Raw genomic sequence first — 115,343 nt, forward strand, 5'->3', positions numbered from 1 at the left:
CCCCACTTATCCCCCTTTGATTCCTCTGAGTCTAGTAGTGGGGGTCTTACTGCCCGTTAGACTGCGATAAAATCTTCAATGAAAAAGGACAGCGGCCCATTAAGGCTTAGCTGTCCTTTTTCATTTTCTTTATCTCTTCCGTAATAACAAAGGCCAACTCATCATTTCCGAACAAGGATAGAACACCAAGCAGAGTCTGATCAGGCACATCGCCTGCTTCTTCTTTTGGAACGGTCAGGTCCAGCGCTTCCTTTAGTGAACTGTTTTCCCCCTGATCCGGATATGCCTTTAAATAGATTTCTTCGGGATCTAAATTGTGATTAATGCACCACTGGGCAAAAACGAGTATCATCATTTTTTCTTCGCCCTGATAGTTTTGAATAATTTTTTCTTCAAGCTCTTTACTGTTCATTATCATAAATCCCCTTTTGTATTTATATATTGATTATAAATTTAAAAACATGATTTTTCATCTTTATTTCTTTTTCTTCTGCATAAAGAATTTTCAGTAATCCGAATTAATTCTAAATTTATTGTCAATTCGTATTGACAATTAAATAGTAGAATATCATAATATTAGAAAAACTTATAAAAACTTTTACAAATAACTGCACTACTGCCTTGAAGTAGAAAAGAGCGAAAGGCAACCCTTACAAAACAGTATACGAGTCTTTTTCAATGACTTCAGCTGTTGAGCATCCATATTGGTTGTTGCCGGGAAGCAAGCCCTTTCGTCCACGCTCGGAGGATGACTGGGCGTTTTTATTTACACTCTTTTAAGAGCAGCACAAAGAGCAGGCAATAGGTTTTTAAATCATCTACAGATAGGGAGTTTTAACAAATGACAGAATTTAAAATTGAAATCAGCCACACACCTGAGAAAAAACAAAAACCTGCATTTGATAACCTGGTGTTTGGCAGGAATTTTACGGATCATATGTTTGAAATGGATTATACTGCCGGACGGGGATGGCACGACCCAAGAATTGTACCTTACCAGCCGCTGTCTCTTGATCCAGCTGCAATGATTTTCCATTATGGGCAGAGTGTATTCGAAGGGTTAAAAGCCTATCTTACCATTGATAATGAGGTATTGCTGTTCCGCCCTGAAAAGAATATGGAGAGATTGAATAAATCAAACTCCAGGTTATGTATTCCTGAAATTGATGAAGAGCTTGCTCTTTATGCCTTAAAAGAATTAATTTCAGTTGACCGGGACTGGATTCCGAACGTTGAAGGGACATCACTTTACATCCGGCCATTTGTCATTTCAACTGAGCCATATCTTGGAGTGGCACCATCAACGAGATACAAATTCATCATTATTCTTTCGCCGGTAGGCGCTTACTATAAGGAAGGCATCAATCCTGTTAAAATTGCTGTTCAAAACGAATATGTGCGTGCAGTTAAAGGGGGAACAGGCACAGCTAAAACCGGAGGAAACTATGCAGCTAGTCTGAAAGCACAGGAGCTTGCAAGCTTAACAGGATATTCGCAGGTTCTATGGCTTGACGGTAAAGAAAATAAATATATTGAAGAAGTGGGAAGCATGAACATTTTCTTCAAAATTAACGGAGAAGTTGTAACACCAGAACTTAATGGAAGCATCCTGGAAGGGATTACTCGAAACTCTGTACTTGAGTTACTGAAGCATTGGAATGTTCCGGTATCAGAAAGAAAAATTTCTATTGAAGAAATCTACCAGGCACATGCAGATGGCCAGCTTGAAGAAGCATTTGGAACGGGCACTGCTGCTGTTATTTCACCAATTGGAGAATTCTTCTGGGACAACAAGATTATTGAAATCAATGAGGGGAACACCGGAGAATTGTCCAAGAAAATCTATGATATACTAACAGGCATCCAAAAAGGAACCGAACCGGATCCATTTGGATGGAGTGTAAAAGTGGAAAAGAAAGAGGCAGCAGGAATTAAATAATCCTCGATAATTGGATCGGCATCATTAAGCCGATCCTTTTTCTGTTTCAGGCATGAAAATCATCTAAAACGGGAAAATATAGAAAGAACCTATTACGGAGAGGAGATTAAAAAATGGACAAGATAGAAGTCGGAGAAGTTTTTACAATCAGTGATGAAAATGATCAGGAAATGGAAGTGGAGGTCCTCGCGTCTGCAGAGGTTGATGGCAATCAATATGCTGCTGTCAGCTTTGTAGAAGATCTTGAGGAAGACACAGAAGAAGATATTGACGTATTCTTCTTAAAACTTGATGAGGATGGCGACTTTACACCCATTGAAAGCGACGAAGAATTTAACCGAGTCTCTGCCGTATTCGAAGAAATGATACACGAGGAATAAGAGAGAAGGACAATTCCTTCTCTTTTTTTTACATACTTCTATCTTCTGAAGAACGATTACGGAAACAGCAGGTGATCCAATGAAAATATTATGCATCGATGGCGGGGGAATACGCGGTGTTTTTGCCGTCAGCATCCTGAAAGCTCTCGAAAAGGAAATGAAACAGCCTGCAGGCGACTATTTTGATATAATCGCAGGCACAAGCACCGGATCGATCATTGCCTCTTCGCTGATCCTGAAAAAAGATATGAGAGAGGTCCTGAAAGGATACGAATCATTCGGGAAAAAGATTTTTGTCAAACAGGCTAAGGTCGGCCTTTTTAAAAGCGTATACAGTGATAAGTATATGCGGCGCTTTTTTCGGAAAGCCTTTGGCGAAACGGAATTGTCCGATATAAAAAAACCGCTTTTGATACCAGCTGTCGATGTGACCCATGGCAAGCCGTTTGTCCACCGTTCCAATTACGGCAGCCCAGGCAATGAAAGCCTGTCGATGAAGCTTTGGGATGCAGTCCTTTCCTCCTGTTCAGCACCTGTGTATTTCCCGCCGAACAACATCAGCAATAGTTATTTATCCATAGACGGAGGGCTATGGGCGAATAATCCATCACTCGTTTGCATTACCGAGGCTATGCATCACTTCAAGGTGGAGCTGCAAAAAATAAAAATCCTTTCGCTTGGGACCGGTCTTCAAAAAATTGACTTTACGATTGATCATGATAAATATTGGGGTGTAAAGCATTGGCTGCCTTTCCAGCTCCCGTCCATGAAAGTGACGCCCAAGCTATTGGACCTGGCTCTTCATTTATCCTCCGAATCTGTTACCTACCATTGCAGGCATCTACTCGGAGAAAATTACCTGCGCATAAATGAAGAGCTGGGTGAAGAAATGCCCTTTGACGAAATAAAGTTTGTGGAAGAATTGATTATGCTCGGGGAGAAGGTCTATCAGGATCGGCGGGAGGAAATAAAGAAGTTTTTACTCTCATGAAAAAAGAGCGGGGAATTTCCCCTGCTCTTTTTTCATTTTGTATGAATCACAGAATAATACTTTACAGGTTCTGATGTGTTTTGAAGAACTTCAGCAATCGTTCCAATGAGGCTGTATGGCCCCTTTGCGTCATGGCCAGCCTCCCCAGATCATCATTCCGCCAAATCCGCCATTTAATGCCAGGGCAGTTTTCTTTTTCATGGTGGCGGATCCATTATAGTAATAGCTGATGCCATTCATGCTGATCCTATCTTTTGCTGCATTTTTTGGATTATTGTTTATGACGGCCTGATAGGATACCGGCTTAACGGCAGGATCCTCCGGCTGAGCATACAGAGGAACACCGAGAACCAGTTTATTTTTGGAAATCCCTTGAGAATCAAAGAGGTTACCCCAATAATTGAAAATAATCATATGATTCCCCGCCATTGATATGAAACCAGCCACCCCACAGCTAGGAATGCCTTCACATTTTCTCTTCACTGCTAGAAAACCTCCATCTTTCAATCCTATAAAAGTGTAACAAAAAAGGGAAGATGGAGGGGGTGGTAATTTATTGCTGACATTCCATTCCTGCATAAAACAATAAACTTTTTTTAATATATGATTCTCATCACATTACGAACTTTTTCCTCATGGTACATTCCTTATAAGCACGATTAATAGCCTTTAAAAGGGAATGATATAGGAGGAATTGTACAGTGAGCGAATTAATTAATAACCGTGAGCATCCGGACCATCAGAGCCATTCTATTCATAGCCATGATGAAGCAGCTGCTCATCCTAAACCGGAAGAACAGCCCGGACATCCCATTCATACTTTCACCCGGGAGAATAGGGCAATTGATAAGCATCTGAGAGAAAATGTGAAGGTCCATCTCGAGGCGTTCATTCAGGAGGATCATGAGGACAATGTTTATGCACTTTTAGAAGACTGTATCCTGCTCCTTGATCTTGATAAGCATTACAGCCGAAAGGAAAATCTGCTTTTTCCTTACCTGGAGAAGTACGGAATTTATGGTCCCACAAATAATATGTGGAGCATCGATGACTTCATCAGGGATGGCATCAAGGAAGCCAAGAACCTTCTCACCCATTACCAGGGGGACAAGCAAAAGGTCATCAATGCAATCCGTTTCGTTTTCAATGAAGTTAGTGCCATGATTTACAGGGAGGAAAATATCCTTTTCCCAATGGCTTTAAAAAACCTTACAGAAGATGAATGGGTAAAGATCGCCCATGAAAGCGACGAGATTGGCTTTTGTCTGACCGGCCCTGAAAAGGAATGGAAGCCCGAACGGAAAGGGATTGAGGGGAATGCCATATCAAAAGGCTACATTAAAATGGAAACTGGCATTTTGTCCATAAAGCAGCTGGAGCTGTTATTCAATCACTTGCCTGTCGATATCACCTTTATTGATCATGATGACGTTGTCCGCTATTTCTCTCATGGCAAGGAAAGAATCTTTGCCAGAACGAAAGCCGTGATTGGGCGAACCGTTCAGAATTGCCATCCGCCCCGCAGTGTCCATGTTGTGGAAGAATTGCTGAAGGATTTCAGGGAAAGGCGAAAAGACTCTGAAGACTTCTGGATCAAGTTCAGAGATAAATATGTTTATATCCGTTATTTTGCCGTACGGGATGAAAACGGACGCTATGCTGGAACCCTTGAATTTACACAAAACATCAGTCCAATACAGGAGATCGAGGGAGAGAAAAGGATTCTTTCATAATCAAAAAAAGCTAAGAGCGTTGCGGCTCTTTAGCTTTTTTTGATTTTTGACGGATTATTTACCTTATATAAAACAGGTTCTTCGATAATGAATTCCTCTTCACAGTCTTTACCTTTAGGCAGTTTCTTTTTAACTATTTTCCCGTCAAATTCGAGGCTTTCACCTGGCTGAAGTTCAAATTTCTTTAACGTCTTCGAATGAGAGCACCAGCCAAGCCCGACTTCAATCGGTTCATCCTCCTGAATGACAAGATCTTCAAGTATGATGACTTCATCATTGGCTTCATTGAAATGGTTCCAGCTCAGGGCAAGCTGCTTAACTTTAGCTGTAAAATGGACCTTTTCTGCCGGCAGCTCCAAGGCAGGCTGTTTTTCCTTTTTGGCTTTTTTGGCTGCCGGTTTATCACTTTGGTTGTTTTCAGCAGATTTCTTTGTTATCTTTTCAGTCTGGACACTATCTTCTTTGGAAGCTTCCTTTTCAGAAGGAGCTGAGGAGATATCCCCAAAATCAGCAGCCAGCGCTTTTCCGAAGCTTGGAGACTGCATCTCTTTAAGGTAAGCAGGATGTATGCAGCTCAGATTCCCATCCTGAAACTCGATTATGATTGTATAATAATCACCAGTTTCGCCGTATGTCTGATACCCTTTCACGATTACAAGACGCTGCTGTGTTTTTTCTTTATACCAGAATTCCTTTTTAACTTCCCTTGTAGTAGATAATCCCCATTCCCTGACTTTTTCTTCATAATGGGCATCGTCCTGAAACGTTTCAAAATGCCCTGTCGGAGGGAAATATGCAGTATTGTTTGAGTCTTCTATATGAGGCAGAGTAATGGCCAATCCGTCCACATCCTTTCAACATTATTTTAATAGCCATTAATGATAAAATCAAAAATGTGGAAGGGTTTTTGCGATAACTTTGGAATATAGTTAATTAATAAACAACAGTTTGCAGTAAAGGAGTTTGTAAAAATGAAGACATTCAAAGACAGAAATGACGTTCCGCTCAATGAGAAATGGAATCTGGAAGACATATACTCCAGCTTGGAGAAATGGGAAGAAGATTACAAACATATTGAACAACTGGCTGATAAACTGAAAACCTTTGACGGACAGATTCATGATGGCAATTCCCTTTATCAATACCTTGAAAAAAAAGAAAAACTCTCTTACATATTTAATAAGCTGTATGCATATGCGATGCTGAAAACAGATGAAGACACACGTCTGACAGATTCGCAAGCCTATGTAGACAGGGCTAAGCAATTGAGCGTTAAAGTCAGTTCTTCCAGTTCTTTTTTTATGCCTTTTCTCTTAAGCCTGGATGAGGAAACTCTGAGAGGCTATATTGCTGAGGAGAAGGGCTTGAAATACTTTGAGGAGGACCTGCTCGAATCCTTCCGCTATAAGCCGTATGTCCTTAATAAAGACCAAGAAGCAATTCTCTCCCAGCTTGGGGAGGCACTTTCAGTTCCCAGTCATACATTTGGAATGATGAATAATGCGGATATAAAGTTTGGCGATGTCACCAATGATGATGGAGAGAAAGTGGAACTGACACGCGGCATGTATGCCAAAATTATGGAAGAGGCTGACCGGGAAAAGAGGAAAGAAGCATATAAGGCCTATTACCAGCCCTATGTGCAGCTGAAGAACTCCATTGCTTCCACCCTTTCTGCCGCTATAAAAAACAATGTTACCATGGCCAAAATCCGTAATTATCCTTCAGCACTTGAAAAAGGATTATTTGGTGATCAGGTGCCAAAGGAAGTGTATGTCAATCTAATTGAGACGACTAAAAAAAATATTGGGGCAATGCATCAGTATACTATGATCCGCAAGGAACAGTTAGGTCTTGACGAGCTGAGGCAATATGATTTGAGCGTTCCTTTAGTAAAGGGAGTCAAACCTGAAATATCCTATGAAGAAGCTTATGACACAATGTGTAAAGCGCTCGAGCCTCTTGGTGATGATTATATTACTATTCTGAAGGAGTTTAAGTCAGGCCGCTATATTGATGTGCGTGAAACTCCAGGGAAGCGGTCAGGGGCATATAACCTCGGCATTTATGGAGTTCATCCTTATATCCTTCTGAATCATCGGGATGATCTGGACAGCCTTTTTACACTTGCTCATGAATGCGGGCATGGTGTCCACAGTAAGCTGAGCTCACAGCACCAGCCGCAGATCACCGCCCGTTATAGCATTTTTGTGGCGGAAGTGGCTTCTACAGTAAATGAAGTACTCCTGATTCATTATTTGCTGGACACGGAGAAGGATAAAAATGTACGCAGGCATCTCCTTAATCATTTTATTGATCAGTTTAAAGGAACCTTCTTCACTCAAGTTATGTTTGCTGAATTTGAGATGAAAACTCATGAATTAGCTGAAAAGGGGGAGCCGCTAAACGCTGAGGTCTTCAGCGGAATATATGAACGTTTATTCCGCGAATATAACGGGGATGAAATTGTTTTTGATGAAGAAGTGAAATTCGGCTGGGCCAGGATTCCTCATTTTTACCGTCCGTTTTATGTTTATAAATACGCTACCGGATTTGCTTCTGCCATCCATTTGGCAGCAAAAATTCTCGAAGGAGACAATGAAACGCTGCAAAGCTATCTGGAGTTCTTAAAAAGCGGAAGCTCCGATTATCCGCTGGACCTGTTAAAGAAAACCGGAGTGGATCTGACTTCACCATATCCTATTGAAAACTCACTTCGGAAATTCAGAGATCTTGTAGAAGAATTCGGAAACCAATAGCTGGATTGGGCCTGTTTCTTGTAATAGAAACAGGCTTTTTTACCGTCATAATTAAAAGAACAGCCTGCTGAAATACAATTAATGGACAGGATGAAATATTCCTGCAATAATTGATGCAAACTTTAATTAAAACGAAGATAGCGAAAATATAATTGTGAAGGATGAAAGGATGAAAGTACTTCTGGCAAGCCCGAATTTTCACCAGGCAAGAGGGAATACAGTTACCGTTCAGCGTATTTCTGATGGCCTCAATAAGCTGGGCATTGAGACTGAAATAATCAATATCACAGACGGCTGCAAATTAACCAGCCTGCCAAAAGCCGATATTGTGCATGGCTTTAACGCTTATCGGTTTGGCCAATTTATTAAGAAGCTTGGTGAAAAACCTGAAAGATATGTCGTAACCATGACCGGCACTGATTTAAATATCGACCTTCATGATCCAGTTAAGAAAACCGCAGTCATTCAAACCATTATCAATGCCGAAGCTATACATGTATTTGATGAAGAAGCTAAGCTTGTACTGGCAGGTGAAGTTCCTGAAGCAAAAGATAAAATCAGCGTTATCCATCAGGGAACTGTAATATTTTCTGAAGCTGGAGCCGACTATAAAAAAGAACACGGCACTTTTTTATTTTTGCTGCCGGCAGGAATCCGCAAGGTGAAGAATATTCCTTTTGCCATAGAAAAGCTTAAACTGTTATATGAAAAGAATCCCCGCATCCGTCTTTGGCTAGCGGGTCCTATTATTGAAGAAGAAGAGGGAAATATCGTAAAGACCCTTACTGAAAAAAATAAAGAATGGGTTCAATATCTTGGCCAGATCCCGCATCACCATATGGGAGAGCTATACAGACAAGCGGATGCCGTATTGAACACATCCCATTCTGAAGGCCAGCCTGCTGCCATTTTAGAAGCAATGGAGTATAGCCTTCCAGTTCTTGCAGCCAATAACCTGGGCAACAGGAATATCATTTCACATCAGGAAACTGGTTTAATCTACACTAATCCGGTCGAATTTCTTGATAATGCAGACAAACTAGTGAATAATAACGAATTGAGGATTAAATTGGGGCAAGCTGCCAAACTCTATGTTGAGGGCAGTCATTCTTCGGAATATGAAGCTAAAACACTTCAAAAAATTTACGAAACCATCTTAGAAAAATCCCCAAGTAAACATTGAATGAGTAAGGAGAGAGAAATATGTCTAGAGAAGAAATCGTAAAACTGACTTCTTTATCAACAAAAGGCGGCTGAGGATGCAAAATTGGTCCTGAAGACCTGGCGCAGGTTCTGCGTCATTTGCCAAAGTCTGTACCTGACCCCAACCTCTTAGTAGGACTGGATACATCGGATGATGCAGGCGTTTATAAAATAAATGATGAAACTGCCCTTGTGCAGACACTGGATTTCTTCACTCCTATCGTTGATGACCCATACATGTTCGGCCAAATCGCTGCAGCTAATTCGCTGAGTGATATTTACGCTATGGGCGGCAAACCTATAACCGTCATGAATATTGTAGGTTTTCCTATCAGCAAACTGGATAAAAGCATACTTGCAGACATTCTGGCTGGCGCATCAGATAAAGTTAAAGAATCCGGTGCTGTGTTAGTTGGAGGGCACTCCATTGACGACCAGGAGCCAAAATTCGGATTATCTGTGACTGGAACCGTACATCCTGAACGGGTAAGAACAAATGCAGGAGCCAAACCTGGCGACAAACTGATCTTAACCAAGCCGATTGGCGTCGGCATTCTTACTCAAGCGATTAAAAGGGATATGCTGGATCAGGAAGGCATCGACCGTGTAATGAAAATTATGGCTGCTTTAAATAAAGACGCTGCTGAAGCTATGGATAACTACCAGGTCAATGCCTGCACAGACATTACTGGTTTTGGCCTTCTGGGCCATGCCATGGAAATTGCGGAAGGGAGCGGCACAGGCATTACCATTGAAAGCAAAGCCGTGCCAATCCTTCCAAAAACAAGAGAGCTTGCTGAACAGAATATTATTCCTGGCGGCTCCAAAAAGAATCATAAATGGCTGTCCGGCCGGATTCAATACGAAAATATTGATGATGTGGACCAAGTGATACTTTGTGATGCTATTACTTCAGGGGGACTTTTAATAACCGTTCCTGAAGCAGAAGCTGAATTGCTCCTAAAAGACCTTAAGGAAAAAGGAGTAGAATGGGCTTCCATCATTGGGACTGTCACAGATCAGAATCCTGGAAAGATTACGGTTATCTGAAAAAAGGACTCGAAAAGAGTCCTTTTTTACCTTTACTACAAAACAAAAACAAGGAAGTGCAAACATGAAAAAATTCTTAATGCTCATGACTATCTTTTCACTGATGCTTTTGACAGCATGCAGCGGAAACGACTCAAAAAATACAGACGATAATGGTAAAGAAAAATCTAAAGAAACGTTCACCATTGGGGTTATTCCCGTTCAAACAGAGGGATCGATGGAAGCCGCCATGGAGAAACTGCAGTCCACTTTATCTGAAAAACTTGATAGGGAAGTAGCTGTCGAAGTATATCCGGATTATAACGGGGTTGTAGAAGCCATGAACTACGATAAAATTGATATGGCATATTTCGGTCCGTTAACATATGTTGTTGCACATGAGAAGAGCGGCGCAAAAGCCATCATTACACAGCTGATCGATGGTGAGCCATTCTATTATTCATATATCATCACCCATAAAGACAATCCATGGAATTCACTTGAAGATTTACTGAAAAACAGCAGTGAAGCTGACTTTGCCTTTGGTGATATCAATTCAACTTCAGGATCTCTTATCCCATCCATTGAATTGAAGGACCGTGAAGTTTACAAATCAGAAGATGAACACAGCTTTAAGTCCGTCAGATTTACCGGCTCGCATGATGCTACTGCATTGGCAGTCCAAAATAAGCAGGTTGATGCCGGTGCGATCGACAGCGCCATTTACAATCAATTAGTGGATTCAGGAAAAGTAGACGGAGATCAGATTAAAACGATCTGGAAATCAGAAAAGCTTTTCCAGTACCCTTGGGCTGTACATGAAAACACCGATGAAGAAACAATTAAAGCGTTAAAGGAAGCATTTCTTGCGATTGAAGATCCCGAAATTCTGGATGCATTCGGAGCAAGCGGATTTACTGAAGCAAGCAACGAAGATTATGAAAGCATCCGTCAGGCTGCCCTAAAAGAGGGACTTATTAAAGAATAGGGCTGATAAGATTGTGGTTTAAAAAACGCAGCATATTAACATATACCGTGTTGGCTTTATTCATTTATCTAAGCATGAAGCTGACAGAATTCGACTTATCGAAATTCAAAGACTTCCGCAACATGATTGATTTCCTGTCCCATTGGTTCCCTATGGATTTTTCTCTCCTTCCAAGGATACTTGAAGACAGTCTGGAAACCTTGGCCATGGCTTTTCTGGGAAGCTTCTTTGGGCTTATTATCGGACTTCCCTTAAGCTTTATGGCCGCCAAAAACACATCCGGTTCAAAATTTGTTTACCATATAACCAGAGTCGGCCTCAGCTTTGTCCGCTCCATTCCTGAAATTGTTTTTGGTTTGATTCTTTTGACGGCTCTAGGGCTTGGTCCTTTTCCGGCTGTCCTGGCCATTATGTTTCATAACATTGGGGTTCTGGGAAAACTGATCTCAGAGCTCATTGAAGCATCCGATCCCGGCCCGCAGGAGGCCATGAAAGCAGTTGGGGCAAAAAGCTGGTTTGCTTCCCTATTCAGCATCCTGCCTCAAATATGGCCAAATGTATTGTCAAATTACTTCTACCGGTTTGAGGTTGCCATAAGGACTTCCCTTATCTTGGGCTTCATTGGCGGGGGAGGAATTGGCCAAAGACTTTTTAATGATTTTAAGACATTTCAATACAATTCAGTTTCGCTTGATGTCCTGGTGATTATGATCATCGTTATTCTAGTGGACCTTTTCGGAAGCTATGTCAGGAACCGAGTGATATAAAGGAGGCCGGAAATGCTTGAGATTCGAAATATAACTGTCCGTTATCCCGGCATGAAGCATCATGCGCTTAATTCAATAAATCTGACGATACACCCTGGAGATTTTGTTTGCGTGCTAGGTAAAAGCGGTGCCGGAAAATCCACTCTGATCCGCTGTTTAAATGGCCTGCAGTCACCTTCATCAGGGGAAATCATCTGGGATGGCCAATCCTTTTCTGCACTTAGTGATGAACAGCTTCGCAGAATCCGCAGGGAGATGGGCATGATCTTTCAGCATTTTAATTTAGTTCCGCGATTAACTGTCCTGCAAAATGTTCTGACAGGCATGTTCGGCTACAGAAGCAGTTTTAAGAACCTCATTGGATGGTTTACAGAGGAAGAAAAGGCTCAGGCTAAACAAGTCATTGCAGAGGTGGGCTTAACCGACTTTGCCGACCGCAGGGTGGAGCATCTTAGCGGAGGGCAGAAACAGAGAGTCGGCATTGCAAGGGCTCTCCTTCAAAAGCCAAGGTTCCTGCTTGGAGACGAGCCTGTAGCCAGCCTGGATCCTGGAACTTCAGACCGGATCTTCAGCCTGCTGCAGGAGATGCATAACCGGCATGGTCTGCAAACCATAATCAATGTCCATGATGTTCAATTGGCTAAACGCTATGCTACCCGGATTATTGCATTAAAAGATGGAGAAGTTGTTTTTGATGGTAAACCGGAACAGTTCACAGATGATATGTATGTATTTACATATGATGCAGAAAGTTATAGCGAAAAATCATATATCTGATTAACTTAAGAACAGGAGGCAGAAGAATGGCCAATTGTCCATGAGTTGTGGATAGCTCGAACGTCGTGTACGTTTCGAACGACCCTGACATCACGTTATTTAATGCCGGACACCCTTCGAAGAAAACAGTGACACTGACTTTTGACGATGGGCCGGCAAGAGTTCTTCCGGAACTATTGGATATACTGAAGAAAGAAAAGGTTCCAGCTGTTTTCTTCTGGCAATCAAGGCTTTTATACCCCGGGCGTCCGTGGAAAAGAGTCCTGGAAGAAGGCCATCAGGTAGGTACCCACTCTTCAAAGCATTCCAATTATGAAAAATTAACTCCAAATGAACAAGTCCAGGATTTAAGGAGAAGCAAATTAAAGATTGAATCCATCACGGGCCAAGATGTGAAGCTATTCAGGCCTCCATTCGGACAGTATAATGAACATACCATTGCTGCAGCCAAAGAGCTCGGGCTCTCCACCATATTGTGGAGAATCTCGTCCATGGACTGGGAGCTTAAAGAAGAGCCTGAACAAATAATCACAAACGTTCTAGAGAACCTGGAAGACGGAGCAATCATTCTTTTGCATGAATTAACCCAGACTGCTGCGGCTCTGCCTGGTTTAATTGCTGGAATTCGGGATAAAGGCTATGAATTCAGTTTGCTGTAAAAAGTATCCTCAGTGAGGGTACTTTTTTTGTGAGGGTTTATTCTGTTGACACAAATTAAATATTATGATAATTAAATAATGGTTAGCACTCGGAAGACTTGAGTGCTAACCAAATGAAAAAATAAGGGGAGAGACTAACATGGAAACGAAACAATTTCAGGCAGAATCCAAGAGATTATTGGAAATGATGATCAACTCCATCTACTCTCAAAGAGAGGTGTTCCTGAGGGAGCTTATTTCCAACAGCAGTGATGCGATTGATAAGATCTACTACAAAGCACTTACAGACGATTCCTTAACGTTTGACAAAGACAGTTACTACATAAAAGTCGTTCCTGATAAAGAAAAAAGGACATTAACAATCAAAGATACCGGCATTGGCATGACAAAGGACGAACTGGAAAACAACCTGGGTGTCATCGCAAAAAGCGGCTCTCTTGCTTTTAAGAAAGAAAATGAAATTAAAGATGGGCATGATATTATTGGCCAATTCGGAGTAGGATTTTATGCTGCATTCATGGTCGCTGATGTTGTAACTGTGATCAGCAAAGCCCTTGGCAGTGAGCAGGCGTACAAATGGGAATCCCATGGAGCGGAGGGATATACGATTACGCCATGTGAAAAAGAAGCAGTCGGTACTGAAATTATCCTTAAAATTAAAGAAAATACGGAAGATGAAAGCTTTGATGAATATCTCGAAGAGTACCGCTTAAAGTCGATCATAAAAAAATACTCTGACTTTATCCGCTATCCTATAAAAATGGATGTCACCATCAGAAAATCAAAAGAAGAAGCTGAGAACGAGTTTGAAGAAATTACCGAAGAGCAGACCATCAACAGCATGGTCCCGATTTGGCGCAAAAATAAAAGCGAGCTGACAGATGAAGATTACGAAAAGTTCTATCAGGAGAAGCATTATGGCTTTGACAAGCCGGTAAAGCATATCCATATTAATGTGGATGGAACAATCCGCTATAATGCGATTTTATATATACCTGAGAATATTCCATTTGATTATTACTCAAAGGAATACGAAAAAGGCCTGGAACTTTATTCGAATGGCGTTTTAATCATGAACAAGTGTGGAGACCTTTTGCCTGATTATTTCAGTTTTGTCAAAGGGATGGTGGACTCTGAAGATTTATCCCTTAACATCTCAAGGGAAATGCTCCAGCATGATCGGCAGCTGAAGCTTATTGCGAAAAACATCAGCAAAAAAATTAAAAATGAGCTCCAAAGTCTCATGAAAAATGAGCGGGTAAAATATGAACAATTTTACAAGTCATTTGGAAGACAATTAAAATACGGTGTATACAGTGATTTTGGAACCCATAAAGAAACACTCCAGGATTTATTGATGTTCTATTCTTCACAAGAGAAGAAATTGGTATCACTTGATGAATATGTATCCCGAATGAAGGAAGACCAGAAATATATTTATTATGCTGCTGGTGAGTCATACGAAAGAATTGAAAAGCTTCCACAAGCCGAACTGGTGGCGGATAAGGGTTATGAAATTCTGTACTTTACAGAGGATATTGATGAGTTCGCCATTAAAATGCTGATGTCCTATAAAGAGAAGGAATTTAAGTCAGTCTCAAGCGGCGATCTTGGCATAGAAAATGAGGAAGAAAAGATATCCGAATCAGAAGAAAAAGAACATAAGGAATTGTTCAGCACCATGAAGGAGATTTTATCAGGAAAAGTGACAGATGTCCGGATTTCCAAAAGACTTAAAAGCTATCCGGTTTGCCTTAGTGCAGATGGGGAAGTCACTATTGAAATGGAAAAGGTCCTCAGCAGCATGCCTGACAATCAAAATGTAAAAGCGAACAAGGTACTGGAAATCAATTCAAGCCATGAAGTGTTCCAGGCCTTAAAAAATGCAATGGAAAATGATAAAGAAAAGTTAAGTCTCTATACAAACCTCCTATATAACCAGGCTATGCTGATTGAAGGCCTGCCAATCAGCGACCCTGTGGAATTTACGAATGATATCTGCAAAGTTATGGTGTAAAGTTGTAACAGCCCGAATTGATCGGGCTGTTTTTTCATTTATTGCTGGCGAAAAGTGCCTGCATAATTATATTGGGATCCAGTCTGAAGCTGATTATTAAAAGGCTGCTGGAGAGTGGTCATTTCAGGCCCGGTGAGCTGCCCTTGCATTTGATTGCAGATGTTTACAACTTCCTGGCAACGCTGAATTGCCAGCTCGTGACTATGCAGACTTTGTTCAATTAATTGAGCAGACTGCTTCTCACGCTGCAGAATCTGTTCAAGCATTTGGATATTCTGCTGTTCCTGCTGAAGCATCATACGGTATTGCTGGCTTCCCTGCTGTGTCTGCTGAATGAGCTGCTGTGCAAGCTGACGCGCTTGACCTGCCTGCTGTACTCCGTGTTGAACTGTATGCATATAATCAGCCTCCTAATAATTTTTCACGGGACATTTGCCCCTTCGATATTCTTAGCAATCCTCCTAATAAAGCTTCCGAAAAACAGCAAAGAATATTTTCTGACAAACATAACAAACTATACAGGAAGGAATTCAAACCAAATCCCTCCAGGAAGTGCCACTCCAATATATTTCATTAAGCTACCTGGAATTATATCTGTAAAATAGCATTGAATTCAGCTAAAACGATCTGAAACTCTTGGGAAGGGGATTATCATGTCAGTTTTTGTTTATCAGTCTTTTCAATTAAAACAAGATAACTTTGTTGAAGCTCTGAAAAATCTCAGAATGATACAAAATTACCGTAACGAAAATTACCAGCATAAAATCGAATTATTATCACCCATATCAGGCGATGATCATACATATGCTTTTCTTTCCACATATGAGGGTCTGGCCGAGATGGAGCTGCAAAACAAAAAGATGTTTGAAGATGAGGAATACAAAAAACTGATCGAGCAATTTTTCCTTGAGGATATCGTCCAGGGAAGCATGAATACACAGCTGTTAAGATCTATAACAGGATTAAAGAGTGACAGTTCCGAGAAAAAGAAATAAGAATTATGGCAAATTTCCAATTGATATTGAAACGGAAGCCGATTATCATCTGAATCGGCTAATTTTTTTGCCAGTATGCGACGCAAAGAGGGAGGTACATCATGGATTTTTTTCTTCCAAGCGGCAACTCCTCGAAAGAAAGTGAAGCAGGTGATTTAAAATGGTGGCAATTATCACTGATTGGTGTAGGCTGCACCATCGGGACCGGATTTTTTCTGGGGTCTGCCATTGGAATCAAGATTACCGGACCCGCCATTGTTTTTTCATTTATATTAGCGGCTATTGGAACTTATATAGTCTATAATCTTTTAGCTAAAATGACAGCAGAAGACCCGCAGGAAGGATCTTTCTGCTATTATGCCAATAAAGCGTATGGGAAGTGGGCAGGGTTTAGCTGCGGCTGGAATTACTGGTGCTCAAATATATTAATTATGGGGAGCCAGTTAACGGCGCTATCCATTTTAACAAAATTCTGGCTGCCGCATGTCCCGCTTTGGATTTTTGCAGCGGGCTATGCTATTCTTTCGATTATTGTCGTCCTAACAGGAAGCAAAGGCTTTGATAAGGCAGAAAACCTCTTTGCAGTTATTAAGACTGCAGCCATTATCATGTTCATCATCCTGGCTTTTGCAGCTTTAACCGGTGTAATGGACGGAGAGGTTAATCATCCGGGATTCCCAGGTTCTGCAGGGGACTGGTTTCCTGAGGGCTTTAAAGGATTTTGGTCATCTTTAATTTATGCTTTCTATGCATACGGAGGAATTGAAGTCATCGGGCTGATGGCTACCAGGTTGAAAAAGAAAGAAGATGCTCCCAAAGCCGGCATTATCATGCTGATCGTGCTGGTCATCATTTATGTCATTTCACTTGGCTTAGCCGTATACATGGCTTCACATGGGGAATTTAATGAAAAAGAAAGTCCGTTTGTGACTGCCATGGAACATTATAACCTGGACTTTTTCCCGCACGTTTTTAATGCAGCCATCATCATTGCCGGCTTCTCTACCATGACAGCTTCACTGTTTGGAGTAACATCATTGCTGGTTACCCTGGCAAATGATGGCGATGCACCAAATCTTTTTTCAAAAAAGATAAAAAAGTGGAAGGACCTGCCGCTGCCATCGCTGGCACTTGCTACAGCGGGTTTAATAGCGTCCATTATAACTGCGCTGCTTTTGCCGGGAAAAATCTATGAATACATTACCACTGCAGCAGGGATCATGATTTTATTTAATTGGTCTTTCATCATTATTTCGGCGCTGCGGATTTTAGAGAATAAATTATTTGGCAAGCTCCTTGCCATTTTTGGACTGATCCTGATCCTTGCTGCGGTCAGCGGAACATTACTTGAAAAATCAATTCGATTTGGTTTTTTCGTAAGCTTACTCTTCGTGGCATTAATAGCGATTGCAGCTTTGCTCATGCAAAAATTAGTATGGAAAAAGGAAGGCAAAGGAACCTGTTAAAAAACAAACACCAAATTTCTGGTGTTTGTTTTTTGATGGGTGGAAGAAAGAAGGAGGGAAGGCAAAATATATTACTTTAGGTACGGAGTCAGTTTTTGAATAATCCGATTCAGCTTTTCAGTATTTCTTTCATACATTTTCTGTGCACTTTTTGAATCAGTCTGCAAAGAAAATACCTCAAGGTCTGCTTTTTGCTTTATTGATTATATTGAGGTTCTTCTTTCTGAATCTCCTGAAGCCTTGGTTCAAGGCTATCAATGCTGGATTGAGTCTGCTGGGCAGCGCTTTGGTAAAGCTGCTTAGCATTTTGATTATCGGTTGCAAGAGCAAAGGTTTCAAGGCTTGCCTGAGCACTTTTTAACCCTGCAATAGCTTGTTTTACTTGAGTTCCAACTGTCATTGTATTACCTGCTTTCTGTATTAGTAAATCACATGTGTATTTTGGCTTTTTTCAAATTTTATATGTGATTCATCTGCTGATTTTTGCTGGGTATTCAAGAAGTATTTGTTTAACTGAAGCTGAGTGAACCATCAAAAAAATTGCCAGCATATTTGTATTCCACTAAGTGAAAATTAAGAACCGGAAGAGAAAACGTCTCTTTCAAAATCGGTTATAAATAAGGGAGTGCTTGCAGTTGAATAACTGGATTTCAGCGCTTTTCAATAATATAGGGAATATGCGCAGGCCAATGATGAATATGTTTGGCGTAAAAAGAAAGAGCAACTGGGGGTGGCTGTGGGGATCGCTGATCAGTATAGTGCTGAGCACAGCAGCGGTAGCTTTTACACGAAGCCGAAACCACAATGCCAATATGCATCCGATGCAGCAAATCATGAGCAAATCAAATATGAACAATGCTTTTAAGAACCAAAACCTGTCAGCACTTACTGAAATGGCAGATGAGCTTGGTTTTGAGAAGAAGAAGCAATAAAAGAAAATAGAAGAGAAGGAACAAATGCCCGCATTTAATGTTATGTGGGCATTTGTTAATAGGCGGGATAAAATCCTATACTGTATTTAGTATTAGTTTTTTCTAGTTTACATAATATATATTATAGGAAGTAATAAATTCAAATAGAAATGCTGTCTCATTATCAAAGTATACTTAAGATAGTGAGACAGCATTAAAATTTCAATCAAATTAATTTCTTACTTGATTTGATCTGCATTTTTTTGCAATGTTTTTTATATTAATTGATTTACGTCAAATTCTTTTTTCACAAAATTCCAGGTTATATGATGCTCCAGCTAATAGTTGTGTAATACATAATTTAAGGTTATTCTGCAGATTTATAAACCCCTCTTATATTTTATATTTAAACCAACTAGTTTACATAATATTTTTACGAACAACTTCCAATCCGATTCATAACTTAATTCAAATGTATTCTCTGGTTCCTTCTTCATTCTGATCGCTCCCATGCTTATATGATTTAATACAGTGTCTTTTCCATTAAATAATGCGTATTGAGCGCCACTTGAACATATGTTCTGTTAATGCATTTTACACTGGCAGCAGTGCGGCCGTTAAAAACTTTCTGGGTGTCCCATAATAAATCAGCTTGCTGAATTCCGGATAAGCAGATTCAAAGTATATAAAGATTGGCGAATCAAGCAGCCATGGATAGTTCGAATAAAAAGACCGGTCACCATTGACCATCGCTGTCAGCGCCAGATCCAATTCTTTCTGGAAAATGAGAAACCTTATTTTTGAGTATTGCTGATCAAATTCCCCGCTGCTGATATATACCCTCCCGCTCAGCACATACTGCCCCATTTGCGGAATCCATTCAGCAAGAACTTCATCACGCATTTTAGGATTAATTGCTTTAAAATCATAGCATCCGCCTATTGCCAAAAATAACTCTCCGGTTGCATCTGAGTGTGTAAGTGTATATTTCCTGCTGTCTACGGGTCTGAATTCCGTCGCAGGAGGCAAATATTTTACCGACAGCTTAGATGGATTAAATTTCCTCACATGAAGGCCCCCTATACAAATTTCCTTATGCCCAGTATATGGGAGCCATAAAGAAACGTGACAAATGCCCAGTCACTAACGCTTACGGGAATTCATTTTCATCACTTTGGTGTCTTTTAAATTCCATATCCCATCTTCATACAGCCAAAAGGACTCTACAAAGGCAATGGTATCTGCATTATATGCCCCGCTTATTCTCTGAATTCCCATTAATCCCTTTTTCCCTTCAACAGGGATGATCTTCAAAGTGCTATATGGATTTACCATAAGCTCCGTTGGCTCGCTAAGCTTGCCGTTTACATACAGGCCGAGCCGTTCATACTCTTCACTCCTGTCCCGTAAATCGAACGTATACGATTGTTTTGTATCCTGGATGCTGATATTCGCTTTGTAGCCATTTTCAAATTGACTATTGATAACTAAAGGATCTGGAACAGAGAGGTCAACCAGCTTAAAGTCCTTTAAGGTATATAAATAAAAATTTGACAGCCCTCCGCTTCCGCCAGTTGGAATACTAATATACATATCTTTAATGGAATCACGGTTTAAATCTTCAAACTGTATTTGAGGTTCATATCCACCTTCAAGCTCCGCATTATACGTATTACCGTCTGAGGCCTTAACTTCAAGTGAAATCTCCTTTAAAAATGAAGCGCCTTCCTCATAATAAACACCTTTAATATAGATAGTGTCTACCTTATTATCACCGGTAACATCCACTTTATCTTTTGACAGCGTTACAGTCTTTTGTTCTTGTTCACCTGCATATACACCGGTTATAGCGGATAAAGACATAAAAAAGAAAGCCGCAAACGCAAAAAGCAATTCCTTCTTCATTTACGTTTCCTCCCTATTTTTTTATTATCTTGCCCAGTTTTGGAAATAACATGTAAAATCATAAAAAACCTCCTATCCTAAGGATAAGAGGCTGTGAGTTATAAATTATTTAGCTGCTTTTTTTAAAGCACTTTCTTTTGTTTCCCAGGATTCAATCCCTTTTAGACCTGGGATAGAATCAGCATAAAACACAGGGTCTTTTCCTACTTTCCTCTGTGCCTTATAATCATTCAAAGCGGCATAGGCAACTTTAGCAAGCAATATAATTGCTATAAAGTTAATAATCGCCATTAAGCCCATGAATAAATCAGCAAGGCTCCAAACGATGGCAAGATCAACTACAGATCCGAAGATGACCATACCGATTACAGCAATGCGATAAGTAAACAAGGCAGTGCGGCTCTCTTTAATAAATTCAATATTGGTTTCTCCGTAATAATAATTTCCGATAACCGAAGTAAAGGCAAATAGGAAAATAGCAATTGCAATAAAAATAGGTGCCCATGATCCAACATGTGTGCTAAGAGCTGCCTGAGTCAATTCTATGCCAGTTAGATCTGAATTCGCATAATCACCTGATAACAGGATAATAAACGCGGTAGCAGAACAGATTAAGATCGTATCCACAAATACTCCAAGGGTTTGGATCAGTCCTTGTTTTACAGGATGGGAAACGGCTGCTGTTGCCGCAGCATTTGGTACACTACCCATACCTGCTTCATTTGAGAATAAACCTCTTTTAATACCCATCATTACAGCTGCACCCATTGCTCCGCCTGCAGCCTGATCAATTCCAAATGCACCTTTCACTATGCTGCTTACCAGATTTGGAATTTCAGTAATATTCATGATGACAATCACAATAGCAACAACTAAATATATAACCGCCATGATCGGCACAACGACTTGAGATACATACGCAATCCGTTTAACACCGCCGAAAATGATAGCCGCCGTTAATACCGCAAGTACAATTCCGATGGTTAGACGGCTGGTGCCAAACGCTTCATTAAACGCTAAAGAGATGGTGTTCGATTGAACAGAGTTAAAAACCAATCCGAAACAGAATGTAATGATGATTGCAAAGATTATTCCCATCCAGCGTTTATTAAGTCCTTTTTCCATATAGTAGGCAGGTCCACCGCGGAAACCATCTTTATCTTTGACTTTGTAAATCTGGGCAAGAGTACTTTCAATGAAGCTGGAAGCTCCCCCAATAAATGCGATAAGCCACATCCAGAAGACAGCGCCAGGGCCGCCTGCAGCAATCGCAGTTGCTACGCCGGCAATATTACCTGTACCAACACGGGAGGCTGCACTTATAGTGAAGGCTTGAAAAGATGATATTCCTCTTTTGCCTCCAGCAGATATCATTGCTTTATCGCCCAATATTCTGAACATTTCACCAAAATATCTTAATTGAACAAACTTGCTCTTAAAACTAAAATATAGACCTAGAATAATTAATGCGGCAATCAAAATGTACGTCCATAAAAGATCATTTAGAAAGCCTACGATTGTTTCCAATAAAGCCATGCTATTCCCCCTAAATATTTTATTATCTTGCAAAAACAACACACTCCTTATAATCTATCAAAAGAATTTTTAATAGACAAGTCGAATATTCATTCGCAGGAGAGGAAATTCAATAAAAACCTTGATATTAAGCGAATTAAAATGGATTTCTGCACAAGCCAATTAAATATTTTTAATCGCTTTCATTTAAACTAGTATTAATTTTTTATACAAATAAACTTTAATAAGAATAACATTATTCAAACTATTTTGGATTCAGTTTTAATTTGAAAAGATGATAGACACACCGGGGATTATTAATTTACAGACAAATAAACCCCTGTGTTTCACAGGGGCTAGTAATTCTATTCAGTTGAATTGACAGTATTTTCTGCCTCAGCTTTCCAGATGCATTTTGCTTTGCCGCTTTCGGAATCGTCAATGATGAACGATCCATTTGAATAGCGGTCATTAAAACGGATTGCCGAAGCATTAACTGCTTCTATATGGCCTTTTTCTGTTTCAATGTATAAATCATCTTTACTGCGGACAATTACACACCCAATAATGCGATGAGGGTTTGATTTCAATTCACGAAGCATCACTACGCCTCTCTTGGCACGTGAGGTGCGTTCAAATTCAGTCAGCTTCATTTTTTTAATGGAGCCCCTCTGTGTAACAATCACAACAGCCTGTTCTTTTGGGTCCTCTATAAGCTGAGCGCCTGTAACAAAGTCGCCGTCTTTGAGATTGATGCCTTTAACTCCAGCAGCCCTTGCCCCTACAATGCTGACCTCTTCCTCGTGGAACCAGAGGCCATATCCCTGGTGGGTCGCAAGGAAAATTTCCTTCGTGCCATCAGTTAAATAAACGTCAAGAACTTCATCATCGCCCTTTACATTGACAGCAACCAGCGGTTTGGAATATCGCTGTGCCTTATATGATTTCAGCTCGGTTTTCTTTACCATGCCGTTCTTGGTCATGAACAAAAGATATTCTTCCGTTTCAAAATCTTTTACAGGAATGGCACGGACAATCGATTCATTCCGGTCAATCGGAATGATATTGGCAATATGCTGACCAAGATCTTTCCAGCGGATATCCGGCAGCTGGTGAACAGGGCAGTACAGATAGTTGCCTTTATTCGTAAATACAAGGAGAACATCCGTTGTATTCATATCAAGCTGGGCAATAATTCTGTCTGAATCCTTCATGCCAAAATCCTGTCCGTTAGAGGCAGCAAATGATCTTTGGCTGGTCCTCTTGACATAGCCTTCCTTCGTTACTGTTACAATAACATCTTCACTCGCTACCAGAACTTCAAGATTGATCTTGATTTCCTCGATTTCCGCTTCAATTCTGGTTCGGCGTTCATCTGCAAAGCGCTTTTTGACATCCCTTAGCTCTTTTTTGATAACAGAGAGCAGTTTCTTCTCGCTTTCCAGAATAGCTTTAAGCTCGCCGATGTGCTTAGCAAGCTCCTCAGCCTCTGCTCTTAAGGCAGTAATATCTGTATTGGTTAAGCGGTAAAGCTGAAGGGAAACAATTGCTTCTGCCTGAGGTTCAGTGAATGCAAATTTTGCGATCAGATTATCTTTTGCATCCCGTTTATCTTTAGAAGCGCGGATTGTCGCTATCACTTCATCCAGTATGGACAGAGCCTTCATAAGGCCTTCGACAATATGCTGACGCGCCTCCGCCTTTTGCAGGTCGTATTGAGATCTCCGTGTAACCACTTCTTTACGATGGCCTATATAAGCATCCAGCAGCTCTCTTAACCCCATTAGTTTCGGATGGCGATTGTGGATGGCGACCATATTGAAGTTATACGGAATTTGAAGATCACTGTTTTTGTAGAGGTAATGAAGAACGCCTTCAGGATCTGCATCTTTTTTTAATTCGATTACAATCCGGAGTCCGGTCCGGTCTGTTTCATCACGGACTTCAGCAATGCCTTCAACTTTCCGGTCAAGGCGGAATTCATCAATCTTCTTCACCAGATTTGCTTTATTCACTTCATAAGGGATCTCTGTGATGACGATCTGCTTTTTCCCTCCGCGCAAATCCTCAAATTCAGCCTTTCCGCGGACAATGATTTTGCCTCTGCCTGTTTCGTAAGCTTTTTTTATTCCATCGATTCCCTGAATGATGCCCCCCGTAGGGAAATCAGGGCCTTTAATATGCTCCATCAGTTCATCAATGGAACAATCAGGCTTATCCATCCGTAATATAACACCATCAATAATCTCATTTAGATGATGTGGCGGAATATCAGTTGCATATCCCGCCGAAATGCCTGTAGAGCCATTAACCAGCAAATTTGGATAAACTGCCGGCAATACGGTTGGCTCGCTGGATGTGTCATCAAAGTTTGGAATGAATTCAACGGTTCTTTTCTCAATATCTCTCAGCAATTCGGAAGAAAGGGGAGATAACCGCGCCTCAGTATAACGCATTGCCGCAGGAGGATCCCCATCAATGCTTCCGTTGTTTCCATGCATTTCAACTAAAAGATTTCGAACTTTCCAATCCTGGCTCATCCGCACCATCGCGTCATAAACTGAAGTATCGCCATGCGGATGATAATTGCCGATTACATTCCCGACTGTTTTTGCGGACTTCCGAAAACCCTTCTCATGTGTGTTGCCTTCTACGTGCATGGCATAAAGAATCCGTCTTTGAACGGGCTTTAACCCATCACGTGCATCCGGAAGGGCACGATCCTGAATTATATATTTACTATAGCGTCCAAAGCGGTCGCCTAAAACATCCTCAAGAGGAAGGTCCCGGAATTTTTCAGCAGAACTCATGAGTCAACACCCTCCTCCTCTAGTACTGAGATATTTTCGTTTTCAAGTATGCTGCCATCTTCTTCAAGACCGAATGCCACATTTGATTCGATCCATTTGCGGCGGGGTTCAACCTTATCCCCCATCAAGGTGGTCACACGGCGTTCAGCTCTGGCTGCATCATCAATTTTAACGCGGATCAATGTGCGCGACTCAGGATCCATAGTTGTCTCCCACAGCTGGTCTGCATTCATTTCTCCAAGCCCTTTGTAGCGCTGGAGCATATAGCCTTTCCCCACTTTTTTAATGGTACCCTGAAGGTCATCATCACTCCATGCATATTCAATCACTTCTTTTTTGCCTGAGCCTTTGCTGACCTTATACAAAGGAGGCAGCGCAATGAATACCTTTCCCGCTTCAAGCAGCGGTTTCATATACCTGTAGAAGAATGTGAGCAGGAGCACCTGGATATGCGCTCCATCAGTGTCGGCATCGGTCATGATGATTACCTTATCATAGTTGACATCATCCAGATTAAAATCCGCGCCAACACCTGCCCCAACGGCATGGATAATGGTATTGATTTCTTCATTTTTAAAGATATCCGCAAGCTTTGCTTTTTCTGTATTGATTACTTTACCTCTAAGCGGAAGCACCGCCTGAAAACGCCTGTCCCGTCCCTGTTTGGCAGACCCCCCGGCGGAATCACCCTCAACCAGATATAATTCATTTCTTTGAGGGTTCCGCGATTGTGCCGGAGTCAGTTTTCCGGAAAGCATTGCTTCCGATTTTTTCCGCTTTTTCCCGCTTCTTGCTTCCTCACGTGCTTTGCGGGCCGCTTCTCTTGCCTGGAAAGCTTTTATCGCCTTTTTAATTAACAGAGAGCTTGTCTCTGGGTTTTCTTCAAGGAAATAAGACAAATGCTCGGAAACAACTGAATCAACAGCAGATCGTGCTTCACTGGTCCCCAGTTTGCCTTTCGTCTGGCCCTCAAACTGCAGAAGTTCCTCAGGAACACGAACAGAGATGATCGCCGTGAATCCTTCACGCAGATCCGCTCCATCCAGGTTTTTATCTTTTTCCTTCAGAAGATTCACTTTGCGGGCATATTCATTAAAAGCCCTAGTCATCGCAGTTTTGCTCCCAGCCTCATGCGTACCGCCGTCCTTTGTGCGGACGTTGTTGACGAATGAAAGGACATTTTCCGAGTAACCATCATTGAATTGAAAAGCAAAATCCACTTCTATCCCATTGCTTTCGCCTTCAAAGCTTACGACAGGGTGCAGAACATCCTTTTCTTCATTTAAATATCCTACAAATGCTTCTATGCCGTTTTCATAGTGAAAAACGTCATGAAAATCATTACGCTCATCTATGATTTCTATTTTCATTCCTTTTAAAAGGAATGCAGACTCACGAAGACGCTCACAAAGCGTTTCGTAATTATATGTGGTTGTCGAGAAAATCGACGGATCCGGCTTAAAATGAATGGTAGTCCCTGATTGATTTGTTTTGCCGATTTTTTCCAATGTGGTCACCGGCTTGCCGCCCAGCTCGAAACGCTGTTCATATACAAAGCCGTCACGTTTAATTTTAACCACAAGCCATTCGGAAAGGGCGTTGACGACAGATGCACCAACACCATGAAGCCCGCCGCTCGTCTTATAGCCTCCCTGGCCAAACTTTCCCCCTGCATGAAGGACAGTTAATATGACTTCCGGAGTCGGCTTGCCCATTCTATGCATGCCTGTAGGCATTCCGCGTCCTTTATCCTGTACACTAATAGAATTATCTTTATGTATTCTGACAATGATATGATCCCCGTAACCTGCCAGTGCTTCATCGACAGCATTATCGACAATCTCATATACAAGATGGTGCAAACCCCTTGCATCCGTACTTCCAATGTACATCCCAGGGCGTTTTCTAACCGCTTCAAGCCCTTCGAGTACCTGTATGGCATCATCATTGTAGTCAAAAGCTTCCTGATTTCTTGCCACGAACATACCCCTTTCATTTCCTGCAAAAAAACACTTGCCGCCGAAAATCACGGCATTGGAACACCCCTATAAGAATTCGGCTGTACAGCCATTTTCTTTGTGAAAAAACAATACTCGAACAGGTGTTCTATATTTATATTTTACCATATAAATTAGGATGGTCTATGCTTTATTTTATCTATTTATTTGGTTTTGGCAAATAAGATCTTGAGATTTAAGAGATTTATCATGATTATTTCCGTTACACGAACCCTTTATTTACAGGGATTCTATAAAAAATAAAAAACATGAGATCTTATAGAGACCTCATGCTTTAGTTTACTTTGTCAGAGCATGTTCAACTTTAATGCAGCGGTCCATGATGACAGTGTACCCTTTTTCTTTTAGAAAATAATATGCTTCCTGGTTTGCCACTCCGAGCTGAGCCCAGAAAATATCAGCATCTATTTCAGCAAATTCCCGCGCGATTTCCGGAAGAAACTCAGATCGCCTGAATACATTAACAATATCCACATGCCCCTCGATGTCTTTAAGACTGGGCACTGCCTTTACACCAAGTACTTCATCAACAGACGGGTTAACCGGAATGATTTCATATCCCGCTTTTTGCATAGCCTCTGATACCATATAGGATGTACGTTCAGGATTTCCGCTTAATCCTACAATAGCAATCCGCTTCGACTTTTTTAAAAGGACACCGATTTCATCCCTGCTTGGGTTTTCAATAGCCATTTTGTTCCCTCCAATTTTATCTGGTTATTTATATTTTACCTAAAATCGCAAAAGCACACTAACTTATTGCTCTTATTCCCGAATATCGAGTTTATAAAAAAATTCAATGACCTCAACTGTAAACCCTTCTTTTTTATAAATAGACAGCGCTTTCTCGTTTGCCCTACGCAAAGCTTAATGCTACATCACACTCCTTTATTATATTTCACCATAAAAAACGGCTGATTTGCTTTCAGCCGAATTAGAAGATTAATTAACTGCGGTCTCTAATCTTTTGAGCAGCCTCTTTATGCTGGTGTTCGCTTCTTTTAAAACCATTTCTTTATCGACTGTGTTCAGCTTCCGATTTTCCATCACCATTTTGCCGTTGACAATGGTAGATTCTACATCTGCACGAGTGGCTGAATAGACTATCCTCGAGATAGTATCGATATCAAATGACGGATATATATGAAAATCGTTCAGATTAAGGATAGCAAGGTCTGCTTTCTTTCCGGGCTCCAGACTTCCGATTTCCTGTTCCATTCCAACTGCCTTCGCTCCGCCAATTGTCGCCATTCTAAAGACGGTTCTCGCATTCATTGCAGTTGGGCCGTGCACAGGCTTCTGAATGATGGCAGCCAATCTCATTTCATTAAACATATCCAGATTGTTATTGCAGGGAGCCCCGTCAGCACCAAGGCTGACAAATGCCTGCTGATCCAATAAGGAAGGGATCTCAGCCACACCTGATGCCAGCTTTAGATTGGATCCCGGACAGTGGCTGACCTTTACGCCCCGTTCTTTAATGATTCTTTTTTCTTCTTCATTAAGCCAAACACAATGGGCAAGTATCAGCCTTTCATTGGCAAGGCCAATGCTGTCCAGATAGACTACATTCCGCATGCCAAGCTCTCTTTCAACAAGGAGAATTTCACTGGCATTTTCGGATGCATGAGTATGGACCCTTACGTTGTATTGTGCAGAGAGATCCCTGACATTTGTCAGCAATTCCTCTGTGCAGGAAACGACAAATCGGGGACAGAAGGCATATTGTATGCGTCCGTTATCACGATTGTGCCATCTTTCAAGGAGATCCACGCTTTGCTGAATGGATGCGGAGGTATTTTCTCTTAACGGAACAGGGACCTCATCCCCTTTATCCATCATGACCTTTCCGGCAAGTGCCCGTATGCCGCTTTCTGCAATGGCCTGAAAGGCATATTCAGTATGATTAACGGTTTCCATGTCCAATACAGTTGTTGTTCCGCTCTGGAGCAATTCGCCAATTCCAAGCATAGCAGAATAATAGATGGACTCTTCATCATGCGAAGCCTCAAGCGGCCAGATCTTCTGCTTCAGCCAATCAAGAAGCTCCAAATCATCAGCCTGCCCGCGGAATAATGTCTGGCACAGATGGATATGTGTCTGAATAAATCCCGGAATGACTGTCTTTCCGCTGGCATCGATTACTTTATCCGCTTTATGTGTTAAATTCTGTCCAATTTCGGCAATGCGGTCATCTACAATATATAAGTCTCCGAAAATGATTTCTTCAGCTGCATTCATTGTAATAATTTCAGCGTTTTTTATCAGAATACTGCTCATTTTCTTTCTCCCCCTTGCATCGGACTGACTTCTGACGGCTCCAGGTTTCCATATGAAATAATAAGCTGTCTGTAAAATTGAATGGAGCGCTGATATGCCGCCAGACTAACCCACTCATTTGGCTGATGCGCCAGCTTTTCATCACCTGGGCCGTAAATCAAGGTAGGAATTTCACTCCTTGGATTAAGTACGGCACCATCTGTATAGTAGGATACCCCGTAATGATCCGCTTCCGAATCGCCCTTTGCCATCTGCGCAATTTGAATAATGTCCCGTGCAGGATCAGTTAAAATAGATGGACGGTCAAGAAGAGTTTCAACACTGTATTTATAAATTTCACCCTGATCCAATAGAACATCCAGTTTGGATTTTAGCTTGTTTATAAAATGGGAATGGGATTGAGGGGGAACTGTTCGAATATCTGCTCTGATGCTGCATTTATCTGGAATGACATTGGTCTGCACTCCGCCTTCAATCATGGTAACAGCCAGGCTGCTTTGTCCGAGGGGCTTCTTTTCTGTCTTCCATTCAATTTTCATTTCATCCAATACCCGGATTATTTTCAGCATATGATCTACTGCATTGATTCCCTGTTCCGGCATGGAACCGTGAGAGGTTTTTCCATAAGCTGTGATCTCAAGCCAAAGGGCTCCCTTATGGCCAATCACAATTTTTTCATTTGTCGGTTCGGCAATGACAAGTGCATCAATTTTTCGGCCACCATTTTCTTTTAAAAAAGTCCTGGCACCGCAGCTGTCGACTTCTTCCCCCGCTGTTGCCAAAAAGGTAACATCTGCTGGAGGAACAGTATTTGAAAGATACAGCTCCTCCAAAGCCAGGAACATTGCAGCAAGGCCGCTTTTCATATCAGAAGCTCCTCTGCCATAAATCCGGCCATTTGCGATTTCCCCTGAAAAAGGGGAGTAAACCCATTCTCCTGTTCCAGGGGAAACTGTATCCATATGGCCGCATAAGAATAGCTGTTTACCGCTTTTTCCGGGAAGCGTAACTTCAAAATTGCTTCGGGTCTCATCAAGCATGGTCACCTTAAAAGGCAGACCTTTTTCTTTGCATCTGTTAATAAAAGCTTCAGTCACTAAATGTTCGTTTCCGGGCGGATTGGAGCTGTCAATTTGGAGCAGATGCTGAAGAAACTGAATATCATTCATGAATCCGCCTCCATAATTTGCATTTTAATTGGTGTCACCTTAAATCCATTAACAGGCGCCATGTCCTGGGAACACGTTGTACAGGCAATGACAACATCACACAGCGCTTTCAGCCTTATGTAATCGCCAGGCTTGGAAAGGGGTTCTGCAATGACATAATCCCCGGCATCATCAAGGACATTATTCATAAAGATATTAATGGGATCCGGAATAACCGGGGGATGAATATTATACTTTTTCAAGGCATTCGCAATATTATCATGGCAATTAGGGTGGTCCTCTTTATCGAAATCAACTTTGTAGCGGTAATAATCACATGCCGGAAAGAAGAAATCATGTTTTCCAACAGTATCTTCCACCAGCTGCATTAGCGGACGGCGGCGGTTGCTGTATAGCCAGTCTCCCGTTTTAAGCCGTATGCTGCTTAGTGAGGCGCGCATGTGGACAGGTGAAACATGTTCCCCGGGATCTTCATAGTTAAAGCACACAAAGTCCCCAACCTGTTTTCCTTCCATATCAATAATAATCAGCTCTTCCCCTTTGTGAATCAGTGCGCTTCTTCCTTCATACGGGGGGATAATAATTTCGTCCAGGATCTTGCCTCTGTTAAAAACCTCTTTCATTTAGAACACCAGCCTTTGTTGTTATTCAATGAAAACTGCAACCGCACGAATCGGAGATCCCGTTCCTTTCCGAATTCTGAGAGGGAGTCCGAAATATAGAAATCGCATGCCTGCGATCTGGTCGAGATTGCAGAGATTTTCCGTATTGGTTATTCCGTATTCACGGCAGATGAGATGTCCGGAGTACTTTGGATCATCCGGATGGTCAATGGCCGGGGCATCAATGCCTATATTGACTGCACCTTTATCAGCCAGCCATTTTGCTGCCTGATAATCCAGGCCGGTATAAGTGGTGAGCCATTTGTCAGTACCATAAGACCGATTGTAGTGGCCGGTATAGAGGAGGACGATATCCCCTTTTTCAATAAACTGCTGTGATTTCCTCAGTGCATCCTCGAGATCACGGTCGGTAATATACTGATGGGGCTGGATGTGGGATACATCAAGGCAAACTGCTGGCCCGTAAAAATATTCAAGCGGCATTTCATCGATGTATTGGCCGTTTGGATCATATTCATAAGTTGCATCACTATGAGTTGGACCATGTTCGTTGATTAATAGATTATTAGTTGCAAACATAAACCCAATTTGCTTTTCACTTTCTTCGTGGGAGATATTCGGGAAGATCATTGTTTTCTGATGAAGGGGAAAAACAGGCATCCCCTGATAAATTTCCTGCGTTAAATCGACAAGCTTAACTCCCATGGTATTCCTCCTTAACCTGCTTTATCTTTTACTATATGAAAAGCGGCAGAGAACGCCGGTTTAATGATCAATTAATAATGGTCGGAATGACCTCGAACTTATCTACATCAATAAGCCCCATATCTGTAATTTTCCATTTCGGGCTTGTTACCAATGACCAGAATGATAAATGCATAAAGGGAACTTCCAAACCGCAGCCGAGAACTTCTTTGGCAAGCTGCGACAATTCATCGACCTTTTCACTCATTTCTTTTCCAGTTAATTCATCTGTCATTAAACCGCCAATCCTGAGAGGAAGATCACCTACTACTTTGCTATCCTTTATCATGGCTATTCCGCCATCCATGGCAATGACACGGTTAACCGCCATGGCCATATCTACGTAGTTAGTTCCTGTTACAATAATATTATGTGTATCATGAGCAACGCTTTCTGCTATAGCTCCGCTTTTCAAATCAAAACCATGAAGAAACGTCTTGCCGATTTTTCCGGTTCTGCCGTGGCGTTCAACTACCAGCAGCGGCAGCACATCCTGCTTTAAGCACGGCTGCACAATACCGTCTTTGACATTCAACATATATTCGCTTCCGCCAGTTAAGTTCTGGAAAGGTATTGCTTCAATTGCCCTTACTTTTGCACGGCTGCCTGGAGCTTCAATGGCGAGTTCCTTCACTGTTACAGGCTTCCGCTTCACTGACTTTTTCACACTTTCCGGATATATATAAGGAGCAATATCTATAGTTAATTCGCCTTTTTCAGCTGCTTTTTTCCCTGCCAGGTATACCTGCTCAATTGTCATATTGTTCAGATCGCTGATCACGACGATATCTGCTCTTTTGCCTGGTGCAATGACCCCCACATCCTTAAAGCCAAAGTGGGTGGCAGGATTAATGGTCGCCATTTGGATGGCTTCCACTGGATCAATGCCAACTGCAATGGTTCTGCGGACAATATCATTCATATGTCCGTAATTTAACAGATCAGCAGGCACCATATCGTCCGATACAAGGATTGCACGGCGGGAATCCAGCCCATCCTCGGTTATGGCACGAATACAGTCTGCCATATTTCTTTGGGAAGAGCCTTCACGCATGAACACACTTACGCCATTGCGCAGCTTTTCGACTGTTTCTTCTTTCGTCGTAGTTTCATGGCAGGACACATGGTTCCCTCCGCTGATAATATGGGCGGCAAGCTCTTTGCCAAACAATCCCGGGGCATTCCCTTCAACGGTTTTTCCTATGCTGTTTGCATATGAAACTGCGGCAACAAGGTCGTCTATTAATTCCGGTGCATGCTCATACACGGGACCGATATTGCTGAAGCTTTGAATCTCCCCAATTCCCTGCACATATGGGTCTGCCAGGAGCTCTTTCATATCCTTTGATGTCACATCAAAGCCGGATGTTTCAAGACCTGGAGCATCAGGCACAGCACAAGGTACCGTGAATAATACCCGGTTTGGAAGTGTCTTAGCTTCTTCAATCATTGCCTTCATTCCGTGAACACCCAGGACGTTCCCTATTTCATGCGGATCACCTATCAGCGTGGTGGTTCCTGTCGGAATGGAAAGCTTGGAGAATTCCGTACAAGTCAGCATCGCACTCTCAAAATGCATATGAGAATCAATGAACCCTGGACAAACGAATTTCCCCTGAATGTTTTCAACTATCGTTTTTGGTCCGATTAAGTCTTTTGCGTCCCCTGCCATTAATATATATTCGCCTTTCATCGCAACGTCTGCTTCATAGATCTCACGGGTGATTACATTAATAAAGTATCCCCCTTTCAGAACTACATCTGCATACTGGCTGGAATCAAGCAAAACATCAATAAGCTTGCGGTACTGCACTGCCTTTTTGATATTTTTTGCATCCATTTATTAACCCCCTGTTTCCATTCCTTCTACACTGTCAATAATTCCAATAATGGCAGCATCGATAGGAGCATCTTTATTCTGAACCGCTCTTGATGCCATGCTTCCAGTCACATAGATGACCTTCTCGCCAATGCCGGCACCAACAGTATCAACGGTTATAATGGGGTTCGGTAACATTGAGCCGTCCAATCCTATAGGCTGGGTAATTAATAGTTTTGTGCCTACCAGATTATCATCTTTTCTTGTGGCAGTGACACGCCCAACCACTATTCCCATTTGCATAAAGACCTACTCCTTAATGTAAAATAATATCGATCTTAAGTTCCTTTGCTGTATCTCTTGCCAGGGGGGTTATGATAGCCCCTTTTGGAACAGTCAGCTGATTAAGCTTGCTCAAATAGGCAAACCGGACTGTCTCATCGGAAATAACCGTTTTCTTCATTTGATGAACAGCAAAGTCTGCCCTATCATTGAAATCTATTAATCTTATGCCAAGCACCTTCAGCTCTGCCATCTGCCCATTAAGCTTTCTTTTTAATATGTCCGGCCCTTTATCCATTCCTTTCAGTTTCCAATACTGACTGAAAGGATCGCCTCCAGCCTTCAAAGCCGTGACCCGTTTCCCTTTTAATAAACCCATTAGTATAATCCGCACCAAAGGCCTTTGTTCGTTAAAGTTCAATAGATCTGCTATCAGAGAAAATGATAGAATAGGCAAAAGAATTTCATCAAAATGATCAAGAAGCTGATCATTAATCATGGAAGCAGAGATCCAATCGTCATTTCCGGTCAGAGAAACTAACTCCTCAAGCGGAAATTGGGTAAGCATTTCTTCTTCAGCAGCCATCCTAAGTGTAATATCTTCCTGTATTAACTTTTGCAAGTAAGAAAATCCCGGTTCCATTCCAATCATATGAGAGGTTAATAGAGCCAGGATATGTGGTTTTCTGCCTCTGCTTTTTTCGTTACGCATGTAAAGCTCCTGCAGAGTGTTTTTTGCCATAACACTCTGCTTTTTACTGATCATACTTATTCACCGATATTTTTTGATAATAGAGCTCTTTCAACTTCGCTGTGCGGTCTTGGAATGACATGGACTGAGATGAGTTCTCCTACTCTGCTGGCAGCTTCAGCACCTGCATCAGTGGCAGCTTTAACGGCTCCGACATCTCCTCTGACCATGACTGTTACAAGACCAAATCCCACTTTTTCATATCCGCAGATCTCCACATTTGCTGCCTTAACCATTGCATCCGCTGCCTCAACTGCGCCGACAAGACCTTTCGTCTCGATTAATCCTAATGCTTCACCCATTGTGTGTTTCCTCCTTAAGTTTATTAAACTGATGGTTTGTCATTATCATTTTCGTTAAGTTCATTCAGTTCTTTAGCTAGCTTTTTTCCATTCGGCTCTTCTTCGGTTTTATACTCTTTTTCAGCATCTGTTTCCAGATGCATTTCTTTCAGCTTAAATTGCGGAAGCAGCTTCCCTGCCACTTCACTATGTGCACGCGGGATAACATGAGCAGAAATTACTTTTCCTATTCTCTCTGCTGAACTCACACCGGCATCGACTGCAGACTTTACAGCCGCAACATCGCCGTTAAAATGAATTGTGACGCCCAGGTAGCCATCCACTCCTATTACTTTTTCAATTCCTACAATTTCTACATCTGCTGCTTTTACGGCTGCATCTGCTGCAGAAACTGCTGTTGAATAACCAACGGTTTCAATCAAACCCAATGCTTGCAACTGAAGAATCCTCCTCCTATGAAATTGTCAGACCGGCTAAATTTTCAGGAATTATTGAGCAGATCTGTGACTGTGCTGCTGGCCAAGCCTTATTTAATCCTTTCGTATTCCTTGCAAAGAAGATCCGTGATCCGGGATACCTCATCAAACTGACCGTGAAGAAGCACATATTTCTTCTCTATCAAAAATTTGATGTGTTCGTCCGTACTTTTTTTCATGTGCCGGTCAAGGAGCAAAATGCTGGAATAATAGTCGATTCCTTCAATGACAGCGACACCGCCAATTGACGAGTTTAGCCCCAATTGTTTTGTAAGCCATGGACTGGGGGACTTTTCTTTATGTGCTGTAATCGTTTTAAATATTTTTCGGGAAAGTTTTTTAAAGAAGCTCTTTAAAGCGTTCAACAGTATGCCATCATCCTCTTCATAAATCTCCAGCGAAAAGGATTGCCCGCTGTTTTTGTCCCAAGACAGGCAATATTTTAAAGACGGAAACTCTCTTAAAAGGTCATTCAGTAAAAAAAGCTGTCCGGGCGAACATTTTTCTGAAGTCACTACCCCGATTGAGGCTGTTTTTAATTCCCGCTGAAAGGAGCCTTCCAATGTGGGGTGAAGATCTGAGAACATCCAGACTTTCACACCCTCCGGCGTTTGTCCGACAAGCTGGCTTTCTCTTGCATTTCGGCCAGGTTTTGTTTCAGCAGAAACCCGCTGTTTCCCTTGTGCCAGGGACAGGGTCTGAAGCTGTGCAATTTTTTCTTTAGCGGAAAGCTTGGGTGAAGAAAGTGAAACTGTCTGTCTTCTAACGTTCGGGTGTGGATTAGCAGCCTTGGATGATTCTGCATGATTAACAGCTATTCTTTTATTCATTTTTTCCTTCTGATAATTAGGCCGGTTTATGTCCGGTATAGCCGACTTCAATCCCGGCTGGCTGCGGGGCGGGGACAAGTTGGGAGCCCCATTAACAGGATTTACTTTTGGCTTGCTGTAAGGCTTCATTACTTCTTCTACAACACTTTTAATAAAGTCAGACACACATTATGCACCTCCACTTTTGGAACATCTTCTTATAGAATTTTACGAAGTTCTGAATGAGGGCGGGGTATAACATTAGCCGAGACCAGTTCTCCTCCAGCCATGGTGTGAGCAGTCTTCCCAACCTCAACAGCAGCTGTGACTGCTGCCACATCCCCTTCAATAATGACGGTGACAAGACCGGATCCGACTCTCTTTAAATCAACTAAGCTGACATTTGCTGCTTTTGCCATTGAGTCGAGCGCTTCAATAGCTGCTGTCAAGCCTCTTGTTTCTATCAGACCAATTGCCTTCATTTTGGACCTCCTCTACTGCAAAAGCTTAAAGATAGTCTTCGAGATTCACTTCAATGGGGATTGAAGTCCTTTTAAATAACTCTTCTTTTCCAAGCGGATAGGTTGCGTCGATGCCCATCTTATCACTGACTCCTTTTAAATGATGGGAAGACTCTAGCGGTGACCCCTTCGCACCCTGTACGATAAAAATATCATCCCCCGCCTGTACTCTTGTCGCTATAGCCCATTCAACATCATCCGAATCAAAGATATCGACGTCATCATTCACAACAACCACATGCTTTAAATCCTTATCGCTAGCAAAAGCTGCAAGTGCTGCCTGTTTTCCGTCACCATCATGTTTCTTCTCAATTTGTATGACTGCATGATAGCGAGCCACCCCGCCCATCGGGATATGTACCGCTTTGATATTTGGAACAACTTGCCTGACGGTGCTTAAAAGTGTAGCTTCCCTGACAAGCGCCATTGGCAGCCTTTCTTCATAACTTGATGGAAAAATAGTCTGTGAGATAGCGTTATTCCGGTAAGTAATGGCTGAAAATTCTACTATCGGCTGTGGCGTTCTGGTGCCATAATAACCGGCCAGTTCGCCAAACGGACCTTCCAGTTCTCTTTCAAATGGAAGCATCTTGCCTTCCAGAACAATTTCCGCATCAGCCAGCACTTCCAAATCGACCGTTTTGCACTGAACGACATCCAGAGACTGGCCAAGCAGTGCACCTGCTACATCCAATTTGTCGGTATGATACAAATGTGTACTGATCTGAGAACTTAAGACAACAGCTGGAACCACCCCAAACATAACAGCCACTTCCATCGGTTCGCCGATGCTTTCATAATGGGCATATTGCTCCATCAGCTCCGGGGATGTTATGAGAATGTTTGTTCGATTGCCGCCGAGGTATTGCATCCTGCGAATCGAGGTATACCTTTTTCTGCCCGATAAGTCATTAACCACCAGAATTCCTGCTACATAATAAGCACCTGAGTCTTCAGCATGATAGGTTGGGATAGGAAACAAATCTGCCAGATCAAATTCCCCGGTCACAAGATTCTCCTGCACAGGACCAGTTTGCCTTAAGGTTGTCGGAATAGGATTAACAATTGATTCGATGATTTTAGGAATAAGTTCAGATGAGGAGATTCCCATGCTGTCTGCCATCAGCTCTCTATCTCCTCCCAAACCGGCAGCCATGGTAGATTGATAGCCTTTGATTTTTTCAAATAAAAAAGGCTGTCTGCCATTTCTCGTATTAATCACTGCTCCCAGTTCGTAGAGAGGGTCCACCTCTTTTTTCACCCGATGAAGAAGTCCCATGCTATCCCATCTATCCAGCAAAGCCCTCATTGTTACAGGGTTCATGCCTTTTCCCCCCATCTCTCCAAGAGCTCATGGTCAATATCCAGCATGTCCAATATCCTCGCCACCATAAAGTTGGCCAGCTCCCAAATTTCCGTCGGCTTATGATAAAAGCCTGGAGATGCTGGCATTATGCAAGCACCGCTCTCAGCAAGGAGAGTCATATTGCGCAGGTGAATCAAATTAAAAGGAGCTTCTCTCGGAACAATAATAAACTTTCTATTCTCCTTTAAAACCACACTGGCAGCCCTGCTTAGAAGCGTATCGCCGACCCCATTGGCAATCGCCCCTAATGTATTCATCGAACATGGCACAATCACCATTCCGTCTGTTTTAAAGGATCCGCTGGCAACCGCAGCGAAAAGATTCCGGTTACTGTGGATAGCGGCATACTCCTTCAGCTCGTCCATCTTGATCCCGCATTCAAATTGCATTACTTTTTCTCCCATCTCCGTAGCAATTAAATGCGTTTCGATCTCTAATTGATGAAGAGCACGGATCAGTGTATATGCATACAATGATCCGCTTGCTCCGGTTATGCCCACTAAAATTCGTTTTTTCCTTGGAACTTGAGAAGAGTTAGACAACGGATTCGTCTTGGGAGAATTTCTTTTTAGCCAGTTCTTTGTATTCTTCTGTTGATAATATATCTCCGAAAATGTCAATGTCTCTTAGACCAGATACGTGCATATCATCATCCTGTGAAGCGGTGGCATCTGAAACGCAAATCACATTATAGCCATGATACAAGGCATCAGAGGCGGTACTGCGTACACATACATTGGTCCAGACTCCAGTAAGGACAACCGTATCAATTTCTTCTTCTCTCAGGAAGAGATCAAAATCGGTGTAGCTGAATGCACTATGCCGCCTCTTTTGGACCACATAGTCTCCTTTGCTCTCATCCGGCTGAAGCTCTGGAATGAATTCCGAACCCCAGGTTCCCTTTATGGCATGGACAGGTCTTACACGGAAATCACGGTCATTCTTTCTGTGAGCCTCCTGAACATGCACAACCTGGATATTGTGATCATGTGCGAATTCAATAAGCTCTTGAATTTTAGGAACGATTTTTTCGCCATTTTCACACCTTAATGCTGCTTTTTCGCCGATAAAGTCGTTTAACATATCAATAATGACTACACAGTGTTTTTTTCCCCTAAGTTCCAATCCGTTCTGCCTCCCTCGATATATATTTATTGCTGTGCTACAGGATCTTTAGTTTTCACATTTACCGCTTCATATTTTTCATACTTAAATGTTCTCTCAAGCCTCTGGATGCTTTGGCGCGGAACATACTCACCATATCCAGCTTCTCCGACAATCCCTTTGTCTTCTTCAAAGACCACGTTTCCGCGGATAATGGTCTGGACTGGCTTACCTTTTAGTTTCATGCCATGCAGCGGGTTGTATTTAGCCATTGATTCTGTTTTCTGCTCATCAATTACATATTCTTTTTCCAGATCAATAACCGTGAAATCTGCATCACTGCCAATTTCCATTGAGCCTTTCTTAGGATAAATGCCATAATGAATGGCGGCATTTCGGCTCGTTACTTCGACAAATCTTGATAGAGATAAACGGCCTTTATTTAACCCTTCACTGACAAGGATCGGCACCATTGTTTCTACCCCAGGAATGCCAGGGAAGGTGTTCCAGATCGTTGCACCGGGATAATCCTTTTCGGTGGCAATTTCATATGGAGCATGGTCAGTTCCGACAAAGTCGATTGTTCCATCAGCCAGTGCCTGCCAGTGGGATTCGTTATCCTCTTTTCCTCGCAGCGGAGGAGCAATTTTGGCATAGGAGCCCCGCTCTGACATGGAATCCTGAGCATTTAAAACAAGGTAGTGAGGGCAGGTTTCAGCTGTAACCTTGACACCACGCTTCTTTGCAGCTTTAACCAGTTCGACGCCTTCCTTTGTGCTCATATGTACGACATGTACACGTGCGTCTGTAGCTTCCGCGAAGCTGAGAATCAGTTCAATGGCCACTTTCTCAGCGAGGCTTGAACGAGCTTCAGCCCATGCCGGTCCGTCAAGGCGGCCTTCTTTTTCAAGTTTTTTCGAATTGAATGTGCAGATATCGTAGTTTTCAGCATGAACACCAATAGGAAGACCGGTTTTTGCAACGTTTTTAAAAATCTCCAGCATTTCTGCGTCAGATACTTTAGGGAAGGTAGGCACAGAAGGAGTCATGTAAACTTTAAATGCAACAACTCCCTGATCGATCTGAGGGTAAATATTATCAATCCAGCCTTCACGTGCATCTTCACCTGTCATGCCGCCCCAGAAGCAGTAATCAATATAAGCCTGATCCCTGATTGGACCGATTTTTTTATTGAAGCTATCCCCATCCCTAACAGATGGCTTGCTGCAGCATGGCATATCGATAATGGTTGTCAAGCCTCCAGCTGCTGCAGAACGGCTGCCGGTTGCAAATGTTTCTCTGTGAGTAAACCCGGGATCCATAAAGTGGGTATGTGGATCAATACAGCCTGGAACAACTAATTTCCCTTGAATATCAATAACCTTGGCTGCATTCAGAAAAGAAATATCATTCGTGTAGCCGACAATCTTTCCCTCGTTTACTAGAATATTCGTTAAAACCTTACGATCTCCCTGCGGAATATTTGCATTTTTCAGAATTAAATCCATTTACATTGCTCCTATCTATTAATTTGATTTCTGCCTCAAAATAAGAGGCAATGGTTACAGCAGATGCTATTAAATCATTTCAGCTGAGTGATCTCCTTTCAGCTGTTCGATTCTTTCACTTTCACTTATATTTAAATCTTTATAATTAAATACCAAATTTAATAAAATTGCTGTGATGCTTCCCAGTACGATTCCATTTTCAACCAGCAGGCGTGCACTTGTCGGCAGACTCTCAAAAATCTGCGGTACAACTGCTGAACCAAGTCCGATTCCTATTGAACAGGCAACAATAAGCAAGTTTTCATTTTTGCTGAAATCCACTGCAGAAAGCATTCTGATTCCCGATGAGATAACCATCCCAAACATTGGGATCATTGCTCCCCCAAGAACAGCCATAGGAATAATCGTAGTCAGGGCAGCCACTTTAGGCAAAAGGCCCAGAATCATTAATATGACGCCAGCTGCGATAACAACATTTCTCGTTTTTACTTTAGTCAATGCTACCAGTCCCACATTCTGTGAAAAGGACGTATAAGGAAACGCGTTAAAAATGCCCCCTATAACAACAGCCAGTCCTTCTGCACGCAGCCCTTTTTTTATGTCTTTAGAGTCCAGCTTTCTCTCACAGACATCTCCGAGAGCGAGAAATACCCCAGTAGATTCAATCATGCTCACAATCGCTACTAAAGTCATCGTAAGGATGGCTGAGGCATTGAATGTGGGGAATCCGAAATAAAACGGCTGAACAACATGAAACCAGGAAGCCTGGCTGACTTCGGCAAAGCTGACGATCCCCATAAAATAAGCTGCTATTGTCCCGGCCACCAATGACAGCAGGACAGAAATCGCTTTCATATAGCCTTTAAAAAACCTGTTCATTAAAATAATCAGCACCAGTGTAAATGCAGCCAGGAAGAGATTCTTCGAACTTCCATAATCAGGTGATCCCAGCCCGCCTGCAGCATTATTCATGGCAACAGGAATCAGTGATACCCCGATAATAGCGACGACTGAACCGGTAACGACCGGCGGGAAAAACCTCATAATTTTACTCATAAATTGTGATAGGATCATGACGATAATACCTGAAGCAATAATAGCCCCGTAAATGGCAGTAATGCCCTGCAAATTTCCGATGGCAATCATCGGGCCGACTGCTGTAAAAGTACATCCCAGAATGACAGGCAGCCTAATGCCAAAATGCTTCCCCCCTATAACTTGAAGCAATGTAGCAATCCCGCAGGTAAACAAATCAATCGATATTAAGTAAGCAAGCTGCTGGGCATTAAGCCCAATTGCCGGTCCCACAATCAGCGGTACAATGACAGCACCTGCATACATGGCTAGCACATGCTGAAATCCCAAAGTCCCTACCTTCCAAGGATTTAGCTTTTCCAAAGATTTTCCCCCCAGGTTTAATTCTTTGTTATGCCATAGCCTACTCCAGCTTTTTAAAAACGGCATCACCTCCCAAAAGAAATATCTGTATAAAAAAAACCGCAGCAATAGATAACATCATAGCAAACCATAGATGTTCTATTACTGCGGTTTCATTCAGCTTCCGTTAAACAAAAGACAAAGGAACCGCTCCTATATTCAGGTTTAAGAAAAACTGCGTCATGCACAGCTTTCCCAAACATAATGTAAAACTGCTATTCTTCAAAATAAATAATGGTGCATGCTTCTTCAGTAACAGGATCATAATCTTTTAAAATCGTTTTGACTTTCAAATGAAGAGCATCTTCAATCATCCCTTTAAAAAGCGATTTGAATTCAACAATCAATGCTGAATCAACCGAAATGGTCAGGTGATGGAAGTTCTGGCTCAGCATATGCAGTGCCTGAACACGCTTATGCTGGGCAAATATGATGACTCTATCATCAAAAGTTTCAATACGCTGTTTTTTTACGCCTGTTCCATAGATCTCCTGGTTCACACGATTATAGAGAAAAGCGAGATCTTTTTTTTGGTCTGAGATAATTTTGAGGTAGAAACAGTCATGTAATCCTCCTGTTAATCACTATATTAAACAAGGCTATTTTATAAGTCAATATCTTTTTTTCAGAAAATTCGTACTTGACAAAATATTAGCTTAACTATTACACTACAAATCAACTCCCCCTATATTTCTATAATTGTCCCAATAAAACCTCCCTTCAGCACCATGAAAAATTAAATAGAATTTTTCGTATAACCTCAATAATCGGTTTGAGGGTTTCTACTGGGAACCGGAATTCCTATCTACGAAAGGTATATTTCCTGTGGACTTCGTACAGGTACCTTTTGTGCAGGAATTTTTTTGTGCTTATTAGTCAATTTAGAAGAAGAAGCATAATATCATAATTTAAATACCCCTGCTTGCTCGCCAGGCTAATATCCCTACAAACTGCTCACACTATTTTTTCATTGCCATTATAGTATCGAAATCTATTAGGAGGCGAAGATTTGAAAAGTATTCAATTTATTGTTAATGGAAAGGAATGTACGGTCCTTTGCCCGCCTGCGAAACCGCTCCTTGATGTTTTGAGGGAAGATCTGGGTTTGACTGCCAGCAAGGAATGCTGCGGAAAGGGAGAATGCGGCTCATGCTCTGTTTTAATCAAGAATGAGGTTGTATGTTCCTGTCTTATTCTCGCTGGTCAGGCGGAAAACCAGGTGATCACTACTTGTGAAGGAGTCGGATTATCACCAAATCTGGATGTGATTCAGGAATCATTTATTGCCGAAGGAGCAACACAATGCGGGTACTGTACTCCGGGAATCATCGTATCAGCAAAAGCTTTCCTGGATGGAATTGACCATGTTCCATCCGTTGGGGAAATTAAAACCGCATTAGGAGGCAACCTATGCCGCTGTACAGGCTATACCAAAATTATTAAGGCCGTTCAGACAGCTGCCAGCCAAAAAATATCCGAGCCGGAAACAATCCGATAATCCATGACACATACAGCGATTTTGCTTGCCGCAGGCCAGTCCAGCAGAATGGGTACTCTAAAAGGACTGCTGCCATGGAATGGTATAACATTATTCGAGCATCAGCTGAACACTCTCAGAAAATCGGTGTTCACAGATATTGTAGTTGTTTTGGGATATGAAGCTGAAAAATTCCTTTCAATCGGAAAAAAGCATTCTGCAAAATTGGTAATAAATGAACATTTTCAAGACGGTAAATGCTCGTCAATCATTGCAGGGGTGAAAGCTGCAGACACGTTATCAGAAACGATTCTGATTACATCCGTGGACCAGCCGCTTCATCCTGTCATCATTAATAAACTCGCCGGGAATCTTAGAAACAGCCGCTGCCTGATTGCAGTTCCCAGCCACCAAGGCAAAAGAGGACACCCAATCCTCTTTTCGTCCCGACTGAGGAACGAGCTTTTATCGATAAAGGAAGAGAAAATGGGCTTGAGACATGTAATTCAGGAGCATGAGAAATTTCTACTTGAGTTGCCAGTGGAAAATGAGCAGATTCATCTCAACCTGAATCATCAGGAAGATTATAAAATTGCACTAAAAAAATATACTGGGAGGTAATTCGATGCTTGTTTCAGAGATTGACATGATTACCCCTTCCTCTCTACCCGAATGTCTGATGCAGCTATCGAAGGAAGGCAGGATCCATAGATTGATAGCAGGCGGTACAGATGCTGCAGTCCGGATGAAGGAAGGCAAATGGCGGCCGGAGATTTGGATCAATATAAAAAACTTACATGAGCTGCGGTATATCGAAGAAAGTGAAGATTGTATTTATATTGGCCCCTTGACCACCCATACGGATATTATTCATTCTCCGCTCCTGCAAAGAAAAGCGGATGTTCTCGTGGATGCAGCAAGGGAAGTTGGCGCCACCCAGATGCAGAATATGGGAACAATCGGCGGCAATATTGGCACTGCCTCTCCTGCAGGCGATACCCTTCCGGCTTTGTATGTTCTTGGAGCAAGGCTTGAACTCACCTCTCTGTCGACTAAACGAATCATTCCAATCGAAGAGTTTATACTTGGCCCCGGCAGGACAGTTTTAAAAGAAAATGAAATGATCACAAAAATCCTTATAAAACCGCAAAAACCAAATGAAATAGGCATTTTCCAGAAGCTCGGCCCCCGCAAAGCACAATCTATTTCCATTGTGAATGTTGCTATTTCACTCACATTGGACCAGGACCTGAAATGCCGGGAAGGAAAAATCGCCTTCGGATCTGTGGCACCAACTATTATCCGGGCACGCAAGTGTGAATCTATGCTTCCCCTGGGAACGCTTAATGATGAATTAATCCGGAATATCGCCAAAATTGCCTGGAAAGAGGTCATGCCCATCACAGATGGAAGAGCAACTGCTACATATAGAAGGGATATGGCGAGCGCTTTATTGGAAAGAGGATTATACCGTTTAATCAGGAGGTGGAATAACCATTGAACACCAAATGGGTTGGAAAAAGGGTGAAAAGAATTGATGGCCCGGAAAAAGTAACCGGAGAATTAAAATATATGACCGATTACCATTTTGACAATATGGTTTGGGGCAAAGTGCTGCGGTCTGAGTATCCGCATGCAAAAATTAATTCCATTGATATTGAAGCAGCCAAAAATCTGCCTGGTGTTATATGTGTACTAACCCATAAAGATATTCCCGGCTTTAATGGATTTGGGATTGTGGTTCCCGACCAGCCTGTTCTGTGTTCTGATGTCGTCCGGTGCACAGGGGACGCTGTAGCCCTGGTAGCTGCAGAAACACTGGAAATCGCCGAGCAGGCACTGAGTTTAATTAAAGTGGACTTTGAGCCCCTTGAAGTTGTTGCAGATGCTGAATATGCCCTGACAGATTCTGCTCCGAAGCTTCATCCGGATGGCAATCTGCACAGCCATGTCAAAATTAATAACGGAAACATTGAGAAGGCCTTCGAGGAAGCTGACATCATTGTAGAGAATACCTTCTACTCTCCCCGGCAAATGCATGCTTTTATCGAAACAGAAGGCGGCTGGGGGGTAATGGATGACGAAGGGTTCCTAACGATTCGCTGCCCTGGCCAGTACGCATACCGCGATCGAATGCAGATTGCGCGGTCCCTGGCTTATAATCCTGAAAGAATAAGAGTCATTTCAAGCCCAATTGGCGGTGCCTTCGGCGGAAAGGATGAGATCACGGTTCAAATATACCTTGCCCTCCTTGCACTGCATACAAAGGGACGGCCTGTAAAAATCCATTTGAGCCGGGAAGAGTCTGTCATTGCGGGCATAAAAAGGCATCCTTTTAAAGTCCAGATGAAGACCGCTGCTAAAAAAGACGGGACACTTCTTGCCAATCAGGTTAAAGCCATAGGAGACACAGGCGCTTATGCATCACTTGGAGGGGCAGTCATTGCATTGGCGATCGAACATTCATGCGGCCCTTATAAAATTCCCAATGTGGATCTCGAGGGCTTCTGTGTGTATACCAATAATGGCATTGCCGGTGCTTTCAGAGGCTTTGGAGTCAATCAGGTATGCATGGGAATTGAAACACATATGGACATGATTGCAGAAAAGCTGGGAATGGACCCTATCGAATTGCGCAAAAAAAATGTCTATCACCAGGGGGAAGTTTCAAGTGTCGGCCATATTGTCAAATCCAGTGTTGGCACCTATAAAACCCTGGAGACAGCAGAGAATTGCGATCTGTGGAAGAACCGGGAAAAGTATAAATCCGAAGTAAGTGAGCCATGGAAAAAACGGGGAGTTTCCGTGGCAACATCCTTTCATGGCATCGGTATGGGTATTGGCCTTCCTGACTATGGAGCCGCCTCTATTGAACTGCTGCCGGATGGAACATTCCTTGTAGGTGTGGGCTGCGAGGAGATCGGAGGAGGCAACAGCACCGCCTATGCCCAGATAGCCGCTGAAATGCTGAACTGTGATATCAGCAATATCAAAATCGTTCAAGGTGATACACAAAAAACACTTGATGGCGGTACTGTAACTGCCTCCCGCTCCACCTATACCGGGGGAAGAGCTGTTGCGGCGGCAGCACCCAGGATGACTGAGCTTCTTATTCAAACTGCTGCTGAAATGCTGAATTTAGATTCTTCTCAAATTGACTTAAAACCGAACCATATTTCCGCCCATGGAGAGATCATACCTTATAAGTCTATCTATAAATACCTTTATGATCATCATCAGGCAACTAGAGTAGAAGGACACTTCTACCTGCCGAAAGAAAAAGAAGAAATCAAAGGTTCCGGCGGTGCTCCCCACCATTTATACGGATATTTGACACATGTAGTGATGGTGGAAGTTGATACTTTAACAGGTGAAACGGAAGTTCTGCGGGTTGTATCCATCCCGGATGCAGGCAGAGTCATTAATCCGCAGGGGCTGGAGGGCCAGACTGAAGGCGGAGCCGTAATGGGCATCGGCTATACCCTCTATGAAGATGTACTGATCGAAAATGGATATCATAAAACGCGGAATTTCACTGATTATATCATCCCTACTATTCGCGAGACTCCTTTGATTGAGACCTTTCCGGTAGAAGAGCCCGAACAATCAGGGCCCTTTGGGGCAAAGGGAATTGGAGAAGTGGTGATGATTCCGATTATTGCGGCTATCATGTCAGCCATATATGATGCAACAGGAGCCAGAATCTGCCATCTGCCCGCTACTCCCGAAAGAGTGTTTAATGCATTGAAAGATCTCAAAAAACAAAAAGTCCAATCCTCAAGGTGATCCTATTGATGAGCCGCAATTTATTTGCAAAATTAGAAGAGTCAATCAATAACCGCAAAGACACATTTCTGCTGACCATAACAGAATATCCTGATGAAAAGCTCATCGGAGCCAAAGCTTTATTATGGCCAGACGGAGATTTCTGCACCGAAGCCTCCCTTCTGCCCCTGAATGTGATGGAATTATTAGCGGTACAATGCAATAAACTGGTCACCAAAAAACGGTCCGGGACTGTGAGATTTATGTGGAAGGATCGTTTGGTTGAATGTTTTGCTGAGTACTTCCCTTCTCCGCTCCATTTGATAGTCGCAGGTGCGGGTCATGTATGTGAACCCGTGGCAGAAATGGGACGTTTGCTTGGATTTTTCGTGACCGTAATAGACGACCGGAAAGAGTTTGCAAACAGAGAACGCTTTCCAAATGCAAATGAAGTGGTTTGCCAATCCTATCTGGATTATTTCCGGCATGTCGACATTACGGAAAAAACTTATATTCTCCTTCTTACCCGGGGACATAAGTATGATGTTCTCAGTTTGAATGAACTCTTAAAAAGGGAATGTCAGGCAGGATATATTGGCATGATCGGCAGCAGAAGACGCATTTCGGGTGTATTCGAAGAACTTCAGCAGGATTTTCCGGATGAAAGCTTTGAAAATTTATACACCCCTGTGGGTCTCGATATTGGAGCTGAAACTCCTGCAGAGATTGCAGTCAGCATCATGGCAGAAATTCTGAAAGTGAAAAATCAAAAATCCGGCGATTCCTTAAGTTCGCAAATAAAAAGATATGCAAAAATGGGTTTCCATGAGGGGGCTGGCAAATGGACCAATTGCAGCTTATAAAGCGCACCCTCGATATCAGGAAAGGAGGTGAGAAAGCAGCACTTGCCACAATTATCCGCACGAAGGGCTCTACCCCGAGAAAAACCGGAAGCCGGATGATTGTGTTCCCATGCGGAAGAATAGAAGGAACAATTGGCGGAGGCTGCGGCGAAGCAGAAGTAATTGAGAAGGCTTTCCAGGTCATACAAACAAATACCCCAAGTCAAAAGCGCGTTGATTTAACAAAAGGGCTGTTTTATGAAGATGGCGGAATATGCGGTGGAATTATGGATGTTTTTATTGAACCCATCTAACTAAGAAAATAGATCTCCCGCCTATTCCATGGTCAAGTCAGTTCGTGTCTCAGGATGAACATTAACCATGAATAAGGAGTGACCTTTCATGTCGATGATTGAAAAGGATCTTGGGTCGGGCCTCCCGCCTGCCTCTAATGCGAACCTATTAGAACGGCTCTTTAAGCTTTCCGCACGGAACACAAATGTAAAGACAGAAATACTGGCAGGCATTACTTCATTTATGACAATGAGTTATATCATCTTTGTCAATCCGATTATCTTAGCTGACGCTGGAATACCAAAAGAAGCCGCATTGGCTGCAACTATTTACGCAAGTGTCTTCTGTACTCTTCTAATGGCACTGTGGGCAAATTTTCCTGTAGCAGTCGCCCCGGGCATGGGGCTGAATGCATTTTTTGCCTACACAGTTGTACTTGGTCAGGGACTTTCCTGGCAAACAGCCCTTGGAGCGGTATTTATTTCGGGGATTGTGTTTTTAATTTTGACAGTTACGGGAGTCCGTCAGAAGATTGTAGATGGTGTACCGGATGTCTTAAAGTCAGCTATAGGCGTTGGAATTGGTTTATTCATTGCTTTTATCGGGTTAAAAAATGCAGAACTTGTAGTCGCAAATGAAGCTACATTTGTCGGCCTGGGAAGCATCACAAGCAAGGGGCCGCTTCTAGCCCTATTCGGATTAATTATTGCCGCCCTCCTGTTGGCAAAGAAAGTAAAAGGCGCCCTGCTTATCAGTATATTGGGTACAAGTGCAGCAGCCATGATTATTGGCTTCATTGCCTACCCAAAAGCCGTAAGTGATATCGTGTCACTCAATCTCCCAAGCATGTCTGAGACGTTTCTGGCTATGGACATTATGGGAGCAGTAAAATATGGCATCATCTCAGTCATTTTCTCCTTTACGATTGTAGAATTATTTGACAATTTAGCTACCCTCATCGGATTATCAAGAAAAGCTGGCCTCACAGATGAAAATGGAAAAATTGAAAACCTGGATCGTGCCCTTCAGGCAGATGCAGTTGGAACGATGGCAAGTGCAGCCTTCGGAAGCACTGCCTTAAACGCTTATGTGGAAAACGCCACAGGGATCTCGGAAGGCGGACGCACTGGCTTAACTGCTTTAACTGTAGCTGTACTATTTTTCCTGTCGCTCATTTTTGCTCCGCTCATCTATTTCATACCGTCCGTCGCCACTGCGCCTATTCTTATTCTTGTTGGCGCCTTAATGCTTAGTGAAATAAAACATATAAGCTTTGATGACTTTACGGATGTTATTCCTGTATTTTTAACGATTTTTCTCATGCCATTAACTTTCAGTATTGCACAGGGACTGGCATTCGGCTTTATCTCTTACACACTGCTTAAGCTTCTTACAGGCAAGCATAAGCAAATCCATTGGATCATGTATTTTGTCAGTGCTGCCTTTATTATTAATTTCATAATGGGCGGACATTAATCTGATGATGGCCATTTTTTAAAAAGCGAGGAGTCCAAATGAAGCTTACCATTGAAACGTTACGAAAAAGAATTGATGTGGCGGCCAAAAGAACTCCTGCCGATCTGGTTATTAAAAACGGAAAAGTTATAAACGTATTTACACGTGAAATCGTTGAGGAAGACATAGCAATTGCAGATGGATTTATAGCTGGCTTAGGAAGCTATGAAGGCAAGGAAATTATTGATGCCCGGGGCAGCTATATCGCCCCCGGCTTTATTGATGGGCATGTCCATATTGAGTCGGCGATGGTGACTCCTGCCGAGTTCAGTAATGTTGTCCTCCCGCATGGAGTGACGACTGTGATTGCAGACCCTCATGAAATAGCCAATGTCAGCGGAACTGACGGCATTGATTTCATGCTGGAATCTTCAGAAGATATTCCGCTCGATGTATTTTTTATGCTTCCATCCTGTGTCCCTGCAACTCCATTTGAAAATGCCGGCGCTTCCCTCAGTGACACGGATCTCGAAAATTATTACAGTCACCCAAGAGTGCTGGGGCTCGGTGAAGTTATGGATTATCCCGCTGTTATGAACAACGATGATGGAATGCTGAAAAAACTGGAAGCAGCCTATAGCAAAGGGAAATGCATTGATGGGCACGCAGCAGGTCTTAATGAGGATGAAATCAATATTTACATGGCAGCCGGCATAAAAACAGACCATGAATGCATTAATCCTGAAGAAGCACTGGACCGGATGCGCAAAGGGATGTATGTTATGCTGCGGGAAGGTTCTGCGGCAAGAGACTTATTGTCACTTCTCAAATCTGTCAGCGAACAAAACGCACGGCGCTGTTTATTTGTTACGGATGACAAGCATCTGGATGACCTGATCAATGAAGGCAGCATTGATCATAATGTCAGAATGGCCATAAAGGAAGGGATGGATCCTATACTTGCCATACAAATCGCTACTCTGAATGCAGCAGAATGCTTCGGCCTGAAAGATAAAGGGGCTATTGCTCCCGGTTATGAAGCCGACCTGATTTTTCTTAGTGATCTCAGGAATGTAAAGGTTGATAAAGTATTAAAGACCGGAATACTTGCTGCAGAAAACGGGTTCATGAAGAATTCTGTTCCAAACAGAATTGCACCTGCAGAACCCATCTTGAACAGTGTCAAAATCAGCAGCCTGAACGATGAAGATTTAAGCATCAGCATTGGGAAGGGTGACTGCAATATAATAGGCATTATACCGAACAGCATCGTGACCAGGCACCTAGTGGAAAAGGCCGATTCAATTGATGGCTATTTCCACCCAAATCCTCATAGAGATCTCTTAAAGCTGGCTGTTGTGGAGCGCCACAATTGCACAGGCAGCATTGGACTTGGCATTGTAAAAGGATTAGGGATCACAAGAGGCGGTATCGCTTCAACAGTTGCCCACGATTCCCATAACATTGTCGCAGCAGGCACTTCTGATGAGGATTTGCTGGCTGCCATTAAGCATACCGCAGCAATGAGTGGCGGCCTTGCTGTTGTCCAGGATGGGAAAATTCTTGCCGAACTGCCCCTGCCTATTGCGGGACTTATGACCGGCCAGGAATCCTCATTCGTCTATTCACGTTTATCTCAATTGAATGACGCACTTATGACAATCGGTTGCAGCATGGATTTCAACCCGTTTTTAACGCTCTCATTTTTAGCGCTTCCGGTTATCCCTGAACTCAAATTAACTGATAAGGGTTTATTCTCTGTAAGATCCTTTAGCCACATTAAAGCCGAGGCATAGAAAAATAAGGCCGTGAGTTCCCGGCCTTTCTTTCATTTTTTAGCGGCTTCCTTATTAGTTAAAGTTAAGGCAGACCAGGCTGTTTCATCCGCAAAGTACCTGCTCCAGCTTGCAACACCGGCTAAATTATACTTCTTTGCCAATTCAGCCCGTTTTGTCAATGAAATTTCATCTTCAAGCCACACTTTATATGTGATTTTCTCTTTTTTTGAATAATACTCCGCATAATTTTGCCCGCTTACCGGATCGTATACCGGAGTAATTTTATTTTGACTGAGCCATTCTTTCACTTTGCTCATCGAAAGGGCTTTGGAAGAGACATCCCCATTTGATTGTTGTTCCCATAATCTTGTATATAAAGGCACACCCAATATTAATTTATCATTGGGCACAACCTTGAGCAGAAGTTTCAGGTTTGCCTCCACCCACGGGAGGCTCGCAACACTTCCCGCAATCTGCGAGCTGCCCCAATGCTCATCATAAGCCATGACAACCATATAATCTGCTATCCGGGCAAGCTTATCCCTTTCATAAAAAGCCGACCAATTGCCGCTTGATGAAATGAAGGTGATATCCATTGACACCACTAATCCTGCTTCATGAAAGAATGGTGTGGCTTCCCTCACAAACTGTGTTATAAATGGCCCGTCCTCCGGGTTAACATTTTCAATGTCGAGGTTAATTCCGTTTAATTTATATATTTGACTGAAATGGATAAGCTGGCGGATCATATTCTGCCTTGTTTCGAAAGAACTGAAGGCTTCATGTGTTAAAACAGGATCAAATGCATTTGAAAACAAGCCCCAAATTTGGTATCCCTGTGTTCTCGCCCAATTTGCATAATCCTTTGAACCCAGGTTTTTGATGGTCCCTTTTCCGTCCGCAAGCTCAAACCATGTTGGCGAAATGACATTAACGCCCGCCATCTTAGGGATGCTCGAAGTATTCGGGTTTTTGGTATATACAGCTTCCCAGGTCAGCTGAATAGGTCCTTCCATTTTAGGCACTGTATTTTCTGTTTCTTCAAGGGAAATAGCTATCTCCTTGCTCTCGCCCTTTTTTATGTATTGCTTCTTCAAATAGCCTGCTCTGCCGTCTTCTTTCCTAATAAAATAGTAGTCTCCTTTTTCCTGTTCAATAAAAACACTCTCTTTTGGAGATACGGAGGCCGTATATGGTGAACCCAGGCTGGCTTTCGTCCGCAGCCGAAGCAATTCTTCATCAATATCTTTTTCCTGCACTTTACCGGCAGCAATGGTATCTCCATTCTTTTTAACCCAAACGGCACCTGTTTCAGAGAGAATTGAATAAGTTATTGGATACAAAGCCAATAGGGGCTCAATCGCCAAATACCTTTCTCCTTCTATTTGTTTAACCGCAGAATACTCCATTTTCATAGACTTTCCATTCACCTGGTAGCTCGAAGATTCAGATGGCATCTGCACTACTTTATTTTTAGTGGCAATAATGATAGATTGTGAATGTTCATCAAAAATAATAGCTTCATCAACAAATTCCCGCAAAAAAGTTAATGGCAGGTAGATCGTTTCCCCTTCTATATAAGCATTTCCCGCCTGTTTCCCCATAAACAAAATCGGATGATTTCCTTTAAAGTAAGCTGCCTTCTCCTTTGAACCAAAAGGGTATAAAAACATGAATATGCTTGAGGTTATCAGTAAAAAAGCAAACAAAAGCCCCGCAAAAATAAATTTTTTAGCGGGAGGCTTTTGTGGTCTTGTTTCTATTTCATACATTCCTTTTCCTCCCCTGCATTCATCGTAACGAAATTATCAAAAAATGGGAAGAAAATTTAGAATGTTTTCCAATTATTTCACCCCTCCTATATTAACGGAATTTATATAAGAAAGGTTTCATGTTTTTGTCAGTATGTTGTAAAGTGAGTAAGCTTCTGCAGTCTGTAAGTAATATATTTGGCCACAGGCATTTTTTCATTGGACGAATAATTCTTCGTATAAATGGCTCCGTTATTATTCCAAAGCTTATTAAAATACCTGTCGACATCCTTTATAACCCGGGTTTGGGAAGGGGCGCTGATTTTTAAATTTGTCTCCAAGTTTAAATCGTCCAGATTTCTTTTTGTAAAATTAGCTGAACCAGCTATGATCATACTATTTTCTCTGCCGGTTATATACATGATTTTCGAATGGTATTGCTCAAATCCCGTATTGTACCATCTGATTTTTATGTTATCATGGCCTAATTTGTCCAATTCAGCTGCAACAGGTATATTAGGCAGCCCGATCTTTTCAGATCCGAAAGCGTTCTGGTTGGGATCCAGGATCATTTTTACCTTTACTCCCCTATCTGCTGCTTCTTTCAGTCCATCAACCACTTTTCGGTCAGCAAGATAAAACATGCCAAGCCAGATGGTTTCCCCCTTCTTGACTTTATTGATTTCTTGAAGAATGTGTTTATAAATCTTGCCTTCAGTCAGCACTTGGACCTTAAGCGGGCCAGTTTTTTTGTTTTTTTCAGGCTTGAAATCTGCCAGTTTGCCGGATGCCGAATAATCGACCACTGCCTGCTCGGTTTTTACGAGATCAGCTAAGATAGGCCCTTTCACTTCAAACGCTATATTGGAATGAAAACCGCTGGCATTGTGGGGATTTCCTGATGTTACAATCCCTGATTTTTCCGTCACAAAAACCTTCCGGTGATTTGCTTTTATGTTCATAAGATCGAGATAGGACCGGAATGTCACCTTAGGAGCATTTTCTGCGAGCGGATTGGGCAGCCAGCCTTCACCAGCCTGGCCAAACCATTGTATAAATACACGCCAAAATGCCGAATAGATTGGATTTGAATCCCTTAAAGGAACTAATGAAGTATAAACCACATTTATGCCATTCTCTTTAAGTTCCCGGAATTCCGGAACTTCATGCGATACATAGGTGCTGTTAATTCGATCTGTGATTACGGTAATCTTCATATTCGGGCGGCTGAGCTTTTTCTCAATCAGCTTTTCAGTTATTTTCCCGCTAATATCCGGATATTTTTTATCACCATCGTTAAAGCCATTGAATAAAAACATATCCATCACTAAAAAATCCTCTGCCTCGTCAATTGCTTCTAAAATGCGCTGAAAGATCTGCTGTTCACTTTCTCTTTTGCCATTTTCTTTTTCATATGTTAAATCGTAAAAGAACTGAACATCTTCTGCAGAATATACGTCCCCCTCGAACGAAAGGCCTTTTGGCAATGATTTATTGGATTGATAGATGATGGTTGCTGCCAATACCAGCACAAGGCTCAAAATAGGTATCCATACCTTTTTTCTATTTACTTTTTTCAGAACCTTTTTCACCAAGACTCCCCCTGCTCCTTAGACTGCGATAACTATATATAGACCATTTTTGACTATTGTAAACTCATCTATGCGCTTTCAAGCAAAATAAAAGACGAAGGCCGGTGCCTTCGCCATTAATATATATTTTTTAGCCAACAAGCTTCACAAGCATATGAGACAGCTTATGCTTTTCTTCTTCTGTTCCTACCTTCCACAATTCCTGAAGAAGCTTTTCTTCACGGTTTCTCGGCTCTTCTTTGGAAGCCAGATAATCGCCTGCCTTTTGAGCAGTATTAGCAAGCTGCTCCTCATCCATGCCCATTTTCTGTCCCATGGAAACCTTTCCGCCTAAATAATCTTTAAATCCGTCAAAGCTTGAAAGAATTTCATCTTTCTTTTCGCTCCCCATATTATCCAGCTTTCCCTCTACATTGGCTGCTTGTCCATTTACGTTATTCATATTTTGTTCCATGCTGAATCTCTCCTTTAAATGGATTTGATTGCTGTGACAGTCTACTAATACCCGATGTCAAACATATCAAACACAAGCCAGAGAGTTTGAAAAACCTCCCTGAAATAAATTGGACAACTTTTTATTTGCACATGGTATGCAGGTTTGCTCACATGGTACAATATACTAACATAGAAAGTATGAAGGAGAGTTTTTATGATTTATGGAATTATCATTATTTTAGCTTACTTACTTGGCTCCCTGCCTTCTGGTTTAATTGTAGGGAAACTTTTTTATGGAGTGGATATCCGTGAGCATGGCAGCGGAAATTTAGGCGGTACCAATACTTTCCGGACTCTTGGAGTTAAGGCCGGCATGATCGTGACCATAGCTGATATCTTAAAAGGCACCCTTGCTGCATCCCTTCCCCTGTTCTTTGGATCGGATATGCATCAGCTTATTGCCGGAGTTTTTGCAGTTATTGGACATATGTATCCTCTATTTGCCGGTTTTCGCGGAGGAAAAGCAGTGGCAACTTCAGGCGGAGTGCTATTAGCCTATGTACCGTTAATGTTTCTTATCATATTGGGTGTTTTCTTCTTAAGCCTTTACATAACCAAGTATGTGTCTTTATCCTCTATTCTTGCAGCAGCAGCATCCATCATTTACGCTCTTATACTAGGTGACATACCCTTGATAATAGTCGTTTCTATACTGGGATTCTTTGTTATTCACAGGCATAGGGCAAACATTAAACGAATCAGGGACAAAACCGAGCCCAAAATAACATGGCTTGGCTGAAAACCAGCCGTCAATGGAAAACAGCAGACTTTTTATCTGCTGTTTTTTTTGATTGAAAATTATTTTTTTATTAATAGCATGAATAATTTTTATACATAAAAGAACATATATTGATAACTTTCGCCATACATTAGTTTAGGCTTACCTTTTGCCGAAAACGCTAATGTTAGGATGAATAATGAGATGGAAAAGGAAGAAAAGAGATATATAAAAAAAGCAGAAGGAAAAATCCAGGAAAGCGAAGTGCAGCTGGCAGCAGCATTAGCCCATGAAATCAGAAATCCGCTGACAACAGTAAAAGGATTTATGGAGCTCTTAAAGCCTTATTTAATTGAAATCGGCAAAGAACAGTACGCCCAAATTGCGATTGATGAGATTAATAGGGCAAATGATCTGATTTATGAATTTCTAAATGCATCGAAACCTGGAATAAACAAGAAAACGGAAATAGACTTAAACACATTGATTCAGGAAATGAAGATTTCTTTCGAAAATCAGGCAAATATTAAAAATATAAACCTTTCAGTTAACCTATGTCCTGGAGAGCCCGCCATCTATGGTGATCTTAATAAGATAAAGCAAGTACTGACCAATTTAATTAAAAATGCACTGGAGGCATTTGAAGAAGCTCATGCAGGAGAAGGAATGGTTTGCCTGACTGCTAAATCAAACAGCCGGAAAACCCAAATCATTATTGAGGATAATGGACCGGGAATGACAGAAGAAACGATCAGCAGATTGTTTTTGCCATTTTATACAACGAAAGAAAAAGGAACTGGCATCGGTCTATCCATATGCCGGAAAATAATAGAGGAACACAAAGGCAGTATTAAAGTCCATTCCAGACTTTCACAAGGCAGTGTTTTTACAATTGAACTTCCTATGGCATTTAGCAAATAAAAACATTTAATTTGAATGGGAAAATTGCAGAAAAATGATGAAAAATGCAAAAATTCATAATAAAATTAGTCTATTAATATATATATTCTGATGCTTTATATTAAGGGGTTAATTTTTATGAAAAACAACAAAGCCTTCCTGCTATCTGCCTTTTTCTGTACCACATTATTTATTTGCTCAGGTCTCTTAATCTATAGAATGCACACTGAATATAAGGCAGAGGCAGCTGAAGCCAAATCTGTTCAATTGCATGCTGAAAACAGGGAAACTGCCGAGGGTAATAAAATCCTTATTGAAAGGGTGACCTTGGGAGCTATTGGAGACATCCTTATACATGATTGGGTATATAATGATGCAAAAACAAAAACAGCCTATGATTTCAAACCGATGTTTGAACATGCAAAATCGCTATTAAGTACGCCCGATCTCTTACTTGCCAATCAGGAGACTATTCTGGGCGGCCACGAAATAGGGATTTCCAGTTACCCAATGTTCAACAGCCCTCAGGAAGTGGGGAATGCTCTCATTGATGCAGGCGTTGATATTGTTTCAACTGCCAATAACCATTCACTCGATAAGGGAGTCAAGGGCTTGGGAGCATCTCTGGATTATATGGACCAAATTGGATTGCCGCATGTGGGAACAAGCAGAACACCAAGTGAGCAGCAAACCTTGAAAATACTCGGCAAAAACGGAATTAAAGTTGCCTATCTTTCTTATACATACGGCACAAACGGAATTCCCGTTCCGTCAGGGAAAGATTACCTCGTAAATCTCATTGATGAAACCGCAATGAAAAAAGAAATTAAACGGGCTAAAGACGGAGCTGACGTCGTTGTGATGAGTATGCATTGGGGAGATGAATACCAGCTTCAGCCAACAGAGGAGCAAAAGAGATTAGCTGAGACTCTCGTAAATGAAGGTGTTGACATTATCTTCGGCCACCATCCGCATGTTCTTCAGCCTATGGAGTGGATTGACAGAAAAGACGGCGGCCGGTCATTGGTCGTATACTCGCTTGGCAATTTCTTATCCGGACAGATGCGCGATTATAAGGATATAGGCGGACTTGCAACCGTGGAGGTTACAAAATATATTGATCAAAATGGGGTGGATATCAAACTTTCCGATCCTGGCTTCGTCCCGACCTACGTCAGCAATAAACAGCTGAAAAATTACCGGATCGTGCCGCTCGAGGATGCTGCAAGCTTTGGTTTACCCCATGCAAAGTCCAAATTTGCCGAAATTATGAAACATATGATGGGAAATGTTCAGTGAAGCGCTTTATAGCGCTTTTTTTGTGTAAAAAATGGTAAAATATCTTGTATGCAGGGAGGTTCGATTATGAAAACCGCTTACGTTAATAAGTCTCTTCCTTTTTTGCAGCTAAGTGTATTCACCGCTGGCGTATTGCTTTTTCAATTGAAGCTTTTCGCTTTAGCTTTCATACTTTCGTTTGGACTTATCATTTTTTTATTGCTCCTCTCAAAGCAGGAGCGTGTTTTTTCCTGGACCATTGCCGGATATTTAACAGGCAGCCTTTTGTTTCTTTATGGCGATAAGCTGCTTGATGCACTGCCTCTTCCATACTATATCTTAATGATATTGAATCGGTTTCTTCTGGTGATCCCGATCCTGCTGCTGGTCTATATTTCAATAAAGTTTAATAAATCGGCTATCCCCTATTTGCGGAAACCGGATTGGAATTCCCTCATATTTTTCCCTTTTATATGGAGCGGCTTCCACTCAATAAAAATAAAGTATTTTCTTATCATTGCTGTCATAATTAATTTTGCTTCATTTGCTTATTCAATTTTTTCTGCTGAACACTCCTTTTCATTGGACTTTTTACTATTCCTGATTGGCTTCTCAATTGTAAATGGAATAATGGAAGAGCTTTTATGGAGAGGAATCATCTTATCCAGAATGGCTGAACTGTCAGGAGAAAAAGCAGCAGTTCTTTTTTCCGGGCTGGCATTTGGTTTTTCTCATATGATACTTGGCTACTCATTTATTTTGTGTCTGCTGTTTGCTGTCGGCGGAATATTTTACGCCGCTGTCACAGTGAAATCCCGAAGCATCTTTCCTGCTTTCATATGGCATATTGCCATGAACGTATTTATGATTTTAAGCGGATTAATACCTTTTCGGGATAGTTGAATGCTGCAAATGCCATCAAAAAAGAAATACAGCAGACATTTTATTCGCGCATAGGGAAAAACTAGCCTATAATATGACTATCACCCAGGAGGAGGAATTTCAAATGAACATACATATCGAAGATCAGGCTGCCCAATGGTATCAGGAAGAAATGCTCTTAAAAAAGGGTGACTATGTCCGCTTTTTTGCAAGGTATGGAGGCTGCAGCACTGTGCAGCAGGGATTTTCACTAGGGGTCTCGAATGAACAGCCACATGACGCTGGAGTGCAGACCGAAAAAAACGGAATTACTTACTTTATCGAAGAAAAGGACTTATGGTATTTTGATAATCACGATTTATTCGTGACATTTAATGAAAAAGCACAGGAACCTGAATTCAAATATAACAATGAGTAAAAGAAGCAGACACCGCCTGCTTCTTTTTTTTCGGAAGATAAGAATAATTTCTGAAGCTGGATAACTGTCCAGCTCCGGGCGCCTTCCGCTTTTCTTATTCCAGCTGTTCCAGCTGCTCCAATAGCTTCTCTTTTTTAAGGATTTCCTTCTGCCTCGCACCAATTAAATCAAAGTGTGAGTAGCCATCAGTCCGATAATCAATCCACTCTGGCTTAAGCCCATGCGATTCTCCCCAATCTATCAATTTCTTCAAATCAGAACATCCGACCTTTGTGACCGTTTTACACCCAGGGAATCGCTCATCCAGCCAATAATGAGTTAAAAAAGCAATTTCTCCACGGTCTATTTTCCTCTTCCATTCTTGAAGATCTTTTCTTCGAAGGCCGAATGCCATTTCTATTCTCCATCCTTTAGTTTATCGCAGGTTAAGGCAGTAAGACTCCCACTTATTGAAGTTTCACTTATCTGACAGCACCTTCAGGCTGCTTTTTCGCTTTTTCGTATGCTTCATGCCAATCAGGATATTTCTTTTTAATTGAAATTGGGCGGAAATTATCCTGTTTGACGCAAACATGCTTTGACAAGCCTGTTACGGCAAGCTCTCCTTCATCATTGAATATTTCATATCCGTAGCTGACGCGGAAACCGTCATACTCTTCGATCCAGGTTTTAATTGTTGCAGTCTGCCCGTAGCGCAATGGTTTTTTATAAGAAGCAATAATATCCAGAACAGGAGAAATAATTCCATCCTTCTCCATTTCAGCATAGCTGAATCCAAGATCTTTAATGATCTGTGTCCGGCCAAGTTCCATCCATACCAGGTAATTGGCGTGATATACTACTCCCATTTGATCTGTTTCTGCATACCTTACCTCTATTTCTTTTGTTGAGATGAGCATCCCTATTCCCCTTTACTTATTTTATTTAAAGCTATTTCGAAATCCGGCTTCTCCAAAATGCTTACCTGCTCAATATCCTCAGCAAGTCCTGAAACAATTCTCATGGCCTGTGCCTGAATGGCCTCATCAGCAAGATTGGCCGCAAAACGTCCATTCCCGTTTACTTCAATCTTTGATAAAGTGTGGTTAAGGTAATCCTTTGCTTCCTCCGTTAGTGTGTATTCATATTTTCCAGCATATGAAATAATAATTTCCAGGAGCTCTGGGGTTGAATAATCTTTGAAATGAAAGAACTTTTTGAATCGGGATTTTAACCCCGGGTTACTTGACATTAGCTTCTCCATTTCATTTGGATAGCCAGCCAAAACAACGACAAGATTTTCATTATGCTTTGTCATTTCATCCACTAACGTATCAATGACTTCTTTGCCAAAATCTCCTGATGTCTGAGAAAGAAGTGAATATGCCTCATCAATGAATAGGACACCACCCAATGCCTCTCTTATCTTTTTCTTTGTCTTGATAGCAGTTTGGCCAACATAGCCGGCTACAAAATCAGCACGGCTCGCAACTATCAAATGTCCGCGTTTCAGAAATCCGCATTCCTTCAGCAATTCTGCATAGATCTTTGCTACAGTCGTTTTTCCTGTTCCCGGATTACCGGTAAATACTGAATGAAGCTGGATAGGGACAACCGGAAGACCTCTTTCACGGCGCACCTGCTGCATTTTAACAAAGGACACTAAATGTTGAACTTCTTTTTTAACTGTTTCAAGTCCGATCAGCCGGTCAAGCTGCTCCCGAGGATTCATCAGCTTTTCTTCTTCTTCACTTTCAAAATCTTCTTTTTCCAAAAGTGTATAAGACATGATGTTTTCGTTACTTTTTGCTTGAGAGCCTTTTTTAAAAATCGCATCCAGAACAATGTTTCTTACAGTCCTGGCATTACCGAATGTATCATCAACCCGCTCTTTCTCAATACGTTTGCCCAGTTCCTGCTTTGCTCCTTCAGTAAGAACATAATCATTATCGGCAGACAGCTTCTCAGCAATCTGCAAAAGCTCCATATTCGAATAATCAGGCAGTGCAATAAAGTTCGACTCCGGGAAACGGCTGCGGAGACCAGGATTGCTGTCGAGAAATTGTCTCATTTCTTCTGGATAACCGGCCATGATAACCGCAAACTTTCCCCCGTATTCAGTTCCGGTCATCAGCGATACAAGGGTATCAATGGCAGTTTGTCCATAATCACTGCCAGTCTGTCCCTCACGCTTTAAGCTGTAAGCCTCATCAATGAACAGTACACCGCCGATCGCCTTTTCAACAGCAGCCCTGACATTTTCTTCTGTTTGCCCGACAAATCCTCCAACCAGCTGTGACCGGTCTGCTTCGATTACTTCTTCCCGAGGCAAAACACCAAGGCTGTGATAAATCTTCGCCAAAAGCCTGGCGATCGTTGTTTTGCCCGTACCTGGATTCCCGGTTAGTATCATATTGAGGCTGAGTTCATCCTTCGTTTGAAAACCAAGGGACTTTCTTTCGTTTTGATATTTTAAAAACCGGTAAAAATCATGAACTCTGCTCTTGACCGAGTGCAGCCCAACCATTTCATTAAGTTCAATAAGCGGATCGGTTTGTACATCAGATTCCTCTTCCTCTGATTCAAATATCTCTTTCCATTCAATTTTAAGTCTGCTGATGGCATTCAAGTGGCTTTTCATATCGGTATAATAAGTTGAAGTATGGAAGACACCTGATATGGATTGTTCATATTCCTCGGAAGCCTTTAAAAGAAAAGCTGTCTCTTCAATCGCTTTTTCAAGTATTTCAGTCAGCTTCCGGTATTCCGCATCCTCATAGGCATGCTGCTTTTTCTGCAGGTCTTCTAACTCGTCATCCGCTTTGTTCATAAAGCTTCGGCAAATTTCTATAAATTGCTCAGCTGTTTTCTTTTTAGCTGCCCTGTTATCGGTTTCCCGAATCGGCGGGAAAGTCAGGGCTTCAAGAAGATTGCTTTTATTTTTCCATTCGGATTTTCCTAATTGGGCTGCTGCCATTGTATTCCCAGTGTCCAGTTCAACCGCTTTCTGCAGCCATGCACTGGCAAGAGTATCATCAGTATTTTTGTTTAGCCGGGATATAGCAGCCATGGCCAATAATTCCGAAAGCAGACCCGGATCTGTCTTTTCATTGATATTCTTTATCACATCTAGCAATTCTGCTTCATTTTGTATGTATCCGTATTGATCCAGCTCATTCTTCCAATGGCCGGCCTTAATTTCTTCTGATTTTGCCTGTCTATTCTGCTGTGTCATCGATTATCACTTCTTCTTCTTAGTTTCCTCAACTTATCTTACCATATTTCAATAATTATCTATAAGGATGCGCTCCTTAGCTCCATAGGAAAAGACCTAATCACATTCGATTAGGTCATGAAGGTGTCAATAATTATTGTTCTCGCTGCTATTGCCATTTTGCTGAGCTTCGTATTCATCCTTTATTTCTGAACGGAAAGCGTCAAGACTTTCACGGCGGCGTTCATTTTTAGCTTCAATTCTGGCAAGATCTTCAGCATTGGCATACTTCATTGATTCTTCAGCTTCATCCATGTTCTCAATTGTATGAACGATCATGGATTGAAGCTTTTCAACGTTATCGCTGCGGTCATCCGGGTTTGGTCTGTTATGTGCCATGGTATGTTCCTCCCTTTGTTAGGTGATGGTTCAAAGTTAGTTTGTGAAAGAACAAGAAAAATATTGGCGGAAAAGTGTGGTTCGCTTGCCTGATATACCAGAAATGTTGAGAAACAAAAGAACCTGCCCTATATAAATGGCAGGTACTCCTATCAATTATTCGCCTTTAGTTTGTATCACTTGAGCATGCTGTCCGGATTTGTCCTGCATTTTCTTGCCTTTGTTGCCGCCAAATCCGCGTGATTGTGTACCAATATGGTTCGGATTGAAATGATTAGGGTGCCTTTTTGGATTACTCATTCATATCCCTCCTCATTATTAAGTTTGTGCATTTGAAGAGGGTTTCATGATTGGCAAGTAATTCTATTCAGCCTTGTTCAGACGTTTAAGCTCGAGGCGCTCTTCGATTCTTTCCATAGCTTCTTGATCTTTAAGCAGCTGGCGTTTATTTTCTAGTACTAATTCAGCAAAGGAGCGTTTTCTAGGCTTTCTCATAAATCTTTCACCTTCCTTTAATAACATTGTAACAATCATTATCTCCAGAAAACCTTTAAATTATTACAACTTTTCGAAAATTCCATCCGCATATACCCAGACTACGTGAAAAAAGTACATTTGGTTCGAAATTATTAATGCAATATTCAGAAAATACCTATTCTTAATAAATTTTTCCCTTTTTATTTCACCGTAAACCTATACAAAAAAAACATCTGCATATGCAAATGTTTTTCTACATTTCATCTATATACTGATTCATAAGCTCCAGGGACATCGCACTTAAATACTTATTCCGAATGATTCCTTCTTCATCAATAAAAAAAGTGGTAGGAATTGTTATTATTTGATAGGCATTAGAAGCTTTTTCGTCCACATCAAGTAAAATCGGAAAATTCACTTTCATTTGTTCAGCAAACCCTGCAACATCAGATTGGGGATCGATGTTCACCGCCAATATAGCAACATCATTTCCCTTCTGAGTATAGAATTTTTGAATATCAGGCATTTCAGCTTTACACGGAGGACACCAGGTTGCCCAAAAGTTTAGCATGACTTTTTTTCCTTTGTAATCTGAGAGCTTAACTGTTTCCCCTTGCAGGTTTTTCAATTCGAAATCTGGGGCTTTCAAGCCTATTCCTAATCCTGTCTGATTAACGGGCTGACTTTCGACTTCACCTTTTTCAAAAGCCTGCACTACAAAAACCGCGGTGATAATGATTAATAACACAGAAGCTGCAAACATTTTTTTGAACATGCTGTTTTTCCTCCCGGCTATTCTGCCTTTTTGCTTCCTTGATTGTATTTTAACCTAGAAAAGCAAAATTAATAAGGTTCTGAACAGCCAATAAGACAGCATAAATGTGACAGATCCGTAAACAATTCCATGAATCCATGTATTAAGCGGATAGTTGTATTTCTTAATAGCCAATACTAAATAGAATATAGCAAAAAAGGCTCCTAAAATAATTCCTTTTCTTCCTCCAGAGAAATATAAAAATCCCATCGGGCTGCTTAGAATATTTTCTGTTTGGAAAAGGATTGAACTAAACTTATAAGTAAAAAACCCAATAAGAACTGAATTCAAGATGACATTCAGAAAAACTTTTTTATATTCCCCGCTGTCTCTTAAGACTTGAACAATAATGAAATAAGAAACAATTCCTGAAAGCAGGACTATAACCCATTCGTACTTCACTAAAAATGGTCCAATCAAAAAAGCACCCAATGTCAGCCCTCCAAATTACAGATACAATCAAGATACCTAAACCCGTATATTTTGTAAATAAAAAAAGCCGCAATGTGAGCAAACACATAGCGGCGGGTCAAAATTAGTTAGCCAATTTATCACGAAGAACCATTTGCAGGATTCCGCCATGACGGTAGTAATCGATTTCAACTTCAGAGTCGAAACGGACAAGAACTTCGAATGTAGTCTGGCTGCCGTTTTCATCTGTAGCTGTAACCTTAACAAAGTCACGTGGTCTAACATTTTCATCGATTTGAACATCGATCGTTTCTTTTCCTGACAAGCCAAGAGTTTCTGCACTTTCGCCTTCCTTGAACTGAAGTGGAAGAACTCCCATTAGAACAAGGTTAGAACGGTGAATACGCTCATAGCTTTCAGCAATAACTGTTTTAATTCCAAGCAGGTTCGTACCTTTGGCAGCCCAGTCACGGGAAGATCCCATTCCATAGTCTTTGCCGGCAAGAACAACAAGGCCAGTTCCATCTTCTTTATACTTCATGCAAGCATCATAGATAGATGTAACTTCACCTGTTGGCCAGTAAGTTGTGAATCCGCCTTCTGTGCCTGGCGCAATTTGGTTGCGGATACGGATGTTTGCAAATGTACCGCGCATCATTACCTCATGGTTACCGCGTCGGGATCCATAAGAGTTAAAGTCACGTGGTTCAACACCGTTCTCGCGAAGATATTTTCCTGCTGGCGTATCTTTGCCGATCGCACCTGCCGGAGAAATATGGTCAGTTGTTACAGAATCACCGAACTTGCCGACAACACGCAATCCTGATAAAGGTTTAACTTCATCAGCATTAGGAGTTAAGCCTTCGAAGAACGGAGGATTCTGGATATATGTTGAATTATCATCAAATGAATATAAAGGCTCATTGCTAGTTTGAATTTGATTCCAGCGAGCATTGTCGTCAAATACATGCTCATATTCTTTACGGAACAATTCAGGTGTAACAGTCTGTTTAACCACTTCATTAACTTCAGCAGTTGAAGGCCAGATATCGTTAAAGAAGACATCATTGCCATTCTTGTCTTTTCCGATTGGCTCGTTTTGAAGATCGATATCGACTGTTCCTGCAAGTGCATAAGCAACTACTAATGGCGGAGAAGCCAGGTAGTTTGCTTTTACAAGCGGATGAATACGTCCTTCAAAGTTACGGTTGCCGGAAAGAACAGATGTTACAAGAAGATCGCTTTCGGCTACAGCCTTTTCGATTTCTTCTCTTAATGGACCGGAGTTACCGATACATGTTGTACAGCCATAACCAACAAGGTTGAATCCAAGCTGTTCCATGTATGGAAGAAGTCCTGAATCACGCAGGTATCCGGTAACAACCTTTGATCCCGGAGCCAAAGAAGTTTTTACGAACTTAGGAACTTCCATTCCAAGTTCAACTGCTTTTTTCGCCACTAAACCTGCACCAACTAAAACGTAAGGGTTTGAAGTATTTGTACAGCTAGTGATTGCCGCAATGGCAACAGCACCCGTTTTCATCTTGGTTGAATCGCCATTTGCAAATTCAACAGTAACTTCTTTGTCGATTTCTTTTTTATTCAAGCCAAAGCCCTGGTTGCCCTGTGGAGCAGTGATCGCGTCATTGAACTCCTTTTTCATTGCTGAAAGCGGAATTAAATCCTGCGGACGCTTAGGACCTGAAAGGTTCGCTTCAATTTCGGAAAGATTGATTTCAACTACATTTGTGTATACCGGCTCTAGAGATGGATCGAAGAACATTCCATTTTCTTTGCAGTATTTTTCAACAATCTTGATTTGCTCTTCAGGACGTCCAGTCAGGCGCATGTAATCAAGGGCTTCTGCATCAACAGGGAAGAAACCGCATGTTGCACCATATTCTGGAGCCATGTTGGCAATTGTAGCGCGGTCAGCCAATGGAAGCTGTATGACACCAGGGCCGAAGAATTCTACAAATTTGCCAACCACTCCTTGGCTGCGCAGTACTTGAGTTACCTTTAATGCAAGGTCAGTAGCAGTAGTTCCGTTAGGAAGTTCGCCAGTGAGCTTAACCCCTACAACTTCAGGAACAGGGAAATATGAAGGCTGACCCAGCATACCTGCTTCAGCTTCAATACCTCCTACACCCCATCCAAGAACGCCGATGCCGTTGATCATGGTTGTATGGGAGTCAGTACCTACAAGAGTATCAGGGAAAGTTTCGTAATCGCCTTCCGTTGTCTCAAGCGCATGTACAACATTCGCAAGGAACTCAAGGTTTACCTGGTGAACAATACCTGTTGCAGGCGGAACTGCACGATAATTGTCAAAAGCTTTTTGTGCCCAGCTCAAGAACTGGTAACGCTCTGCATTTCGCTCGAATTCAAGCTCCATGTTGGCTTCAAGTGAATCAGGTGTTCCATACTTATCTACCTGTACTGAGTGGTCAATAACCAGATCAACAGGCTTCTCAGGATTAATTTTGTCAGGATCCCCACCCATATCAGCCATCGCCTTACGCAATGAAGCAAGGTCAACTACTGCCGGAACTCCAGTGAAGTCCTGCAGAATTACACGTGATGGTTTGAAAGGAACATCTACTTCTTTTACTTCAGAAGTTCCCCATTTTGCCAGGTTTTCAACATGCTCTTTTGTAATTACACGGCCGTCATATTGACGAAGTACTGATTCCAATAATACCTTTATTGAATAAGGCAATTTGGAAACATTACCTACTCCAGCTTCTTCCAGAGCACCTAAATGATAGTAATGATAGCGCTTCCCGTCCAGATCAAAGGATTTGCGGGAATTGAACACATCGTTCTTTGCCAAATGTATTACCCCCTCTTTCAATAAACATCATATACCAAGTGTTAGGTAATTGTCGAAAAGTTTGAATTTTCATCCATCCTTACTTTTCTCACAATTCCTATATTAATACAACCTGCTATATAAGTAAATAACAAGAAAGTTATTGTTTTTGATAAGTTTTTCTTATCATAATTTCTTATTTACTTCATTAAGTCTTTTAAATGCCGTAATTGATAGTGTTTTTCAATTAGACAAAAATACCCTTAATTGCTTGGTTATTATTCTGCAAAAACGAAAAAGGTAATATACCGGTCCAAAAAACAACATAAATTGACATTATCCATGGAAAAATAGTACCAGGGAGGTGAATGACTATGGCTAAAAGAAAATCTAATCATATTATTGAGGGTATGAACGCCGCAAAAGGCCAGGGGATGGGCGCAGGGTATAATGAGGAATATGCCAATGAACCATTAACAGAAGCGCAAAAGCAAAATAATAAAAAGCGCAAGAAGAATCAATAAATGATTATACCCGGCTGAACAGCAGCCGGGTAAATTTCTAATATTGGTTAACATCTTCAACCATGGATCTTAAATCCTGCTGGAATCTCTCCAATTGTGCCCGCTGATGTTCCGATGCAACCTCAAGTGCATTTTCAATTTGAGCGTACGCTTCGTTTACCTCCTGCTTAAGATGTTTAAGCTGATGGCCGTAACTGGCAGAATCTTTTACAATTTCAGCATAAAGCTCCTGTGCATCTTCCATTCCCTGCTGTGCTGCCTGAAATGCCTGCTGTTTATCTTTATGATATGGCATGCTTTTTTCACTCCTAATAAAATTTGTACCATTAAATTGTGCAATAGCATCATAAAATATTCCGCGAAATCACTCAGGAGGAAATCTTGACATTCAGCCACATTTTGCAAGGCAATTTTTCAATGAAAAGAGACAAACTAACACATGAGATGAAGGTGAATATCACCTTGTATCTTTTCTACCCGTCAGCCATTAAGACGGCAGCCGGCATATCAGCTGCCTGGAGCGGAAGAAACATCCTATTATCCGAGGAGGGCTTCAATTGAACAAAAACAATGGCAAAGACATGCGCAGAAATGCACCTAAAGGACATAATAATGATGGACAGCCTGAACCATTAAGCGGCTCTAAGAAAGTAAAAAATCGTAACCACACCAGACAAAAACATAATTCACACCACGATATGTGAATGTAAAGAAGCAGCTGCCTTATCATCAGGCAGCTGTTTTTTCTTTAAACAGCAATTAAAGCATTTATTATGGTGTCCTCTTCATCGGCAGTTACTGTCCTAAGATCAATCAGAATTTCTTCCTTTTGAATCCTGACTATTATGGAAGAATTAATCCTTAATTGGCGGCCGATATGATCTGCTGAATATTGCCGGTGCTTTAAAACAGCAATCCAGGACGGAAGCTCTACCTCAGGCATCGTGCCACCCCCAACCTGTCCTGTACTTTCTCTCATTGAGCATACATAATCTTTCCCGGCAGCTTGTATTCTGTTAAGAAATTGGGATGTTCTCACTTTGAGTTCATCACTTGTCATCAAGACATCATGGACTACCGGAATATTTTTAAGACCCTCTTCGCCTTTTAAGTAATCAATTAGGGTGCCTTCAAGAGCAGCAATCGTCATTTTATCAACCCGAAGAACCCGGGCCAGCTGATGTTTTTTCAGTTTTTCGATTAAATCCTTTCTTCCGGCAATAATTCCAGCCTGAGGACCGCCCAAAAGCTTGTCTCCACTGAAAGAAACGATATCTGCTCCCTTTTTTAAAACATCGCTGACTGCAGGTTCATTTCCGATTCCTTTGCTTTTAAAGTCAAATAGTGCACCGCTGCCCAGATCTTCATAAAATATAAGGTTATTTTCTTGTGATAGTCGGGCAAGCTCCCCGGTGCAGACTTCTTTCGTAAAACCAATAATTTTAAAATTGCTCGTGTGCACCTTCATAATCATGGCTGTATCTTCATTTATCACTTTTTTATAATCTACCAGGTGGGTTTTATTTGTTGTTCCCACTTCAACGAGCTTTGCCCCGCTCTCTTCCATTATGCTTGATACCCTGAAGGAGCCTCCGATTTCAACTAGCTGTCCACGGGAAACGATTACTTCTTTTTCTTCCGCAAGAGCTCTTAAAATGAAATAAACGGCAGCAGCGTTATTATTGACTGCCATGGCTGCTTCTGCACCTGTCAGTTCTTTGACCAGATTTTCCAGGTGACTATGCCTGGATCCCCGTTCGCCTTCACCCAGGTTATACTCCAAATTGGAATAGTTCATGGCAGCTTCAAGCACATGATCCGCTGCAGACTTACTTAACCGTGCCCGGCCAAGATTAGTGTGAAGAATAGTGCCAGTAGCATTAATAACCCTTTTAAGTGTATATCCATACCGAACAGTGATTACCTCTTCTGCTTTTTGAAAAATTAGGTCCGTAAATTTCTCCGTACCTGGCTCCTCACCGGTCCAATTACCGGCAAGAATAGTATTCCTTATATCAGAAATTACCTCTTTCAGCATGTTGGTTGTATGTATAAAGTCAAGTCCATACTGTTTCATTAAATGAGTAAAACGCCGGTCTTTTTGCAGTTCATGCACCGGCAAAATCTTTCTGACTGTACTCTTCATAATATCCCTCCAGCATTTGCCCCGTTATTATATCATTTTTCACTAATTTGCATGAAATGAATACTATAGAATGAAACAAGGGGGTTTTGAAGTTGAACAAAAAGGAAGATTTCCATCCGTTTAATTTGAGTGAATTGGAAAAATGGATGGAGGATTATTACCTGGACCCGCTTTCTTCTTATTTGGATCAGATAACATTCCGCATCGACTTATACGATACGGAAGCGCAGATTATCGTTGAGGCGCTTTTAACCGGATGTGCATCAAAAGATGTAACCGTTTCCTTAAAAGAAGACAGCGTAATCATCAAAGCTGCTAAAATAGATGACACAGAAGCAATTCGGCGCGGTCATCCATGCATGCGTAAAGTAAAACTGCCTTTCTCAGTTGTGAATAAAATGGTTCGTGCTGAGTTTGCAAATGAGATATTAGAGATTTTTATCAATAAAAATGAAGCGGGACCGGGATGCAATAGAGAGATAATCATCGATTTATAAACTGAGCTAGAGGTTGCCTTTTACCCTTTGTTTACATAAATCAGCAAAAAACCTCCTCCGCCCGGAGAAGGTTTTTTACCGTTTTATTTTTGCATTTTTTCAATGATTTCTTTGGTTTTTGGAAAAACGCCCGTATCCAGCTTAGAATAAAGCTTTTCTCCATTCACTGTTATTTCAAAAGCTCCGCCCTTGCTTGGAACAAGCTCCATTTTTGAAATCTCAGAACGAAAGTTCGTAAATAGCTCTTCCGCGAAACTCGCGGCTTTAGGTGCGTAGTTTCACATCATGCAGAATTCAACTTTTACTTCATAAACCATATTTTAACCCCCGTGTGTAATTTGCTAAAATTATATATAATGACATTCTAGTATAACTATTTTATTACTGCAAATCGATTTGTTTTTCCTTCTAAATTGAAAGCAAAAAAATTTATGGAGTGATTTGATGGATGCACAAAAATACCTGCAGCGAATTAAAGTTTCGGCTGACCGTAATCTGGATCTTGAATATCTGACAAAACTGCAGAGCGGGCATATGCTCAATATTCCATTTGAAAACTTGGATGTGACACGAAAGATCCCCATAAGGCTGGACACAGATTCGTTTTTTGAAAAAATACTGCAACGGGGCAGGGGGGGCTTTTGCTATGAATTAAACGGTCTGTTTCAACTTCTCCTGTCAGAACTGGGATTTCAATCACATCTTATTTCCTGTACCGTTAAAAAGCCTGATGGATGGGTCAGAGAAGATTCTCATGCAGCCATACTGGTTTACTTGCACCAACTCCCTTATTTGGTTGATGTAGGGTTTGGTGATTCCGTCAGGCAGCCTCTGCCTTTAACCGGTGAGGAAAGAACCGATGTCAGCGGAACATACAGGATAAAATCAACATCTGGAGAAAAGTTTGATCTTCAGCGGCTTGAGGATGGCAAATGGAAAATTCTATACCGTTTTTCTGATAAGCCAAAGCAGCTCGATGACTTCCATGATGCATGTTTTTTCAATCAGACTTCTCCTGGATCCCATTTTACACATGGCGACCTAGCCACTATCGCTACAAAGAATGGCCGTATTACACTCTCAGGATTAACTGTCACTAAGTCTGAAGAATCCGGAAAAGAGAAATTCGAACTAACCGAGGAGGAAAAAAAGGAATTCCTCCACGAGCAATTCAATATAAAATTATAAAAGGGACAGCCAAACGGCGTCCCTCATGCTTTATTATAATTTTGTTCTAAGTTTATCAAGCATATCAGCAGTCATCTTGGCTAAATCAAAGTCTGCTTTGAATCCCCACTCTTCTTTAGCAGCAGAAGCATCAATCGAATTTGGCCAGCTGTCTGCAATCGCCTGGCGCACAGGATCCACTTCATAGGAAATTTCGAACCCCGGGATATGCTTTTTGATCTCAGCCGCAATCTGTTCAGGTTCAAAACTCATTGCTGTTACATTGAAGGAGTTGCGGTGGACGAGTTTATCTGCATCAGCTTCCATTAAATCAACGATGGCATTCAGCGCATCAGGCATATACATCATATCCATATATGTGCCTTGGTCGATGTAAGATGTATAGCGGCCATTTTTAATGGCTTCATAATAGATCTCAACAGCATAATCAGTCGTTCCGCCCCCCGGAGGAGTTACATAAGAGATTAAACCAGGGAACCTCAAGCCTCTTGTATCCACACCAAACTTGTAATAGTAGTAATCTGACAGCAATTCGCCTGCAACCTTATTCACGCCATACATCGTAGTTGGGCGGTGAATAGTATCCTGTGGAGTATTGTCCTTAGGCGTAGTAGGCCCAAATGCGCCAATGGAGCTTGGCGTAAAGAATTGTGCATTGCACTCTCTTGCCGTTTCAAGAGCGTTCATTAGCCCGCCCATATTTAAATTCCACGCAAATACAGGGTTAGCCTCAGCTGTAGCTGATAATAGAGCAGCCATATGAATGACTGTATCCACATTATTTTTCTTACCTGTATCCAGCATTGATTTTGCATCTGTAACGTCAACCATTTCAAATGGTCCTGAATTAGCAGCCTCAGAGTCATTTTTTCTGATGTCTGTTGCGATAACATTGTCCGTACCATAGATTTCTCTTAATTTCAAGGTTAGTTCAGAGCCGATTTGACCTAAAGCTCCAGTAATCATAATCCGTTTCATCTTATTCCTCCAACATTTCCTCTTTGCCTTAATTTTGATGCTATATATAGTCGAACTTAAATAATTCCCATTTCCTTGCCGACTTTTTCATAAATGGCGATTGCCTGATCCAGCATTTCTTTCGTATGTGCTGCAGATGGCATGTTTCTGACACGGCCCGTTCCCCTAGGGACAGTCGGGAAGACGATTGATTTTGCATAAACGCCTTCTTCATTGAGCTTTTTGCTGAATTCCTGTGTTTTCACTTCATCCCCAAGAATACAAGGAGTAATTGGTGTTTCGCTGTCGCCGATATCAAAGCCTAGTTTTTGGAGCCCGTCCTTAAGGTAGTTGGCATTTTCCCATAGCTTTTCATTCAGCTCTGTGCTTTCCATAAGCAGTTCAATAGCTTTCGTGCTTGCTGCTACATCTGCAGGTGTTAAAGATGTAGAGAATAGGAATGGTCTGCTGCGGACTTTCAGCCAATCAATCAAGTCCTTTTTGCCGGCCACATATCCCCCAACAACACCAATCGCCTTTGAAAGTGTGCCGATCTGGAAATCTATTTTGTCAGAAAGGCCGAAGTGCTTAACAGTGCCTGCTCCCTTTCCAAGAACTCCTGAACCGTGTGCATCATCCACATATGTGATCAGATCGAACTCTTCCGCGATTTCCACGATCTCAGGAAGCTTTGCGATATCGCCATCCATCGAGAAGACTCCGTCAGTAATAACCATGATTTTGTTGTACTGTCCTGATTCTTTCGCTTCCTTCGCTTTTGCTCTTAAATCTTCCATATCAGAATGATTTACGCGAATAATCTTGGCTTTGGATAACCGGCAGCCATCTATAATGGAAGCATGATTCAGCTCATCAGACAAAATGGCATCATTTTTATCCATAACAGCAGAAATCGCTGCCATGTTACAATTAAATCCGGACTGGTATGCGATGGCTGCTTCTGTATGTTTGAACTCAGCCAGCTTTTCTTCAAGTTTTGTGTGAAGTTCAAGCGTTCCATTTATAGTACGGACAGCACCTGCTCCAACCCCATATTTTTCAATTGCTTCGATTGCGGACTTTTTTAGTCTTTCATCAGTTGCCAAACCTAAATAGTTATTGGATGAGAGATTAATTAGTTCTCTGCCGTTGATTTTGATAATTGGCCCATTTGGGCTTTCAAGAGGGTCGATTACGTTGTAAAGTCCTCTATCTTTTAAATCCTCCAGGTTTTCCTGTAAAAAAGCATCTAAAATTTTGCTGGTCATATCAGTATCCCCCAGTACATTTTTATTGAATGTCGCCAACTCATACACAAGTGTACTTTCAGAGCGGACATTGTTTCATTAAGTAAATTAAGCTATGTAAAGGTTTTTTCAAATTATACTTTAACACATTTTTTTGATTTGTACACTTATGATGGACAGATTTTCTATTAGAGTTTCTTTGAGCTACCTTATAATCAGTTTTCCCTTTTATCTCGAAAAAATCAATTGAATAAATATACACATAATTGATCTGTTTACTCTATGATTACACAGGGAACCAATCAAACATAGAACTATAGGTCAGGCCATTAAGCCTTTGGAGGTATTTATTATAATGAAACATCCGCTAAATGTAACTTCGGAAATAGGAGAATTAAAAACGGTCCTTCTGCATAGGCCGGGTAAGGAAATAGAAAATCTCACACCTCAATATTTGAAAAGACTTTTATTCGATGACATTCCCTTTTTGCCTGCCATTCAAAAAGAACATGATTATTTCGCCAATATTTTAAGCAACCGGGGAATCGAGGTCTTATATCTCGATAAATTGATGACAGAAGCCATACAGCAGGACGAGGCCAGAGTCGCTTTTATTGAAAAGGTCTTATGGGAAAGTCAATCAAATATCAATGGTTCCTACGATACAGTGAAAGAGTATCTCTTATCTCTTCCGCCTGATGAACTTGTAAAGAAAGTGATGGCTGGTGTCGTTAAATCGGATATTGATCAGGATAAGAAAATCCATCTTCATGAAATGATGCCGGACCATTATCCTTTTTATCTCGACCCTATGCCCAACCTCTATTTTACCCGTGATCCGGCTGCGGTTATAGGTGAAGGCATTACGATTAATCGAATGCATGAGCCTGCAAGGAGAAGGGAATCCATTTTCATGGACTGCATCATGAATCATCATCCGCGTTTTAATAAACATGAGATCCCTGCTTACTTTAAGCGTGATGATCTCTACTCTCTTGAAGGCGGAGATGAACTGATTTTAAGTGATGAAGTGATCGCCATTGGCGTCAGTGCAAGAACTTCTGCACAAGGGATTGAAAAACTTGCGCGCGAGTTATTCTCCCGTCAGGATGCCATTAAAAAGGTTGTGGCAGTTGAAATCCCTAAAATTCGCGCATTCATGCACCTGGATACCGTTTTCACCATGATTGATCATGATAAATTCACCTACCACCCTGCTATTGAAGATAGAGATGGCAGCATGAAGATTTACATACTGGAACAGGAGGATAATTCTGATACTCTTAAGATTACAGAGAAAAACTCGCTGAAAGAAACATTGAAAGAAGTGCTTCATCTTGATGAATTAGTGTTAATCCCTTGTGGAGGAGGCTGCCCGATAGCATCGGCACGGGAACAATGGAACGATGGTTCCAATACACTCGCAATCGCTCCCGGTGTAGTTGTCACTTATGACCGAAACTATGTTTCAAACGACATCCTCCGGCAAAATGGGGTTGAAGTCATTGAAATTCTCAGCTCTGAACTTTCAAGAGGCCGTGGCGGTCCAAGATGCATGAGCATGCCGATCATAAGGGAAAATATTAGCTGATGAATCGGGCGGTTCCGGAACCGCCCGATTTTTTTATGAATACTATTTTTTTCACAGCCCCCTCTTTCTCCTTCCCTCCTTCTAAAAAACAAGTTCTTTTAAGAAAAAACGGAAATATAAATATACTAATGCCCTTTTCAAACAAGCACTCGTCAGCTCATTTTATAGGATGTTTCACTTAATAATTTATATTTATTTATAATAATTATAAAAAAGTATTGATTTTCCTTTGAGAAATGTTATCATTACGAATATAAGCAAGTTATTAAAACTTTTATGAGGTGATTATAGAATGACAAAAAAGAATAATCTCACGACAAGCTGGGGCGCCCCAGTTGGCGACAACCAAAATTCAATGACTGCCGGCTCAAGAGGGCCAACATTGATTCAGGATGTACACTTGCTGGAAAAGCTCGCCCATTTTAACAGAGAACGTGTGCCTGAGCGTGTTGTTCATGCAAAAGGTGCCGGTGCACATGGCTATTTTGAAGTTACAAATGATCTCACTAAATATACAAAAGCCTCATTTCTATCTGAAGTTGGCAAAAGAACGCCTTTATTCATCCGCTTTTCAACTGTAGCCGGCGAACTTGGTTCTGCAGATACAGTCCGTGATCCGCGCGGCTTTGCTGTTAAGTTCTATACAGAAGAAGGAAACTACGATCTTGTAGGGAACAACACGCCTGTATTCTTTATCCGGGATGCCATCAAGTTCCCTGACTTTATTCATACACAGAAGCGTGATCCTAGGACACATTTGAAAAATCCGACAGCTGTCTGGGACTTCTGGTCCTTATCTCCTGAGTCGCTGCACCAGGTAACCATCTTAATGTCTGACCGGGGAATTCCTGCAACACTAAGACATATGCATGGATTTGGAAGCCATACCTTCAAATGGGTTAATGATAAAGGCGAAGGCGTGTGGGTGAAATATCACTTTAAAACAGAGCAAGGCGTTAAAAACCTCAGTGTAGAAGCTGCAGCTAAAATGGCTGGCGAAAATCCGGATTACCATACAGAGGACTTATTCAATGCAATTGAGAATGGAGATTATCCTTCCTGGAAGCTTTGCGTGCAAATCATGCCGCTTGAGGATGCAAACACGTACCGTTTCGACCCATTCGATGTCACGAAAGTGTGGTCACAAAAAGATTATCCATTAATCGAAGTGGGACGTATGGTTCTCAATAGAAATCCGGAAAACTACTTTGCTGAAGTTGAGCAGGCTACCTTCTCTCCGGGAACTCTAGTACCTGGTATTGATGTGTCACCTGATAAAATGCTTCAGGGCCGCCTGTTTGCCTACCATGATGCACACCGCTACCGTGTAGGTGCTAACCATCAGATGCTGCCTATCAACCGCCCTAAAAACGAAGTGCAAAACTATCAGCGTGACGGCCAGATGCGTTTTGATAATAATGGCGGAGGTTCTGTTTATTACGAGCCGAACAGCTTTGGAGGACCAACTGAAGTACCGGAGCACAAGCAGGCTGCATACCCTGTATCCGGTTTAGCCGAAAGCGTTGCGTATGATCATAATGACCACTACACACAAGCCGGTGATCTATACCGCTTAATGAGTGAAGAGGAACGCTCACGTCTTGTGGCAAACATTGTTGCTGCCATGAAGCCTGTAGAAAAAGAAGAAATTAAGCTTCGTCAGATTCAGCATTTCTTTAAAGCGGATCCTGATTATGGTACACGTATTGCTAAAGGTCTTGGCCTGGCAGTTCCGCAGGGAGTTAAGTGAACCATTAGAAATAGCGAAAGGTGCCAATAACCTAATTGGCACCTTTTTTCCGGGTGAAGTGTTAGTGTGACCCCCTTTTTGCTGATCTCCCAACATTACTTCCCGCCTATTTTTCAATGCCATAAAATCAACATCCAGCTTTAATAAAGAGCCTTTAATTAAGAATGGGCAGACTTCAATTTATCCCAATAATCGAATTGCATTTTTCACAAGAAATAACTTTAGATAGAAAAAACAGTCTAAATCTAGTAAGATATCCACATGGAATATTAGAGAAGGGGTAAAAAAATGAGCGTATTAAATGTACAAAATTTAAGCCACGGTTTCGGTGATCGTGCGATTTTTAATGATGTGTCTTTTCGGCTTTTAAAAGGTGAACACGTTGGACTAGTTGGGGCAAATGGTGAGGGTAAGTCTACTTTCATGAATATTGTTACCGGGAAGCTGCAGCCCGACGAGGGGAAAGTTGAGTGGTCACGAAAAGTTCGTGTTGGTTACTTAGATCAGCATGCTGTACTTAAAAAAGGCACTACGATGCGTGACGCTTTGAGTACTGCTTTTCAATATCTTTTTGATGCTGAATCAGAGATCAATGAGCTTTATGCAAAAATGGGTGATGAAGGTGCTGATATTGATGCATTACTTGCAGAAGTTGGAGAGCTGCAAGAAACTTTAGATAGTAATGATTTCTATCAAATTAATTCAAAAGTTGAGGAAGTTGCCCGCGGCCTGGGATTAGATGATGTTGGACTTGATCGTGATATAGATGATCTTAGCGGCGGGCAGCGCACGAAAGTTTTACTGGCTAAGCTTTTGCTGGAAAAGCCGGAAATCTTATTACTGGACGAGCCTACAAACTATTTGGATGAACAGCATATCGAATGGCTGAAGCGCTATTTACAGGAATATGAGAATGCATTTATCTTGATTTCACATGATATTCCATTCCTGAACAGTGTTGTTAACTTGATCTATCACATGGAAAACCAAGAGTTGAATCGCTATGCTGGTGACTATGATAACTTCTTAAAAGTATATGAAACGAAAAAGCAGCAGCTGGAGTCTGCATACAAGCGTCAACAACAAGAAATTGCAGATTTAAAGGATTTCGTTGCCCGCAACAAGGCAAGTGTTGCAACTCGTAATATGGCAATGTCCCGTCAAAAGAAGCTCGACAAAATGGAAATTATTGAATTGGGGAGAGAAAAACCGAAACCAGAGTTTATTTTCAAAGAAGCTCGTGCAGCCAGCCGCTGGATTTTCACGACTGAAGATCTTGTTATTGGTTACAATGAACCACTTTCCCGCCCTCTGAATTTGAAAATGGAACGCGGACAAAAAATTGCATTCGTGGGTGCTAACGGCATTGGTAAGTCTACTCTTTTAAAAAGTATTCTTGGATTGATTAGTCCCATTTCGGGTAAAGTGGAACGCGGTGAGTATCAATACATCGGTTACTTCGAGCAGGAAGTTAAACAGTCAAACTACAACACTTGTATTGAAGAGATTTGGAGCGAGTTCCCAAGTATGAATCAGGCTGAAGTTCGTGCTGCTCTTGCAAAATGCGGATTAACGACGAAACATATTGAAAGTAAAATCGAAGTCCTTTCTGGTGGTGAAAAAGCCAAAGTTCGATTGTGTAAAATTTTAAACACAGAAACGAATTTATTAATTCTGGACGAACCTACCAATCACTTGGATGTGGATGCAAAAGAAGAATTAAAGCGTGCTTTAAAGGCATACCGAGGAAGTATCCTGATGGTTTCCCACGAACCTGATTTCTATCGTGAAATTGCGACCGATATTTGGAATTGTGAGGATTGGACTACGAAAGTTTTTTAATTTCAATAAACAAGTTTAAATGGTATTAGGTCAATAAAGAGACATACTCACAATCCCCTGCCACGCAGGGGATTTTTTCATTTCAGGCCGCCATTTTATCAGGTTCAAACATTGTTCACAAAAGATTCTTATTTACCTTCAAGTGCTCCATATATACCTTCTAACTGACATACACAGGATATTTCCTATAAATGGACCACTAAAAAGCAATACAGGTAATGGTCTATTCGTGTATAATGAGGGGAGTTTTCAATAATGGAAGCGGTTCAATTTATTCCAAAATAATTGACAAAGGACTTAAATCATTTATGATAAAAAAGAAAATTGCCTGGATTACAGACAGCACAGCCTATGTTACTAAGGAGATGCTGGGACATCCTGACGTTTATGTGGTTCCTCTAACTATTACATTCGGTGAGGAATCCTATGAAGATGGTATTGATTTAAATACAGATCAACTGTATAGCCGGATTCGCAATGAAAAAGAAGTTCCTAAAACTTCACAGCCCTCCGCCGGAAAATTTGCGGAACTATTTGAATCATTGAAGCCGGAATATGATGCTGCAGTTGCTGTTCATGTATCCAGCAAACTTAGCGGCACGCTAAATAGCTGTATAGCCGGAGCAGAGCTGGCAGAGTTTCCTATTTTCACAGTCGATTCTAAATGTATGTCTTTTGCCATTACAACATTGATCAATAAAGGATTAAAGCTTGCTGAAAATGATATGCCGGCGCATAAAATTGCGGATATCCTGCAAAGTGAGACAGAGAAATCCGAGAATTATATATTGCTTGGAAGCCTTGAGCAATTTTATAAGGGCGGCAGAATGTCAGGCACACAATACCTGCTGGGAAGCATTTTGAAAATAAAGCCAATTATCCGCATTAACTGGGATGGGGAGTTTGAACTGTTTGATAAAGTCCGTTCAGAAAAAAAAGCAATCAAAAGAATGATAGAATTTCTTGGGAATTCGTATGAAAACCACACAATCCCCCAGGTTCAAATCATGCATGGGAATGTGCCTGCAAAGGCGGAGGAGCTGGCCGAAGAAATAAAGTCTCATTTTCCGCGCCTCGATATTTTCATTGGTGATATTAGTTCAACGATCGCTGCCCATGCCGGTGAGGGAACACTGGCCATTATTTGGCAGAACGAAAGTTAAAAAAGCACTCTCCAAAAGGAAAGTGCTTTTTTCTATTCAACCCATGTAAACATGTACTTCTCATCTTCTATTAACTTAGCGTTTTTCACCAGCTTTAACGGCTTGAATGTATCAATCATAACAGCAAGCTCAAGAGTTTCCTTTTTCCCTATGCTGGCTTCTGTTTTTCCAGGGTGAGGCCCATGTGGAATACCGCTTGGGTGAAGGGTGATGGAGCCTTCTCTAATCCCCTTCCTGCTCATGAAATTGCCTTCCACATAGTATAGCAGTTCATCACTGTTGACATTGCTGTGATAGTAGGGGGCAGGGACAGCCTCTGGATGATAGTCATATAATCTGGGAACAAAAGAACACACAACAAAGTTATGTCCTTCAAATGTCTGATGGACCGGCGGAGGCTGATGCACCCTTCCGGTAATCGGTTCAAAGTCTTCTATATTAAAGACCCATGGATAAAGATAGCCGTCCCAGCCCTCCACATCAAGCGGATGATGATTCAGAATATGAGAATGCAAGTATCCCCTTGTTTTCGTGATAACTTCATATTCTCCTTTTTGATCATATGTTTCCAGTATCTCCGGTCCCCGGATATCCCGTTCACAGAATGGACTATGTTCAAGAAGCTGCCCATACTCATTCCGGTATCTTCTTGGTGTTGTAATCTGGCTGAAAGACTCCACCAGGAGCACTTTAGTCAGCTGCTCTTTGTCCGGAATTACACGGTAAATAGTTCCAATCGGAATAATGACATAGTCTCCAGGGCGAAAGGTTAAAGTTCCGAACATGGTCTCAACTTTTCCTGTTCCATAATGAATATAGAGCATCTCATCTCCATCGCCATTCCGGTAATAGCTTTTCATCGGCTCTGTAATATTCATGGTGCCTATTAAAAGGTCGTCATTCCCAAGCAGATATTCCCTTGCTGAAAGGGCATCCCCTTTCTTTTCAATTTGATCTGTGAACAAATGCCGATGCTTTAAGCTCTCCTGATCTTCATACTCTGGAACATATTTTCCGATCAGTTCAGTTCGTGCTACTTCTGTCGGCATATAGTGGTGATAAAGAATGGATTGGGTGCCGGAAAAACCCTTTGTCCCCATGACCTGTTCCCTGAATAAGGTACCATCCGGTTTTTTGAAAGTCGTATGGCGCTTGTGCGGGATTTTCCCCATTTGGCGATAAAACATATTTCCACCTCACTCATTTGCGATTCGATTTTTTAATGTTCCGAGATTGCTAATCTCAAGCTCAACCTCATCTCCAGGCTTAAGCCAGCGGTGCACATCAGTTCCCAGCTCAAGGATGCAGCCGCTGCCAACAGTCCCGGAGCCTATCATCTCACCTGGACAGAGGGTTACACCGTCAGAAGCCCGTTCAATCATTTCGTAAAAGGAATAGTAAATATCCTGCATATTCCCCTCTGATAAAAGAGTTCCATTAACTTTTGCGGTCATGAGAAAATCATACCCATTTTCAACACGGAAATTCTCAAGCTCATCCTTTGTAACGATATATGGTCCGACAGAAGTGGCAAAATCCTTCCCTTTTGCAGGGCCAAGACCTACCTTCATTTCTTTTCGCTGAATATCTCTTGCACTCCAATCATTCAGGATGCAATACCCAAATATATAATCATCCGCTTCGGCAGCTTTAATATCCTTTCCCTCTTTACCGATGATACAGGCAATTTCGAGCTCGTAATCTAGCCATTGGCAATCCTTAGGAGGTGAAATTTCTTCATTCGGCCCCTTAATGCTCAGATGATTGGAAAAATAAAAAACAGGTATGTCATACCATTCGGGAATCATATCAAGTCCACGGTTGGCTCTTGCCGTTTTAACGTGTTCTTCAAAAGCATAGAAATCCCTAAAGCTTTTTGGATTTGGCAGTGGAGCCATTAATTTGACGTCTGATAATGGATATACTCCTCTATCGGTATTCTTCAATTTAGTGCTTGAAGATAGGTATTCCATAAAAAACTCATGATTTTCAAGAAAATCAAGCATTGTTTTCGGAAGAACACCATTGGTCGCTTCATGCATATCAACAGCATACTCCTCATTCTTCAGCCAGCCCGCTCTTATAGATCCATCCGGTTTTTGAAAGGTTATGAATTTCATAGCATCACCTTGGGTCCGTTTTTCGGATCAATTCAAATACATCAGTCATTGGCCTCGTATAGATATGTCCTGCCATCCGGCCAACAGGCTTCAGCTTTTCGGAATTAATCCTTCCATTTTCGTAAAGCTCTTCAGCAACATGCACATGCTCCACTTTTCCAATCACCAGGCTTCCTGAACCGGGATGTTCTCCAAAGTGAAGTACCTGATAGAGACTGCATTCCAAATGGACTTTTGATTCTTTAACCCGAGGTGGCTTCACAGAGGCACTTTTTTCTTTTTCGAGACCCGCTGCGGCCAGTTCGTCTGTACCAGCCGGATAATCCGCTGCACATATATTCATCTTTTCCGTAAAGTCTTCACTGACGATGTTAATTACGAATTCCCTGGTGGATTCAATATTAGCAAGCGTGTCTTTCTTAGAGCCATCTGTCCCTTTTCGCATCGGTGAAAAGCAAATCAGCATCGGATCTGCACATATGGCAGTAAAGAAGCTGAATGGAGCTGCATTTACATTTCCATCTGTATCCATAGTGGTAACAAACGCAATGGGACGCGGAAGAATTGAGCCAACCATTAGCTTATATGCGTCCTTCCACTCAAGACTCTGTGGATTTAATTCCATATGCCCTACACCGCCTTTTCATTCAAGAGTTTGTTTATCACTGCCAATGCCGCTTCATTATCTTCCCTTGTTCCTAAAGTCATCCGAAAGGCATCAAAATAGCCTTCAAGCTTCATTTTCCGGACCACTAAACCATTTGCGATCAAGTTGTCTGCAATAGGAAGGTGGCTGAAAATATAAATAAAATTGGTTTGGGAAGGAAAATAGCCGACATGTAATTCATTTAGTTTCTGGCACACAAATTTCATCTCTTCGGCATTTTTTTGAGCACAATCCCTTATAAAATCCTGATCATTTAGAGCTGCAGAAGCTGCAGCCTGTGCCAGGTGGTTGACATTAAAAACATCTTTTACCTTATTAAGGTCATTCACGATCTCCGGATGCATGATTCCATATCCGACACGGAGTCCGGCAAGGCCGTAGATTTTGGAGAAAGTCCTTAAAATGATTAAGTTAGACCGCTGTTCAAGAAGCGGAATAGAGTCAGGATAATCCTCGGAATTCACATATTCATAGTATGCTTCATCAAGAATAATCAGAATATTCGAACGAACTTTATCAATGAATTGCAGCAGTTCTGATTTACCGACTATGGTTCCTGTAGGATTGTTGGGATTGCAGATAAACACCATTTTTGTTTTTTCGTTTAACTTCTCATACATTGCACTTAGATTATGGGTTCCATTTTGCAGCGGCACCGTTATCGCACTGCCTCCTTCAATCAGGACGTTTGTTTCATATCGTGGAAATGTATTCTGAGCCATGACAGCTTCATCTCCAGCACTTATGTATGCTCTAGTCAATAATCGGATGATCTCTTCTGAACCATTGGTGACCAGAAAGTTATCTTCACTTATATTATAGAATCCGCCCAGCTTGCGTTTGAGCAGGGAAACAGTGCCATCCGGATAAAAGTAAAGACTGTTCATCGCTTTGCTGATGCTGTTCCTGACTTCTGATGAACAGCCATACACATTTTCATTATCAGACATTTTTCGGACAGCCATTAAATTGTACTTTTCTTTGATCTCTTCCGGCGAGCTGCCAAGCGGATAAGAAACAATCTTTTCCACAGCGCTTTTTGTCTGGATTCTGGCCATCTGGTCTGCCTCCTTCTCAAATTTATTAAAAAAGGGAGAAATGCTTTCTCCCTCTTAAGCTGAAAAGTTATAAATTCCCCCGTCTTTCCTGCTCACGTTCAATAGATTCAAAGAGTGCTTTAAAGTTGCCTTCACCAAACCCTCTGGCACCTTTACGCTGAATGATTTCAATGAATAAGGTCGGACGGTCTACGATTGGTTTTGTGAAAATTTGAAGCAAATAGCCTTCGTCATCGCGGTCAACGAGAATATTTAATTCCTTCAATTTGTCGATCTCTTCATCAATTTTCCCTACGCGCTCAGAAAGCATTTCATAATAAGATTCTGGAGTGCTTAAGAACTCTACCCCATTTTTGCGGAGGATGCTGACAGTGCTGACAATATCTTCTGTCAGAATGGCCAAATGCTGGACTCCAGCCCCGTTGTAGTATTCAAGGTATTCTTCAATCTGGGATTTGCGCTTCCCTTCTGCAGGCTCGTTAATCGGGAACTTAATTCTGCCTCCATTATGCATAACCTTGGACATCAGAGCGGAATATTCTGTTGTAATGTCTTTATCTGTAAAGTGCTTCATTTCCTTAAAGCCCATTACATTTGCATAATAATTCACCCATTCCTCCATTCTCTCTACATTTCCAACAACATGGTCGACGCCGATAAAACCTGCATCCTCAAATGGAACTTCAGTTTGATAAGGCTCAAAGCCAGGCATGAATACCCCTTTATAATCATTCCGTTCAACAAGTGTATGAATGGTATCTCCATATGTACCAATAACTGCCTTTTTGACCGTGCCGTGTTCGTCTTTTATCTCTGCTGGAGGCTGTATGTCGATTGCGCCTCTTTCAACCGCTGTTTTGTAAGCCTTTTCAACATCATCAACAGTTAATGCTATATCTTTTACACCATCTCCATGCTTATGAATGAAATTTGAAACTCTGGAACTGTCATTTAATGTTCCTGTGATCACCAGGCGAATCTTTCTCTGCTGAAGGACATAAGAGACTGTTTCTCTATTGCCGGTTTCCAGACCGGAATAAGCAACTGGCTTAAAACCGAAAGCTGTGCAGAAATAATGGCAGGATTGTTTGGCATTTCCTGAATAGATTTCTAAATAATCTACCTCCTTCACAGGAAAGAAATCGTCTGCCTTCTGTTCCTTTAACAATTTTTCATCTTGCATGCTAACCCCTCCGTTTTAATATTAATAATATTTTGAATTCATTATATAGGAAACGTGTAAATGTTCTCAAGAGTTCAAGTTAAAGCTATAATGCACTTCTGCATTAAAGGAATTTACACTTATATTTTTTGCGTTTTTTTGCTTTGGGGCGGTATGTGAACAGCCAAGTTCTTTAAAGCTTCTACAGCTTCCAGCAAGCCTTCATTTATGCTTGGATGCGGGTAGTTAGGGAAAATTAAATCTTCATCCCTTGCTCCCATTTCCAATGCAGTAATTCCAGCTGAAATTAATTCTATTGCTCCGGCCCCTACTATGTGGATCCCCAGAAGAATTTGCTTTTCCCTGCAGCTGATCACTTTTATAAAACCATCTTTTTTCCCGCTCAAATTGCTGAAGCCGTTGGCAGATAATGAGGATACACCAATTTCAATGTCATAGCCCATGTTAATGGCTTCCTGTTCCGTTAACCCGGCACTTGCAATAGGAGGCTGTGTATGTGCTGCAATCGGAATGAAATGGAAATCTGATTCCGATTTAATTCCCGCAATTGCTTCAGCGGCTGTTTTTCCTTGTTTAATAGCTTTTACAGCAAGTGCAGGACCTTCTGTTACATCACCGACTGCGAAAATATGTGTCTGTGTTGTCCGGCTTTGACCGTCAACCTTAATAAACCCTGCTTCACATTGCTCCACCCCTATACGGGATAGTCCCAGCTGGTCAGTGTTTGGTCTAATGGAAGATGAAACAAATAAATGTGTGCCTGAAATGGTTTCTCTTTTTCCTTTACACTCAAAAGTGACTGTTACCATTCCTTTATTATGCTGCAGTTCCAATACATCCGAATTTCTTACAATATCTATTTTCTTCTTTTTTAATATCCTCTTCAGTTCCCGGCAAATGGATTGATCAAAATCAAAATCCTCTTTCCCATCTTCGAGGATCAGAGTCACATTAGATCCCAGAGCCTGATAAGCCATACCTATTTCGAGGGTAATGTAATCACTGCCATAGATTAATAGTTTATCGGGTATTTCACTCAAATTTGAAATGGAATGCTGATCTAATACTAATTCACTTATTTCTCTGGACCAAAGAGGTTTTTCCGGTCTTCCGCCGGTCGCAATGATGGCATTCTGAAATCGGTAAACGTCAAATTGGTCTCCTTTTTCGATGCCAATCTTATCCTCTGACAGAAAAAAGGCTGAACCATTGAGAACTTCAATTTTATTAGCTTGACAGAGGGCTTCAATTCCTGCCCGGAGCTGCTTAATTTTCTTCTGCTTGTATTCCTGAAGCTTGATTAAGTTTAATGATATATTTCCTCCTTCGAGCCCCCAGTTTTCCCCTTCCTGAAATGAAGTGAATTTTTCAGCAGACTGTGTGAGGATCTTGGAAGGTATGCATCCTTTATTTAAACAGATCCCGCCTAGTTGATCCTGTTCAACTAATGTAACATTTCGCCCCAGCTGTGCAGCTCGGATTGCGGCATGATAGCCCCCGGGGCCGCCGCCGATTACGATGACATCACGCTCATGTGCCAGTTCTCCAACTACCATTTATACCATCTCCAGAACAAGCATTTTCGGATTTTTAATCAATTCAGCAAAGCGGTTTGTAAAGCGCACAGCTGTCGCCCCGTCTGCAACTCTATGATCAAAAGACATTGATATATTCATCATTGAACGAATGACAATCTGGTCATCATCGGTCACAACAGGCATCTTTTTTGTTTTATGGAAAGATACTAAGGCGGTTTGCGGATGCTGGATAATCGGAGTTGCTCCAAAGCTTCCGCCAAGAGGCCCCACATTGCTGATTGTAAAAGTCCCTTCAGAAATTTCTTTAACAGAAAGCTTATTTTCCATAGCTTTTTGGGTAAGCTGTTTCATTTCTGCATGAATTTCTCTGATTGTTTTATTTTCAACATGCTTTATGACCGGAACGATTAGACCTTCGTCCGTATCAACCGCAATACCGAAATGATGTTCACCTGCCAAATGTATTTCTTCCTTTTCTTCATGCAGCACTGCATTGAACACAGGAAATTCCTTCATGCAAATTGATAAAGCCTTCAGGAAAAAGGCTGTAGCAGATATATTTAGGTTTAGAAGCTTAAGCTCTTTTCTGAAAGCAATCAGCTCCGTTACATCGATTTCTTCAAAATGGGTACAATGGGGAATGGTAAAGAGAGATTGTGCCATTTTCCTGGCAATCTGCTTCCGTCTGCCCCTGAACGGAATGATCTCTTTCTCAGCAGGGGGGCTTTTTATATTTTCATTCAAAGTTGCTTGTTCCTGTTCATCATGGGCCGGCTTCGTCTGAAGAGAAGCTATGTATTGATAGATGTCTTCATCTAAAATACGGCCAGCAGGACCTGTTCCTATGATTTTCTCAATATCAATGTCATTATCGCGCGCAATTTTTCTTGTGAAAGGAGAAGCAAGAACCCGATTTCCTTTGAATGCCACAAAAGAATGGTTTTGCTTCTGCGGCGAATGTGTGTAAACAGGAATAGAAACGGCATTCTCTTTTTCAGCGCCTTCCTCACCAGCAGATTCTAAAATTAAAATGGTCGAACCCACTTTAACCGTATCGCCGGGCTGCACTGTAAATTCCTTAATAATGCCTGCTTTCGGGGCAGGTATTTCAGCAGTCATTTTATCAGTCTGTACTTCAACAAGCGGATCGTCTGCTTTGACTGCATCCCCCGGCTTAACTAAAAAGCAATTAATATCCGCTTCTGTCATTCCTTCACCAATATCGTGCAGTTTCACCTCCACGGCTTCCCCTCCTAAAACTTCATTACTTTTTCTATTGCCTGCTGAATCCTTGCCGGAGTTGGCAGGTAATGGTCCTCAAAACCAAAGTATGGAACTGGCGCATCAAATCCAGTAACCCGTTCAACAGGTGCTTTCTGATATAAAAAGGATGTATCATTAATGATGGCAAGCACATCATTTCCGACTCCGCCGGTGGCATGAGCTTCATGGACAATAACTGTTCTCCCTGTCTTTTGGACAGATTCTGCAATCATGTCTTTATCCAGCGGAAATAGGGTTCTTAAATCAATGACATCACAATGTACGTTATTTTCTTTCACCTGCTTTGCCGCTTTCATAGCCTCTGGCACCATTGCTCCCCATGTAATGACCGTTACATCGTCCCCATCCATTAGTTTTTTGCCTTTTCCTATTTCAACCGTATACTTCCCTTCAGGCACTTCCTCTCTGGCCGAACGATAGCAGCGCATCGGCTCAAGAAACAGAACCGGATCCGGGTCTTCAATCGCAGCAATCAGCAGTCCTTTGGCATCATAGGGACTGGATGGGCATACCACCTTGATGCCGGGCATGTGAGTAAAGAGAGCTTCTGTTGAATCACAATGAATTTCCGGAGCTCTTACACCTGCACCGTATGGAGCCCTTATAACCATCGGAACAGTAAAATGTCCCATTGTCCGCATCCGAAGCCTTGAAGCATGGGTCATAATTTGTTCATAAGCCGGATAGATAAACCCGAGAAACTGAATTTCGATCACAGGCAAAAATCCATTCACAGCCATCCCAATCCCCGCTCCGACAAAACCGGATTCACTTAAAGGTGTATCGATCACACGGCCTTCGCCATACTTAGTCTGAAGACCATCTGTTGCACGGAAAACTCCGCCGTTCCTGCCGATGTCCTCACCCAGCAGCAAAACCTCTTCCTTTTCATTGAGCATAGTATCTAAAGCATCCGTAATGGCTTGAACTAATGTCATGGTTTTTGCTCCAACTGCTGTTTTCATTAACGGCCGCCTCCAATCAGCTTCAGATATTCTTCTTTTTGCTGCTTGATTTGCCATGTAGGCTCAGCAAAGACATAGTCAAAAATTACTGCAGGATCTGCAGGAGGAAAATCTTCCATTTCACCTACAGCTTTATCTATTTCAGCTGCTGCTTCCTCTTCTATTGCCATTTGCCATTTCTCATCAAATATTCCCTCATTTTTCATCCAGCGCTCCAGCCTTAAAATAGGGTCAGTCTCCTGTCTTCTGCTATTGCTTTCCGATTGATCGCGGTATTTGGATGGGTCATCTGCTGTAGTGTGAGCACCATATCTCCATGTCACAGCTTCAATTAGTGTCGGCCCTTCACCTTTACGGGCCCGCTCTAAGGCTTTCAGTGTTTCATAATAAACCATGAAAACATCATTCCCATCGATCCTGACTCCCGGAATATCATATGCCAGGGCTTTCTGGGCAATCGTTTTTGTATTCATCTGCTTCTCAAACGGAACTGAAATGGCGTATTGATTGTTCTGATTAAAAAAGACAACCGGAGCTTTAAATACGCTGGCGAAATTTAATCCTTCATGGAAATCTCCCTCTGAGGTGGCACCATCACCAAAATAAGCAATAGCAGCATTGGCAGTGCCTTTTTTCCTTTCTGCGAACGCAGCTCCTGCTGCATGAGGGATTTGTGTCGCAATCGGAATGCCTGGAGGGAAGATCTTCTTTCCGTCAGGCGGCACACACCCTTCATTTCTACCGTTCCAAAACAACAGGATGTTTCGCAGTGAGTGGCCAAAGGTCATAGCTGCTCCGTGGTCGCGATAGGTAGGAAACATCCAATCGCTCTCCCCCAGCGCAACAGCAGTTCCGACCTGGGAAGCCTCCTGACCTTCATAAGGAGCATATGTGCCTATCCTGCCCTGCCGCTGAAGTGAAATAGCTTTGCGGTCAAAAGTGCGGATTCTGACCATATGTCTATAAAACTCTTTTACAAGCTTTTCATTTACTTTTTCTATATCTTCGGAATTGATGATCGTTCCATTTTCGTCCATTATTCGCCTGATCGGAAAGTGTTTTTCCATCTTCTCACCCTTTGGCTGGTAAATTATTTTAAGAACTTTTATACGGTACAAATATTGTTATCCAAGCAAAAAATTAGGTTCTTACTGCCCACTTCGGGCGTTTCATATGGGAAAAAAAGCTGTTTCTGCGTGTGCGTGCTTCAATGCGGCTCTCGCAGAATTGGTTGGATGCTTCAACTGTTGTAATTCCATTTGCTTCAGCATGTTCGTAGATGTTCAGAAGAGAGTTATAAATAGCTTTCGTTTTGCGGAGTACCCTTTCTTTATTAGGTGTATATAATTCATCTGCAACCTGGATTAATCCCCCTGCATTTACAATATAATCGGGAGCGTATAAAATACCCTTATCTTTTAGGATTTGGCCATGGCGCATATCCATTAGCTGGTTATTGGCAGAGCCGACAATTGCTTTTACTTTAAGCAGGTCGATTGTGTCATCATTAATGATGCCGCCCAATGCACAAGGAACAAAAAAGTCTGCCTCGGCCTCATATATCTCATTGCTGGATAAAACCTTCACACCGGCTCCAATTTCTTTCGCCTTGCTGAGGAGCTGGTCGATTGCCTGCTGGCTGATATCTGTCACAAATAAATCTGCCCCTTCTTCAAGCAGCCTTTCTGCGACTTTATATCCCACTTTGCCAAGTCCCTGAATGGCATAACTCTTGCCTGAAAGGTCGTCTGTTCCGCTCATTGCTTTATTTGTTGCCTGGAGGCCGTAAATAACACCCTGCGCTGTTGGTACAGAAGAATCCCCGCTTCCCCCATAAACCTCATCCACCCCCACAATGCAATTCGTTTCCTTTAGGGCATGAACGAAATCCTCTGTAGAAGTACCCATGTCTGTTCCTGTATAGAAGCGTCCGTTCAGTGATTCAACAAATTGGCCAAAAGCACGGAACAGCTCAGGTGTTTTATCTTTTAATGGATCCCCGATAATGACAGCCTTCCCGCCTCCGAAATCACAATCACTAGCCGCACATTTATAGGTCATGCCTTTTGATAATCGGAGGACATCCTCAAGGGCATCATCGACACTTTTGTATGGAAACATACGGCAGCCTCCCAATGCCGGTCCCAATCTAGTGCTGTGGATTGCGATGATTGCCTTTAAACCGGTAGATTCATCGTTGCAGAAAACGACTTGTTCATGATTTTTAATTTTTTGAAACATATCTGTCATTTCATTCTCCCCTTTATATATGATAGCGCTTACAATAAAATTAAATTAAAATGCCTTTTTTTATTAAGGCTAAGATACTTCTATTCTCTTAGTCTCTCTTTAACAATTCTGCAATCCTGCTTTTCTTCAGAATCACCTGTTTGACTTCACCTTCGCCAGCAAGGTTTTCTCCATTATGGACGGCTACAGTTGAGTAAACTGCATTTCCTTCCAGCTTGGATACGGTAGCTGTTATAACAATGGGGGATCCTTCAGGTGACGGAGATAAATGCCTGGCAGAAACAGCTCCACCCATCCCTTCTTCTTCCTCATCCAAATAGGGGGTGATCAGGAGTCGGGAGGCCCACTCCATGTGATAGATCATGGTTACTGTGGAATAGACAGGATGAATGACCTCTCCTTCAAATTGTGCGAACATTTCAGGTGAGACCACTGCACGGATAAATGCCTGGTTCCCAATTTGCAGCCCAGGTTTCATAACACCCCTCCCTTTTTGACTAAAAATATGTATGACGTTTATTTAACGATATGATACCATTACGTTAAATGAATAGTCAATAAATTGTAAAAACTTTAAAAATTCTTTTGATTTGTCGCATGTAAAAAGGATTAACCGGCAAATTGGCTAATCCTTTTTATTATTTTAAGAAAGCAGTGCACGATCACTTGCCATTTTTGTTCCGCGGATTCGCTGAAATTCATTCAACAGCTGTTCAATTGTCAGATGCTGTTTCTGTCCATCATCTACTTCAAGTATAATCTGGCCTTTATCCATCATAATCAGTCTGTTTCCTAAATCCAGCGCCTGCTGCATATTATGTGTGACCATTAAGGTTGTTAAATTATACTTTTGAACAATTTCTTTTGTGAGATTTGTAATAAGCTCTGCACGTGCCGGGTCGAGGGCAGCTGTATGTTCATCCAGCAAAAGAATGGAAGGCTCTGTGAAGGTTGCCATTAATAATGAAAGTGCCTGCCGTTCTCCTCCTGATAATAAACCGACCTTAGCATTCAAACGGTTTTCAAGGCCAAGATGAAGGCTTTCAAGAACTTCACGGAAATAGTCTCTGCGCTTTTTCGTCACACCTTTTCGTAATGTTCTTGTTTTATTCCTTGAAAACGCCATGGCCAGATTTTCTTCAATTGTCATGGACGGGGCAGTGCCAGCCATCGGATCCTGAAAAACCCTCCCAATAAGCTTTGCCCGGTTATATTCCGACATGCCTGTGACATTTTGACTGTCGATAAACACAGACCCGACATCAGGTATCATGACGCCCGAAATAATATTCATTAAAGTGGATTTCCCTGCCCCATTACTTCCGATGACTGTGACAAAGTCTCCCTCATTCAATGTTAGATTGATCATATCAAGTGCAATCTTTTCATCTGGTGTCCCTTCATTGAAGACTTTATGAATCTGATTTAATTGCAGCACCAGTCTCACCCTTTCTGCCTGATGGCAATTCACTTATGTTCATGCTTCCTGCCAATCTCTTAGCTTTCCGTTTCTTCTCCTTCGTGCGGTGAATAATCTTCGGCATTATTAATGCAAGGATGACGATAGTTGCTGTAATCAGCTTCATATCACCCGGCTCAAGGAACTCTACCCTTAGCGCCATGGTAACCACGATACGATAGATAATTGCTCCGCCAATGACCGCTAAAGTCGTTCTGGCAATTGTTTTTGTTCCAAACAATGCTTCACCGATAATAACTGAAGCCAGTCCGATAATAATCATTCCGATACCCATACCAACATCGGCGAATCCGCCCTGCTGAGCAATCAGTGCTCCTGAGAAAGCGACCATTGCATTGGAAAGGCCTAGCCCCAAAATCACCATCATGTTGGTATTGGCAGAAAGACTGCGGATCATCCTCTTGTTGTCACCAGTAGCCCTTAAAGCTAAACCAATCTCAGTCTGAAGAAAGCGATCTGTCAAAAATTTTATAGCCAATGTGACAACCAGCATAAAGAGAATAATGCCCCATGTTCTCGGGAGGCTGTCGCCCAGCCCTACCATGGACAAAATAGCATTGAAAAAAGAATCGATTCCTGTTTTATCCCAAAAATCTCTTACATGTGTAATGGCTGTTTCTGTGTTCAGGAGAGGAACATTCGATTTACCCATGATACGAAGATTTATCGAATACAAGGCAATCATCATCAGGATTCCAGATAACAGAGCATTAATTTTTCCAAAAGTATGAATAATACCCGTTAGGCAGCCGGCAATAAAGCCAGCAAATAATGCAGTGACCGTAGCAAGAAAAGGATTAGCCCCGCTGACAATCATGGTTGCAGCTACAGCTGCTCCAGTCACAAAGCTTCCATCGACCGTTAAATCCGGAAAGTCCAGTACCCTGAACGAAAGATATACTCCAAGTGCCATAATTGCGTAGATAATCCCTGACTCGAATGCACCGAATATCGCTGTAAACACTAAGAATCACACCCTTTATTTTGTTTTAGCTTAAAAAGCAGCCGGCCGGATATTTGCATTTCCAGCCGGCGGATTTTCCTACTCTTCATGGAACTCTGCGAAATCAGCCCATTCCTCTTTTACTTCCAGTCCCTGTGCTTCAGCTGCTTTTTTATTGATGACCAGTTTCAGGCTTCCAGGAAGCTCAATCGGAATTTCAGAAGGCTTTTTGTTTCCTTTTAAGATCTCAGCTGCCATTTTGCCTGTCTGGTAACCAAGATCAAAGTAGTTGAATCCGCTGGCTGCTATAGCTCCGCGTTTCATGGAATCAAGCTCACCCACGAATAAAGGAATTTTTTTGCTGTCAGCGACAGAGATAACCGATTCCAACGCAGACACAACTGTATTATCCGTAGGGATATAGATGGCATCCACCCTTCCAACAAGGGAGTCGGCAGCCTGTTTTACTTCTGCAGAGGTTGAAACAGAGGCTTCAACAATCTTGGCTCCTTTTGGTTCTGCAAGATCTTTAACCTGTTTAACCTGAACCTCGGAATTTTGCTCTCCGGAATTGTAGATGATGCCAATATTTTTAACACCCGCTTCATCAATCATAAAATCAATCGTTTTTGACGTTCCTTCCGGGTGGTTATCTGTTGTGCCTGTAATATTGTCTCCAGGCTGATCAAATGATTTAACAAGACCGGCTCCAACCGGGTCTGTAACAGATGTAAAGAGAATCGGAATATCTTTAGTCGCATTAAGAGCACTAACAGCACTTGGAGTAGCATTTGCAAAAATCATATCTACTTTATCACCGACAAAATTATTAGCGATCGTCTGTGTATTGTTCATATCCGCCTGAGCATTTTGGAAATCAAATTTTACATTATCGCCTTCTTTAAATCCCTCATCTTCCAAAGCTTTTTTAAATCCTTCTGTCGCTGCATCCAGAGAAGGATGCTCGACAAATTGTGTAATGCCAATTGTGTACTGCTTCTTTTCATTGCCTTCTGAAGAAGAACCACTGGATTTCTCCTGTCCGCAGCCATTCAAAACAAGCATGCCTGCAGCCATTAATAAAGAAAAAGCTTTCAACGATTTTTTCATTATATGACCCCCTATACTACTTTATTTAACTATCAGCTTGCTGATAGCTTACACACCTTATGTATACGCTTACACATTGAAGCATATAAATGGTTTTTATCATTTATATGATATTTACTTTAGATATCGTAAATACAACGTTATATTATCACCCAGAACCCGAGAGTGTCAATAATATTCTAAAAATTTGATATATTTTAATAAATCATCTTTATAAAAAAGCAAGCAGGTGTTTAAAACCTGCTTGCTAGTTTAATAGATTCTTAGCCTTTTGGAGCTGAAGATCAGCATCCTCTATCATCTTATCCAAGAGCTCCTTTACGCTCGGCAGATCGGAAATCAGGCCAGCTATCTGGCCGCTGTTCATAAAACCTTCGTCACCGTTTCCATTTATCGCTCCAATTTTATGATAGTCTTCAGAAGTGAGTTTATTAAACTCATCAATAGAAATTCCTTGTTTTTCGTAACCTAATAATTTATTGGCATAACCGGTGGAAAGAACTCTTCGAATTCTGCCTACTGAACGTCCCACTATAAGTGTTTCATGATCAGATGCTTCAATGATTTTCTTTTTATATTCCGGATGAAATGGCGCTTCTTTGGTTGCTATGAATCTGGTGCCCATTTGAACACCGCTCGCCCCCAGTGCAAGCATGGCAGCAAGCCCTTTGCCATCGCCGATTCCTCCTGCTGCCACTACCGGGACTGCGACATTGCCTATTATTTGAGGAATCAATACGAGTGTAGTCGTTTCAAGAGCACTATTGATTCCAGCTGCCTCATACCCTTCCGCGGCAATGATATCAGCTCCTGCTGCCTCTGCTTTCAACGCCTGTCTTACGGAAGCAGCAACAGTTATGACCTTCACCTCATTTTCATGAAGCTTTGGAATAAAAGGAGCAGGGTTTCCGGCCGAAAGGGAAACTGCAGGAACCTTATGCTTAATGACAAGAGAAAGAATTTCCTTTACATATGGGGAGACACTTAATGCGATGTTAACAGCAAATGGCTTATCTGTTAAACTCTTAGTTTCCTCAATTATTCTTTCAACATCCTCAGGAGGCATTGTTCCTGCTCCAATCGTGCCAAGCCCGCCGGCTTCCGAAACGGCCGCTGTTAAAATGGCATTGCTGATATTCCCCATGCCGCCCTGAATAATTGGATATTTAATATTTAATATGTCTGTTAATCTATTCAATAAAATTCCTCCTTCGTTAAAATAATGTTATACTAATCTCAATAGTTTGACAATTGGAGAAATACAAAAAAAGAGCCATCCTGCTTCCTTTGCAGAAGAATGGCTCTTTTTTTACTCAACCATGTAAGGGTGATTTAATGCGTCATAATCAGCATCTCTGTTTTTCAGTTCATTTCCTTCTTTAAAAACACTTTCAAAGAATCTGGATGCGGGTTCTGCCAGCTCTTTATAATATTCACTGAATAACGCAGCAGCATGACTGCCCAGCCACTTATCAGGCAGAAGCTCTTCAGGCAGACCAGGGTCCACAAATAGGAACTTCCGGTATTCATGCACAAGCTTCGTTCTTTCTACGAAACATTCTGCATCAGTCATATTTCCCTTCAGAATCTTATTTCTATCAATTATATATTTCTGGCTGTATTGAGAAATAAACTCCTGGTATTTTTCATTGATTTCTGTCAGGTTCCAGCTTTTTTCTACAATTTCGATATTTTTATGCGGACCTGCATAACGGGCAATAAAGAAATCCACATAGTTGGCAATATCATATTTCTCGATCAAATCAAATACTTGTTTCTCGAGATTATTAGCAGAGATCCAGCAGCTGCTGGACATGGATCCAAAACCGCTCCATACAAGCTCCTTGCGCAATTCATCCCTCACATTGCGTATTTCCTCCGGAATGGTATACATAAGGATGCGCCACTCGCCATCCCACTCCTCAGGCTTTAATTTAAAAATACGCTTAGCCGCTTCCTCAATCCTTTTCTGGCCTCTTGGCGTTAATGAATAATAGCTTTTATTGCCGATCTTTTCTGCGCTTACCCAGCCCTGCTTATTCATTCTTGAAATAGCCGCTCTGACGGACTGGTCATTATGCCCGAACTCACTTAAAAGCTTTATAAGACTGCCGATCCAAATTTTGCTTCCATAATGTGTAATATAATCACCATAAAGTGTGAAAATCATTGATCTCGTATTCAACTTGCCTTCATCCTCATTTCATCATGTCGGTTGAACGGATAGTTTTCGTTATATATTATTGTACTAAAATTAGGCAGTTTTGAAAATACTTTTTCGGCATACTAAATAATTGCCTTCCTGCTTCCACGCTAAAATCGTTAAGAGCATTAAAAACCATAGAGTATAATGCCTCTATGGTCAGCGCTCAACAATTGTTGATATCCCCTGCCCGACACCCACACACATCGTTGCCAGGCCGTATTTAGAATTCCTGCGCTTCATCTCATGCAATAATGTTGTCAGGATACGGGCGCCGCTCGCCCCAAGAGGATGGCCAAATGCAATCGCTCCCCCATTCACGTTTACCCGTTCCGGATCTGCGCCCAGTTCTTTGATGCAGGCGAGGGATTGTGAAGCAAACGCTTCATTTAATTCAGTTAAGTCTATATCGCTCATGGAAAGTCCCGCCCTCTTCAAAGCTTTATGAGTGGAATAAACAGGTCCTGCTCCCATAATCGACGGCTCAAGCCCTGCTGCTGCGGAAACAATATAACTTCCGAGGGGCTTTAATCCCAGTTCACGGGCTTTTTCCTCAGACATCAGCAGCAATGCAGAGGCACCGTCGTTAACCCCTGAAGCATTGCCGGCCGTAACAGTTCCCCCCTGGAAGATGGGCTTTAAACTTGATAGCTTTTCATAAGTTGTTTCCGGACGTGGATGCTCATCATTTGAAATCGTGATTTCATTTCCTTTTTTATCCATGTATGCAACAGGAATGATTTCATCGTCAAATAACCCGTTTTCAATTGCTGATTTCGCCCTCTTCTGGCTTTCAAGTGCAAATTGGTCCTGTTCTTCTCGGGATATACCATATTTCTCTGCAACATTTTCTGCAGTCTTAGGCATGCTTTCGGCACCATACATATTCTCAAGCCTGCTGTTTGTAAATCGCCAGCCGATGGTTGTATCATACATTTCCATATTCCCTCTTGGAAACTCGCTGCTTGGCTTTGCCATGACAAATGGTGCACGGGTCATGCTTTCGGTGCCTCCAGCAATAAAAATATCTCCTTCTCCTGCTAAAATAGCACGTGCAGCATAATTTACAGCATCTAAACCAGATCCGCAAAGCCGGTTAACCGTTGAAGCAGCCACTTCGACAGGCAAACCGGCGAGCAACGCTGCCATCCTGGCGACATTGCGATTATCTTCTCCTGCCTGATTTGCATTTCCCATTATGACCTCTTCAATTTCTGCAGGGTCCACTTCGGGGTTTCTATCCAGCAGGGCCTTAATAACGATGGCTCCCAAATCATCGGGACGGATATCCTTTAACCCGCCTTTATATCTTCCAATCGGAGTCCGGACGGCATCAACGATTACTGCTTTTCTCATTGCCTGACTTTCTCTCTGGCAGTGTAATCATAAACACCTCTGCCCGTTTTGCGTCCAAGCCTGCCAGCTTTCACATACTGTTCAAGGAGCGGTGCCGGCCGGTATTTTTCACCCAGCTTGCTGTGAAGGTATTTTAAATTATTCAGGCGCGTATCGAGGCCGACAAGATCGCCCAGTTCGAATGGGCCCATGGGGTAGTTCAGACCAAGCTTAATGGCTTTATCAATTTCTTCGGGAGTGCCGAGACCTTCTTGGAGCATATAAAATGCCTCATTTCCCACGAGCGCGCTGATCCTGCTCGTCACGAAGCCCGGAAACTCATTTATGACGACTGTCTCTTTTCCCATTTGCTCGGCAGCACGTTTTATTGACTGTGCTGTTTCTTCGCTCGTTTCAAGCCCTTTAATAATTTCTACAAGCGGCATTTTATGGACGGGATTAAAGAAATGCATGGCAATCACTTTGTCCGGACGATTGGTAAAGGACCCAATCTCAGTTGGACTCATGGTAGAGGTGTTTGTTGCAAAACAGCAATGCTCTGAAGCGTGCTGATCGATCACTTCAAAAATATTTCTCTTTATATCCATCACTTCAGGGACGGCTTCAATAACAAGGTCTGCTTCACTTACATGCTGTGCAAGACTTACAGAATAGTTAAGCCTGCTTTTGCTTTCTTCCATATCAGCGGCTGTAATTTTCTTCCTCGCGAGCCCTTTTTCAAAGATGCTGTCAATCTCTTTTTCCGCCCGGATTAATTGCTCCTGGCTGATATCTACAAGGGTTGTATGGAAGCCCCCGACTGCACTGACATACGCAATCCCGCGCCCCATGACACCTGAACCGATCACGACTATATTTTTCATGGTATTATCCTCCTTTCAGTTTAAAAAAAGACGAGCACCCGATACGAGATGCTCGCAAACCATATAACGGGCAAATATTCTAAAAGTAATTCTAAGTTTTATAGTTTTACAAAGGCTATTTCCCTTGAAACACAGGCTTCCGCTTTTGCATAAATGCCGCTACACCCTCTTTATGATCAAGAGTAAGGCCCGCAATCCGCTGTCCTTGTGCATCCCGCTCCAGACTATCTTCCAGAGTAGATTCCCAGCTCGCTTTCAAATTTTTCTTAATAACGGCAATCGCTGCTGTCGGCATACTGGCAACCTTTTCTGCAAAAGCAGTTATTTCAGCCTGCCATTGCTCCATAGGAATTACCTTAGTAGCAAGGCCCAGCTCTTTGGCTTCCTCTGCATTAATTTTTTCACCAAGCACAGCAAGCTCCATGGCTTTGGCATGACCGATCAGCTTAGGCAGAAAGTAAAGATTTCCGGCATCAGGCACCAGCCCGACATGAATAAAGGCTTCAAAAAAATTGGCTTTATCAGATAGGAGCCTAAAATCGCAGGCTAACGCAAGACTCATGCCTGCACCGGCTGCCACCCCATTAACAGCTGCGATAATAGGTTTCTCGCATCTATGAATCTCCATTACCATCGGATTATAGAACCGCCGGAGAATTTCGCCATGATCCATTTCCTCATTTACACCCTGAAGATCCTGGCCGGAGCAGAATGCACGGCCTTCACCTGTAATGACAAGACATCTGACTTCTTTATCTCTGCTTGCCTGTTTTACGGACTGCTGAACCTCTTTATTCAGCTGTTCGGTGAACGCATTCAGCTTATCCGGCCGGTTTAATGTAATCCATGCTACACCGTTTGTGACCTCGTATTTTACGGTTTCAAACATTTGCTATGTACACCTCCTCTACTTTCCTTTAAACTGAGGCCTGCGTTTTTCTATAAAGGCATTCATTCCTTCTTTTTGATCTTCAGTCGAGAATAATAGGTAGAAGTTCTTTCTTTCGAATTCCATTCCTTCATTTAAAGGAGTGTCAACTGCCTTTAGGACCGCTTCTTTTATGAGGCGTATGGCGATTGGCGCCTGGCTGGAAATTTGTTCAGCCGCTTTCATCGTTTCTTCGAGCAGAAGCTCCTCTGCTATAAGCTGGTTGACGATTCCATGGTGAAGGGCTTCCCTCGCCGTGATTCTTTTGCCGGTAAAAAGCCATTCCATTGCTTTCGTTTTTCCGACAAGCTTAGTAAGCCTTTGGGTGCCGCCTGCACCAGGCATAACGCCAAGGTTCACCTCCGGAAACCCAAATTCCGCGTTTTCCGCCGCATAAAGCAAATCACAGCATAACGCAAGCTCAAAGCCTCCGCCAAGAGCAAAGCCCTGTACCGCTCCGATAATCGGTTTCTTGATCATAGCCAGCCGATCCCAATCTTTAAATTGATTGCGAAGCTCAAAATCGATTGCATGATCATTTGCCATTTCATCAATATCTGCCCCGGCTGCAAAGGCTCTTCCATTGCCGCTTAATACGATGGCCTTGACGCTTGAGTCTGACTCAAAGCCCTCCATTGCAGCAAGAAGTTCTGAAACCATCGTGCGGTTTATAGCATTTAGAACCTTGGGCCGGTTCAAAGCGATTAAACCAAGTTTTCCCTGCTGTGAAACATCAATGGTTTCATAGCTGTTACTCATCTGCTTCCTCACCGATCATAAGTGTGATAATATCACCTGCAAATTTCATGGCGTCTTTGCCTGATGCCTTGCCTTCGTCTGTTCTCATGGCTTCCTGCAATGCTTCATGGCTGTCATAGTACATTTCGCACATCAAATAGTACTTCCCTTCGCCTCCCATAGGACTGCCGACAATTCTTGTAACTTCCATTTTGCGGAGACCCGGAATTTTGGCTGTAAGCGGTGCGTGCGTATTAAAATAATGGTCATCAAAAGCCGCCTTATTTTCAGGATGCTTATAAAGAGCGATTAATTTTACCATTTGTCAACTTCCTCTCAATTTTTAATAGTTTTCTGTTCTGAATTTTAATTTTTAAAAATGCCTGCTACATCATAGTCGATACAGGTTTCATAGCTTCAAAAGGGTTCCTGCAGGATTTGCAGTATAAGATGCTGCGGCAGGCTGTGGGGCCAAAAAGGTTATCCATCGTCGTGTATGCGGACCCGCAAAAAGGACAATCCACCTGCCATCCGCCCGTTTCACTAATGAATTTTGGAGGGGGCGCAATCCCGAATTCCTTTAGCTTTATCCTGCCTGTCTCTGTTACCCGGTCAGACGTCCATGGGGGATGATAGATAAACCGGACTTCTATTTTTTCAAAAATCCCTGCTTTGCCAATCTCGGCTTCAACGTTTTTTTGAATAATATCAAGGGCCGGGCATCCCATAAAAGTAGGCAGGAGTTTCACCAAAACTGAATGGCCCTCCACCTCAATCTGTTCCACCATTCCTAAATCTACGATTGAAATGGTATCTATTTCAGGGTCTTTAACATTATGAAGCGCTTCTAACGCGGTTTTTATCAATATTTGATCCTGCTCCATTTACATCACCCTTTAGAAAACTTACCAGCTTGCAGCTGGATTTATGTTATACACCTCGCTCAAAGTGGATAATGCGTCATCAAGGTCGACAGTATGCTCTCCTATCCGTCCATTTCCAGTTTTCATAGCCAGGTTTGCTTCTGAGACTGCCAGATTGACAGATTCAAAAACAGGCTTCATGGTATGCAGCCAGCGCTGCTTTGATACTTCTTCCTTTTCAATGAGGCCATATTCCGCCATCTCTTTTGCCAGCGGCCCCAATATCAGGACTCCTTCGAAATCCGCTAATACCTTCCCTATGGCCGCTTCCATCCTCGTTCTGGCTTCCCCGCCAGCCTGCATCAGCTGTATAAACCATGTTTTCCAGTGAAGAAGGTGATAATAAAGCTCCATATTGACCTTTAATGCCACCTCGGCTAAAGGACGGTAAGAAGAGTTTTTCAGAGAGTCCAATCTGATTTTTTTCGCTTGGGTATAAAAATAATTTCTTACAACCGCAAATGCCCAGTCATATTGTGCTGAAGACAAGTAATGACCTGGTCCATTTACCAATTCCAAAAGGACAGCATTTCTCCTTTCAGATGTTTTTCTTGCATGGGCAAGACTGTCTACATTGCCTTCTCCGAGATCGGCCAGCAGCTGATAAAACATGGCCGCATGGCCCATGGTATCCTGGCTGATGGATGAAAAGGCGACATCCTCCTCTATATGGGGCGCCAGGCCAAGCCATTCTGCCCCCCGGTAGGCAAGTATGAAGTCATCGTCAGCCAGCTGATACAATAATGAAGTCAGTGCCGGCTTAATCTTAGCTTCGATTGGCATATTTCCTGCTGGCTCAGTCACCTTTCTCCATCCCTCCCCATGAAAGAATCTCCTTTTCATCAAGCATTTCCTGCTCATAGTGGCGCCACTTTTTCTTTAGATATCCATATCCCTTTGTCGTGCGGTATTCTTTGTTGTCCAGACGCTGAAGTGATTGCTTTTCTTCCGGAGTCATCTTCCGGATATCAGAGCGTTTGACGACCCAGATATCAGCAGCCGGCTCTCTCCTCATAAAATTTTCCTGCGCCATGACGAGTGCAAGCTCCCGATTTGGCGCCAGCAGGGAAAATTGATATTGCAGAGGCGAGGTATCTGTTCTTTGACTAAAAACTTCATATTCCTGATAAAATCCTTCGTTACCCAAAGGTACCCCTCCCATCTGAACGGTTTAGTTTGCAGTATTGAGAGCTTCCCGCACCCATTTGTTAGTATCATAAGCTGTGCGCCGGAGGCCGAGCCGCTCCTGAGATTTTGGCCCATTATTTTTAATAATGTCCTTGAACCTATTCCAATCAGGCTGCTTATAAACCCAAAGCTCCCGCTCCTGATCGAAGTGCATCGACTCGTCCGGCAGAGTGAGGCCAAGCGAGAGAACACGGGGAATATATTTTGTAAAAAAGTCCTGTCTTAAGTCTTCGTTCGTCTTTGTCCGAATTCTGTATTTTATCGTTGTGTCCTGTTTGGAAGTGCCTGTTGTAGAGGCGTCACCCGGGCCAAAGAACATTAACAGCGCTTCCCACCATCGGTTAACAGCATCCTGAACCATCGCTCTTTGCTCGTCGGTTCCTTCAGCCAGGGCCATAATTATGGCTTCACCATGCTGGGCATGAAAAACCTCTTCCGCGCAAATTCTTTTAAGCGCTCTAGCATAAGGTCCATAGGACGCGTTAAGCATATTGGTCTGGGTAATGATCGCAGCACCGTCAACCAGCCAGCCAATCAGACCTGCATCTCCCCATGTTGGTGCTTCCATATGAAAGACATTGTGGAATTTCAGTCTGCCGCTGAATAAATCCTGCATAATATCTTCACGGGATTTGCCGAGGGGCTTCATTAAATCCTCCGCAACTCGAAGCAGCAGCTGACCATGTCCCATCTCATCCTGCACCTTTGCCATGATGCCCAGCTTGCGTTTTAATGAAGGGGCTTTCGGCACCCATTCCTTTTCAGGAAGTGCTCCCATAATTTCACTGATACCATGCATTGAAATTAATTTGATTAATGTCATTCGATAATCTTCCGGCATCCAATCATCCGCTTCAATTTTTTCTCCTGCATTAATGCGTTTCATGAACTGCCCGTATTTTTGTTCTTCCGTCATTTCTTGAAAGAAAAGAGCTTCTGACATGTGTTTCACCCCCAGTGAGTTTAAAATAATCCATTCAGGTTACTGCATTTTCCACTGCCTGACTAACAATCCTGACAGCCTTCCCTTCTGATCTTGGCAGCGTTTTGGGCGGATGGAGAACAATTCTGATGGTAATAAAGCAGTTTTGTTTCAATGCTTCCTGAATCTTCTTTTTTACGAATTCCGCTTCCCCCATATCCCTATAAAACTCTTCGCTCCATTCAGCATGTAGCTCTAAAGCTTTTAAGCTTCCCTTTTTTTGCAAGTGAATCTGATAATGGGGAGCAAGCTCAGGCACCTGAAGAATACACCGTTCAATTTCGGACGGAAAGACGTTTACACCATTTACATTGAGCATATCGTCAATGCGTCCTTTCACACGGCTCATGCGGATCGTGGTTCTCCCGCACGCACATTTCTTTTTAGAAAGGGAGGCAATGTCACCAGTACGATAGCGGATCACAGGAAAAGCTTCCTTCGTTAAACTGGTAAAAACAAGTTCACCTTCTTTTCCGTTTGGAAGCGGTGTCATTTTTATTGGATCAATCACCTCCGCATAAAAATGATCTTCTGCAATATGCAGCCCATCCTGAGTTTCATGGCACTCCATAGCTACACCCGGTCCCATAACTTCACTCAGCCCATAAATATCGCATGCTTTAATTCCAAGCTTAGCTTCGAGCGCTCTCCGCATTTCTTCAGACCAGGGCTCAGCACCAAATATCCCAAACTTTAATGATGTACTTGCCGGGTCGATTCCCTGCTCCTCCATCTTCTCCGCTAAATTGAGGACATATGAAGGAGTTCCGCAAATAACTTCCGGCTTAAAATCCTGTATCAGCATAATTTGTCTCTCAGTATTTCCTCCAGAAACAGGTACGGTTGCCATGCCAAGCTGTTCGCTGCCATAATGCAGCCCCAATCCGCCGGTAAACAGCCCGTATCCGTAAGCATTATGCAATGTCTGACCAGGTTCGCCTCCTCCTATGGAGATTGCCCTGGCTATCAGATTACTCCACATTTCGATGTCATTCCGGGTGTAGCCCGCTACAGTCGGCTTTCCGCTCGTTCCTGAAGAAGCATGCAGACGCACAATTTCTTTTTTATCCACAGCAAAAAGCCCGAATGGGTAATGTTCCCGCAAATCTGCTTTAACAGTAAAGGGCAGCTTTTGAATATCATCCAGGCTGGTAATGTCTTGAGGTGCAATATTACTTTCCAAAAACTTTTTCCGATAAAAAGGCACATGGTTATTTACTCTCTCCACTGTCTGCCTGAGCCGGTACAGCTGCAATTCTTCTATCATATCGCGGCTTTCCGTTTCAATATCATGCAGAATCAAGACATGACCTCCTAAAATATTAGGATAATAATTTAATATAACGTTTAAATATCGTTAGATAAAATAAGTGTTATATATTTAACACAAAGATACCGTGTAAACAGGAAAAAGTCAACTTATTTTCTGAAAATTTACTTATTTATTGAAAAGATAATAAAAAGACCTAGCCCATATAATAAAGGGCTAGGTAAAATCTCTCAGGACCATTCTTTTAACTTATTCACTATGTTATTTTTCCATTTAGAAATTAACGGCTCTTCACCCTTTGCTGTTTTTTGTTTTTGCCATTCATTATAGCTTGCTGCAGAAATGAGAATAGAGCCGGCAATTAAAAGGTACGCCCACCAAGGGAGGTTCCCCCAATATGGTCTGGTCTGAAGCAGGACATTCAGCAGCAGAACCCCAGAGCCTACAAAGAAATAAGACTTTATCCTCCAAAAAGTGCCAGCGAGCATCGAGATCAGTGAGAGCGTACCGACTATAAGTGCATCATAAACCGTATTACTTGCAAGAGCATCCTGTACAAGCAGCAGGGATACTGCTACAAGAACTCCCCACTGAATTTTACTGGTCAGCTTTGAGTACTGCCCCTTCAGCACTTTTCTGAAAAAAATAATCAGTATGATCAAAGGGAGAACATATGCCTCTCTTATAAAAAGATCCGGTATTTCAATATTCCTTATTAGACTATAATAGGGCTCCAGTAATGCTGCTCCTGCAAGCAATCCAGGCAGCCTAAAGTATTGAGATGCCACTCTGCCACGCTGTAAAAATAAAAATGCACTCATCAGGAGTCCAGGTAGAACTTCCGCCCATAGGGAAACCGCCGGAAAAAGATGAGCGGTAAGTAAAAATAGCAGGGAAATAATGGTGTAGCTATCCGCTTTTTTGCCAACTAATATTTTGGCATATGCCATTTTGCCGATGAAAACCGCAGCCGTGCCGAAGCCGGCTGAAATCACAATTTTCATATCTGGAGCAATACCGTTAATGAATAGGAATTTAAGTACTGCGGCATACAGTAAAAAAAGTGGAATAACACCTAATATATCAAGCTTGGTTCTATGCATATATAAGATTAACCCTGCTATATAGATAATAGAAACGATAAACGGGAGAACTCCAAAGGGATATGACGCCAGAAAAGCCAATATGCCAATCACAGTCCAGGGTATAAAAAAGTAAACACTCCTCTGTTTATCCTGAGTTTTACCAGTCATCCAGAATAAGAATACAGCACAGCTTACTGCTAATATGGCATACTCACTATAGCTGTCCCCCAAAATATGCTCCATACCCGTCAAGATCACCTTAAACAAAGTAATAAATGAGCTGTAGAGGAATATCTTTATTTTCCACTCTTTTGCAGAAACCCTGAAACTTATCCAATAGACTGCCAGGGTGATCATGAAGGGCCAAATACTGTTTTCCCTATAAATGAAAAATGTCAAGATCATGGCAAAAGGCATGTAAATTTGGCCAATCCAGCTGAACCCTCTTGCCAGGACAAAGTCTTTATTAGAAATACAGAAAGCCGCACCAAGGAGGATCCATGCCCCTAGCGGAAATTGGACCCAATTAAAAAAGGGAAAGTTAAATGGTAAACCAATCAAAATCATAAAGTAAGCAAAAAGGGAAATCGATGCTGACGCATACGGAATCCAGCTTTGCTTATGGAGGCGATACAGGGCAAGATACATAATAATACCGCCTATAAATACTGCGGGTCTCATCCAGACTTCATTGATTGTCAAAGCAGCTGCTGTAAACAGTGAGATTGTATAAAATCCCAGTAATATTATAAACACGTTTTTGGCTTGATTTTTGTACCCTTTCTTAAAAAGAATACCATAAAGGATAAGGAGGGCTATACTTGCCAATATGGTATTCATGGCCATACCCAGCTCATTCTGATAAAAGCGTGAATAGCTTCGCAGATGTTCACCATAAAACATAAAGGCAAACCCGATTGACAATGGAATAGCCCATGGAATCGCTTCTGTATAAAAAGTCCGATTTTCAGCCTTATTCATGAGGAACAGGACAAAGCTGAAGATTAATAGCATGGTGCCTGCATCAAGCCAATCAAGAAGTCCTGCAGCTGTCAGAACCGAAAATAGCATAATACTTATAGCCACATCGCGTGAGCTTGATTCCACGACTTTTAAGAACGGATATTTAAGCAGATACCCAAAACTGATAAAAAGCATAAAGCCAATGGAGAATACAGGTAAAGATAGATTGCTGAACGAGGCGGCTTTATCCAGCATAAGAACTGCTTGAAATAGGGCAGCAGCTAAAAATACAGGTGCCAGATAAGCAAATAGCCCGTTTGCCATGACATTTGCCAAATATATAAATTGCACCGCGAGTATTGTATAAGCCAGCAGCAGTGATGCAGAGGGTTCGCCGGCCATTAAAAGAATTCCTTCAACTGAAATATAGAGAAAAGCAAGTATCGATACGGCTGCACTGGTCATTCTAAAAATCTTTTCCCAGTAGTATTGCTTATCCATAACCAAAGGAACAAACAAAAAACCAATTCCGACAAGCGCAAAGAAAACTGGGCCAGCTGCATTTAACATCGAATTTTCAATCAGCTGATAAGCACCATAGACAACCAATAAGCTGAAGACGAAATGAAACTCCTTCCTGCCAGTTACATACACCATTGATAAATAAACGGCTGCTGTCAGCAGGATATTCACACTGTAAAAAACATGGCTATTGAAAAAGACAAGCATCAATAATGTAGAGATTAATAAATTGATTTGAGCAAAGCAAATCATTTCTCTTGTAAACAATTTAAGGGAAGAATGCTTTTTCATGCGATGAAAGACTGCAGACAGAAGAGCATTAAATAGCATCAATCCAAGATAAAAACTGTCATTTTCAAGGCTGAATGCTGCCAGAGTATAACCAGCACATGCAGTCAGGGCAATATAAGCAAACCAGACAAAAAGACGGGAGTCCAGTTTTTGTGCAAATATACTGTATACTGGGAAGATCAATAAACTGCCAGCCGCTCCGAGTATATAGCGTCCTTCCCCATAATAGGAAAGATACGGACCAAGCAATTCAAACCAGCCGATAGACAAAATAAATATTGGCAAAAATAAACTCCCGAGAACAATGAAAGCAAACGATGTCCTTTCAATTTTCAGCACCTTTCCTGAAATAAACGCAAATCCATAGAAAAGAAGTGAAACTACTGCAATGGATGCACTTTTCATGAAATTTGACATTGTTGCCCAGTTGCTTGTTGCCACAAAAAGTCCTCCGATAAGGAGCAGGATGACTCCAATATTCAGCAGCCAGGAAATATTCCTTTCTCGGATTTCTTCCTGAGATAATTTCTTTTTCTCAGTTTTTTTTGCCTGCTGAATGGGCTTTTGACTGATTTCTAATGCAACTTTTGCAGCCTTGATGTGCTCTCTTTTCAGCTCTTCAAGGTCCTGATAGTACTGATGGTGGGCTTTCATGGTTATTTCATAATGTTCTGATGAAATATAGTCTTTCTCTTTCAATTTCGTGAGTTCAACTTGAAATATGTCCTGGTGATATTTTTCTGTTGCTGAGTTCAAGGGATCCACCTCTTTTAGATAGAATATTAATCGTTTGGATTTATTAGTGTAATTTTACACATTTTGAACCAATTAATCAATCCCTATTTTGGCATTTATTACTTTTCCGGGATGGGTATATAAACCTTATTTAATTACAGGAAGAAATGGTTTAATAAGGAATTTCACGCTCAGTTCTCATCAAAATTCTATCCCCCCAATTATTAAACCCCTTGATAAACAAGCATTCCCTCCGTCCCTTTCTGCTGCAAAAAAATCTAAATATTATAGCTAATAAAATTCCAAATAACAATTCTATCCGAAAAATATTTTTTCCATTATATTATTCTAGAATTAATTATCTTATTTGGAGGAACCACCATTGAAAAGACTAAGTATAGTTATAGCATCGATCCTTTTGTTGAGCCTGTTTCCTGCTGTCAGCCTTGCAGCACCAAACGATGAGGAAGTGGCAAAATTCCTGAAGGAAACAAATTGGGCTGAAGAAGGCTTAAATGACCATCTGGAATACTTTTGGGATATGAGTATTGAAGATTTCGAGACCATCGAAGAAATGATTGAGTATCTTGGTGAGCCTATTACTGAAGAAAACCTTCAGCAGCTCTTAGCTGACTATGGTTTTGAAAATGAGGAAGAATTAACGGCACTGCTGGTTGAGAATGGAGAAATGGAACCAACTGATGATGTTCGCGATGTGTTTAGATATTTTGATGCATTGGATTCAACTGTTTCTTTTTTAACCTATACAGGCACTGAAATTAACGACCAAACCCTTCAGCAGCTATTAAATGATTATGGTCTTACAAAAGAAGAGCTCCTTTCTCTGCTTGAGGAGAACGATGACTACCTTGAAAACTACGAATATATTGAGGATCTTGATATCATGGTTTCCATTTATCTGGGCGGCGATGAATTGCCCGGTGAAGACGAAATGACTCAAATACTTGAAGATATAGGTCTTACCGATGAAGAACTTGAAGCATTATTTGCACATTTTATGACTTTGGATTTCGAGAATCCAGAATTGCTTGATAAAATGATGAATCTTGAAAGCCGGTTAATGGCATTTGGCGAGTTTGACAGTGCCGATGACTTAACAGAAACAGAAATTGCAGAACTAATTAGCATTATGCAGGAAATTATGGATCTGTTCCAGCTTGATGCCGAGTTTTACCTTGTGAAAGATGGTGAGAAGGTCCATTTAACAACAGCTGAAATGGTTGCTTTAGAAGATACAAAAGGCTATGACCTGCTTATAGAGCTTTATAATACACAAGGCCAGTTCCTGGCAGATATGATTATTACAGCTGAGATGTTCAGTTCTGAGCTTATAGAAGACACAGTGACCGATTTGAATCAGGCCGAAACGGTAATTAAAAAACAAGATCCTGATAAAGTTAAACAGGTTTCAAAGCATGTAAAAACTGTGAAAGGCGGAAAACTGCCAAACACAGCAGGAAACTATTTTGAAGGAGTATTAGCAGGCATTGGACTTCTCCTAATTGGGATTGCCATTTTACTCAGACGGAAAGTGAAAGAGGCGTGAAAAGAAAACTCACGTTAAAAGGAGTTATTGGTCTGGCTTTTATTTTGGGTGGGGTTTGGCTTGCCGCTTCAAATGTTATGCCATATCTGAATGATCAAAAGACTTCAGCCCATATACCTCCCCCGAGCAGCAATGTAAAAACAGAAGTGAAGGCCGCACAAAAAACGGAGCTTCATAACCTTTACAATGTCCGTCCTAAAATGGGCGAAGAAATGGGTGTCCTGTCAATACCGAAGATATCAACGGATTTGCCAATCTTTCATGGCACGGATGAGGATGAGCTGGAAAAAGGCGTTGGCCATTATGCAGGCAGCGTCCTTCCTGGAGAAGAGGACAATTCTGTCCTGTCCGGCCACCGGGATACCGTCTTTCGTAAACTTGGAGAAGTAGAGACAGGCGATCTGCTTGTCGTGAATACTTCAGCCGGTGAGTTCACTTATAAGGTGCGTAAAATTAGAATTGTCGATGCAGACGACAGAACAGTTATTGTACCAAAACCTCGAGCAACTCTGACTTTAACAACCTGTTACCCATTTAATTTTATTGGAGATGCGCCACAGAGATACATTCTGATTGGGGATCTTGTTAGAAAGTGAAAAGCCCGCTAATCAGGCGGGCTTGGGGGGAGGCCGATTCCGGCCTTCCTTTTATTCTGTGATTGTGACTAGCTTTACATCAGCGAAATCAAATCGGTGATAATGACCTTCAGTACATGTCAGTTCTACATATCCTTCCAGATCTTTAATGCTCCCGATTACCTCGGATTTATTTTCTGCCTCAATCTCTTCTGTTACGGTAACACCTTTTTCAAAAGTATAAATAACCTTAAACGTATTCATGTGTGTAAAACTCTCCTTTCCCTATTTTTGTTCCCATCACTGCAGTGATTAAAACACAGAAATATTTATTTCAGTTATTTTCCAATAACCAGAATTAAAATCTTTCAATGGGAAGTTAAAGTCATTATCTGTTTCAGGCAGACATAAATAGCGTTTGCTAGCAATATGATATTCGACAGATATCATCTGATATCACCATAAAACTGCACTTACCGTCACTATTTTAATAAAGGTTCATTTTTTTCGACAACCTCAATTTCATTTAGTGGAAATGAAATTGGATTTGTAGTTTACATAACATTATTATAGAAAACTTATTAAATAAAAATGGAGCCCAGCTATTAAGCGGACTCCTCTTCTCCATTATTCACCTAAATCAACATTATGATATACACGCTGGACATCTTCCAAGTCTTCAAGGGCGTCAATCAGTTTTTCAAATTGTACCTGTGCATCAGCTTCAAGGGTGACTTCATTTTGCGGGAGCATTGTTAATTCAGCAACAGCAAACTCATTGATGCCTGCTGACTTGAATGCTTCCTGAACTGCATGAAACTGATCGGGCTCTGCATATACAATTACCGTATCTTCTTCTTCCAGAATATCACGTGCGTCTACGTCTGCTTCCATTAGTATTTCCAGTACTTCTTCCTCTGATTTGCCTTCAATGCCGATAACAGCGGTTGAGTCGAACATATAGGAAACAGATCCGCTCACACCCATATTTCCGCCATTCTTTCCAAATGCAGCACGTACATTAGAAGCTGTGCGATTTACGTTATTCGTTAATGCATCAACAATAATCATGGATCCGCTAGGCCCGAATCCTTCGTAGCGAAGCTCATCATAGTTTTCTTCCGCTCCGCCTTTTGCTTTTTCTATTGCACGATCAATAATATTTCTTGGCACGTTATATGTTTTTGCACGCTCAAGCACAAATTTCAGGGCCTGGTTTGCTTCCGGATCAGGCTCCCCTTGCTTGGCAACCACATATATCTCAAGTGCAAACTTGGAATAAACACGGCTCGTATTTGCGTCTTTTGAGGCTTTCTTTTCTTTGATATTGTTCCATTTACGGCCCATATGTCCCACTCTCTTTCAACTTTGGATCTATGAAATTTTTAATGAGTAATAGGTTCTTCTGTAATCAGAAGAACTCTCACCAGATTATTATACATTAAAACACGGGACTTTTTCGAGCATTGTTTCATAAGAAGCTGCATGAGATAAAGATGGAGGATAGTTGAAAAAAGAGACACAAATGTGCCTCTGATCAGTTCAATAGGATTCTTTCTAATACCTTTTGCACCTTGTACCCTTCTTTAAAGGATACTAATAACGCTTTATCTCCTCTTATTGCTTTGAGGAACTCTGCTGGAAGACTGGTTTCCGGCTCATCAAGCCTTATAATTTCTCCGCTGTTTTCAGCGGTACTTTGAATCAGAATACTCCAGTTCTGCATATCCAAAGTTCCTTTATCACCAAAAACTTTAAAAGACAGATGTTCTTGCTGCCCGATTCCGGCTATTCCGTTAAATAGAACCGGAATGCCGCCTGGCAGCGTTAATAAAGATGAAAAGCTTGTTTCACACAAACGTTCATCCTCAGGGTATTCTACAAAAGAATGGACATAGTCCAATTCTCCAAAGATATCGTGAATCATGTGAATAAAGTGGGGGGCTACTTCCCTTATAAACCCTCCCTGTTCCCTGCTGGAAATCCAATCGTTCTGCTGCCATTCACGCGGCCATTGCTTAAACTGCAGGTGCAGTTCGACTTTCTTAATCTTACCAAGTTCACCATTATGTATCTTATCCATAAACAATTTAAAAGCCGGACTATATGCCATGGGAAAATTCATTGCATGGATTATCCCGGCATTCTCAGCCGCTTCATACATTTCCTTTGCTTCTTCAATGGAATTGGCCAGAGGCTTTTCACAAAGAAGATGCTTGCCGCTCTTTATAATATCCATTGCTATTGTATGATGAAATTTTGGCGGAACCCCTAAATAGATCAGCTTGATGGTTTCATCCTGAAGCAAATCCAAATAATTTGCATGCATTGCAGCATCCGGCAGCTCAGCCCTAAATTTATCTAATTGTCCGGCATTTCGATCACAAAGTGCTGCAATATCAAACTCCTCATGCTGCCGAAATTGACGGAGTATTCTTTCCCCTACGGCACCCATCCCTATTAATCCAACTTTAATCTTTTCTCTCACATACTTCACCTTCTTATGAAAAATCATATACTAAGTTGAATTATAACGTTAATTGCAAATATTCAAAAGTTTAATTTTTCTTATGAGTTCAAAGAATATGGACCAAAAATATACCGGCCAATAATTGGATAGAAAAACTTAGTATGGGGATACTAAGTTTAATAAAACAATTAGGAGGTGCCACCATTGGATCTGGATAAGGATATGCAATTTGAAATCACAAGTACCTTCATGCCAAATCTTAACCGCTCCCAAACACTTAAAATTCTGGAGGTGACCCAGAACAGCGTAGTCATTCAGATGGACAAATCGAATGGACGCGGAGTTTTCCCTGCAGAAAACTTTCATTATTGGATTAAAAGAGGTTCTCTTATTAAATTGAATGGCCACCATAAAAGATCCTCATAGAGCACTGGGCAGGCGCCAGTGTTCTTTATTGTTAATGAGCCGATTGAAAGAGGCCGGCTCTATATCTGGAGCCAGCCCTTCTCTTATCGTTCGCAAGCATAATTGTCCTTATCTCTATCATGCTTTGAATCATATGCAGGATGTGTAGATGACACACCATTTGGATATACCTTCCTTAACTCCGTACAGTTTTTGTAAGACTCTGAACCGCTTTCTGAAGAAGTTGTATTGCCGGCACTGCTGCTGTCATTCGACCCGCTATTACCGGTATTGCTTGACGTACCGCTCGCAGCTGCAGAATCCAGGTCCCCTTTTGTGGTTCCCTCATCCCCAAGAGACCATAATCCTTTGTTGGCTTCTCTTGCTTCCCTGCCGAATTTCCTGAAGTATTCACTGTATTTTACATCCGGATTGTAGGTGGATGGTTCCGCATAACCATTCAGAACCAAATGGGCATTGAACATTTTTTCACGTATTTCATCTTCGTCCATATCATCCGCCGGGATGTCCAGCCAAACGATTCTCAGCAGGCGGCCATACCGATCTGTGTCTGAGACATCCTTTTGCATCCAAATTTTCTTGCCAGTCAGTTCAGATGTGGTAAATTGGCTTGCTTCTTTTCCGTATTCTTCCACTCTTGTTGTTGATTCGGGAGTGTTCACTCCAATCAGGCGGACTTTCCTCCCGTCAGATGTTTCAATTGTGTCACCGTCTACTACTCTGCCAACGGTAACTAATTCAAGACCCAAGCTCTCTGCAGCCTGACTTTGTTCCTGTTCCTGTTTTTGCTTTTCAGCCTCTTCCTGCTTCTGTTTTTCTTCCTGTTCTGCTTCTAGCCGTGCTTGCTCCTCAGCTTGCTTTTTTGCTTCCTCTTCTTCAGCCTTCTCTTGGGCAAGCTTTTCTTCTTCAGCTTTCTTATCTGCTTCATTCTCTTCTGATTGTATTTGTTCC

The 115,343-nt window shown here is 41.8% G+C and carries 116 protein-coding genes, 1 pseudogene and 1 riboswitch (1 of these 118 running past the window's edge); of the genes and pseudogenes, 40 read left to right on the forward strand and 77 right to left on the reverse strand.

Translation table 11 applies throughout. The features are described 5' to 3' along the window. Window positions 1-106 precede the first annotated feature (106 nt). The gene (gene yxiS / locus BFI01S_RS00005; RefSeq protein WP_061790769.1) at window positions 107-412 is read right to left on the reverse strand and encodes a protein YxiS; all 306 of its coding nucleotides are present in this window, start codon (window positions 410-412) and stop codon (window positions 107-109) included. A gap of 429 nt (window positions 413-841) precedes the next feature. On the opposite strand from yxiS, the gene BFI01S_RS00010 reads away from it, so the two are divergent. The 3 genes from BFI01S_RS00010 (at window position 842) to BFI01S_RS00020 (ending at window position 3,310) form a co-directional block, all read left to right on the forward strand. Next, entirely contained in the window at window positions 842-1,939 is a 1,098-nt protein-coding gene (locus tag BFI01S_RS00010; RefSeq protein ID WP_061790770.1) for a branched-chain amino acid aminotransferase, read from the forward strand. Window positions 1,940-2,052: 113 nt separating this feature from the next. Next, window positions 2,053-2,319, forward strand: coding sequence for a DUF1292 domain-containing protein (locus BFI01S_RS00015; protein WP_061790771.1), 267 nt, complete (start codon window positions 2,053-2,055; stop codon window positions 2,317-2,319). A gap of 79 nt (window positions 2,320-2,398) precedes the next feature. Continuing rightward, window positions 2,399-3,310, forward strand: coding sequence for a CBASS cGAMP-activated phospholipase (locus BFI01S_RS00020; protein ID WP_061790772.1), 912 nt, complete (start codon window positions 2,399-2,401; stop codon window positions 3,308-3,310). A 129-nt stretch (window positions 3,311-3,439) separates the two neighbouring features. Here the strand turns inward: BFI01S_RS00020 and BFI01S_RS00025 are convergent, their stop codons facing one another. After that, window positions 3,440-3,793 carry a glycoside hydrolase family 18 protein gene (locus tag BFI01S_RS00025; RefSeq protein WP_061790773.1) on the reverse strand — a complete coding sequence of 118 codons (354 nt, stop codon included), beginning with the start codon at window positions 3,791-3,793 and terminating at the stop codon, window positions 3,440-3,442. A 218-nt stretch (window positions 3,794-4,011) separates the two neighbouring features. Between BFI01S_RS00025 and BFI01S_RS00030 the strand changes: the two genes are divergently transcribed. Beyond that, window positions 4,012-5,043: a DUF438 domain-containing protein gene (locus tag BFI01S_RS00030; RefSeq protein ID WP_061790774.1), complete on the forward strand. Its 1,032-nt coding sequence runs from the start codon at window positions 4,012-4,014 to the stop codon at window positions 5,041-5,043. A gap of 29 nt (window positions 5,044-5,072) precedes the next feature. Here the strand turns inward: BFI01S_RS00030 and BFI01S_RS00035 are convergent, their stop codons facing one another. After that, window positions 5,073-5,891, reverse strand: coding sequence for a hypothetical protein (locus BFI01S_RS00035; RefSeq protein WP_244926448.1), 819 nt, complete (start codon window positions 5,889-5,891; stop codon window positions 5,073-5,075). Between the two features lie 123 nt (window positions 5,892-6,014). Between BFI01S_RS00035 and pepF the strand changes: the two genes are divergently transcribed. The 8 genes from pepF to htpG all read left to right on the forward strand — a co-directional run bounded on the left by pepF (window position 6,015) and on the right by htpG (window position 15,242). Then, window positions 6,015-7,802 (forward strand): oligoendopeptidase F, encoded by a 1,788-nt coding sequence (gene pepF, locus BFI01S_RS00040; protein WP_061790776.1) that lies wholly within the window; start codon window positions 6,015-6,017, stop codon window positions 7,800-7,802. A gap of 169 nt (window positions 7,803-7,971) precedes the next feature. After that, the gene (locus BFI01S_RS00045) at window positions 7,972-8,985 is read left to right on the forward strand and encodes a glycosyltransferase (protein WP_061790777.1); all 1,014 of its coding nucleotides are present in this window, start codon (window positions 7,972-7,974) and stop codon (window positions 8,983-8,985) included. Window positions 8,986-9,005: 20 nt separating this feature from the next. Continuing rightward, a complete protein-coding gene (selD, locus tag BFI01S_RS00050; RefSeq protein WP_172581921.1) occupies window positions 9,006-10,055 on the forward strand; it encodes a selenide, water dikinase SelD in 1,050 nt (349 codons plus the stop codon). Window positions 10,056-10,119: 64 nt separating this feature from the next. Then, window positions 10,120-11,022 carry a phosphate/phosphite/phosphonate ABC transporter substrate-binding protein gene (gene phnD / locus BFI01S_RS00055; protein WP_061790779.1) on the forward strand — a complete coding sequence of 301 codons (903 nt, stop codon included), beginning with the start codon at window positions 10,120-10,122 and terminating at the stop codon, window positions 11,020-11,022. A gap of 11 nt (window positions 11,023-11,033) precedes the next feature. Continuing rightward, complete coding sequence (gene phnE, locus BFI01S_RS00060; protein ID WP_061790780.1) at window positions 11,034-11,789, forward strand: phosphonate ABC transporter, permease protein PhnE; 756 nt, start codon at window positions 11,034-11,036, stop codon at window positions 11,787-11,789. Between the two features lie 12 nt (window positions 11,790-11,801). Further along, window positions 11,802-12,566: a phosphonate ABC transporter ATP-binding protein gene (gene phnC, locus BFI01S_RS00065; RefSeq protein ID WP_061790781.1), complete on the forward strand. Its 765-nt coding sequence runs from the start codon at window positions 11,802-11,804 to the stop codon at window positions 12,564-12,566. 47 nt (window positions 12,567-12,613) lie between these two features. After that, window positions 12,614-13,225 (forward strand): polysaccharide deacetylase family protein, encoded by a 612-nt coding sequence (locus BFI01S_RS00070; RefSeq protein ID WP_082804435.1) that lies wholly within the window; start codon window positions 12,614-12,616, stop codon window positions 13,223-13,225. 139 nt (window positions 13,226-13,364) lie between these two features. Beyond that, a complete protein-coding gene (gene htpG / locus BFI01S_RS00075) occupies window positions 13,365-15,242 on the forward strand; it encodes a molecular chaperone HtpG (protein WP_061790782.1) in 1,878 nt (625 codons plus the stop codon). Window positions 15,243-15,280: 38 nt separating this feature from the next. On the opposite strand, the gene BFI01S_RS00080 is transcribed toward htpG, so the two are convergent. Further along, window positions 15,281-15,640, reverse strand: a complete 360-nt coding sequence (locus BFI01S_RS00080) for a hypothetical protein (protein ID WP_061790783.1) — start codon at window positions 15,638-15,640, stop codon at window positions 15,281-15,283. Between the two features lie 255 nt (window positions 15,641-15,895). Here BFI01S_RS00080 and BFI01S_RS00085 point away from each other — a divergent pair, with 255 nt between their 5' ends. Beyond that, entirely contained in the window at window positions 15,896-16,237 is a 342-nt protein-coding gene (locus BFI01S_RS00085) for a hypothetical protein (RefSeq protein WP_061790784.1), read from the forward strand. Between the two features lie 101 nt (window positions 16,238-16,338). Further along, complete coding sequence (locus tag BFI01S_RS00090; RefSeq protein ID WP_061790785.1) at window positions 16,339-17,703, forward strand: amino acid permease; 1,365 nt, start codon at window positions 16,339-16,341, stop codon at window positions 17,701-17,703. Window positions 17,704-17,774: 71 nt separating this feature from the next. Here BFI01S_RS00090 and BFI01S_RS24280 read toward each other — a convergent pair whose 3' ends face one another. Then, on the reverse strand, window positions 17,775-17,903 hold the full coding sequence (locus BFI01S_RS24280) for a DUF1657 domain-containing protein (protein ID WP_268875304.1): 129 nt from the start codon (window positions 17,901-17,903) through the stop codon (window positions 17,775-17,777). Next, window positions 17,900-18,103 carry a DUF1657 domain-containing protein gene (locus BFI01S_RS00095; RefSeq protein WP_061790786.1) on the reverse strand — a complete coding sequence of 68 codons (204 nt, stop codon included), beginning with the start codon at window positions 18,101-18,103 and terminating at the stop codon, window positions 17,900-17,902. The genes BFI01S_RS24280 and BFI01S_RS00095 overlap by 4 nt, the downstream gene beginning before the upstream one ends. Window positions 18,104-18,338: 235 nt before the next feature. On the opposite strand from BFI01S_RS00095, the gene BFI01S_RS00100 reads away from it, so the two are divergent. Next, entirely contained in the window at window positions 18,339-18,635 is a 297-nt protein-coding gene (locus BFI01S_RS00100) for a hypothetical protein (protein ID WP_082804436.1), read from the forward strand. Window positions 18,636-19,208: 573 nt separating this feature from the next. Here BFI01S_RS00100 and BFI01S_RS00105 read toward each other — a convergent pair. The 23 genes from BFI01S_RS00105 to BFI01S_RS00215 form a co-directional block, all read right to left on the reverse strand. Further along, on the reverse strand, window positions 19,209-19,682 hold the full coding sequence (locus BFI01S_RS00105; protein ID WP_061790787.1) for a staygreen family protein: 474 nt from the start codon (window positions 19,680-19,682) through the stop codon (window positions 19,209-19,211). A gap of 75 nt (window positions 19,683-19,757) precedes the next feature. Then, window positions 19,758-20,519 (reverse strand): YybI family spore inner coat protein, encoded by a 762-nt coding sequence (locus BFI01S_RS00110; protein ID WP_061790788.1) that lies wholly within the window; start codon window positions 20,517-20,519, stop codon window positions 19,758-19,760. 105 nt (window positions 20,520-20,624) lie between these two features. Next, window positions 20,625-22,055, reverse strand: a complete 1,431-nt coding sequence (locus BFI01S_RS00115) for an alanine/glycine:cation symporter family protein (RefSeq protein WP_061790789.1) — start codon at window positions 22,053-22,055, stop codon at window positions 20,625-20,627. A gap of 344 nt (window positions 22,056-22,399) precedes the next feature. Next, entirely contained in the window at window positions 22,400-24,844 is a 2,445-nt protein-coding gene (parC, locus tag BFI01S_RS00120) for a DNA topoisomerase IV subunit A (protein WP_061790790.1), read from the reverse strand. Further along, entirely contained in the window at window positions 24,841-26,823 is a 1,983-nt protein-coding gene (gene parE / locus BFI01S_RS00125; protein WP_061790888.1) for a DNA topoisomerase IV subunit B, read from the reverse strand. Before parE ends, parC begins: the two co-directional genes overlap by 4 nt. Before the next feature lie 318 nt (window positions 26,824-27,141). Then, a complete protein-coding gene (locus BFI01S_RS00130) occupies window positions 27,142-27,555 on the reverse strand; it encodes a CoA-binding protein (protein ID WP_061790791.1) in 414 nt (137 codons plus the stop codon). 249 nt (window positions 27,556-27,804) lie between these two features. Beyond that, window positions 27,805-29,142, reverse strand: a complete 1,338-nt coding sequence (locus tag BFI01S_RS00135) for a 5'-deoxyadenosine deaminase (protein WP_061790792.1) — start codon at window positions 29,140-29,142, stop codon at window positions 27,805-27,807. Then, window positions 29,139-30,311, reverse strand: a complete 1,173-nt coding sequence (locus BFI01S_RS00140) for a M20 family metallopeptidase (RefSeq protein ID WP_061790793.1) — start codon at window positions 30,309-30,311, stop codon at window positions 29,139-29,141. The genes BFI01S_RS00135 and BFI01S_RS00140 overlap by 4 nt, the downstream gene beginning before the upstream one ends. After that, entirely contained in the window at window positions 30,308-30,934 is a 627-nt protein-coding gene (locus BFI01S_RS00145; RefSeq protein WP_061790794.1) for a DUF1989 domain-containing protein, read from the reverse strand. Before BFI01S_RS00145 ends, BFI01S_RS00140 begins: the two co-directional genes overlap by 4 nt. Before the next feature lie 21 nt (window positions 30,935-30,955). After that, a complete protein-coding gene (locus BFI01S_RS00150; protein ID WP_048010082.1) occupies window positions 30,956-31,639 on the reverse strand; it encodes a cyclase family protein in 684 nt (227 codons plus the stop codon). 67 nt (window positions 31,640-31,706) lie between these two features. Continuing rightward, the gene (locus tag BFI01S_RS00155; protein WP_061790795.1) at window positions 31,707-33,518 is read right to left on the reverse strand and encodes an adenine deaminase; all 1,812 of its coding nucleotides are present in this window, start codon (window positions 33,516-33,518) and stop codon (window positions 31,707-31,709) included. 3 nt (window positions 33,519-33,521) lie between these two features. Continuing rightward, window positions 33,522-33,800 (reverse strand): EutN/CcmL family microcompartment protein, encoded by a 279-nt coding sequence (locus BFI01S_RS00160; protein WP_048010084.1) that lies wholly within the window; start codon window positions 33,798-33,800, stop codon window positions 33,522-33,524. A 13-nt stretch (window positions 33,801-33,813) separates the two neighbouring features. Continuing rightward, window positions 33,814-34,521: a hypothetical protein gene (locus BFI01S_RS00165; RefSeq protein ID WP_235831061.1), complete on the reverse strand. Its 708-nt coding sequence runs from the start codon at window positions 34,519-34,521 to the stop codon at window positions 33,814-33,816. A 26-nt stretch (window positions 34,522-34,547) separates the two neighbouring features. Continuing rightward, on the reverse strand, window positions 34,548-34,832 hold the full coding sequence (locus BFI01S_RS00170; protein ID WP_009334686.1) for a BMC domain-containing protein: 285 nt from the start codon (window positions 34,830-34,832) through the stop codon (window positions 34,548-34,550). A gap of 23 nt (window positions 34,833-34,855) precedes the next feature. Further along, window positions 34,856-35,269 carry a BMC domain-containing protein gene (locus tag BFI01S_RS00175; RefSeq protein ID WP_061790797.1) on the reverse strand — a complete coding sequence of 138 codons (414 nt, stop codon included), beginning with the start codon at window positions 35,267-35,269 and terminating at the stop codon, window positions 34,856-34,858. A gap of 89 nt (window positions 35,270-35,358) precedes the next feature. After that, on the reverse strand, window positions 35,359-36,303 hold the full coding sequence (locus BFI01S_RS00180) for a hypothetical protein (protein WP_061790798.1): 945 nt from the start codon (window positions 36,301-36,303) through the stop codon (window positions 35,359-35,361). A 32-nt stretch (window positions 36,304-36,335) separates the two neighbouring features. Continuing rightward, window positions 36,336-36,599 carry a BMC domain-containing protein gene (locus tag BFI01S_RS00185; RefSeq protein ID WP_061790799.1) on the reverse strand — a complete coding sequence of 88 codons (264 nt, stop codon included), beginning with the start codon at window positions 36,597-36,599 and terminating at the stop codon, window positions 36,336-36,338. Window positions 36,600-36,624: 25 nt separating this feature from the next. Continuing rightward, complete coding sequence (locus BFI01S_RS00190) at window positions 36,625-37,962, reverse strand: UbiD family decarboxylase (protein WP_061790800.1); 1,338 nt, start codon at window positions 37,960-37,962, stop codon at window positions 36,625-36,627. Continuing rightward, on the reverse strand, window positions 37,959-38,624 hold the full coding sequence (locus BFI01S_RS00195) for a UbiX family flavin prenyltransferase (RefSeq protein WP_488168210.1): 666 nt from the start codon (window positions 38,622-38,624) through the stop codon (window positions 37,959-37,961). Before BFI01S_RS00195 ends, BFI01S_RS00190 begins: the two co-directional genes overlap by 4 nt. Beyond that, on the reverse strand, window positions 38,539-39,129 hold the full coding sequence (locus tag BFI01S_RS00200) for a cysteine hydrolase family protein (RefSeq protein ID WP_076256384.1): 591 nt from the start codon (window positions 39,127-39,129) through the stop codon (window positions 38,539-38,541). Before BFI01S_RS00200 ends, BFI01S_RS00195 begins: the two co-directional genes overlap by 86 nt. A 26-nt stretch (window positions 39,130-39,155) precedes the next feature. Beyond that, window positions 39,156-40,616, reverse strand: a complete 1,461-nt coding sequence (gene allB, locus BFI01S_RS00205) for an allantoinase AllB (protein ID WP_061790801.1) — start codon at window positions 40,614-40,616, stop codon at window positions 39,156-39,158. Window positions 40,617-40,685: 69 nt separating this feature from the next. After that, a complete protein-coding gene (locus BFI01S_RS00210) occupies window positions 40,686-42,014 on the reverse strand; it encodes a nucleobase:cation symporter-2 family protein (RefSeq protein ID WP_082804443.1) in 1,329 nt (442 codons plus the stop codon). A 254-nt stretch (window positions 42,015-42,268) separates the two neighbouring features. Then, the gene (locus tag BFI01S_RS00215) at window positions 42,269-42,553 is read right to left on the reverse strand and encodes a Na-translocating system protein MpsC family protein (RefSeq protein ID WP_235831062.1); all 285 of its coding nucleotides are present in this window, start codon (window positions 42,551-42,553) and stop codon (window positions 42,269-42,271) included. Window positions 42,554-42,783: 230 nt separating this feature from the next. Beyond that, window positions 42,784-42,881: riboswitch (purine riboswitch) on the forward strand. Window positions 42,882-43,062: 181 nt separating this feature from the next. Between BFI01S_RS00215 and BFI01S_RS00220 the strand changes: the two genes are divergently transcribed. From BFI01S_RS00220 to ade, 8 genes are all read left to right on the forward strand, one after another. Next, complete coding sequence (locus BFI01S_RS00220) at window positions 43,063-43,551, forward strand: (2Fe-2S)-binding protein (RefSeq protein ID WP_061790802.1); 489 nt, start codon at window positions 43,063-43,065, stop codon at window positions 43,549-43,551. A 3-nt stretch (window positions 43,552-43,554) separates the two neighbouring features. Further along, the gene (locus BFI01S_RS00225; protein ID WP_061790803.1) at window positions 43,555-44,151 is read left to right on the forward strand and encodes a nucleotidyltransferase family protein; all 597 of its coding nucleotides are present in this window, start codon (window positions 43,555-43,557) and stop codon (window positions 44,149-44,151) included. A gap of 4 nt (window positions 44,152-44,155) precedes the next feature. After that, window positions 44,156-45,031, forward strand: a complete 876-nt coding sequence (locus BFI01S_RS00230; RefSeq protein WP_061790804.1) for an FAD binding domain-containing protein — start codon at window positions 44,156-44,158, stop codon at window positions 45,029-45,031. Next, window positions 45,028-47,316, forward strand: coding sequence for a xanthine dehydrogenase family protein molybdopterin-binding subunit (locus BFI01S_RS00235; RefSeq protein WP_061790805.1), 2,289 nt, complete (start codon window positions 45,028-45,030; stop codon window positions 47,314-47,316). Before BFI01S_RS00230 ends, BFI01S_RS00235 begins: the two co-directional genes overlap by 4 nt. Before the next feature lie 8 nt (window positions 47,317-47,324). After that, entirely contained in the window at window positions 47,325-48,158 is an 834-nt protein-coding gene (locus tag BFI01S_RS00240; RefSeq protein ID WP_061790806.1) for an XdhC family protein, read from the forward strand. Beyond that, on the forward strand, window positions 48,137-48,451 hold the full coding sequence (locus BFI01S_RS00245; protein WP_061790807.1) for an XdhC family protein: 315 nt from the start codon (window positions 48,137-48,139) through the stop codon (window positions 48,449-48,451). The genes BFI01S_RS00240 and BFI01S_RS00245 overlap by 22 nt, the downstream gene beginning before the upstream one ends. 88 nt (window positions 48,452-48,539) lie before the next feature. Next, on the forward strand, window positions 48,540-49,907 hold the full coding sequence (locus BFI01S_RS00250; protein ID WP_061790808.1) for an NCS2 family permease: 1,368 nt from the start codon (window positions 48,540-48,542) through the stop codon (window positions 49,905-49,907). A gap of 38 nt (window positions 49,908-49,945) precedes the next feature. Continuing rightward, entirely contained in the window at window positions 49,946-51,682 is a 1,737-nt protein-coding gene (ade, locus tag BFI01S_RS00255) for an adenine deaminase (RefSeq protein WP_061790809.1), read from the forward strand. Between the two features lie 32 nt (window positions 51,683-51,714). On the opposite strand, the gene BFI01S_RS00260 is transcribed toward ade, so the two are convergent. The 3 genes from BFI01S_RS00260 to BFI01S_RS00270 all read right to left on the reverse strand — a co-directional run bounded on the left by BFI01S_RS00260 (window position 51,715) and on the right by BFI01S_RS00270 (window position 55,461). After that, window positions 51,715-53,436 carry a glycosyl hydrolase family 18 protein gene (locus BFI01S_RS00260; RefSeq protein WP_061790810.1) on the reverse strand — a complete coding sequence of 574 codons (1,722 nt, stop codon included), beginning with the start codon at window positions 53,434-53,436 and terminating at the stop codon, window positions 51,715-51,717. Between the two features lie 128 nt (window positions 53,437-53,564). Continuing rightward, window positions 53,565-55,007, reverse strand: coding sequence for a phospholipase D family protein (locus BFI01S_RS00265; RefSeq protein ID WP_061790811.1), 1,443 nt, complete (start codon window positions 55,005-55,007; stop codon window positions 53,565-53,567). Between the two features lie 130 nt (window positions 55,008-55,137). Next, the gene (locus BFI01S_RS00270) at window positions 55,138-55,461 is read right to left on the reverse strand and encodes a DUF3243 domain-containing protein (RefSeq protein WP_061790812.1); all 324 of its coding nucleotides are present in this window, start codon (window positions 55,459-55,461) and stop codon (window positions 55,138-55,140) included. 195 nt (window positions 55,462-55,656) lie between these two features. On the opposite strand from BFI01S_RS00270, the gene plsY reads away from it, so the two are divergent. From plsY to BFI01S_RS00295, 5 genes are all read left to right on the forward strand, one after another. Continuing rightward, on the forward strand, window positions 55,657-56,241 hold the full coding sequence (plsY, locus tag BFI01S_RS00275) for a glycerol-3-phosphate 1-O-acyltransferase PlsY (RefSeq protein WP_061790813.1): 585 nt from the start codon (window positions 55,657-55,659) through the stop codon (window positions 56,239-56,241). A gap of 183 nt (window positions 56,242-56,424) precedes the next feature. Continuing rightward, window positions 56,425-57,141 (forward strand): sensor histidine kinase, encoded by a 717-nt coding sequence (locus BFI01S_RS00280; protein WP_061790814.1) that lies wholly within the window; start codon window positions 56,425-56,427, stop codon window positions 57,139-57,141. A 117-nt stretch (window positions 57,142-57,258) separates the two neighbouring features. Then, window positions 57,259-58,419, forward strand: a complete 1,161-nt coding sequence (locus BFI01S_RS00285; protein ID WP_061790815.1) for a CapA family protein — start codon at window positions 57,259-57,261, stop codon at window positions 58,417-58,419. 66 nt (window positions 58,420-58,485) lie between these two features. Further along, complete coding sequence (locus BFI01S_RS00290) at window positions 58,486-59,301, forward strand: CPBP family intramembrane glutamic endopeptidase (protein ID WP_061790816.1); 816 nt, start codon at window positions 58,486-58,488, stop codon at window positions 59,299-59,301. Between the two features lie 103 nt (window positions 59,302-59,404). Continuing rightward, window positions 59,405-59,698 (forward strand): HesB/YadR/YfhF family protein, encoded by a 294-nt coding sequence (locus tag BFI01S_RS00295; protein ID WP_061790817.1) that lies wholly within the window; start codon window positions 59,405-59,407, stop codon window positions 59,696-59,698. Between the two features lie 94 nt (window positions 59,699-59,792). On the opposite strand, the gene BFI01S_RS00300 is transcribed toward BFI01S_RS00295, so the two are convergent. The 9 genes from BFI01S_RS00300 to acnA form a co-directional block, all read right to left on the reverse strand. Then, window positions 59,793-60,092 carry a hypothetical protein gene (locus tag BFI01S_RS00300; RefSeq protein ID WP_061790818.1) on the reverse strand — a complete coding sequence of 100 codons (300 nt, stop codon included), beginning with the start codon at window positions 60,090-60,092 and terminating at the stop codon, window positions 59,793-59,795. A gap of 67 nt (window positions 60,093-60,159) precedes the next feature. Continuing rightward, window positions 60,160-60,597, reverse strand: a complete 438-nt coding sequence (locus BFI01S_RS00305; protein WP_061790819.1) for an acyl-CoA thioesterase — start codon at window positions 60,595-60,597, stop codon at window positions 60,160-60,162. Window positions 60,598-60,599: 2 nt separating this feature from the next. After that, on the reverse strand, window positions 60,600-62,912 hold the full coding sequence (locus BFI01S_RS00310) for an AAA family ATPase (protein WP_061790820.1): 2,313 nt from the start codon (window positions 62,910-62,912) through the stop codon (window positions 60,600-60,602). A gap of 126 nt (window positions 62,913-63,038) precedes the next feature. Continuing rightward, entirely contained in the window at window positions 63,039-63,290 is a 252-nt protein-coding gene (gene tlp, locus BFI01S_RS00315) for a small acid-soluble spore protein Tlp (RefSeq protein ID WP_061790821.1), read from the reverse strand. A gap of 156 nt (window positions 63,291-63,446) precedes the next feature. Next, window positions 63,447-63,590: an acid-soluble spore protein N gene (locus BFI01S_RS00320; RefSeq protein ID WP_035332449.1), complete on the reverse strand. Its 144-nt coding sequence runs from the start codon at window positions 63,588-63,590 to the stop codon at window positions 63,447-63,449. Between the two features lie 63 nt (window positions 63,591-63,653). Continuing rightward, window positions 63,654-63,785, reverse strand: a complete 132-nt coding sequence (locus BFI01S_RS00325) for an FbpB family small basic protein (RefSeq protein WP_172581920.1) — start codon at window positions 63,783-63,785, stop codon at window positions 63,654-63,656. A 235-nt stretch (window positions 63,786-64,020) separates the two neighbouring features. After that, complete coding sequence (locus BFI01S_RS00330) at window positions 64,021-64,542, reverse strand: peroxiredoxin family protein (RefSeq protein ID WP_061790823.1); 522 nt, start codon at window positions 64,540-64,542, stop codon at window positions 64,021-64,023. Between the two features lie 54 nt (window positions 64,543-64,596). Beyond that, window positions 64,597-65,013, reverse strand: a complete 417-nt coding sequence (locus tag BFI01S_RS00335; protein WP_061790824.1) for a hypothetical protein — start codon at window positions 65,011-65,013, stop codon at window positions 64,597-64,599. Window positions 65,014-65,116: 103 nt separating this feature from the next. Then, a complete protein-coding gene (acnA, locus tag BFI01S_RS00340; RefSeq protein WP_061790825.1) occupies window positions 65,117-67,825 on the reverse strand; it encodes an aconitate hydratase AcnA in 2,709 nt (902 codons plus the stop codon). 353 nt (window positions 67,826-68,178) lie between these two features. On the opposite strand from acnA, the gene sspO reads away from it, so the two are divergent. Next, window positions 68,179-68,328, forward strand: a complete 150-nt coding sequence (sspO, locus tag BFI01S_RS00345; RefSeq protein WP_061790826.1) for a small acid-soluble spore protein SspO — start codon at window positions 68,179-68,181, stop codon at window positions 68,326-68,328. A 37-nt stretch (window positions 68,329-68,365) separates the two neighbouring features. Here the strand turns inward: sspO and BFI01S_RS00350 are convergent, their stop codons facing one another. Continuing rightward, the gene (locus tag BFI01S_RS00350) at window positions 68,366-68,623 is read right to left on the reverse strand and encodes a hypothetical protein (protein ID WP_061790827.1); all 258 of its coding nucleotides are present in this window, start codon (window positions 68,621-68,623) and stop codon (window positions 68,366-68,368) included. A gap of 86 nt (window positions 68,624-68,709) precedes the next feature. Here BFI01S_RS00350 and BFI01S_RS00355 point away from each other — a divergent pair, with 86 nt between their 5' ends. Beyond that, window positions 68,710-68,889: a hypothetical protein gene (locus tag BFI01S_RS00355; protein ID WP_061790828.1), complete on the forward strand. Its 180-nt coding sequence runs from the start codon at window positions 68,710-68,712 to the stop codon at window positions 68,887-68,889. Further along, the gene (locus tag BFI01S_RS00360; RefSeq protein ID WP_076256329.1) at window positions 68,886-69,032 is read left to right on the forward strand and encodes a small acid-soluble spore protein P; all 147 of its coding nucleotides are present in this window, start codon (window positions 68,886-68,888) and stop codon (window positions 69,030-69,032) included. Before BFI01S_RS00355 ends, BFI01S_RS00360 begins: the two co-directional genes overlap by 4 nt. 44 nt (window positions 69,033-69,076) lie before the next feature. Here the strand turns inward: BFI01S_RS00360 and selA are convergent, their stop codons facing one another. Next, complete coding sequence (gene selA, locus BFI01S_RS00365) at window positions 69,077-70,474, reverse strand: L-seryl-tRNA(Sec) selenium transferase (protein WP_061790829.1); 1,398 nt, start codon at window positions 70,472-70,474, stop codon at window positions 69,077-69,079. A 92-nt stretch (window positions 70,475-70,566) separates the two neighbouring features. Here selA and BFI01S_RS00370 point away from each other — a divergent pair, with 92 nt between their 5' ends. Further along, on the forward strand, window positions 70,567-70,971 hold the full coding sequence (locus BFI01S_RS00370; protein WP_061790830.1) for an Hsp20/alpha crystallin family protein: 405 nt from the start codon (window positions 70,567-70,569) through the stop codon (window positions 70,969-70,971). 83 nt (window positions 70,972-71,054) lie between these two features. Here BFI01S_RS00370 and BFI01S_RS22160 read toward each other — a convergent pair. Next, window positions 71,055-71,237 (reverse strand): annotated as a pseudogene (locus BFI01S_RS22160) (Rdx family protein); the annotation flags it as partial. A 178-nt stretch (window positions 71,238-71,415) separates the two neighbouring features. Here BFI01S_RS22160 and BFI01S_RS00375 point away from each other — a divergent pair. Further along, a complete protein-coding gene (locus BFI01S_RS00375) occupies window positions 71,416-72,159 on the forward strand; it encodes an arylamine N-acetyltransferase family protein (protein WP_061790831.1) in 744 nt (247 codons plus the stop codon). Window positions 72,160-72,192: 33 nt separating this feature from the next. Here the strand turns inward: BFI01S_RS00375 and BFI01S_RS00380 are convergent, their stop codons facing one another. Beyond that, window positions 72,193-73,137 (reverse strand): L-threonine 3-dehydrogenase, encoded by a 945-nt coding sequence (locus BFI01S_RS00380; RefSeq protein WP_061790832.1) that lies wholly within the window; start codon window positions 73,135-73,137, stop codon window positions 72,193-72,195. A gap of 56 nt (window positions 73,138-73,193) precedes the next feature. Further along, window positions 73,194-74,384, reverse strand: coding sequence for a glycine C-acetyltransferase (locus BFI01S_RS00385; protein ID WP_061790833.1), 1,191 nt, complete (start codon window positions 74,382-74,384; stop codon window positions 73,194-73,196). A 334-nt stretch (window positions 74,385-74,718) separates the two neighbouring features. Between BFI01S_RS00385 and arcA the strand changes: the two genes are divergently transcribed. The 4 genes from arcA to BFI01S_RS00405 all read left to right on the forward strand — a co-directional run bounded on the left by arcA (window position 74,719) and on the right by BFI01S_RS00405 (window position 80,709). Next, window positions 74,719-75,954, forward strand: coding sequence for an arginine deiminase (gene arcA / locus BFI01S_RS00390; protein WP_061790834.1), 1,236 nt, complete (start codon window positions 74,719-74,721; stop codon window positions 75,952-75,954). A gap of 292 nt (window positions 75,955-76,246) precedes the next feature. Continuing rightward, window positions 76,247-77,704 (forward strand): catalase KatA, encoded by a 1,458-nt coding sequence (katA, locus tag BFI01S_RS00395; protein WP_061790835.1) that lies wholly within the window; start codon window positions 76,247-76,249, stop codon window positions 77,702-77,704. A gap of 288 nt (window positions 77,705-77,992) precedes the next feature. Further along, on the forward strand, window positions 77,993-79,546 hold the full coding sequence (locus BFI01S_RS00400; protein WP_061790836.1) for an ABC-F family ATP-binding cassette domain-containing protein: 1,554 nt from the start codon (window positions 77,993-77,995) through the stop codon (window positions 79,544-79,546). Window positions 79,547-79,854: 308 nt separating this feature from the next. Continuing rightward, the gene (locus BFI01S_RS00405; protein ID WP_061790892.1) at window positions 79,855-80,709 is read left to right on the forward strand and encodes a DegV family protein; all 855 of its coding nucleotides are present in this window, start codon (window positions 79,855-79,857) and stop codon (window positions 80,707-80,709) included. A 32-nt stretch (window positions 80,710-80,741) separates the two neighbouring features. Here BFI01S_RS00405 and BFI01S_RS00410 read toward each other — a convergent pair whose 3' ends face one another. The 27 genes from BFI01S_RS00410 to BFI01S_RS00540 form a co-directional block, all read right to left on the reverse strand. Further along, the gene (locus tag BFI01S_RS00410; RefSeq protein WP_061790837.1) at window positions 80,742-81,896 is read right to left on the reverse strand and encodes a homogentisate 1,2-dioxygenase; all 1,155 of its coding nucleotides are present in this window, start codon (window positions 81,894-81,896) and stop codon (window positions 80,742-80,744) included. Window positions 81,897-81,905: 9 nt separating this feature from the next. After that, window positions 81,906-82,829 (reverse strand): fumarylacetoacetate hydrolase family protein, encoded by a 924-nt coding sequence (locus BFI01S_RS00415; RefSeq protein WP_061790838.1) that lies wholly within the window; start codon window positions 82,827-82,829, stop codon window positions 81,906-81,908. Window positions 82,830-82,833: 4 nt separating this feature from the next. Beyond that, window positions 82,834-83,454: a flavin reductase family protein gene (locus BFI01S_RS00420; RefSeq protein ID WP_061790839.1), complete on the reverse strand. Its 621-nt coding sequence runs from the start codon at window positions 83,452-83,454 to the stop codon at window positions 82,834-82,836. A gap of 5 nt (window positions 83,455-83,459) precedes the next feature. Then, window positions 83,460-84,554, reverse strand: a complete 1,095-nt coding sequence (gene hisC / locus BFI01S_RS00425; protein WP_061790840.1) for a histidinol-phosphate transaminase — start codon at window positions 84,552-84,554, stop codon at window positions 83,460-83,462. A 67-nt stretch (window positions 84,555-84,621) separates the two neighbouring features. Further along, window positions 84,622-85,737, reverse strand: a complete 1,116-nt coding sequence (hppD, locus tag BFI01S_RS00430) for a 4-hydroxyphenylpyruvate dioxygenase (RefSeq protein ID WP_061790841.1) — start codon at window positions 85,735-85,737, stop codon at window positions 84,622-84,624. Window positions 85,738-85,856: 119 nt separating this feature from the next. Beyond that, the gene (gene lpdA / locus BFI01S_RS00435) at window positions 85,857-87,293 is read right to left on the reverse strand and encodes a dihydrolipoyl dehydrogenase (RefSeq protein ID WP_061790842.1); all 1,437 of its coding nucleotides are present in this window, start codon (window positions 87,291-87,293) and stop codon (window positions 85,857-85,859) included. Next, on the reverse strand, window positions 87,294-88,517 hold the full coding sequence (locus tag BFI01S_RS00440; RefSeq protein ID WP_061790843.1) for a dihydrolipoamide acetyltransferase family protein: 1,224 nt from the start codon (window positions 88,515-88,517) through the stop codon (window positions 87,294-87,296). Window positions 88,518-88,528: 11 nt separating this feature from the next. After that, window positions 88,529-89,524, reverse strand: coding sequence for an alpha-ketoacid dehydrogenase subunit beta (locus BFI01S_RS00445; RefSeq protein WP_061790844.1), 996 nt, complete (start codon window positions 89,522-89,524; stop codon window positions 88,529-88,531). Then, entirely contained in the window at window positions 89,524-90,591 is a 1,068-nt protein-coding gene (gene pdhA / locus BFI01S_RS00450) for a pyruvate dehydrogenase (acetyl-transferring) E1 component subunit alpha (RefSeq protein WP_061790893.1), read from the reverse strand. The genes BFI01S_RS00445 and pdhA overlap by 1 nt, the downstream gene beginning before the upstream one ends. Window positions 90,592-90,664: 73 nt before the next feature. Next, window positions 90,665-91,774 (reverse strand): Leu/Phe/Val dehydrogenase, encoded by a 1,110-nt coding sequence (locus BFI01S_RS00455; RefSeq protein WP_061790845.1) that lies wholly within the window; start codon window positions 91,772-91,774, stop codon window positions 90,665-90,667. A gap of 88 nt (window positions 91,775-91,862) precedes the next feature. Beyond that, entirely contained in the window at window positions 91,863-92,252 is a 390-nt protein-coding gene (locus BFI01S_RS00460; protein ID WP_061790846.1) for a thioesterase family protein, read from the reverse strand. A gap of 165 nt (window positions 92,253-92,417) precedes the next feature. Next, window positions 92,418-93,212, reverse strand: a complete 795-nt coding sequence (locus BFI01S_RS00465) for an ABC transporter ATP-binding protein (protein WP_061790847.1) — start codon at window positions 93,210-93,212, stop codon at window positions 92,418-92,420. Next, a complete protein-coding gene (locus BFI01S_RS00470) occupies window positions 93,187-94,218 on the reverse strand; it encodes an ABC transporter permease (protein ID WP_061790848.1) in 1,032 nt (343 codons plus the stop codon). The genes BFI01S_RS00465 and BFI01S_RS00470 overlap by 26 nt, the downstream gene beginning before the upstream one ends. A gap of 78 nt (window positions 94,219-94,296) precedes the next feature. After that, a complete protein-coding gene (locus BFI01S_RS00475; RefSeq protein WP_061790849.1) occupies window positions 94,297-95,307 on the reverse strand; it encodes an ABC transporter substrate-binding protein in 1,011 nt (336 codons plus the stop codon). A gap of 247 nt (window positions 95,308-95,554) precedes the next feature. Further along, window positions 95,555-96,505, reverse strand: a complete 951-nt coding sequence (locus tag BFI01S_RS00480) for an NAD(P)H-dependent flavin oxidoreductase (protein ID WP_061790850.1) — start codon at window positions 96,503-96,505, stop codon at window positions 95,555-95,557. A 111-nt stretch (window positions 96,506-96,616) separates the two neighbouring features. Continuing rightward, a complete protein-coding gene (gene paaX, locus BFI01S_RS00485) occupies window positions 96,617-97,492 on the reverse strand; it encodes a phenylacetic acid degradation operon negative regulatory protein PaaX (protein WP_061790851.1) in 876 nt (291 codons plus the stop codon). A gap of 177 nt (window positions 97,493-97,669) precedes the next feature. Beyond that, the gene (locus BFI01S_RS00490) at window positions 97,670-98,866 is read right to left on the reverse strand and encodes a thiolase family protein (RefSeq protein WP_061790852.1); all 1,197 of its coding nucleotides are present in this window, start codon (window positions 98,864-98,866) and stop codon (window positions 97,670-97,672) included. Next, window positions 98,863-99,729: a 3-hydroxyacyl-CoA dehydrogenase gene (locus BFI01S_RS00495; protein WP_061790853.1), complete on the reverse strand. Its 867-nt coding sequence runs from the start codon at window positions 99,727-99,729 to the stop codon at window positions 98,863-98,865. Before BFI01S_RS00495 ends, BFI01S_RS00490 begins: the two co-directional genes overlap by 4 nt. 115 nt (window positions 99,730-99,844) lie before the next feature. After that, window positions 99,845-100,618, reverse strand: coding sequence for an enoyl-CoA hydratase-related protein (locus BFI01S_RS00500; RefSeq protein WP_061790854.1), 774 nt, complete (start codon window positions 100,616-100,618; stop codon window positions 99,845-99,847). A gap of 18 nt (window positions 100,619-100,636) precedes the next feature. Further along, window positions 100,637-101,416, reverse strand: coding sequence for an enoyl-CoA hydratase-related protein (locus tag BFI01S_RS00505; protein ID WP_061790855.1), 780 nt, complete (start codon window positions 101,414-101,416; stop codon window positions 100,637-100,639). Then, a complete protein-coding gene (locus BFI01S_RS00510; protein WP_061790856.1) occupies window positions 101,409-101,717 on the reverse strand; it encodes an EthD family reductase in 309 nt (102 codons plus the stop codon). Before BFI01S_RS00510 ends, BFI01S_RS00505 begins: the two co-directional genes overlap by 8 nt. Before the next feature lie 64 nt (window positions 101,718-101,781). Continuing rightward, window positions 101,782-102,279, reverse strand: a complete 498-nt coding sequence (paaD, locus tag BFI01S_RS00515; protein WP_061790857.1) for a 1,2-phenylacetyl-CoA epoxidase subunit PaaD — start codon at window positions 102,277-102,279, stop codon at window positions 101,782-101,784. 21 nt (window positions 102,280-102,300) lie between these two features. Beyond that, window positions 102,301-103,101 (reverse strand): 1,2-phenylacetyl-CoA epoxidase subunit PaaC, encoded by an 801-nt coding sequence (gene paaC, locus BFI01S_RS00520; RefSeq protein ID WP_172581959.1) that lies wholly within the window; start codon window positions 103,099-103,101, stop codon window positions 102,301-102,303. 13 nt (window positions 103,102-103,114) lie between these two features. Beyond that, entirely contained in the window at window positions 103,115-103,465 is a 351-nt protein-coding gene (paaB, locus tag BFI01S_RS00525; protein ID WP_082804440.1) for a 1,2-phenylacetyl-CoA epoxidase subunit PaaB, read from the reverse strand. A 24-nt stretch (window positions 103,466-103,489) separates the two neighbouring features. After that, the gene (paaA, locus tag BFI01S_RS00530; protein ID WP_061790860.1) at window positions 103,490-104,449 is read right to left on the reverse strand and encodes a 1,2-phenylacetyl-CoA epoxidase subunit PaaA; all 960 of its coding nucleotides are present in this window, start codon (window positions 104,447-104,449) and stop codon (window positions 103,490-103,492) included. A 34-nt stretch (window positions 104,450-104,483) separates the two neighbouring features. After that, the gene (locus BFI01S_RS00535) at window positions 104,484-105,791 is read right to left on the reverse strand and encodes a phenylacetate--CoA ligase family protein (protein ID WP_061790861.1); all 1,308 of its coding nucleotides are present in this window, start codon (window positions 105,789-105,791) and stop codon (window positions 104,484-104,486) included. 197 nt (window positions 105,792-105,988) lie between these two features. Next, entirely contained in the window at window positions 105,989-109,375 is a 3,387-nt protein-coding gene (locus tag BFI01S_RS00540) for a hypothetical protein (protein WP_061790862.1), read from the reverse strand. 361 nt (window positions 109,376-109,736) lie between these two features. On the opposite strand from BFI01S_RS00540, the gene BFI01S_RS00545 reads away from it, so the two are divergent. Together BFI01S_RS00545 and srtD are read left to right on the forward strand one after the other, a co-directional pair. After that, window positions 109,737-110,921: a processed acidic surface protein gene (locus tag BFI01S_RS00545; protein ID WP_061790863.1), complete on the forward strand. Its 1,185-nt coding sequence runs from the start codon at window positions 109,737-109,739 to the stop codon at window positions 110,919-110,921. Continuing rightward, entirely contained in the window at window positions 110,918-111,517 is a 600-nt protein-coding gene (gene srtD / locus BFI01S_RS00550) for a class D sortase, LPxTATN-specific (protein WP_061790864.1), read from the forward strand. Before BFI01S_RS00545 ends, srtD begins: the two co-directional genes overlap by 4 nt. A 51-nt stretch (window positions 111,518-111,568) precedes the next feature. Here the strand turns inward: srtD and BFI01S_RS00555 are convergent, their stop codons facing one another. The 3 genes from BFI01S_RS00555 to BFI01S_RS00565 form a co-directional block, all read right to left on the reverse strand. Next, a complete protein-coding gene (locus BFI01S_RS00555; RefSeq protein ID WP_035332513.1) occupies window positions 111,569-111,760 on the reverse strand; it encodes a hypothetical protein in 192 nt (63 codons plus the stop codon). A 363-nt stretch (window positions 111,761-112,123) separates the two neighbouring features. After that, on the reverse strand, window positions 112,124-112,843 hold the full coding sequence (locus tag BFI01S_RS00560; RefSeq protein WP_048010155.1) for a YebC/PmpR family DNA-binding transcriptional regulator: 720 nt from the start codon (window positions 112,841-112,843) through the stop codon (window positions 112,124-112,126). Between the two features lie 190 nt (window positions 112,844-113,033). Next, window positions 113,034-113,984, reverse strand: coding sequence for a Gfo/Idh/MocA family protein (locus BFI01S_RS00565; protein ID WP_235831063.1), 951 nt, complete (start codon window positions 113,982-113,984; stop codon window positions 113,034-113,036). A gap of 177 nt (window positions 113,985-114,161) precedes the next feature. Here BFI01S_RS00565 and BFI01S_RS00570 point away from each other — a divergent pair, with 177 nt between their 5' ends. After that, window positions 114,162-114,392 carry a hypothetical protein gene (locus BFI01S_RS00570; protein WP_235831064.1) on the forward strand — a complete coding sequence of 77 codons (231 nt, stop codon included), beginning with the start codon at window positions 114,162-114,164 and terminating at the stop codon, window positions 114,390-114,392. 83 nt (window positions 114,393-114,475) lie between these two features. On the opposite strand, the gene BFI01S_RS00575 is transcribed toward BFI01S_RS00570, so the two are convergent. Continuing rightward, window positions 114,476-115,343, reverse strand: the 3' portion of a protein-coding gene (locus BFI01S_RS00575) for a thermonuclease family protein (RefSeq protein WP_061790867.1). The gene runs 248 nt beyond the window's last position; 868 of the gene's 1,116 nt are visible here — the last part of the coding sequence; its start codon lies beyond the right edge, outside the window; the stop codon is at window positions 114,476-114,478.

This window comes from Cytobacillus firmus NBRC 15306, assembly GCF_001591465.1.
GTDB classification, from domain to species: Bacteria; Bacillota; Bacilli; order Bacillales; family Cytobacillaceae; genus Cytobacillus; species Cytobacillus firmus.

What these genes read in the sequence shown, in the direction of transcription:
- yxiS (WP_061790769.1), bottom strand. Translation starts at nt 412, where the DNA reads ATGAACAGTAAAGAGCTTGAAGAAAAAATTATTCAAAACTATCAGGGC.
- BFI01S_RS00010 (WP_061790770.1), top strand. Translation starts at nt 842, where the DNA reads ATGACAGAATTTAAAATTGAAATCAGCCACACACCTGAGAAAAAACAA.
- BFI01S_RS00015 (WP_061790771.1), top strand. Translation starts at nt 2,053, where the DNA reads ATGGACAAGATAGAAGTCGGAGAAGTTTTTACAATCAGTGATGAAAAT.
- BFI01S_RS00020 (WP_061790772.1), top strand. Translation starts at nt 2,399, where the DNA reads ATGAAAATATTATGCATCGATGGCGGGGGAATACGCGGTGTTTTTGCC.
- pepF (WP_061790776.1), top strand. Translation starts at nt 6,015, where the DNA reads ATGAAGACATTCAAAGACAGAAATGACGTTCCGCTCAATGAGAAATGG.
- BFI01S_RS00045 (WP_061790777.1), top strand. Translation starts at nt 7,972, where the DNA reads ATGAAAGTACTTCTGGCAAGCCCGAATTTTCACCAGGCAAGAGGGAAT.
- phnD (WP_061790779.1), top strand. Translation starts at nt 10,120, where the DNA reads ATGAAAAAATTCTTAATGCTCATGACTATCTTTTCACTGATGCTTTTG.
- phnC (WP_061790781.1), top strand. Translation starts at nt 11,802, where the DNA reads ATGCTTGAGATTCGAAATATAACTGTCCGTTATCCCGGCATGAAGCAT.
- htpG (WP_061790782.1), top strand. Translation starts at nt 13,365, where the DNA reads ATGGAAACGAAACAATTTCAGGCAGAATCCAAGAGATTATTGGAAATG.
- BFI01S_RS00080 (WP_061790783.1), bottom strand. Translation starts at nt 15,640, where the DNA reads ATGCATACAGTTCAACACGGAGTACAGCAGGCAGGTCAAGCGCGTCAG.
- BFI01S_RS00085 (WP_061790784.1), top strand. Translation starts at nt 15,896, where the DNA reads ATGTCAGTTTTTGTTTATCAGTCTTTTCAATTAAAACAAGATAACTTT.
- BFI01S_RS00090 (WP_061790785.1), top strand. Translation starts at nt 16,339, where the DNA reads ATGGATTTTTTTCTTCCAAGCGGCAACTCCTCGAAAGAAAGTGAAGCA.
- BFI01S_RS00095 (WP_061790786.1), bottom strand. Translation starts at nt 18,103, where the DNA reads ATGACAGTTGGAACTCAAGTAAAACAAGCTATTGCAGGGTTAAAAAGT.
- BFI01S_RS00110 (WP_061790788.1), bottom strand. Translation starts at nt 20,519, where the DNA reads ATGAAGAAGGAATTGCTTTTTGCGTTTGCGGCTTTCTTTTTTATGTCT.
- BFI01S_RS00115 (WP_061790789.1), bottom strand. Translation starts at nt 22,055, where the DNA reads ATGGCTTTATTGGAAACAATCGTAGGCTTTCTAAATGATCTTTTATGG.
- parC (WP_061790790.1), bottom strand. Translation starts at nt 24,844, where the DNA reads ATGAGTTCTGCTGAAAAATTCCGGGACCTTCCTCTTGAGGATGTTTTA.
- BFI01S_RS00130 (WP_061790791.1), bottom strand. Translation starts at nt 27,555, where the DNA reads ATGGCTATTGAAAACCCAAGCAGGGATGAAATCGGTGTCCTTTTAAAA.
- BFI01S_RS00135 (WP_061790792.1), bottom strand. Translation starts at nt 29,142, where the DNA reads ATGAGCAGTATTCTGATAAAAAACGCTGAAATTATTACAATGAATGCA.
- BFI01S_RS00140 (WP_061790793.1), bottom strand. Translation starts at nt 30,311, where the DNA reads ATGAATGATATTCAGTTTCTTCAGCATCTGCTCCAAATTGACAGCTCC.
- BFI01S_RS00145 (WP_061790794.1), bottom strand. Translation starts at nt 30,934, where the DNA reads ATGAAAGAGGTTTTTAACAGAGGCAAGATCCTGGACGAAATTATTATC.
- BFI01S_RS00150 (WP_048010082.1), bottom strand. Translation starts at nt 31,639, where the DNA reads ATGGGAGTTAAGCTTGTCGATTTAACGCAGGAAATTTATCAGGGGATG.
- BFI01S_RS00155 (WP_061790795.1), bottom strand. Translation starts at nt 33,518, where the DNA reads ATGGATGCAAAAAATATCAAAAAGGCAGTGCAGTACCGCAAGCTTATT.
- BFI01S_RS00160 (WP_048010084.1), bottom strand. Translation starts at nt 33,800, where the DNA reads ATGCAAATGGGAATAGTGGTTGGGCGTGTCACTGCCACAAGAAAAGAT.
- BFI01S_RS00165 (WP_235831061.1), bottom strand. Translation starts at nt 34,521, where the DNA reads ATGGCAAAAAACACTCTGCAGGAGCTTTACATGCGTAACGAAAAAAGC.
- BFI01S_RS00170 (WP_009334686.1), bottom strand. Translation starts at nt 34,832, where the DNA reads ATGGGTGAAGCATTAGGATTAATCGAGACGAAAGGTCTTGTCGGCGCA.
- BFI01S_RS00185 (WP_061790799.1), bottom strand. Translation starts at nt 36,599, where the DNA reads ATGAAGGCAATTGGTCTGATAGAAACAAGAGGCTTGACAGCAGCTATT.
- BFI01S_RS00190 (WP_061790800.1), bottom strand. Translation starts at nt 37,962, where the DNA reads ATGAACCCTGTAACAATGAGGGCTTTGCTGGATAGATGGGATAGCATG.
- allB (WP_061790801.1), bottom strand. Translation starts at nt 40,616, where the DNA reads ATGGATTTAATTCTGAAAAATGCAAATATTCCGCAGGGAGATCGTAAG.
- BFI01S_RS00225 (WP_061790803.1), top strand. Translation starts at nt 43,555, where the DNA reads ATGACACATACAGCGATTTTGCTTGCCGCAGGCCAGTCCAGCAGAATG.
- BFI01S_RS00230 (WP_061790804.1), top strand. Translation starts at nt 44,156, where the DNA reads ATGCTTGTTTCAGAGATTGACATGATTACCCCTTCCTCTCTACCCGAA.
- BFI01S_RS00240 (WP_061790806.1), top strand. Translation starts at nt 47,325, where the DNA reads ATGAGCCGCAATTTATTTGCAAAATTAGAAGAGTCAATCAATAACCGC.
- BFI01S_RS00245 (WP_061790807.1), top strand. Translation starts at nt 48,137, where the DNA reads ATGGACCAATTGCAGCTTATAAAGCGCACCCTCGATATCAGGAAAGGA.
- BFI01S_RS00250 (WP_061790808.1), top strand. Translation starts at nt 48,540, where the DNA reads ATGTCGATGATTGAAAAGGATCTTGGGTCGGGCCTCCCGCCTGCCTCT.
- ade (WP_061790809.1), top strand. Translation starts at nt 49,946, where the DNA reads ATGAAGCTTACCATTGAAACGTTACGAAAAAGAATTGATGTGGCGGCC.
- BFI01S_RS00260 (WP_061790810.1), bottom strand. Translation starts at nt 53,436, where the DNA reads ATGTATGAAATAGAAACAAGACCACAAAAGCCTCCCGCTAAAAAATTT.
- BFI01S_RS00270 (WP_061790812.1), bottom strand. Translation starts at nt 55,461, where the DNA reads ATGGAACAAAATATGAATAACGTAAATGGACAAGCAGCCAATGTAGAG.
- plsY (WP_061790813.1), top strand. Translation starts at nt 55,657, where the DNA reads ATGATTTATGGAATTATCATTATTTTAGCTTACTTACTTGGCTCCCTG.
- BFI01S_RS00280 (WP_061790814.1), top strand. Translation starts at nt 56,425, where the DNA reads ATGGAAAAGGAAGAAAAGAGATATATAAAAAAAGCAGAAGGAAAAATC.
- BFI01S_RS00285 (WP_061790815.1), top strand. Translation starts at nt 57,259, where the DNA reads ATGAAAAACAACAAAGCCTTCCTGCTATCTGCCTTTTTCTGTACCACA.
- BFI01S_RS00290 (WP_061790816.1), top strand. Translation starts at nt 58,486, where the DNA reads ATGAAAACCGCTTACGTTAATAAGTCTCTTCCTTTTTTGCAGCTAAGT.
- BFI01S_RS00295 (WP_061790817.1), top strand. Translation starts at nt 59,405, where the DNA reads ATGAACATACATATCGAAGATCAGGCTGCCCAATGGTATCAGGAAGAA.
- BFI01S_RS00300 (WP_061790818.1), bottom strand. Translation starts at nt 60,092, where the DNA reads ATGGCATTCGGCCTTCGAAGAAAAGATCTTCAAGAATGGAAGAGGAAA.
- BFI01S_RS00305 (WP_061790819.1), bottom strand. Translation starts at nt 60,597, where the DNA reads ATGCTCATCTCAACAAAAGAAATAGAGGTAAGGTATGCAGAAACAGAT.
- BFI01S_RS00310 (WP_061790820.1), bottom strand. Translation starts at nt 62,912, where the DNA reads ATGACACAGCAGAATAGACAGGCAAAATCAGAAGAAATTAAGGCCGGC.
- tlp (WP_061790821.1), bottom strand. Translation starts at nt 63,290, where the DNA reads ATGGCACATAACAGACCAAACCCGGATGACCGCAGCGATAACGTTGAA.
- BFI01S_RS00320 (WP_035332449.1), bottom strand. Translation starts at nt 63,590, where the DNA reads ATGAGTAATCCAAAAAGGCACCCTAATCATTTCAATCCGAACCATATT.
- BFI01S_RS00325 (WP_172581920.1), bottom strand. Translation starts at nt 63,785, where the DNA reads ATGAGAAAGCCTAGAAAACGCTCCTTTGCTGAATTAGTACTAGAAAAT.
- BFI01S_RS00330 (WP_061790823.1), bottom strand. Translation starts at nt 64,542, where the DNA reads ATGTTCAAAAAAATGTTTGCAGCTTCTGTGTTATTAATCATTATCACC.
- sspO (WP_061790826.1), top strand. Translation starts at nt 68,179, where the DNA reads ATGGCTAAAAGAAAATCTAATCATATTATTGAGGGTATGAACGCCGCA.
- BFI01S_RS00350 (WP_061790827.1), bottom strand. Translation starts at nt 68,623, where the DNA reads ATGCCATATCATAAAGATAAACAGCAGGCATTTCAGGCAGCACAGCAG.
- selA (WP_061790829.1), bottom strand. Translation starts at nt 70,474, where the DNA reads ATGAAGAGTACAGTCAGAAAGATTTTGCCGGTGCATGAACTGCAAAAA.
- BFI01S_RS00375 (WP_061790831.1), top strand. Translation starts at nt 71,416, where the DNA reads ATGGATGCACAAAAATACCTGCAGCGAATTAAAGTTTCGGCTGACCGT.
- BFI01S_RS00380 (WP_061790832.1), bottom strand. Translation starts at nt 73,137, where the DNA reads ATGAAACGGATTATGATTACTGGAGCTTTAGGTCAAATCGGCTCTGAA.
- BFI01S_RS00385 (WP_061790833.1), bottom strand. Translation starts at nt 74,384, where the DNA reads ATGACCAGCAAAATTTTAGATGCTTTTTTACAGGAAAACCTGGAGGAT.
- arcA (WP_061790834.1), top strand. Translation starts at nt 74,719, where the DNA reads ATGAAACATCCGCTAAATGTAACTTCGGAAATAGGAGAATTAAAAACG.
- katA (WP_061790835.1), top strand. Translation starts at nt 76,247, where the DNA reads ATGACAAAAAAGAATAATCTCACGACAAGCTGGGGCGCCCCAGTTGGC.
- BFI01S_RS00400 (WP_061790836.1), top strand. Translation starts at nt 77,993, where the DNA reads ATGAGCGTATTAAATGTACAAAATTTAAGCCACGGTTTCGGTGATCGT.
- BFI01S_RS00405 (WP_061790892.1), top strand. Translation starts at nt 79,855, where the DNA reads ATGATAAAAAAGAAAATTGCCTGGATTACAGACAGCACAGCCTATGTT.
- BFI01S_RS00410 (WP_061790837.1), bottom strand. Translation starts at nt 81,896, where the DNA reads ATGTTTTATCGCCAAATGGGGAAAATCCCGCACAAGCGCCATACGACT.
- BFI01S_RS00415 (WP_061790838.1), bottom strand. Translation starts at nt 82,829, where the DNA reads ATGAAATTCATAACCTTTCAAAAACCGGATGGATCTATAAGAGCGGGC.
- BFI01S_RS00420 (WP_061790839.1), bottom strand. Translation starts at nt 83,454, where the DNA reads ATGGAATTAAATCCACAGAGTCTTGAGTGGAAGGACGCATATAAGCTA.
- hisC (WP_061790840.1), bottom strand. Translation starts at nt 84,554, where the DNA reads ATGGCCAGAATCCAGACAAAAAGCGCTGTGGAAAAGATTGTTTCTTAT.
- hppD (WP_061790841.1), bottom strand. Translation starts at nt 85,737, where the DNA reads ATGCAAGATGAAAAATTGTTAAAGGAACAGAAGGCAGACGATTTCTTT.
- lpdA (WP_061790842.1), bottom strand. Translation starts at nt 87,293, where the DNA reads ATGGTAGTTGGAGAACTGGCACATGAGCGTGATGTCATCGTAATCGGC.
- BFI01S_RS00445 (WP_061790844.1), bottom strand. Translation starts at nt 89,524, where the DNA reads ATGAAAACAGCAGTTGGAGCAAAAACCATGACATTAGTTCAAGCCATT.
- pdhA (WP_061790893.1), bottom strand. Translation starts at nt 90,591, where the DNA reads ATGGAAAAACACTTTCCGATCAGGCGAATAATGGACGAAAATGGAACG.
- BFI01S_RS00455 (WP_061790845.1), bottom strand. Translation starts at nt 91,774, where the DNA reads ATGACAGATATGTTTCAAAAAATTAAAAATCATGAACAAGTCGTTTTC.
- BFI01S_RS00460 (WP_061790846.1), bottom strand. Translation starts at nt 92,252, where the DNA reads ATGAAACCTGGGCTGCAAATTGGGAACCAGGCATTTATCCGTGCAGTG.
- BFI01S_RS00475 (WP_061790849.1), bottom strand. Translation starts at nt 95,307, where the DNA reads ATGAAAAAATCGTTGAAAGCTTTTTCTTTATTAATGGCTGCAGGCATG.
- BFI01S_RS00490 (WP_061790852.1), bottom strand. Translation starts at nt 98,866, where the DNA reads ATGAGAAAAGCAGTAATCGTTGATGCCGTCCGGACTCCGATTGGAAGA.
- BFI01S_RS00495 (WP_061790853.1), bottom strand. Translation starts at nt 99,729, where the DNA reads ATGAAAAATATAGTCGTGATCGGTTCAGGTGTCATGGGGCGCGGGATT.
- BFI01S_RS00500 (WP_061790854.1), bottom strand. Translation starts at nt 100,618, where the DNA reads ATGTTTGAAACCGTAAAATACGAGGTCACAAACGGTGTAGCATGGATT.
- BFI01S_RS00505 (WP_061790855.1), bottom strand. Translation starts at nt 101,416, where the DNA reads ATGAGTAACAGCTATGAAACCATTGATGTTTCACAGCAGGGAAAACTT.
- BFI01S_RS00510 (WP_061790856.1), bottom strand. Translation starts at nt 101,717, where the DNA reads ATGGTAAAATTAATCGCTCTTTATAAGCATCCTGAAAATAAGGCGGCT.
- paaD (WP_061790857.1), bottom strand. Translation starts at nt 102,279, where the DNA reads ATGGAGCAGGATCAAATATTGATAAAAACCGCGTTAGAAGCGCTTCAT.
- paaC (WP_172581959.1), bottom strand. Translation starts at nt 103,101, where the DNA reads ATGCCAATCGAAGCTAAGATTAAGCCGGCACTGACTTCATTATTGTAT.
- paaA (WP_061790860.1), bottom strand. Translation starts at nt 104,449, where the DNA reads ATGTCAGAAGCTCTTTTCTTTCAAGAAATGACGGAAGAACAAAAATAC.
- BFI01S_RS00555 (WP_035332513.1), bottom strand. Translation starts at nt 111,760, where the DNA reads ATGAATACGTTTAAGGTTATTTATACTTTTGAAAAAGGTGTTACCGTA.
- BFI01S_RS00560 (WP_048010155.1), bottom strand. Translation starts at nt 112,843, where the DNA reads ATGGGCCGTAAATGGAACAATATCAAAGAAAAGAAAGCCTCAAAAGAC.